120 protein-coding genes, 1 tRNA gene, 1 pseudogene and 1 riboswitch (1 of these 123 cut by a window edge) are annotated in these 111748 nt (G+C 71.3%); of the genes and pseudogenes, 46 read left to right on the top strand and 76 right to left on the bottom strand.

All coding sequences use genetic code 11. The features are described from left to right. Positions 1–250, bottom strand: partial view of a LysE family translocator gene (locus MED01_RS18790; protein ID WP_238669864.1) — the 5' portion only. 401 nt of this gene lie to the left of the window's left edge; only the first 250 of its 651 coding nucleotides appear in the window; it begins with the start codon at positions 248–250; its stop codon lies off the left edge, out of view. Positions 251–479: 229 nt separating this feature from the next. Between MED01_RS18790 and MED01_RS18785 the strand changes: the two genes are divergently transcribed. Both MED01_RS18785 and MED01_RS18780 read left to right on the top strand, forming a co-directional pair. Further along, a complete protein-coding gene (locus MED01_RS18785; protein WP_238669863.1) occupies positions 480–968 on the top strand; it encodes a DnaJ family domain-containing protein in 489 nt (162 codons plus the stop codon). Between the two features lie 32 nt (positions 969–1000). After that, the gene (locus tag MED01_RS18780; protein WP_238669862.1) at positions 1001–1540 is read left to right on the top strand and encodes a GNAT family N-acetyltransferase; all 540 of its coding nucleotides are present in this window, start codon (positions 1001–1003) and stop codon (positions 1538–1540) included. 3 nt (positions 1541–1543) lie between these two features. Here the strand turns inward: MED01_RS18780 and MED01_RS18775 are convergent, their stop codons facing one another. Next, positions 1544–2119 carry a maleylpyruvate isomerase N-terminal domain-containing protein gene (locus MED01_RS18775; protein WP_238669861.1) on the bottom strand — a complete coding sequence of 192 codons (576 nt, stop codon included), beginning with the start codon at positions 2117–2119 and terminating at the stop codon, positions 1544–1546. Positions 2120–2222: 103 nt separating this feature from the next. On the opposite strand from MED01_RS18775, the gene MED01_RS18770 reads away from it, so the two are divergent. Then, the gene (locus tag MED01_RS18770) at positions 2223–3206 is read left to right on the top strand and encodes an AraC-like ligand-binding domain-containing protein (RefSeq protein ID WP_238669860.1); all 984 of its coding nucleotides are present in this window, start codon (positions 2223–2225) and stop codon (positions 3204–3206) included. 12 nt (positions 3207–3218) lie between these two features. Here the strand turns inward: MED01_RS18770 and MED01_RS18765 are convergent, their stop codons facing one another. Together MED01_RS18765 and MED01_RS18760 are read right to left on the bottom strand one after the other, a co-directional pair. Continuing rightward, on the bottom strand, positions 3219–3695 hold the full coding sequence (locus MED01_RS18765) for a hypothetical protein (protein ID WP_238669859.1): 477 nt from the start codon (positions 3693–3695) through the stop codon (positions 3219–3221). A 156-nt stretch (positions 3696–3851) separates the two neighbouring features. Next, positions 3852–4715 carry an NmrA family NAD(P)-binding protein gene (locus MED01_RS18760; RefSeq protein ID WP_238669858.1) on the bottom strand — a complete coding sequence of 288 codons (864 nt, stop codon included), beginning with the start codon at positions 4713–4715 and terminating at the stop codon, positions 3852–3854. 86 nt (positions 4716–4801) lie between these two features. On the opposite strand from MED01_RS18760, the gene MED01_RS18755 reads away from it, so the two are divergent. Then, positions 4802–5515, top strand: a complete 714-nt coding sequence (locus MED01_RS18755; RefSeq protein WP_238669857.1) for a TetR/AcrR family transcriptional regulator — start codon at positions 4802–4804, stop codon at positions 5513–5515. 197 nt (positions 5516–5712) lie between these two features. Further along, entirely contained in the window at positions 5713–7254 is a 1542-nt protein-coding gene (gene rox / locus MED01_RS18750; RefSeq protein WP_274525920.1) for a rifampin monooxygenase, read from the top strand. A 205-nt stretch (positions 7255–7459) separates the two neighbouring features. Here rox and MED01_RS18745 read toward each other — a convergent pair whose 3' ends face one another. Then, positions 7460–8248: a nucleotidyltransferase domain-containing protein gene (locus MED01_RS18745; protein ID WP_238669856.1), complete on the bottom strand. Its 789-nt coding sequence runs from the start codon at positions 8246–8248 to the stop codon at positions 7460–7462. A gap of 214 nt (positions 8249–8462) precedes the next feature. On the opposite strand from MED01_RS18745, the gene MED01_RS18740 reads away from it, so the two are divergent. The 3 genes from MED01_RS18740 to MED01_RS18730 all read left to right on the top strand — a co-directional run bounded on the left by MED01_RS18740 (position 8463) and on the right by MED01_RS18730 (position 11686). Next, on the top strand, positions 8463–10364 hold the full coding sequence (locus MED01_RS18740; protein ID WP_238669855.1) for a S9 family peptidase: 1902 nt from the start codon (positions 8463–8465) through the stop codon (positions 10362–10364). A gap of 156 nt (positions 10365–10520) precedes the next feature. Further along, positions 10521–11288: an arsenate reductase/protein-tyrosine-phosphatase family protein gene (locus MED01_RS18735; protein ID WP_238669854.1), complete on the top strand. Its 768-nt coding sequence runs from the start codon at positions 10521–10523 to the stop codon at positions 11286–11288. Further along, on the top strand, positions 11285–11686 hold the full coding sequence (locus MED01_RS18730) for a VOC family protein (protein WP_238669853.1): 402 nt from the start codon (positions 11285–11287) through the stop codon (positions 11684–11686). Before MED01_RS18735 ends, MED01_RS18730 begins: the two co-directional genes overlap by 4 nt. A 137-nt stretch (positions 11687–11823) precedes the next feature. On the opposite strand, the gene MED01_RS18725 is transcribed toward MED01_RS18730, so the two are convergent. From MED01_RS18725 to MED01_RS18715, 3 genes are all read right to left on the bottom strand, one after another. Further along, on the bottom strand, positions 11824–12609 hold the full coding sequence (locus tag MED01_RS18725; protein WP_238669852.1) for a phosphotransferase enzyme family protein: 786 nt from the start codon (positions 12607–12609) through the stop codon (positions 11824–11826). Positions 12610–12844: 235 nt separating this feature from the next. Next, a complete protein-coding gene (locus MED01_RS18720) occupies positions 12845–13336 on the bottom strand; it encodes an endonuclease VII domain-containing protein (protein ID WP_238669851.1) in 492 nt (163 codons plus the stop codon). Positions 13337–13395: 59 nt separating this feature from the next. Next, positions 13396–13857 (bottom strand): HNH endonuclease, encoded by a 462-nt coding sequence (locus MED01_RS18715; protein ID WP_238669850.1) that lies wholly within the window; start codon positions 13855–13857, stop codon positions 13396–13398. 125 nt (positions 13858–13982) lie between these two features. On the opposite strand from MED01_RS18715, the gene MED01_RS18710 reads away from it, so the two are divergent. Further along, on the top strand, positions 13983–14375 hold the full coding sequence (locus MED01_RS18710; RefSeq protein WP_238669849.1) for a hypothetical protein: 393 nt from the start codon (positions 13983–13985) through the stop codon (positions 14373–14375). Positions 14376–14450: 75 nt separating this feature from the next. On the opposite strand, the gene MED01_RS18705 is transcribed toward MED01_RS18710, so the two are convergent. The 4 genes from MED01_RS18705 to MED01_RS18690 all read right to left on the bottom strand — a co-directional run bounded on the left by MED01_RS18705 (position 14451) and on the right by MED01_RS18690 (position 17061). After that, positions 14451–15011, bottom strand: coding sequence for a dihydrofolate reductase family protein (locus MED01_RS18705; protein ID WP_238669848.1), 561 nt, complete (start codon positions 15009–15011; stop codon positions 14451–14453). A 4-nt stretch (positions 15012–15015) separates the two neighbouring features. After that, the gene (locus tag MED01_RS18700) at positions 15016–15504 is read right to left on the bottom strand and encodes an SRPBCC family protein (RefSeq protein ID WP_238669847.1); all 489 of its coding nucleotides are present in this window, start codon (positions 15502–15504) and stop codon (positions 15016–15018) included. Further along, positions 15504–15914: an ArsR/SmtB family transcription factor gene (locus MED01_RS18695; RefSeq protein WP_238669846.1), complete on the bottom strand. Its 411-nt coding sequence runs from the start codon at positions 15912–15914 to the stop codon at positions 15504–15506. The genes MED01_RS18700 and MED01_RS18695 overlap by 1 nt, the downstream gene beginning before the upstream one ends. Before the next feature lie 217 nt (positions 15915–16131). Then, the gene (locus MED01_RS18690; RefSeq protein WP_238669845.1) at positions 16132–17061 is read right to left on the bottom strand and encodes a LysR family transcriptional regulator; all 930 of its coding nucleotides are present in this window, start codon (positions 17059–17061) and stop codon (positions 16132–16134) included. 128 nt (positions 17062–17189) lie between these two features. Here MED01_RS18690 and MED01_RS18685 point away from each other — a divergent pair, with 128 nt between their 5' ends. Both MED01_RS18685 and MED01_RS18680 read left to right on the top strand, forming a co-directional pair. Continuing rightward, on the top strand, positions 17190–18443 hold the full coding sequence (locus MED01_RS18685) for an MFS transporter (RefSeq protein WP_238669844.1): 1254 nt from the start codon (positions 17190–17192) through the stop codon (positions 18441–18443). Beyond that, on the top strand, positions 18443–19027 hold the full coding sequence (locus tag MED01_RS18680; RefSeq protein ID WP_238669843.1) for a GNAT family N-acetyltransferase: 585 nt from the start codon (positions 18443–18445) through the stop codon (positions 19025–19027). Before MED01_RS18685 ends, MED01_RS18680 begins: the two co-directional genes overlap by 1 nt. 72 nt (positions 19028–19099) lie before the next feature. Here the strand turns inward: MED01_RS18680 and MED01_RS18675 are convergent, their stop codons facing one another. Continuing rightward, positions 19100–19840: an SDR family oxidoreductase gene (locus tag MED01_RS18675; RefSeq protein WP_238669842.1), complete on the bottom strand. Its 741-nt coding sequence runs from the start codon at positions 19838–19840 to the stop codon at positions 19100–19102. Positions 19841–19964: 124 nt separating this feature from the next. Between MED01_RS18675 and MED01_RS18670 the strand changes: the two genes are divergently transcribed. Next, positions 19965–20447, top strand: coding sequence for an RrF2 family transcriptional regulator (locus MED01_RS18670; protein ID WP_238669841.1), 483 nt, complete (start codon positions 19965–19967; stop codon positions 20445–20447). A 33-nt stretch (positions 20448–20480) separates the two neighbouring features. Here the strand turns inward: MED01_RS18670 and MED01_RS18665 are convergent, their stop codons facing one another. Then, a complete protein-coding gene (locus MED01_RS18665) occupies positions 20481–22034 on the bottom strand; it encodes an ArnT family glycosyltransferase (RefSeq protein ID WP_238669840.1) in 1554 nt (517 codons plus the stop codon). 123 nt (positions 22035–22157) lie between these two features. Between MED01_RS18665 and MED01_RS18660 the strand changes: the two genes are divergently transcribed. From MED01_RS18660 to MED01_RS18645, 4 genes are all read left to right on the top strand, one after another. Then, entirely contained in the window at positions 22158–23189 is a 1032-nt protein-coding gene (locus tag MED01_RS18660) for an aldo/keto reductase (protein ID WP_238669839.1), read from the top strand. Continuing rightward, positions 23186–23692, top strand: coding sequence for a DinB family protein (locus MED01_RS18655; protein WP_238669838.1), 507 nt, complete (start codon positions 23186–23188; stop codon positions 23690–23692). The genes MED01_RS18660 and MED01_RS18655 overlap by 4 nt, the downstream gene beginning before the upstream one ends. Before the next feature lie 323 nt (positions 23693–24015). Beyond that, positions 24016–24702: a Type 1 glutamine amidotransferase-like domain-containing protein gene (locus MED01_RS18650; protein WP_238669837.1), complete on the top strand. Its 687-nt coding sequence runs from the start codon at positions 24016–24018 to the stop codon at positions 24700–24702. Positions 24703–24771: 69 nt separating this feature from the next. After that, on the top strand, positions 24772–25401 hold the full coding sequence (locus MED01_RS18645) for a GNAT family N-acetyltransferase (protein ID WP_238669836.1): 630 nt from the start codon (positions 24772–24774) through the stop codon (positions 25399–25401). Between the two features lie 40 nt (positions 25402–25441). Here the strand turns inward: MED01_RS18645 and MED01_RS18640 are convergent, their stop codons facing one another. The 4 genes from MED01_RS18640 to MED01_RS18625 form a co-directional block, all read right to left on the bottom strand. Further along, positions 25442–26335, bottom strand: a complete 894-nt coding sequence (locus tag MED01_RS18640) for a GlsB/YeaQ/YmgE family stress response membrane protein (protein WP_238669835.1) — start codon at positions 26333–26335, stop codon at positions 25442–25444. Next, positions 26322–27620 (bottom strand): hypothetical protein, encoded by a 1299-nt coding sequence (locus MED01_RS18635; RefSeq protein WP_238669834.1) that lies wholly within the window; start codon positions 27618–27620, stop codon positions 26322–26324. Before MED01_RS18635 ends, MED01_RS18640 begins: the two co-directional genes overlap by 14 nt. A 105-nt stretch (positions 27621–27725) precedes the next feature. Then, positions 27726–27971 carry a flavin reductase gene (locus MED01_RS18630; RefSeq protein ID WP_238669833.1) on the bottom strand — a complete coding sequence of 82 codons (246 nt, stop codon included), beginning with the start codon at positions 27969–27971 and terminating at the stop codon, positions 27726–27728. Continuing rightward, positions 27971–28249: a hypothetical protein gene (locus MED01_RS18625; RefSeq protein ID WP_238669832.1), complete on the bottom strand. Its 279-nt coding sequence runs from the start codon at positions 28247–28249 to the stop codon at positions 27971–27973. The genes MED01_RS18630 and MED01_RS18625 overlap by 1 nt, the downstream gene beginning before the upstream one ends. A 118-nt stretch (positions 28250–28367) precedes the next feature. Here MED01_RS18625 and MED01_RS18620 point away from each other — a divergent pair, with 118 nt between their 5' ends. Next, positions 28368–29135 (top strand): DUF5753 domain-containing protein, encoded by a 768-nt coding sequence (locus tag MED01_RS18620; protein WP_238669831.1) that lies wholly within the window; start codon positions 28368–28370, stop codon positions 29133–29135. Continuing rightward, the gene (locus MED01_RS18615; protein WP_238669830.1) at positions 29126–29317 is read left to right on the top strand and encodes a DUF397 domain-containing protein; all 192 of its coding nucleotides are present in this window, start codon (positions 29126–29128) and stop codon (positions 29315–29317) included. Before MED01_RS18620 ends, MED01_RS18615 begins: the two co-directional genes overlap by 10 nt. Before the next feature lie 94 nt (positions 29318–29411). Here the strand turns inward: MED01_RS18615 and MED01_RS18610 are convergent, their stop codons facing one another. Next, entirely contained in the window at positions 29412–30644 is a 1233-nt protein-coding gene (locus MED01_RS18610; RefSeq protein WP_238669829.1) for an MFS transporter, read from the bottom strand. Positions 30645–30712: 68 nt separating this feature from the next. Between MED01_RS18610 and MED01_RS18605 the strand changes: the two genes are divergently transcribed. From MED01_RS18605 to MED01_RS18575, 7 genes are all read left to right on the top strand, one after another. Next, positions 30713–31228 carry a MarR family winged helix-turn-helix transcriptional regulator gene (locus tag MED01_RS18605; protein ID WP_238669828.1) on the top strand — a complete coding sequence of 172 codons (516 nt, stop codon included), beginning with the start codon at positions 30713–30715 and terminating at the stop codon, positions 31226–31228. Positions 31229–31282: 54 nt separating this feature from the next. Beyond that, complete coding sequence (locus MED01_RS18600; RefSeq protein WP_238669827.1) at positions 31283–31798, top strand: DUF2087 domain-containing protein; 516 nt, start codon at positions 31283–31285, stop codon at positions 31796–31798. 52 nt (positions 31799–31850) lie between these two features. Further along, positions 31851–32327: a MarR family winged helix-turn-helix transcriptional regulator gene (locus tag MED01_RS18595; protein WP_238669826.1), complete on the top strand. Its 477-nt coding sequence runs from the start codon at positions 31851–31853 to the stop codon at positions 32325–32327. Positions 32328–32403: 76 nt separating this feature from the next. Next, complete coding sequence (locus MED01_RS18590) at positions 32404–32817, top strand: DUF6069 family protein (RefSeq protein ID WP_238669825.1); 414 nt, start codon at positions 32404–32406, stop codon at positions 32815–32817. Positions 32818–32925: 108 nt separating this feature from the next. Then, positions 32926–33441 carry a GNAT family N-acetyltransferase gene (locus MED01_RS18585; RefSeq protein WP_238669824.1) on the top strand — a complete coding sequence of 172 codons (516 nt, stop codon included), beginning with the start codon at positions 32926–32928 and terminating at the stop codon, positions 33439–33441. Positions 33442–33509: 68 nt separating this feature from the next. Then, positions 33510–33935: an Hsp20/alpha crystallin family protein gene (locus tag MED01_RS18580; RefSeq protein WP_238669874.1), complete on the top strand. Its 426-nt coding sequence runs from the start codon at positions 33510–33512 to the stop codon at positions 33933–33935. 71 nt (positions 33936–34006) lie between these two features. Beyond that, positions 34007–35005, top strand: a complete 999-nt coding sequence (locus MED01_RS18575; RefSeq protein WP_238669823.1) for a tyrosine-type recombinase/integrase — start codon at positions 34007–34009, stop codon at positions 35003–35005. A gap of 73 nt (positions 35006–35078) precedes the next feature. Here MED01_RS18575 and MED01_RS18570 read toward each other — a convergent pair whose 3' ends face one another. Continuing rightward, positions 35079–35450: a VOC family protein gene (locus MED01_RS18570; protein ID WP_145788419.1), complete on the bottom strand. Its 372-nt coding sequence runs from the start codon at positions 35448–35450 to the stop codon at positions 35079–35081. An 87-nt stretch (positions 35451–35537) separates the two neighbouring features. On the opposite strand from MED01_RS18570, the gene MED01_RS18565 reads away from it, so the two are divergent. Further along, positions 35538–36383 carry an LLM class flavin-dependent oxidoreductase gene (locus tag MED01_RS18565; RefSeq protein ID WP_238669822.1) on the top strand — a complete coding sequence of 282 codons (846 nt, stop codon included), beginning with the start codon at positions 35538–35540 and terminating at the stop codon, positions 36381–36383. A gap of 27 nt (positions 36384–36410) precedes the next feature. Here MED01_RS18565 and MED01_RS18560 read toward each other — a convergent pair whose 3' ends face one another. Continuing rightward, positions 36411–38114 carry an acyl-CoA dehydrogenase family protein gene (locus tag MED01_RS18560; protein ID WP_238669821.1) on the bottom strand — a complete coding sequence of 568 codons (1704 nt, stop codon included), beginning with the start codon at positions 38112–38114 and terminating at the stop codon, positions 36411–36413. Positions 38115–38260: 146 nt separating this feature from the next. Here MED01_RS18560 and MED01_RS18555 point away from each other — a divergent pair, with 146 nt between their 5' ends. From MED01_RS18555 to MED01_RS18545, 3 genes are all read left to right on the top strand, one after another. Then, positions 38261–38719: an Rv0361 family membrane protein gene (locus tag MED01_RS18555; RefSeq protein ID WP_372493676.1), complete on the top strand. Its 459-nt coding sequence runs from the start codon at positions 38261–38263 to the stop codon at positions 38717–38719. Then, entirely contained in the window at positions 38706–39908 is a 1203-nt protein-coding gene (locus MED01_RS18550) for a low temperature requirement protein A (protein WP_238669820.1), read from the top strand. The genes MED01_RS18555 and MED01_RS18550 overlap by 14 nt, the downstream gene beginning before the upstream one ends. A gap of 124 nt (positions 39909–40032) precedes the next feature. After that, entirely contained in the window at positions 40033–43125 is a 3093-nt protein-coding gene (locus MED01_RS18545) for an ATP-binding protein (protein WP_238669819.1), read from the top strand. On the opposite strand, the gene MED01_RS18540 is transcribed toward MED01_RS18545, so the two are convergent. Then, positions 43113–43652 carry a calcium-binding protein gene (locus MED01_RS18540; protein ID WP_238669818.1) on the bottom strand — a complete coding sequence of 180 codons (540 nt, stop codon included), beginning with the start codon at positions 43650–43652 and terminating at the stop codon, positions 43113–43115. The genes MED01_RS18545 and MED01_RS18540 overlap by 13 nt on opposite strands. Before the next feature lie 190 nt (positions 43653–43842). Between MED01_RS18540 and MED01_RS18535 the strand changes: the two genes are divergently transcribed. After that, positions 43843–44691 carry a hypothetical protein gene (locus tag MED01_RS18535; RefSeq protein ID WP_238669817.1) on the top strand — a complete coding sequence of 283 codons (849 nt, stop codon included), beginning with the start codon at positions 43843–43845 and terminating at the stop codon, positions 44689–44691. A 63-nt stretch (positions 44692–44754) separates the two neighbouring features. Here the strand turns inward: MED01_RS18535 and MED01_RS18530 are convergent, their stop codons facing one another. The 7 genes from MED01_RS18530 to MED01_RS18500 all read right to left on the bottom strand — a co-directional run bounded on the left by MED01_RS18530 (position 44755) and on the right by MED01_RS18500 (position 50916). Next, a complete protein-coding gene (locus MED01_RS18530; RefSeq protein WP_112586966.1) occupies positions 44755–45471 on the bottom strand; it encodes a thymidine kinase in 717 nt (238 codons plus the stop codon). A gap of 56 nt (positions 45472–45527) precedes the next feature. Next, on the bottom strand, positions 45528–46922 hold the full coding sequence (locus MED01_RS18525; protein ID WP_238669816.1) for an MFS transporter: 1395 nt from the start codon (positions 46920–46922) through the stop codon (positions 45528–45530). 17 nt (positions 46923–46939) lie between these two features. Further along, positions 46940–47707, bottom strand: coding sequence for a glycerophosphodiester phosphodiesterase family protein (locus tag MED01_RS18520; RefSeq protein ID WP_238669815.1), 768 nt, complete (start codon positions 47705–47707; stop codon positions 46940–46942). Positions 47708–47868: 161 nt separating this feature from the next. Then, positions 47869–48444: a hypothetical protein gene (locus tag MED01_RS18515; protein ID WP_238669814.1), complete on the bottom strand. Its 576-nt coding sequence runs from the start codon at positions 48442–48444 to the stop codon at positions 47869–47871. Between the two features lie 60 nt (positions 48445–48504). Then, positions 48505–49464 carry an SDR family NAD(P)-dependent oxidoreductase gene (locus MED01_RS18510; protein ID WP_238669813.1) on the bottom strand — a complete coding sequence of 320 codons (960 nt, stop codon included), beginning with the start codon at positions 49462–49464 and terminating at the stop codon, positions 48505–48507. Between the two features lie 48 nt (positions 49465–49512). Then, positions 49513–50088 carry a TetR/AcrR family transcriptional regulator gene (locus tag MED01_RS18505; protein WP_238669812.1) on the bottom strand — a complete coding sequence of 192 codons (576 nt, stop codon included), beginning with the start codon at positions 50086–50088 and terminating at the stop codon, positions 49513–49515. A gap of 54 nt (positions 50089–50142) precedes the next feature. After that, the gene (locus tag MED01_RS18500) at positions 50143–50916 is read right to left on the bottom strand and encodes a lysophospholipid acyltransferase family protein (RefSeq protein WP_238669811.1); all 774 of its coding nucleotides are present in this window, start codon (positions 50914–50916) and stop codon (positions 50143–50145) included. 162 nt (positions 50917–51078) lie between these two features. On the opposite strand from MED01_RS18500, the gene MED01_RS18495 reads away from it, so the two are divergent. The 3 genes from MED01_RS18495 (at position 51079) to MED01_RS18485 (ending at position 55029) form a co-directional block, all read left to right on the top strand. Continuing rightward, positions 51079–52491 (top strand): cytochrome ubiquinol oxidase subunit I, encoded by a 1413-nt coding sequence (locus tag MED01_RS18495; RefSeq protein ID WP_238669810.1) that lies wholly within the window; start codon positions 51079–51081, stop codon positions 52489–52491. Positions 52492–52506: 15 nt separating this feature from the next. Next, positions 52507–53505: a cytochrome d ubiquinol oxidase subunit II gene (gene cydB, locus MED01_RS18490; protein ID WP_238669809.1), complete on the top strand. Its 999-nt coding sequence runs from the start codon at positions 52507–52509 to the stop codon at positions 53503–53505. Positions 53506–53835: 330 nt separating this feature from the next. Further along, entirely contained in the window at positions 53836–55029 is a 1194-nt protein-coding gene (locus MED01_RS18485) for a GNAT family N-acetyltransferase (RefSeq protein WP_238669808.1), read from the top strand. Between the two features lie 177 nt (positions 55030–55206). Here the strand turns inward: MED01_RS18485 and MED01_RS18480 are convergent, their stop codons facing one another. Continuing rightward, positions 55207–55653 carry a winged helix DNA-binding protein gene (locus tag MED01_RS18480; protein WP_238669807.1) on the bottom strand — a complete coding sequence of 149 codons (447 nt, stop codon included), beginning with the start codon at positions 55651–55653 and terminating at the stop codon, positions 55207–55209. A 97-nt stretch (positions 55654–55750) separates the two neighbouring features. On the opposite strand from MED01_RS18480, the gene MED01_RS18475 reads away from it, so the two are divergent. Continuing rightward, complete coding sequence (locus MED01_RS18475; RefSeq protein ID WP_238669806.1) at positions 55751–56203, top strand: MarR family winged helix-turn-helix transcriptional regulator; 453 nt, start codon at positions 55751–55753, stop codon at positions 56201–56203. Positions 56204–56209: 6 nt separating this feature from the next. Here the strand turns inward: MED01_RS18475 and MED01_RS18470 are convergent, their stop codons facing one another. The 3 genes from MED01_RS18470 to MED01_RS18460 all read right to left on the bottom strand — a co-directional run bounded on the left by MED01_RS18470 (position 56210) and on the right by MED01_RS18460 (position 58318). Continuing rightward, entirely contained in the window at positions 56210–56893 is a 684-nt protein-coding gene (locus tag MED01_RS18470) for a hypothetical protein (protein WP_238669805.1), read from the bottom strand. Between the two features lie 84 nt (positions 56894–56977). Next, entirely contained in the window at positions 56978–57439 is a 462-nt protein-coding gene (locus MED01_RS18465) for a peroxiredoxin (RefSeq protein ID WP_308193510.1), read from the bottom strand. Between the two features lie 45 nt (positions 57440–57484). Then, positions 57485–58318: a patatin-like phospholipase family protein gene (locus MED01_RS18460; protein ID WP_238669804.1), complete on the bottom strand. Its 834-nt coding sequence runs from the start codon at positions 58316–58318 to the stop codon at positions 57485–57487. A gap of 88 nt (positions 58319–58406) precedes the next feature. On the opposite strand from MED01_RS18460, the gene MED01_RS18455 reads away from it, so the two are divergent. Then, positions 58407–59135 (top strand): SDR family oxidoreductase, encoded by a 729-nt coding sequence (locus MED01_RS18455; protein WP_238669803.1) that lies wholly within the window; start codon positions 58407–58409, stop codon positions 59133–59135. Positions 59136–59172: 37 nt separating this feature from the next. Here MED01_RS18455 and MED01_RS35800 read toward each other — a convergent pair whose 3' ends face one another. The 3 genes from MED01_RS35800 to zwf all read right to left on the bottom strand — a co-directional run bounded on the left by MED01_RS35800 (position 59173) and on the right by zwf (position 62349). Continuing rightward, positions 59173–59298, bottom strand: coding sequence for an MFS transporter small subunit (locus MED01_RS35800; protein ID WP_256442137.1), 126 nt, complete (start codon positions 59296–59298; stop codon positions 59173–59175). Next, on the bottom strand, positions 59295–60731 hold the full coding sequence (locus tag MED01_RS18450; protein ID WP_238669802.1) for an OFA family MFS transporter: 1437 nt from the start codon (positions 60729–60731) through the stop codon (positions 59295–59297). Before MED01_RS18450 ends, MED01_RS35800 begins: the two co-directional genes overlap by 4 nt. A 238-nt stretch (positions 60732–60969) precedes the next feature. Then, positions 60970–62349, bottom strand: a complete 1380-nt coding sequence (gene zwf, locus MED01_RS18445; protein WP_238669801.1) for a glucose-6-phosphate dehydrogenase — start codon at positions 62347–62349, stop codon at positions 60970–60972. Positions 62350–62562: 213 nt separating this feature from the next. Between zwf and MED01_RS18440 the strand changes: the two genes are divergently transcribed. Then, positions 62563–64158 (top strand): beta-N-acetylhexosaminidase, encoded by a 1596-nt coding sequence (locus MED01_RS18440; RefSeq protein WP_238669800.1) that lies wholly within the window; start codon positions 62563–62565, stop codon positions 64156–64158. Between the two features lie 61 nt (positions 64159–64219). On the opposite strand, the gene MED01_RS18435 is transcribed toward MED01_RS18440, so the two are convergent. Beyond that, entirely contained in the window at positions 64220–64660 is a 441-nt protein-coding gene (locus MED01_RS18435) for a hypothetical protein (RefSeq protein ID WP_238669799.1), read from the bottom strand. A 206-nt stretch (positions 64661–64866) separates the two neighbouring features. Between MED01_RS18435 and MED01_RS18430 the strand changes: the two genes are divergently transcribed. Beyond that, positions 64867–65649, top strand: coding sequence for an alpha/beta fold hydrolase (locus MED01_RS18430; RefSeq protein WP_238669798.1), 783 nt, complete (start codon positions 64867–64869; stop codon positions 65647–65649). A gap of 442 nt (positions 65650–66091) precedes the next feature. Here the strand turns inward: MED01_RS18430 and MED01_RS18425 are convergent, their stop codons facing one another. Then, positions 66092–66853 carry a hypothetical protein gene (locus MED01_RS18425; protein WP_238669797.1) on the bottom strand — a complete coding sequence of 254 codons (762 nt, stop codon included), beginning with the start codon at positions 66851–66853 and terminating at the stop codon, positions 66092–66094. After that, complete coding sequence (locus tag MED01_RS18420; protein ID WP_238669796.1) at positions 66850–67401, bottom strand: AAA family ATPase; 552 nt, start codon at positions 67399–67401, stop codon at positions 66850–66852. The genes MED01_RS18425 and MED01_RS18420 overlap by 4 nt, the downstream gene beginning before the upstream one ends. 58 nt (positions 67402–67459) lie before the next feature. On the opposite strand from MED01_RS18420, the gene MED01_RS18415 reads away from it, so the two are divergent. Beyond that, positions 67460–68455, top strand: a complete 996-nt coding sequence (locus tag MED01_RS18415) for a tyrosine-type recombinase/integrase (RefSeq protein WP_238669795.1) — start codon at positions 67460–67462, stop codon at positions 68453–68455. 6 nt (positions 68456–68461) lie between these two features. On the opposite strand, the gene MED01_RS36150 is transcribed toward MED01_RS18415, so the two are convergent. The 4 genes from MED01_RS36150 to MED01_RS18395 form a co-directional block, all read right to left on the bottom strand. Continuing rightward, positions 68462–69163, bottom strand: a complete 702-nt coding sequence (locus tag MED01_RS36150; protein ID WP_238669794.1) for a fasciclin domain-containing protein — start codon at positions 69161–69163, stop codon at positions 68462–68464. An 81-nt stretch (positions 69164–69244) separates the two neighbouring features. Continuing rightward, positions 69245–71353 carry a M14 family zinc carboxypeptidase gene (locus tag MED01_RS18405; RefSeq protein ID WP_238669793.1) on the bottom strand — a complete coding sequence of 703 codons (2109 nt, stop codon included), beginning with the start codon at positions 71351–71353 and terminating at the stop codon, positions 69245–69247. A gap of 216 nt (positions 71354–71569) precedes the next feature. Beyond that, complete coding sequence (locus MED01_RS18400; RefSeq protein WP_238669792.1) at positions 71570–72370, bottom strand: alpha/beta hydrolase; 801 nt, start codon at positions 72368–72370, stop codon at positions 71570–71572. Positions 72371–72477: 107 nt separating this feature from the next. Continuing rightward, positions 72478–73257 (bottom strand): endonuclease/exonuclease/phosphatase family protein, encoded by a 780-nt coding sequence (locus MED01_RS18395; protein WP_238669791.1) that lies wholly within the window; start codon positions 73255–73257, stop codon positions 72478–72480. Positions 73258–73441: 184 nt separating this feature from the next. On the opposite strand from MED01_RS18395, the gene MED01_RS18390 reads away from it, so the two are divergent. After that, a complete protein-coding gene (locus MED01_RS18390; RefSeq protein ID WP_308193508.1) occupies positions 73442–74212 on the top strand; it encodes a sulfite exporter TauE/SafE family protein in 771 nt (256 codons plus the stop codon). On the opposite strand, the gene MED01_RS18385 is transcribed toward MED01_RS18390, so the two are convergent. Continuing rightward, a complete protein-coding gene (locus MED01_RS18385; RefSeq protein ID WP_091398002.1) occupies positions 74209–74718 on the bottom strand; it encodes a peptide deformylase in 510 nt (169 codons plus the stop codon). The two genes, MED01_RS18390 and MED01_RS18385, sit on opposite strands and share 4 nt — an antisense overlap. Before the next feature lie 32 nt (positions 74719–74750). Next, positions 74751–75971: a chorismate-binding protein gene (locus MED01_RS18380; protein WP_372493675.1), complete on the bottom strand. Its 1221-nt coding sequence runs from the start codon at positions 75969–75971 to the stop codon at positions 74751–74753. A 123-nt stretch (positions 75972–76094) separates the two neighbouring features. Here MED01_RS18380 and MED01_RS18375 point away from each other — a divergent pair, with 123 nt between their 5' ends. After that, positions 76095–76295: a DUF5999 family protein gene (locus MED01_RS18375; protein ID WP_007460326.1), complete on the top strand. Its 201-nt coding sequence runs from the start codon at positions 76095–76097 to the stop codon at positions 76293–76295. A gap of 124 nt (positions 76296–76419) precedes the next feature. Here the strand turns inward: MED01_RS18375 and gcvP are convergent, their stop codons facing one another. From gcvP to MED01_RS18360, 3 genes are all read right to left on the bottom strand, one after another. Next, the gene (gcvP, locus tag MED01_RS18370; RefSeq protein WP_238669790.1) at positions 76420–79242 is read right to left on the bottom strand and encodes an aminomethyl-transferring glycine dehydrogenase; all 2823 of its coding nucleotides are present in this window, start codon (positions 79240–79242) and stop codon (positions 76420–76422) included. Positions 79243–79315: 73 nt separating this feature from the next. Next, positions 79316–79414, bottom strand: a riboswitch (glycine riboswitch). A gap of 84 nt (positions 79415–79498) precedes the next feature. Further along, positions 79499–80341, bottom strand: coding sequence for an NAD-dependent protein deacetylase (locus tag MED01_RS18365; RefSeq protein ID WP_238669789.1), 843 nt, complete (start codon positions 80339–80341; stop codon positions 79499–79501). A gap of 100 nt (positions 80342–80441) precedes the next feature. Beyond that, on the bottom strand, positions 80442–81509 hold the full coding sequence (locus MED01_RS18360) for a MerR family transcriptional regulator (RefSeq protein WP_238669788.1): 1068 nt from the start codon (positions 81507–81509) through the stop codon (positions 80442–80444). 100 nt (positions 81510–81609) lie between these two features. On the opposite strand from MED01_RS18360, the gene MED01_RS18355 reads away from it, so the two are divergent. Further along, positions 81610–82266, top strand: a complete 657-nt coding sequence (locus MED01_RS18355; protein ID WP_238669787.1) for an SDR family oxidoreductase — start codon at positions 81610–81612, stop codon at positions 82264–82266. A 20-nt stretch (positions 82267–82286) separates the two neighbouring features. Here MED01_RS18355 and MED01_RS18350 read toward each other — a convergent pair whose 3' ends face one another. From MED01_RS18350 to MED01_RS18275, 16 genes are all read right to left on the bottom strand, one after another. Further along, the gene (locus tag MED01_RS18350) at positions 82287–82928 is read right to left on the bottom strand and encodes a class I SAM-dependent methyltransferase (protein ID WP_308193512.1); all 642 of its coding nucleotides are present in this window, start codon (positions 82926–82928) and stop codon (positions 82287–82289) included. A 434-nt stretch (positions 82929–83362) separates the two neighbouring features. Further along, positions 83363–84058 carry a DivIVA domain-containing protein gene (locus tag MED01_RS18345; protein WP_238669785.1) on the bottom strand — a complete coding sequence of 232 codons (696 nt, stop codon included), beginning with the start codon at positions 84056–84058 and terminating at the stop codon, positions 83363–83365. A 52-nt stretch (positions 84059–84110) separates the two neighbouring features. Next, positions 84111–85292 (bottom strand): globin domain-containing protein, encoded by a 1182-nt coding sequence (locus MED01_RS18340; RefSeq protein ID WP_238669784.1) that lies wholly within the window; start codon positions 85290–85292, stop codon positions 84111–84113. 2 nt (positions 85293–85294) lie between these two features. Beyond that, positions 85295–85693 (bottom strand): group I truncated hemoglobin, encoded by a 399-nt coding sequence (locus tag MED01_RS18335; RefSeq protein WP_091397976.1) that lies wholly within the window; start codon positions 85691–85693, stop codon positions 85295–85297. Between the two features lie 258 nt (positions 85694–85951). Beyond that, positions 85952–86548 carry a MerR family transcriptional regulator gene (locus MED01_RS18330; protein ID WP_196923083.1) on the bottom strand — a complete coding sequence of 199 codons (597 nt, stop codon included), beginning with the start codon at positions 86546–86548 and terminating at the stop codon, positions 85952–85954. Between the two features lie 160 nt (positions 86549–86708). Then, entirely contained in the window at positions 86709–87173 is a 465-nt protein-coding gene (locus MED01_RS18325; RefSeq protein WP_030327706.1) for a bifunctional nuclease family protein, read from the bottom strand. Between the two features lie 185 nt (positions 87174–87358). After that, positions 87359–88060 carry a transcriptional regulator FtsR gene (gene ftsR, locus MED01_RS18320; protein ID WP_238669783.1) on the bottom strand — a complete coding sequence of 234 codons (702 nt, stop codon included), beginning with the start codon at positions 88058–88060 and terminating at the stop codon, positions 87359–87361. Positions 88061–88110: 50 nt separating this feature from the next. Next, positions 88111–88563: an oxoglutarate dehydrogenase inhibitor Odhl gene (odhI, locus tag MED01_RS18315; protein WP_007071101.1), complete on the bottom strand. Its 453-nt coding sequence runs from the start codon at positions 88561–88563 to the stop codon at positions 88111–88113. Between the two features lie 214 nt (positions 88564–88777). Further along, positions 88778–89158, bottom strand: a complete 381-nt coding sequence (gene gcvH, locus MED01_RS18310; RefSeq protein WP_091397961.1) for a glycine cleavage system protein GcvH — start codon at positions 89156–89158, stop codon at positions 88778–88780. 60 nt (positions 89159–89218) lie between these two features. After that, on the bottom strand, positions 89219–90247 hold the full coding sequence (locus tag MED01_RS18305; protein WP_238669782.1) for a DUF881 domain-containing protein: 1029 nt from the start codon (positions 90245–90247) through the stop codon (positions 89219–89221). 11 nt (positions 90248–90258) lie between these two features. After that, a complete protein-coding gene (locus MED01_RS18300; protein ID WP_030327710.1) occupies positions 90259–90591 on the bottom strand; it encodes a small basic family protein in 333 nt (110 codons plus the stop codon). Beyond that, positions 90588–91532: a DUF881 domain-containing protein gene (locus tag MED01_RS18295; protein ID WP_238669781.1), complete on the bottom strand. Its 945-nt coding sequence runs from the start codon at positions 91530–91532 to the stop codon at positions 90588–90590. The genes MED01_RS18300 and MED01_RS18295 overlap by 4 nt, the downstream gene beginning before the upstream one ends. Beyond that, positions 91529–92161, bottom strand: a complete 633-nt coding sequence (gene clsA, locus MED01_RS18290) for a cardiolipin synthase ClsA (protein WP_238669780.1) — start codon at positions 92159–92161, stop codon at positions 91529–91531. Before clsA ends, MED01_RS18295 begins: the two co-directional genes overlap by 4 nt. A 293-nt stretch (positions 92162–92454) precedes the next feature. After that, on the bottom strand, positions 92455–92916 hold the full coding sequence (locus MED01_RS18285; protein ID WP_238669779.1) for a MarR family winged helix-turn-helix transcriptional regulator: 462 nt from the start codon (positions 92914–92916) through the stop codon (positions 92455–92457). Positions 92917–92972: 56 nt separating this feature from the next. Continuing rightward, a complete protein-coding gene (locus MED01_RS18280; RefSeq protein WP_238669778.1) occupies positions 92973–94145 on the bottom strand; it encodes a PP2C family protein-serine/threonine phosphatase in 1173 nt (390 codons plus the stop codon). Between the two features lie 71 nt (positions 94146–94216). Beyond that, the gene (locus MED01_RS18275; RefSeq protein WP_238669777.1) at positions 94217–94963 is read right to left on the bottom strand and encodes an SAM-dependent methyltransferase; all 747 of its coding nucleotides are present in this window, start codon (positions 94961–94963) and stop codon (positions 94217–94219) included. Positions 94964–95075: 112 nt separating this feature from the next. Here MED01_RS18275 and MED01_RS18270 point away from each other — a divergent pair, with 112 nt between their 5' ends. The 3 genes from MED01_RS18270 to MED01_RS18260 all read left to right on the top strand — a co-directional run bounded on the left by MED01_RS18270 (position 95076) and on the right by MED01_RS18260 (position 96742). Beyond that, a complete protein-coding gene (locus MED01_RS18270) occupies positions 95076–95957 on the top strand; it encodes a universal stress protein (RefSeq protein ID WP_238669776.1) in 882 nt (293 codons plus the stop codon). Between the two features lie 99 nt (positions 95958–96056). Beyond that, positions 96057–96269 carry a phosphatidylethanolamine-binding protein gene (locus MED01_RS18265; RefSeq protein ID WP_088948250.1) on the top strand — a complete coding sequence of 71 codons (213 nt, stop codon included), beginning with the start codon at positions 96057–96059 and terminating at the stop codon, positions 96267–96269. Then, entirely contained in the window at positions 96266–96742 is a 477-nt protein-coding gene (locus tag MED01_RS18260) for a hypothetical protein (RefSeq protein WP_238669775.1), read from the top strand. The genes MED01_RS18265 and MED01_RS18260 overlap by 4 nt, the downstream gene beginning before the upstream one ends. An 8-nt stretch (positions 96743–96750) precedes the next feature. Here MED01_RS18260 and MED01_RS18255 read toward each other — a convergent pair whose 3' ends face one another. Next, the gene (locus tag MED01_RS18255) at positions 96751–96954 is read right to left on the bottom strand and encodes a hypothetical protein (protein WP_238669774.1); all 204 of its coding nucleotides are present in this window, start codon (positions 96952–96954) and stop codon (positions 96751–96753) included. A 133-nt stretch (positions 96955–97087) separates the two neighbouring features. Here MED01_RS18255 and MED01_RS18250 point away from each other — a divergent pair, with 133 nt between their 5' ends. Next, a complete protein-coding gene (locus MED01_RS18250; protein ID WP_238669773.1) occupies positions 97088–97738 on the top strand; it encodes an HhH-GDP family DNA glycosylase in 651 nt (216 codons plus the stop codon). Positions 97739–97743: 5 nt separating this feature from the next. Here the strand turns inward: MED01_RS18250 and MED01_RS18245 are convergent, their stop codons facing one another. The 5 genes from MED01_RS18245 to MED01_RS18225 all read right to left on the bottom strand — a co-directional run bounded on the left by MED01_RS18245 (position 97744) and on the right by MED01_RS18225 (position 101020). Further along, the gene (locus MED01_RS18245; RefSeq protein ID WP_238669772.1) at positions 97744–97929 is read right to left on the bottom strand and encodes a hypothetical protein; all 186 of its coding nucleotides are present in this window, start codon (positions 97927–97929) and stop codon (positions 97744–97746) included. 73 nt (positions 97930–98002) lie between these two features. Continuing rightward, positions 98003–99280, bottom strand: coding sequence for a hemolysin family protein (locus MED01_RS18240; protein ID WP_238669771.1), 1278 nt, complete (start codon positions 99278–99280; stop codon positions 98003–98005). Positions 99281–99359: 79 nt separating this feature from the next. Beyond that, positions 99360–99557, bottom strand: a complete 198-nt coding sequence (locus tag MED01_RS18235) for a hypothetical protein (protein ID WP_238669770.1) — start codon at positions 99555–99557, stop codon at positions 99360–99362. Between the two features lie 58 nt (positions 99558–99615). Then, positions 99616–100356, bottom strand: a complete 741-nt coding sequence (locus tag MED01_RS18230; RefSeq protein WP_238669769.1) for a hypothetical protein — start codon at positions 100354–100356, stop codon at positions 99616–99618. Between the two features lie 55 nt (positions 100357–100411). Then, positions 100412–101020, bottom strand: a complete 609-nt coding sequence (locus MED01_RS18225; RefSeq protein ID WP_238669768.1) for a TetR/AcrR family transcriptional regulator — start codon at positions 101018–101020, stop codon at positions 100412–100414. A 96-nt stretch (positions 101021–101116) separates the two neighbouring features. Between MED01_RS18225 and MED01_RS18220 the strand changes: the two genes are divergently transcribed. Continuing rightward, positions 101117–102157, top strand: coding sequence for an NAD(P)-dependent alcohol dehydrogenase (locus MED01_RS18220; protein ID WP_238669767.1), 1041 nt, complete (start codon positions 101117–101119; stop codon positions 102155–102157). A 24-nt stretch (positions 102158–102181) separates the two neighbouring features. Here the strand turns inward: MED01_RS18220 and selB are convergent, their stop codons facing one another. The 6 genes and pseudogenes from selB to fdh all read right to left on the bottom strand — a co-directional run. Then, positions 102182–103966: a selenocysteine-specific translation elongation factor gene (selB, locus tag MED01_RS18215; RefSeq protein WP_238669766.1), complete on the bottom strand. Its 1785-nt coding sequence runs from the start codon at positions 103964–103966 to the stop codon at positions 102182–102184. A gap of 2 nt (positions 103967–103968) precedes the next feature. Next, entirely contained in the window at positions 103969–105273 is a 1305-nt protein-coding gene (gene selA, locus MED01_RS18210) for an L-seryl-tRNA(Sec) selenium transferase (RefSeq protein WP_238669765.1), read from the bottom strand. 23 nt (positions 105274–105296) lie between these two features. Next, a tRNA-Sec gene (locus MED01_RS18205) sits at positions 105297–105392 on the bottom strand. Positions 105393–105405: 13 nt separating this feature from the next. Continuing rightward, positions 105406–106698, bottom strand: a complete 1293-nt coding sequence (nrfD, locus tag MED01_RS18200; RefSeq protein WP_238669764.1) for an NrfD/PsrC family molybdoenzyme membrane anchor subunit — start codon at positions 106696–106698, stop codon at positions 105406–105408. After that, positions 106695–107663, bottom strand: a complete 969-nt coding sequence (locus MED01_RS18195; RefSeq protein WP_238669763.1) for a 4Fe-4S dicluster domain-containing protein — start codon at positions 107661–107663, stop codon at positions 106695–106697. Before MED01_RS18195 ends, nrfD begins: the two co-directional genes overlap by 4 nt. A 10-nt stretch (positions 107664–107673) precedes the next feature. Then, positions 107674–110925 (bottom strand): annotated as a pseudogene (gene fdh, locus MED01_RS18190) (formate dehydrogenase); the annotation flags it as partial. Between the last annotated feature and the right edge of the window lie 823 nt (positions 110926–111748).

The following is a 111748-nucleotide window of genomic DNA, read 5'->3' as shown; positions in this document are numbered from 1 at the left end:
GGTAGCCGGCGCCGGCCAGCTTCACCACCGCGTACAGCGTCGGCACCAGGACGAAGACGGTGGCCAGCCCGGCGACCGCCGCCGCCAGGTAGACGCCGAAGCCGGCGGCCACCCCGAGCAGTGAGACCAACCCGGCACGACGGCCCTGCGCCACGGAGCGCGACACCAGATAGACCATGTTCGGGCCGGGCGTGAGCACCAGCCCCAACGCCACCAGCGCGATGCCCAGCAGTGCACCAGTACCCACCACGACGCTTCCCCCGCTCGGTAGTCCTCACACCGACCGTAATCGGGATGAACATCCCACCCCAGGGCCACCTGGCAGGCCGTGGCCTGCGATCCGGGGTGATCCACTCGCGTTCGGTGCAACGGCAGCGGCACCGGCGGGAATGCTCACCGTGGCGGACGCGCTGACCCCTGGCAAGTGCGTGTCGCCGGCCGGAGGCGGCGCGTTACGGTGGCCAGGGAGGTGCCGCACGGTGACCGAGGCGTGGGAAGCGTCAGTGGAGGCGAAGATCCAGGATGCCGTTCAGCGCGGCGAGTTCGACGCCCTGCCCGGCATGGGCAAGCCGATCCCCGGTCGGGGGGCGCCGTACGACGAGGCGTGGTGGATCAAGAGCTTCCTGGAGCGCGAGGCACTCCCCAGCGACCTGCTCCTGCCCACGTCGCTGCAACTGCGCCGGCGCATCGAGCAGGTCCCCGACGAGGTCCGTGACCTGCCCACCGAGCAGTCCGTCCGCGACTTCGTGGGGCAGCTGAACGTGCAGATCGTGTCGTGGCTGCGCTTCCCCGACGACGGTCCCCGGGTCGCGGTGCGCCCGGTGAACACCGAGGACGTGGTGCGCCGCTGGCGCGCCGAACGGGCCCGCCCCAAGCTCACCTCGACCGTCACCGGACCGGCGACCGTCGTGAAGCCGTCGCGCCCGCGCCGCACCTGGTGGCAGCTGTGGCGCCGCCGTCGGGGCTGACTCCCCGGCCATGACCACGGCAGACTGTGCCGATGCTGATCGAATCGCGGACGCCCGACACACCCTCGACGCCGGGTGTCGCACTGCGTCCCTGGTGCGCCGACGACCTGGATGAGCTCGTGCAGGCGTACCGGGATCCGGTCCTGCGCCGCTGGACCAGAGCCCCGGTGACCACCGCCGCCGAGGCCCGACGGTGGCTGGAAGGCGCACTGCGCGACTGGGCCGACGGCCGGCGGTACACCTTCGCCGTCATCGAAGAGCAGGCCGACGGCGACCGGCTGGTGGGCAACGTGGTGCTCAAGGGGGTCACGCCGGAGCGCCCGGCCCCGGAGGTCGGCTACTGGACGGCGTCGTGGGCACGCGGTCGCGGCGTCGCCCCGCGCGCGGTCACCGCGCTGAGCCGCTGGGCGTTCGACCGGTTCCCTGAGGTGGCCCGTCTCGACCTGCTGCACCAGGTGGACAACGTCGCGTCCTGCCGGGTGGCGCAGAAGTGCGGCTTCGCGTTCCAGGAGGTGTTGCCGGCCCGGCCGCCCTTCCCGCTCGACGGCCACCGGCACTCGCTGCACGCTTAGTCGTCAGTCCACCCTGGCGTGCCAACTCCAGGACGTGCGCCGGTCCCGACCCGGCAGCTCACCGCGCCCGGTCAACCAGAGCAGCACCTCGGGTACCGCCCCGGGCGGGGCATCCGGGAAGAGTCGGTGCAGCACCAGCGCGCTCAACCGCTGCGGCGGCTGCCACCGCACACCGAGGCCGAGGGTGATGTCGTACGTGTGCAGCAGGGTCTCGGCCACACCCATGGCGGCGAACCCGGTCGGATCGCACGGGCCCCAGTGCCAGGCGCGCGTGTCAGACGGGGCCGCGTCGACGGCGGCGGCGAGCAGACCGGCGCAGGCCCGCACCACTGTGAGCACCTGCGTCGGGCTCGCCTCGGTGGAGACCCGCAGGTCGTACGGGAGATAGCCGTCATCCGGACGGCCGGTGACCTGCCCCGCGTACGCGAGGAGGTCGTGCGCGACGTGCGCCGCGGTGGTCCAGCAGCTCCAGCTCAGCGAGCCGGCCGGCGCCGACCAGTCGCGTTCCCGGTGTGGCAGCAGCACCCGGGTCATCTCCTCGGCCGCCTCCCGCACGTCGGCGCCGGTCACCGCCGACATTCGCCAACCCACCGGGCAGCACCGGGCGTGGGAATCTCGTCGTGGGTAATGGGCATCGAGGCATGCAAGAATCCATCCTCGCATGTGGGGGGAGGCGAGCGGAATGTTGCCCAACATGGTGGTGGACACGACTGTGTTGCCCCCGGCGGACCGGTTCGCGTTCTGGTATGCCCTGGTCGCCCAGGAGACGGCGCCAGCGCACATCAGCAGCGGCCACCTGGACAATTTCGTGGCCTACGCGCAGGCCATCGATCTCGGCCGCATTCGGATGACCTCGCTGCGCTACCCGTCGCTGGACTCGATCCGGCCGACGAGACTCGTCCGCCGCGCCGAGGGGGATGTGTACCAACTCGCGCTCCCACTGACGGGACGCAGCACGTTGATCCAGGACCGCACCGAGTCCACGCTGGAAGCCGCCAACCAGTTCACGCTGTTGGACACCGCGCGGCCGCACGTCGCCCGGCACTACGCGGACGGCCCTGGACTCGCCACCACGATCACCGTGCAGATACCGCACGCGGCGCTGCCACTGGCCTCGGACCGGCTCCGCCGCCTACTGGCCACGCCGATACCGTCGCATCTGGGCGTCGGCGGGCTGTTGGTCCACCACCTGCGCAGCATCGCGGCACACCCGGAGCAGTTCGAGCCGGCCCAGGCCGAGATCCTGGGCGGGGTGGCGGTGGACCTGCTCACTGCCGCGCTCGCTCAGTACCTCGACATCGAGGACACCCTGTCACCGGAGGCGCGGCACACCGCACTGCGGGCCCGGATCGTCGATTTCATCGACCGCCACCTCGACAGCGACGAACTCACCCCTCGCAGCGTCGCCGCCGCCCACCACATCTCGCCGCGGTCGCTGCACCGCCTGTTCGAGGCGGAGGCGACGACCGTTGCCGAACTCATCCGCACCAAGCGCCTGGAGCAGTGCCGGCGTGATCTCGGCAACCCGCTGCTGCGGCAGCCGATCCACACCATCGCCGCCCGTTGGGGTTTTCCGGACAAGGCCCACTTCAGCCGCCTCTTCCGTGCCCACTACGGACGTTCGCCGCAGGAGTACCGCGCGGGCGTCGCACGCCAGGGCCGGTGACCCGACCGACCGCTACCGTCGGCGGTCGGTCGGATCGTCCTCGACGAAGTCCCGGACCGCGGCGCGGATGCTCTCGCCGTACGGGTCGTCCGGTAGCAGCAGCAGGTGTTCGCGGGCTCGGGCGAGGTGCTCCCGGGCCACACCGGCGTTGCCCAGGCGGCGGTGGCAGTCGGCCAGGTTGAGGTACAGCGACGGCAGGAACGCCTGGACCTGGAGCGAGGGCAGATACCGCTGGGCGCGTTCGTCGGTCAGGTCGGACACGGCGGCCAGGGCACGTTCGTCCCAGGTCAGCTCCGCCTCGGTGGTGTCCTGAAGGTCGGCGAGGTAATGCGCCAGGGTGCAGCGGTGCAGGGCGTCGCCGGTGGGGCCGAGTTCGTCCCACAAGGCGGTGAGCAGCTCACGCGCCCGGTCAGGCGCGCCGCTCTGGCCGAGCTGCACGGCCTCGATGATGCGGGTCATTGTGCTGTCGGCGGTCGCGTGGTCGGTCATGTCGCCGATGGTTGGGCCTCAACCCGGTCGAGGGTCAAATCCGCGCCGGCGTAAGGGCTGGGCCCCTCGGCGCCCTGCTCGCCGCGATGTACGTCGCCACCCGTCGGATGACCCGGGCGATGCTGCGCTGACGACCCCCTGGGCCGGGACGGGTCCTCATCGTTGGGCGACGATGGTCTCGAGCACCGCGCGAACCGGGGTCGGGCGGTGGCCGATGACTGTCTCCAGCGTCGGATCGGTTACGGCGAACTCCTTTGCGCGCGCCGCGCGGTACATGCCGAGAGTGAAGTCGGCCGCCGACTCGGGCATGCCTCGGGCGATGGCGGACGCCCGCCACTCGTCGTCATCCGCGACGACACGTTCGACGGTACGGCCCGTGATGTCGCTGAGGATGGCGGCCACCGCTTCGAGGTCGAGCATCTCCGGCGCGGTCAGCGGAGCCGTGACCCCGTCGAGTACGCCGTCCTCGGTGAGGGCGACGGCTGCGGCCTCGGCCAGGTCGGCATGTGCGGTCCAGGACACCGGGCCGTCCGCCGGCGCCACGAGTTGACCGGTCTCCAGCGCCGTGCCGATGGAGAGGCTGAGTGTGCTTGCGTAGAACCCGTTGCGCAGGGCGGTGAAGGGAACCCCCAACCCGGCCAGGTGCTCCTCGGTCGCGGCGTGGGTTGGCTGGGCGGCGAAGAGCGAGACCCGGGAGGCGGCCTGGTGGCTGGTGTACAGGATTCGGTTCGCTCCCGCGGCGCGGGCGGCGTCGATGGCGGCGCGGTTCGCGGCGATCGCGGCGTGGCCGCGGATGGAGGCGGACACGACGAGAACCTTGTCGGCACCCGCGAAGGCGTGCTCCAGGGTGGCCGGGTCGGTGAAGTCTCCGGCGCGCACCCGAACCCCACGCTCCGCGAGGCCGGCGGCCCTGTCGACGTCGCGCACGCTCACGCCCACGGCGTCGGGTGGTAGCCGGTCGAGCAGCCGGTCGACGATCTGGGACCCGAGCTGACCAGTGGCACCGGTGACGACGAACATGATGAACACTCCCTTGTTATCGGCGTTACGGCGGGAACGTTAGCACTGATATTCCAGAGATAACAAGGCGCTGTTAGCATTGGTCCATGGTGACGACGCAGGACACCCGCGACGACGTCCGTGCGGGCATCGTCGCGGCGGCGACCCAACTGCTGCGCGAGAAGGGTGCGAACGCGGTCACGACACGCGCCGTCGCCCAGGCCGCCGGTGTGCAGGCACCCACCATCTATCGCCTGTTCGGCGACAAGGACGGTCTCATCGACGCCGTCGCCGAGCACGTCATGGCCAGTTATGTCAGCGGTAAATCGGTCGCAGCGGACGTCGAGACGGGCGAGCCGGTCGCGGGCCTGCGCTCCGGATGGCGCGCGCACGTGGAGTTCGGCCTGACAAACCCCGAGCTGTACGCGCTGATCGCCGCCCGGGGGAGCGGCGCACCCTCGCCGGCGACTGTCGCCGGCCTCGACGTGCTCCGCCGCCGCGTCCGGCGACTCGCCGCGGCCGGCCTGCTCCGGGTCGACGAGCAGCGCGCGCTCCTGATGATCCACTCGGCGGGCAACGGCACCATCCTCACCCTGCTGGGAATGCCCGCCGACCAGCGCGACCTCGGTCTGGGCGAGGCCATGCTCGATGCCGTGCTCACCAGCATCCTGACCACGACTCCGGCGACCCCCGACACCACCGCGAACGCTGTCGCGGTGACCTTCGCGACGGTGCTGCCCGACCTCCCGGGGCTCACCGCCGCCGAACGCGCGCTGATGGCCGAGTGGCTGCACCGATCACTGACCCACCGAGCACCATGATCACCTGGCGGAGAAACAAGTCGACGGGATCACGCCGGGGGAGATAGGTTGCAGGTGACCGCGACACGGCCCGAGGAGGTGAGACCCATGAACGTTGTAGCGATGTGGGTGCTCCCCCCTGCCGTCCCGGTCGGGCGATTGACGTAGGTGTCGCCGGGAGCGCCCTGCCAACACGGCACTCCCGAAAGGCAGCACCTATGCACTCTGCGCACTTCACCGCCGAGCCGTCGTCGACCGATCCGGTCGAGCGCGACTCCACAGTGAGCGATGTCAGCCCCGCTCCATCGGACCCGCACACCGATCGCGCGCCCGGCAGATACGACGTGATCATCGCCGGCTGTGGGCCGACCGGCGCGATGCTCGCCGCCGAACTGCGACTACACGACGTACGGGTCCTCGTTCTGGAGAAGGAGACCGAGCCGGTGTCGGCCGTGCGCATCGTCGGCCTGCACATCCGCAGTCTCGAGCTGATGGCGATGCGCGGGCTGCTGGAACGCATCCTCCCGCACGGGCGGCAGCGTCCGGCCAGCGCCTACTTCGCCGCCATCGCCAAGCCCGCACCCCGCGGCCTGGATTCCCGGTACGCCTACCTGCTGGGTATCCCGCAGCCCGTCATCGAACGTCTGCTCGAAGAACACGCCACCGAACTGGGTGCGCAGGTCCGGCGTGGTTGCGCCGTCACCGGCCTCGCGCAGGACGACGAGGGCGTCACCGTCGAGTTGGCCGACGGGGAACAGCTGCGCTCGCGCTACCTCGTCGGCTGTGACGGCGGGCGCAGCACGGTGCGCAAACTGCTCGGCGTCGGGTTCCCCGGCGAGCCCGCACGGACCGAGAGCCTGATGGGCGAGATGGAAGCGGGCGTGCCGCCGGAGGAGATCGCCGCCAAGGTCGCCGAGATCCGCGAAACCCACCAACGATTCTGGCTCCGGCCAGCAGGCGCTGACGTTTACAGCGTCCTGGTGCCCGCGGCCGGCGTCAGTGACCGCGCCGAACCGCCCACCCTCGATGATTTCAAGCGCCAGTTGCGCGCCATCGCCGGGACCGACTTCGGCGTGCACTCGCCGCGCTGGTTGTCCCGCTTCGGCGACGCGACCCGACTGGCCGACCATTATCGGGTCGGGCGAGTGCTGTTGGCCGGCGACGCGGCGCACATCCATCCGCCCATCGGCGGACAGGGCCTCAACCTCGGCGTTCAGGACGCAGTCAACCTCGGCTGGAAACTCGCCGCGCGGATCCGTCGTTGGGCGCCGCCGGCCCTGCTGGACACCTACCAGGCCGAACGCCGGCCGGTCGCCGCTGAGGTGCTGGACAACACCCGAGCCCAGACGGAGCTGTTGTCCACCGAACCGGGCGCACAGGCCCTGCGGAGGCTGCTCACCGAGCTGATGGACTTCGACGAGGTGAACCTGCATCTGTTGAAGAAGATCACCGCAATCGGTATCCGCTACGACTTCGGCGCTGGGCCCGACCTACTCGGTCGTCGGGTGCCTGACATCGCTGTGAAACAGGGCCATCTCTACGGTCTGCTGCACCGTGGACGCGGTCTGCTGCTGGATCGCACCGAACGCCTGACCGTCGGCGGCTGGTCAGACCGGGTCGATCACCTGGCGGATGCCACCGCTGAGCTGGACGTCTCCTGTGTTCTTTTGCGCCCCGACGGGCACATCGCCTGGGTCGGTGATGATCAGCAGGACCTGGACGAGCACCTCTCCCGCTGGTTCGGCGAGCCCGTCCACTGATCTCAGGCCGGCGACCAGGTGCGGAACGGGTCGTGGTCTTCCCCCGTCCGGGCTTTCGGCTACGGCCCGGAAGGGGGAGACCTCGCTGCCGCCCGACACCCTGGTGAGCTTCACCGCTCACCACAAGGTCGAGGTAATCGCTGCTGACCGTGCTCCACCGACGGCTTGCGGTGCCGCAGCGCATGGGACGTGGACGGTCGAAGTCTCAGTGTTCCTGAGGCAACTCGGTCTGTGGCCTGCTGCTTCGTGGCTGCCGATCGATCGCGGTGAGTTCGCTGAGAATCGGGTGCAGCCGATCGGCCAGGGTCGGGTCCGTGCGGGTGAGTTCCGCGGTCAGGGCCGTTGCGGCGGCCGCGAGGGCACGGCGTAACTCGGTCTCATCAGTGGAACGGACCAGGGTCGTTTCGAGCGGGCCGGTGATGTCGGGGGGTAGTAGGTGAGCGCCTTTGGCGTAGCTGGTGGGGTGGCCCAGTCGCTGGCAGGCGAGGGCGATTGTCTGAGCGCGCATGGCGCTGATCCAGTGCTCCGCCTGCCAGTATCTGCCTCGTTCGATGCTGATCCGTGCGTGCAGCGCGTGGTGCCACGCCAGGCCGGCCGTGCCGTCGTGACCGCTCGGCGCGGAGGCCCGGGGTGGCGTGGCTCGCCCGAATATGAGTCGCCAACTCGGGCCTCGCGGCCCGAACTCGACTTCCGGGCTGAACGAGAGGTCGACCTCCAGGCAATGAGGCAGCAGGAACACCCGGTAGATCGCCGACCCGGACGTCAGATCCCAGTGGTGGACCGCCGCGAAGTCCTGATACATCTGCTGCGTCCATCGACCCATGACGGCGTCGAGCGGGTCGCTGACCCCGAAGGCCAGATCGATGTCCGACCAGCGATCCTCATCGTTCGTGGCGTGCGACCCGGTGATCGCGGCGGCGACGACACCCGGGTCCTGTTCCGCCAGATGCAGCAGCCGCCGCTGGATCAGGTCGCGTTCCTCTACCGAGAACATAGGGTCACGCTGGTCCGACACCAACGTGCCCCGGCTGCGGGAGACGTCCGGCAGAGCCGGCGGCGAGCCGTTCTCACTCTCGCCATGGCTGGCAGGTCGCGTGCGTCCATGACGACATCATGCCTCGCCACTCGCAACGGAAAATCGCCAGTGCGTCGAACCAGCAAGAAGGCTCCATCGCATGGTGTTCTGTGCCTGCTGGCAGACTCATCGCATGAGAGGTCTGACCGCCGAGCTCGTGGTCGATGGCTGCGCTCCGCAGACCCCGGCGCTCGCCCCGAACGGGCGCCTGCTCTGCTACGTCCTCGCCCCCACCAGCCGCACCGGTGACCACCTCGACACCGAACTCTGGCTCGTACACACCGATGGCGCCGTCGCGTCACGCCGGGCGACCGCCGACACTGCAACCGAATCCCTGCCACGCTGGTCGGCCGACTCGGAGGCGCTGTTCTTCCTGTCCGACAGCGCCGACCGCGGTACCCCGCAACTGCACGGGCTCACCCCCGCCGACGGCACGATGACCACGTTGACCAGCTGGCCCGCCGGCGTCATCGATCACCTGCCGCTCATCGACCCCAACCTTGTCGCGCTGCTCGCCGAGGACGAACCCACCGAGCAGGACGCGCGCCGCGCCCGGGACCGCGACGACGTCATTGTCGTCGGCGAGCGCGAACCACGTGCCCGGTTGCGCCTGCTCGACCTGCGCACCGGCCGGGTCGCCACCCCGCAGGTGTTCGCTGACCGGCACGTGGTGGAAATGCGGCAACGTCCCGACGGCGGCCCACTTGCCGTGCTGACCTGGGCCAGCGCCGACAACGACCACGGCCCGCCCACCGGCCGACTGCACCTGTTCGATCCCACCACGGGGACTGCCGAGGACCTCGGACCGGTCGAGGTCGACGCACGATCGCTGGCCTGGTGGCCGGGCGAGGACGGTTGGCACCTCGGTTACCTCGCGCTCACCCCACCGGTGCTGCAGGCCGGCACCGCCGTGTTCGATCTGGCCGTGCGCAGCCGTGTCCTGCGCAACCGCACCGCTGGGCTCTCGATGTGCCCCACCGAACTCTGCCAGACCGGTGCAGCCCCGCTGGTGGTGTTCGCCGACGGCTTGAACACGACAGTGGCCCGGCTCGACCCCGCCGACCTGACGACCCTGTCGCACCACCCGGGACGCCTCGACAACCTCACCGCCACCCCCGCCGGCGACGAGATCGCGGTGCTTACCGGCACCCGCTATCAGCCCCCGAACGTTCACATTGGAGCGCCAACCGGGCCGCTGCGAAGAATCACCAACACCCGGCCCGAACTGGACGACGTCGTACTCGGCACGCAACAACCGCTGGCCTACCGCGCCGCCGACGGCCTCGACCTGGACGGCCTGCTCGTCCTGCCGGTCGGCAGGACCGCGTCGGAGGGTCCGTTCCCGCTGGTCACGATCGTGCACGGAGGCCCCTACGATCGCTACGCCGATCGTTGCCAGTTGTTCTGGTTCCCGAGCGCGCAGTGGTTGGCCGCCGCCGGCTACGCGGTGTTGTTACCCAACGCGCGCGGCGGCCAGGGCCATGGCCACCAGTTCGCCGCCAGCGTCGCCGGCCAGGTCGGCCAGCAGGAGTGGACCGACATCCTGACCGGCATCGACCTGCTCATCGCCGAGGGCATCGCCGACCCCGACCGGCTGGGCATCGCCGGCTGGAGCCACGGCGGCTTCATGTCCGCCTGGGCCGTCGGCCAGACCGATCGCTTCCGCGCCGCGCTGGTCGGCGCGGGCATCGTGGACTGGGGCATGCTCGCCGCGACAGGGGAGAACGGCCAGTTCGAGGCCGCGCTCGGTGGCAGCACCGGCTGGTCCGGCATCGGACCCCACCGACATGACGCGGTCAGCCCAATTTCCTTCGCCAGCAACATCCGCACCCCGGTGCTCATCCTGCACGGCGCCGAGGACACCAACGTCCCCCTCGGACAGGCCGTGTACCTGCACCGGGCGCTGCGGCACTTCGACGTCGAACACGAGTTCGTGATCTACCCGAGAGAGGGCCACTCGATCCGGGAGCGCAACCACCAACTGGACGTCCTGCGCCGGACCCGCGCCTGGTTTGATCGCTGGCTCCAGACGTGACCTGAGCTGACTGTGCGGCTGGACGGGCTGTACGCCACCGGCGCCCGCAAGGTCCGAGCCGTGCAGGGGCGCCGCAGAAGGTGGAGTTCTGTCACCTGGTCGGCACGCCCGGCGAGATCCCAACCGATCAAACGGGCTTGATGTATCTTCGGGGTCATGGGGCCACCAAGTCACACCGCGCCGCCATTCGTCCGGCTGGCCGCACACCCACTGCGCTGGCACATGCTGACCGAACTCGCCCGTAGTGACCTGCGGGTCCGCGAATTGGCCAGCCTCCTGGCCCAGCCGCAGAACCTGGTCTCCTACCACCTGCGACTGCTGCGCGACGGCGGCCTGGTCACCGCCACCCGCAGCAGCTTCGACGGCCGCGACAGCTACTACCACCTCGACCTCGACCGCTGCGCCCACGCGCTGGCGGGCACCGGCACCGCGCTGCACCCCGCCCTGCAGTTGGGCGGGACTCCACCGGCCCCACCGGTCCACCCGCCGCGAACCGTGCTGTTCGTGTGCACGGGCAACAGCGCACGTTCCCCCATCGCCGAAGCCCAGCTCCGACGCCACAGCGCCGGGCACGTGCAGGTGACCAGCGCCGGAACCCGCCCCCGGCCGCAACTACACCCCCATGCCGAGCGGGCGCTGCGCGAGAACTTCGGCGTCGGCGTCGCGGACCGGCGCCCGCGGCACCTGGACACGCTCACCGGCCGCCGCTTCGACTACGTGATCACCCTGTGCGACAAGGCCCGAGAAATCTGCCCCGATTTCGGCAACCCGGCCGGCAAGCTGCACTGGAGCATTCCCGACCCCGCCGCAGCCGGCACCGGGGACGACTACCCCGCCTTCCTGCAGGTTACGGCCGACATCGACACCCGCGTGCGGCATCTGCTGCCCGTCCTCGTCACCGAACCCGAGGAGACCAGACCGTGAGCACAGCCGAGCAATACGTCAGCGTCCGTTACCTCGTCGACGATGTGCACGCCGCCGTCGAGTTCTACACCGCCCACCTCGGTTTTCACCTGAAGACCAGCGCGGCCCCGGCCTTCGCCGACGTGGTCCGCGGCCCGCTACGACTGCTGCTGTCCGGACCCGCCAGCTCCGGCGCCCGCGCCACCCCGAACGACGCCAGCAGCCCCGGCCGCAACCGCATCCACCTCATCGTCGACGACCTGGACACCGAGATCGACAGGCTCCGCGACGCCGGCCTGGCGTTCCGCAGCGAACTGGTCTCCGGGCCGGGTGGCCGTCAGATCCTGCTCGCCGACCCCGCAGGCAACCTCGTCGAACTTTTCCAACCCGCCGGCCGGGCCAGCCCCGTCAACATCTGAGCCCAGTCGCACTTCGCCACTGCGCCAAGGCAAAGCCGATGTTCCTCAGCGCCGACTCGGCCGCAGCCCAGCCGCTCATGCGCGGGATCTCGCGCATCCAACGCACGCCGTGTGGGACCAATCGGGGCACTGGTGGCCTAGGCGACATTCCGGCCCAACTGATCGGCGTGCGCGGTGATCCACCTCGCGTCGCGTCGGTAGAGCCCGACGTGACCGCGAATGTTCTCCTGTCCCTGATCAGCCCGCGCCTTGGTGAAGGCGGCGAGGTCGTGTAGTCGACGGACTGCGACCTGGAGGATGTGAGCAGGGTCCTGCCCCGAGCCGTAGGCATCGCAGAGCATGCGCAGCCGACGTGTCCGCTCGCCCAGATCACTGTCGATTGCGTCGCCGTTGTCGGGATGGGCCAGCGGCACCAGCCGGTAGGCAAGGTAGGCAAGATCCCACGACCGGGGACCGGGCGACGCCGTGTCCCAGTCGATGACGCCGGTGAGCCGCCGGTCGGTGAAGACCATGTTGTACGGCGCGAAGTCGTTGTGACAGATGACCTCAGCCGGTTGCCGTACCGGGAACTGCCAAACTCCTCCGACGGTGTCGAAGCTGGCGCTGGCCTGGTGAAGTTGTGCGAGGTGGACACCCGCATCGGTGAGGACACCATCGCTCCAGATCCACTCCGGCAACGGGTACTGCGGCACGATGCCCGGCAGGTACGAGACGCTGTCTCGTCCTTGTTCATCCGTCCCGAGCGGTTGCGGAGCCCAGGTGACGCCACGCTCACGCAGATGTCGTAGCAGGCGTTGAACCGTCGAGCTCCATGCCCCGGCACCGCGCCGAACAGTGGCACCGACACGTGTTGCGCCCCCCATGTTGCCGCCGGGCAGCGCTTCCTCCTGCTCGCCGACCGCGTTCGCGTTGTGGTGATTCATGCCGACATCCTCAGCGCGTGGGGCCGGCAAAGCCACCACGTTCCCGAGGCGGGCTGGCGCAGGGGACCGACGGCCAGCGGAGCCAATTACTGGATTGTTATTAACAACAATCCAGTAATTACCTGGGACAAAGGGGACGATACGTACACGCACCATAATGACAGTTCTTGTGCGTAAGGAGGCAGTGTGGTGTAAGCGTTCCCGTAGGCCGGTGCGAGCGCCTCGGCCTGAGGGCTCAGATGACCTCTCGGGGCGGCACGGAGGGCGGCTCCGACTGCAGGTAGTCCAATGCGCGGCGCAGCGCCTCCGGGCTGTCTCGGAAGTGGCCGAGCGCCGAATTGCACCCGTTGCAGAGCAGTCCGCGAACGGTGCTGGTGCCGTGGCAGTGATCCACGACCAAGCGGAACGCCGAGGCTGAGGGCTTCCCGTCCTTTCGGGGGCGACCAGCGAGAGTTGCCGGAAGTTCATCCTCATGGATGCCGCAGATAGCGCAGCGAAATCCTTGCCGTGACCTCAGTTCGTCGTAGAAGGCCTCGGTGATCCGGTACTTGGTCCAGAGATTCATCGCTCGGTCGGAGCCGGGACGGGCGTCCCTACTGGCCTGATTCACGCGGCGGGAATACTTGCGGCATGGTTGACAGGAGAGCATTGTGCGGCCGGTCGCGCTGACAAAGGACTCCGGCGGCCGAAGCTGCTTGCACCGCCCGCACTTCTTGAACTCGTTCACGATCCCCACAACTACCGACTTGAGTGGCGGTCCCGACATCGGACCGCGTGGAGGGCTGACTACGAGCGGCCGTACGCGGCGCGGGCCTGGGCTACCTCGGCGGCCTCGCGTTCACGCCAGCGGCGCTGGGCCTCCCGGTTGCAAGTGCGACAGACCCGGCGGTACCGGCCGGTGGCCGGGTCGAGTTCGCGGTCGTGGCCGTTGCGGCACTGTGCCAACTGGTTGCGGCTGCGGCAGGCGTCGGCCCGGCTGAGCTGGCGCAGATGTGTCGGCTCGATGCAGTCGGCGACACCGCAGGTCTGGTCGACGTCGAGGGCGGGGTCGTACCCGCCGACGAGGACGACGTACGCGGCGATGTGCGCCCACGCGCGACCGGCGACCTTCTGGTGCACCCCGCGTCGCCGCCCGTAACCTTCGATGACCAGGCAGCCGTTCTCGGTGCGGTGTGAGCGCTCCAGCAGGTGGGCGCGCAGCGACTCCTCGGTGTGGTAGCGGGACAGACCCTTCACGGCCGAGAGCACGGTGTCACCGTACCCACGTCGCGCAGCCTCGTCGAACGACGGCGGACACGCCGACGCGCCTGCTCGGCGAATGGTCGCGCTCCGGCCGTGCTGTCCGCACCCGAAGCTGCCGTAGCCTCGCCGGGGTGGGTCTGCTGTTGGTGCTGCGCGCTCCGCAGCCGCGTCCGAAGAGCCTCCGTCGCGCGACCCGCGCGCAGCGGCGGGAACGCAAGCGGGCCGACGCCGACGAGTGGGCAGCGGCGCAGGAGCGCGGTTTGCTGCTCGACGTGCCGGTGGAGGAGTTGCTGCCGCTGCTGAACGCGGCCGGCGGTAACCGACTTCCGGTGTTGGGTCAGCTCCACCCGTGGTCGGACGGCGTACTCGTTCATGAGGATCTGCCGCAGCTCGCCGCTGACGTCGACCGTCTCGGGGCGGCGGCGGCTGACGACGCGGAACGTGGGCTGGTGGCGGCGCTGAAGGCGTTGTTGGCGCGGTGGCGTGACGAGCCCGGCCTGACGCTGCACTGGTATGGAGACTGACGGAGATGCGAAAGGTCGCACAGAACGAGCCGGCGTCACCGACATCCGTCGGGGTCGGTGACGCCGACGACCGTCTCAGGTGCGGATGCGGTAGTGCAGGGACGCCACACCGTTGCTGAGTCGGCGGTTGCTCAGTAGTTCCAGCCCAACCCGGGTGGCGCTGGGCAGACCGGGCTTGCCTCCGCCGACGAGGATGGGGTGGATCAGCAGGTGGCACTCGTCGACCAGTCCGGCCTGGAATGCCTGCGCCGCGAGGTGTGCGCCGCCGATGGTGAGGTCACTGGTGGCCGAGGTTTTCATGGCGCGTACCGAAGCGGGGTTGAAGCTCGTTTCGAGCCGGGTCCTGGCGGTCGAGGTCGCGTCCAGCGTGGTGGAGTAGACGACCTTGTCCGCTGTCTGCCAGACGTCGGCGAAGTCGGCAGTGAGCTTCGACTGTTCGGCCAGGGCGGGGTTGGTTTCCCAGAGGGACATCGACTCGTACAGGCGTCGGCCGTAGAGGTAGGTGCCGATGGGCCGGAGCAGGTCGGTCATGAACGCGAGGTACTCGTCGTCGGGTGGGGTCCAGTCGAATCTGCCGTGTTCGTCCTCGATGTAACCGTCGAGGGACACGTTGGTCACGTAGATCAGCTTGGCCATGGCGCTACACCTCGACGTCGACGGCGACGGGATGGGCATTCCGCAGTGTGGCGTCCAGTTTGGAGAAGGCTTCGTCCCAGCCCTGGTTGGCGGGGCCAGCCACCCGCCCCGGGAGCCACTGACGGATCTCGAGGCGCGTTCGTCCATCGGCCTCGTCGTGGAACTCGACCCGCATCCTTGTCTCGTGCGGCTCAATGCCCTCCGGCAGATGCCCGGTGACGTGCGCGACGCCGTCGAGCAGTTCGCCGTCCACGACATCGGTGAGGTCGATGCGGACCTCGACTCGAAGGCCGGGTTGGGTTGGGAAGACCTCGGTCCAGCGCTGGTGGCCACCGGGCCGGATGTCGAACTCCATCTCGTCGCGGGGCAGTGAGTTGCCGATCGGCCCCCACCATGCGGCCAGGTGGTCGGGGTCGGTGAAGGCGCGGTAGACCAGCTCCCGTGGCGCGTCCACCACGCGTGAGATGACGATTGGCGGTTTGTCGCTGTCCATCAATTCTCCTTGTCGTGAGCCTTGCTCGGGGATTCCCGGTCGGGAAACGCCGGGCCGTGGGCCGTTCGGTCCGTTGGGCGGCCGGCTGCCTGCACGGCCGCGAGGTGGGCGTCGAGGCGGGTGAGGGACGTGTCCCAGAACCGCCGGTAGCGCTCGATCCACTCGGCCGCTTCGCGCAGCGGGGCGGCCTCGATGCGACTCATCCGCAACTTCCCCGACCGGGTGCGTGAGATGAGCCCGGCGCGCTCAAGCGCCTTGAGGTGCCGCGACACCGCCGGCATCGAGATCGGGAGGGGTGCGGTGAGCTCGGTGACCGTGGCGTCGCGGTCGGCCAGCTCGGCGAGGATCGCCCGTCGAGTCGGGTCGGCGAGAGCCGAGAACACCGCGCTGAGTTGATCGCTGCCAGACACCAGAGCCTCCAGTCACTTAACCAACACGTTAAATGTAGTGCCGGATGGACGCGTGTCAACACGCCGAGACATCGGGTTTGGACCGTCGCGAGTACGGCGCATCGACCTGGCGTCCGGTGGCGGTCATGGAGGGCGGCGAAGGTCACCGAGCTGGTCCGGGTCAAGCCGGCGGGCCCGGCGTAGACCATCGGGCAGTCGCCGCCTACGCGCTTGCGCGCTAACCCCAGGGCGGCAGCCAGACCTCGATCTCGGGCGTCTGTGCTCGCCGGGAGGCGAGGTAGTCGCGCAGTGCCCGCAGCCCGGGATGCGGGTTGTCGTCGCGCCAGATGAGTGACATGGGGTAGACCGGCGCCGGGTCGCGCACCGGTATGCGGCGCAGGTCGTAGCTGTCCGGCCACAGGTACCTGGTGCGTTCCCCGGCGAGGGTCGCCAGCTCCGCGGAGTCGGCGATCTCGGCCAGCAGGGCCTCGTTGCCGAAGACCGGCCCGACCAGATCGATGGTGAGACCGAAGGCGGCGGCCAGTTCGTCGTAGTAGGCGGCCCATTCGGTGCCGGGGGCCATGCCGGGCATCCAGATCCGGTGCTCGGCGAGTTGTGTGGGCGTGACGGTGCGGGCGTTGGCGAGCGCGTGGCGGGGGCCGACGAGCAGTTCGTGGTGCTCGTCGATCACGCGGGTGGTTCTGATCGCGGCGGGAAGGTGACGCGCGGCGACGGTGACGGCATGGAAGGTGGCGTCGACAGTCCCCGCCTCGACGGCGGCCATCGCGGCGTGGACGTCGGCGTCGAGGGTGACGACGTCCAGCTCGATGCGGGGATGTGCGCGGTGGAAGTCCTGCAACAGCACCGCTGGTGCGATCCGTCGGCTGTGCACGTCGACGCGCAGTGCCCGCCGGCCGGGGCGTACGGAGGCGTCGGCGCGCGCCTCGGCTCGCAGCAGTTCACGGGCGTGCGGCAGGAAGGTCTGGCCGTCGACGGTGAGGTGGGTGCCGCGCGCCGTGCGGGTGAACAGCCGTACCCCGAGGTCCTTCTCCAGGGCGGCGATGCGCTTGGAGACGGCCTGCTGGGTGATCGACAGCGCGGCGGCGGCGTCCTGGAACTGGCCGGCGTCGACGGCGGCGACGAAGGTGCGGACGGCGTCGAGATTCACCTGACAAACCCTACTGACACAACCTTGGGTTGTGCCGCGCCGCTCATCCGGTTGTTTGATCCATGGTCGCCGGCCTTGCTTTGATCCTGACGGTCAACGCTGAGTTGTTGGGAGCGGGAGGAGTGGGCTTGTCGACGAGACGATCCCTGGGGCGGCGGTTCGGCTGGTTGTGGGCGTCGTACGCGGTCAGCGCCTACGGTTCCGGGCTGGGCTTCGGGGCGTTGCCGTTGATCGCCGTGCTGGTGTTGCAGGCCAGCCCCGCCCAGGTGTCAGTGTTGGCCGCGCTGGGGCCGGCGGTGGGCGCGCTGCTCGCGTTGCCGCTCGGGCCGTGGGTGGAGTTCCACCGCAAGCGGCGGGTGATGATCGCGATGGACCTGGCCCGGTTCGCGGCCCTGCTGACAATCCCCATCGCGTACGCGATGGGCCGGCTCAGCTTCGGGCAGTTGCTTGTCGTCTCGGCCGTGGTCGCCACCGCCAAGATCGCCTTCAACGCCGCCAGCGGCGCCTTCCTCAAGGCCCTCGTGCGGCCGGACGACCTGCTGGCGGCGAACGCGCGGTTCGAGTCGACCACCTGGAGCTCGATCGCGCTCGGGCCACCGCTGGGCGGCGCGGCGGTCGGCTTGTTCGGGCCGGTGGTCACCGTCGTGGCCGATGCGCTCAGCTATCTGCTCTCCGCGCTGGGCCTCACCGCCATTCGCGACCCCGAAGACCACCCCCGGCGCACCGTCGCAGGCCGGGTACGGGCCGGTGAGCTGCTCGACGGCTGGCGGCACCTGCTGACCCACCCCGGCCTGCGGGCGCTCTACCTCAACCAGTTGCTGGTCGCCGGGCTGATCATGGCAACCGAGCCGCTGCTGGCCGTGCTCCTGCTCGGCGAGTTGGGCTTTCCACCCTGGCAGTACGGCCTCGCCTTCGCCGTGCCCTGCGTCGGTGGCCTCATCGGGTCCCGCCTGGCCCGTCGGGTGGTGGCACGCTACGGCCAACATCGGATCATCCGCACCGTGGGCACGCTGCGCGCGATCTGGCTGATCGGCCTCGCCTTCGTCCAGCCCGGCGTCGTCGGTCTCGCCACTGTGATCACCGTCGAGTTCGCGATCATCATCAGCATGAGCCTGTACAACCCGGTGCTCGCCACCTACCGCCTTCAACAGACTCCGAAGGATCGCATCGTCCGTACCCTGTCGGCCTGGTCGATCGGCAGCAGCGCGACCATCGCCACCCTCAGCGCGCTCGGCGGGCTGCTCGCGCAGGCCACCAGCCCCCGCACGGCGATCATGGTCGCCGGGCTGGTGATCCTCGCGAGCCCGCTGCTGCTGCCCCGGCGCCCGGACCCCGATCGGCCGGCACCGCAGCGCCCCGCTCGGGTCTCTACGATCGCGTGATGTTCCAGCCGACCTACCCGATCCGCACCGCACGGCTCGTCCTGCGCCCGGTCACGGTCGACGACCTCGACGACGTGTACGCGTTTCAGCGCCGACCCGACGTGGTGCGCTGGATGCTCGGGGCGGAGCCGCGTACCCGTGAACAGTCCCTGGCGTCGGTGCTCGCCATGGCGGGCGAGGACGCGTGGCGCGCGGAGGGTGACTGCCTGACGGTGGCCGCGGTCACCGACGCCGGGGTGATCGGACTCGTGGAGCTGGTGTGGCGCAGCCAGCTCGACCGTACCGCCGAACTCGGGTTCGTCTTCCACCCCGACCACGGCGGTCGCGGGTTGGCCACGGAGGCCGCCACAGCGTTGCTGGCCTGGGGGTTTACCGAGTTCGGGCTGCACCGGGTCTACGGTCGGTGCCACGCCCGCAACGCCGCGTCGGCCCGAATGATGGCGCGACTCGGCATGCGGCAGGAGGCCCGCCATGTCGAGAGTTACCTGTTCCGGGGGGAGTGGGCCGACCGGCTCGTCTTCGCGATCCTCGCGCACGAGTGGCGGGCCGCGACTGGCACGTCACAGGGTGGGATACGCCGGTAATCGGCCTTGCCCCGTATCCGCGCGTCGCGGCGGCGGTCGATCGCCGCCGCGAGACGCGGGGTGTGTGCCTGTTCAGACCTGGCGGCCGAGCCACTCCCGGTAGGCGGTGGGCGCGATGACGGCGTCGTCGCCTGCGATGAGGACATCGCCGGACATGGCGGCGAACATGCCGGCGGTGTTGTCGGTGGTGACGGTGCGCTGGTCACCGCGGGCGGCGAGCGTGATCCGCCCCAGCTCGTCGAGGGCGAAGACGTCGGGCCCGGCGACGTTGCGGATGCCCCGCAGCGGCGCGCCCATGCTGACCTCGGCGACGGCCTGCGCCACGTCGGCGGCGGCCATCGGCTGCACCGGCGTGCTGGGCAGGCGGACTGTGGTGTCGTCAGCCGTCCAGGACAGGATCGACTCGACGAACTCGAAGAACTGGGTGGCGCGGACGATCGAGTACGGAATCGGACCGGCCGTGAGGATCTCCTCCTGGAGGCTCTTGGCGCGGTAGTAGTCCAGGTCGGACACCTGGTCGACGCCGACGATGGAGAGGATCACCGCGTGGCCGACGCCGGCGTGAGCGGCGGCGGCCAGCAGGTTGTCCATGGTCGTCTGGAAGAAGGCGGGCGAGGCCTCGTCGAAGGTCGGCGAGTTCGTCAGGTTGACGACGACCTGGGCGCCTGCGAGCCCGTCGGACAGGCCCTGCCCGGTGAGCAGGTCCACCCCGGTGGACGGCGAGAGCGGCACCGCCTCGTGCCCCGCGGCCTTCAGGATCTTGACGACCTGCGACCCGATGAGGCCGGTCCCGCCCAGTACGGCGATCTTCATGCCTGTGCACCTTCCCGTGAGTGTGGTCCGACCGCTGAGGTTCAGCCGATACTCGGACATCTCTTGTCCGAGAACTATACTCGGACACAATGAGTCCGAGTAACGGGGTGACTAGGGTGACGTCATGAAGATGTCCGGCGGGGTCGAGTGGGCGCTGCACTGCTGCGTTGTGCTCACCGCCAGCCACACGCCCGTTCCGGCGGCCAAGCTCGCGGAACTGCACGACGTCTCCAGCAGCTACCTCGCCAAGCAGCTCCAGGCGCTCGCCCGCGCCGGCCTGATCCACTCGGTGCAGGGCAAGTCGGGCGGCTACGTACTGACCCGCGCGCCGGAGAGCATCACCCTGCTCGACGTGGTCCGGGCCGTCGACGGACCCGGCCCGACCTTCGTCTGCACCGAGATCCGCCAGCGCGGCCCGTTCGCGACGCCGGCCGACGCCTGCGCCACGCCGTGCCCGGTGGCCCGCGCCATGTGGGCGGCCGAGGACGCGTGGCGCCAGGCGCTCGCCGCGGTCACGATCGCCGATCTCGCCCGCGACGTCGACGCCACCTCCGGCCCCGAAGCCCTGGTCGGCATCCAGGCATGGCTGACCGGCGGGGCCAGCTGACACTGGCTGACCAGCCAAGCCGGTGGTGCGCTGTCAGCCGGTGTGGCGTACCTCGGTGTCCCAGATCTGGGCCCACGGACGCCGCAGCCCCCGGCACACGTGGATCGGGCCGCCGTTCTCGTCGTTCTCCACCTCGACCCGCTGGTCCACCCGCCCGGCGAGGGCGCACTGCTCGAACCAGGTGTTGAGCTGGTCGGGGCGCTCCCAGCCGACGGCGATGACCACGTCCGCGTCGGCGGGCGGCCGACCGAAGTCGACCATGCTGTTGTGCCCGGAGTACGCCCGCGGCAGACCACGGGCCGGCCCGTAGCGGGCCACAGCGCCGGCCTCGCCGTAGTTGCCGGTGAGAACGACCGCCCGCGAACGATCCTGCGGCGGCAGTCCCCGATGGACGGCGGCGAGGGAGTCGGCGAACTCCGGCCAACCGATCGTCTCGCCAGCGTCGTAGTTGACGTCGACCACGAAACCGGGCAACCGGTCGGCCGGCAGCACCGGCAGCAGCAGCACGACGTTGGGCAGCAGGAACGGCACCACGCCCAGCGTGAGCAGCCCCCGACGCCACCAGAGCGACCCGCGCGAGGCCCACGCCACGGCGACCAGCGCCCCGGCGGCGGTGAGGACCAGCAACAGTGGCGCGTCGTAGTAACCCTTGCCGCCGGCGATCAGCACGATGCCGACCACCACCAGCCAGGCCCAGCCCACCGCCCGGTAGGCGCGCCACGCCGGTCGACGTAGCAGCGCGACGAGGCCCGCGATCCAGATCGGTACGGCGTACGGGCTGATGATGACGAACTGGAGGGTCAGCGCGTCGAGCCGACCACTGTAGGAGCTGTCACCGTCGGAGATGGACGCGGCCACACCGAGCTGCGGAAAGCCGTGCGACGCCTGCCAGATCAAGTTCGGTGCGGCCAGCAGCACGGTGATCCCGGCGGCGGCGAGCACCCACCTGTCGCGCAGCAGCCGGCGTGGCCCGGCGACGAGCACCCCGGCGACCAGACCGACGGCCAGCAGCGCCGGCAGCAGCTTGCTGAGCATGCCCACACCGAGCGCCAGCCCGATGCCCAGAGCCCAGCGGCTGTCACCGGTGCGCAGCAACCGCACCGCACACCACGCCGCCACCAACCAGACCAGCAGGTCGACGGTGGTGGTGCTGAGCAGGTGACCACTGGCGAGCACGATCCCGGAGAGCGCGGCGAGCACCGCCGCGAAGAGCTGCCCGCCCCAGCCGGCGCCCAGCTCGCGGGAGATGGCGGCGACCAGCAGCACCGCGCCGCCGGCCAGCACCGCCGACGGGGTACGCAGCACCACCAGGTTGCCCGGGGCGATCGTGTCGAGCAGCCGGGCCAGCACCGGGACCAGGGGCCCCTGATCGACGTAGCCCCAGTCGAGGTGCCGACCGGCGAGCAGGAAGTACAGCTCGTCCCGGTGATAGCCGTAACGGCCCGCGAGCAGTAGCAGCGTCACGGTGGTGGCGGCGGCCACCAGCCATGGGCCACGGGTACGAACGCCGGGCTGCGGCGGTCGCCCCGACGGCGGCGACTGGGTCGGCCGCTCAGGTCGGTCGATATCGATCGCGGGCTCGCTCACCCGCTCATGATGACCCTCGCGGCGGCCGCGTGGGTGCCCCTACCAGCGTTCGGCACGGTCCCGAATGCAGGTGGTCGAGGCGGGTGCGAAGATCAGCTTTGTCACTCGGACCGAAAGGACGATATGCGCTATCGCACTCTGGGCAACACCGGCACCCTGGTGTCCACCCTGTGTCTGGGCACGATGACCTTCGGCGCGGAGACCGACGAGGCCGGCAGCTTCGCCCAACTGGACCGGTTCGTCGAGGCTGGCGGCACCTTCATCGACACCGCCGACGTCTACTCCACAGGTGTCTCCGAGGACATCATCGGGCGCTGGCTGCGCAGCCGACCCGACCTGCGTGACCGCCTGGTGATCGCCACCAAGGGGCGGTTCCCGATGGGCCCGGGGACCAACGACGCCGGCCTGTCCCGGGTGCACCTCACCCGCGCCCTGGACGCCAGCCTGCGCCGGCTCGGCGTAGACGCCATCGACCTGTACCAGGCGCACGCCTGGGATCCGCTGACCCCGCTGCCCGAGACGCTGCGGTTCTTCGACGACGCGGTCAGCGCCGGCAAGATCCGCTACGCGGGGGTCAGCAACTTCACCGGCTGGCAGTTGCAGAAGGCCGCCCTGCTCACCCAGCACCACAACCTCACCCCGATCGTGACCCTGCAACCCCAGTACAACCTGCTGGCCCGGGAGATCGAGTTCGAGTTGGTGCCGGTCTGCGAGAACGAGGGCATCGGCATCCTGCCCTGGTCACCGCTGGGCGGCGGGTGGCTGACCGGCAAGTACCAGCGCGACAGCACGCCCACCGGCGCGACCCGGCTCGGCGAGAACCCGCAGCGTGGCGTCGAGGCGTACGCGGGTCGCAACGCCGAGGAACGCACCTGGCGGGTGCTCGACGCGGTCCGCCAGATCGCCGGGGACCGCGAGGTGTCCATGTCGGCGGTGTCGCTGGCCTGGCTGGCGGCCCGGCCGGCGGTCACCTCGGTGATCCTCGGCGCGCGGACCACCGAGCAGCTCGACGACAACCTGACCGCCGCCGACCTGGTCCTCGACGCCGATCAGATGCGGCTGCTGGACGAGGCGAGCGCCCCGCTGGTGGGCGACTACCCGTACGGCGCGGCCGGGGTGCGCCAGCGCGCCCGTGACCTGCCGGCCGGGTCATGACCTCGTTCCCCAAGCCCACCGACCCGGCCGGCAGCCGCACCGAGGTCTTCCTGCGCTACCTGGACTACTTCCGCGAGTCCACCGTGGCCAAGGTGTCGGCGCTGGCCGAGCCGGAACTGCGGCGCAGCCGGCTGCCGTCCGGGTGGACGCCACTGGAACTGCTCACCCACCTGCGCCACGTCGAGCTGCGCTGGATCGAGTGGGGTTTCCAGGGCCGGGACGTCGCCGAGCCGTGGGGCGACCGCCGCGACGACCGCTGGTACGTCGCCCCCGACGAGACCCGCGCGGAACTCGTGGCGGCGCTGCGGGCGCAGGGCGCGCACACCACGGCCGTGGTGACGGCACACGACCTGGCCGAGGTCGGCGCGCCGGGCCCGCGGTGGAACGGCGCGGACCCGGCTTCGCTGGAGCGGGTGCTGTTCCACCTGGTGCAGGAGTACGCCCGCCACCTGGGCCACCTCGACGTGGTCGCCGAAATCGCGGGCGGCCCGACCGGCGAGTGAGACCGTCGGCTCGACGATGGTCTGATGTCGCTGCTCGGCGCTTCGTTCGTGAACGGGTGTGCGTGACTTCTGAGCCCGGGCCGAGCGGTTTGTCGGGCAGCGGCACCAGATCTTGGACAGTTTCCGTTACGTCCTAACGGAAACTGTCCAAGATCTGCACCGAGTAGCGGGACCGGTGTCGTCGTGCGGGCGGAGACAGTTGACGGTTGGACGGCCGCCAGCGGATGATCCAGCGATGTGTCGCTCGCGTCAGCGAGCCGGGACGCTGGATCTGACGGGCAACATGATCGCCGTCATGCGGTGGCTTCAGGAGAGCGGATTCCATGAAGTTTCTTCTCACGTCGTCGGGCATCTGCAACCCGAGCATCGCCGACGCGCTCGCCGACCTGCTGGGCAAGCCGATCGCCGAGGCCACGGCCCTGTTCATCCCCACCGCTGTCTACCCCTTCCCCGGCGGCGCCGGGAGAGCCTGGAAGGCGATCCACGGCCATGACTCGATCCCGCTGACGCAGCTCGGTTGGAAATCCCTGGGGATCTTGGAGCTCACCGCGCTGCCGACCATTCGAGAAGAGAACTGGGTCCCCGCGGTCCGGGAGGCCGATGCCCTCCTCGTCTGGGGCGGCGATGTGCTGTACCTGACCCACTGGCTGCGCCAGTCGGGCCTGGCTGACCTCCTGCCGTCGCTCAGTGACACGGTCTATGTGGGGGTCAGCGCCGGCAGCATCGCCGTCACCCCGTACAACTGCGACGCCGAATTCGACAGTCAGTTCGTCCCGGACGGCAGCGACATGGCGCAGGGCGCCGACCGGGCGCTGGGGCTGGTGGATTTCACGCTCTACCCCCACCTCAACCATCCGGACATGGAGGACACCGAGCTGTCCACCATCCAGAAGTGGGCGTCCGGAATCCCGGTCCCGACCTACGCCATCGACGACAACACCGCCATCACGGTGGTCGATGGCACCGTTGACGTCATCTCCGAAGGCGACTGGAAACTGATCAACCCCTGACCGGGGGTGGTCTCCGAACTCGCCGGCAGCCCGCCCGGAGAGTAAGGTCGCCGGCTCGATAATGGGCGAATGCCGCTGCTCGTCGCACCCGCCCTGCCCGCCGGTAGCCTCGCCGCCCAGGAGCAACCCCACCTTCCGGTACGCCCCGGCCTGGCGCTGCGGCCGTGGCGTGACCACGACGCTCCGGCCGTCCGGGCTGCCTTCGACTGTCCGGTGATCCAGCGATGGCACGTGCGCCGCATCGACAGCGACGACGAGGCGCGATCGTGGACAGCGCAGTGGGCCGGCCCTTGGCGCGACGAGAGCGCCGCCAGTTGGGCGGTCGTCGACGCCGACGACCGGCCCGTCGGTCAGGTGGGGTTGCGCGACGTGCTGCTGACCGAGGCGTCGGCGCAGGTGTCGTACTGGGTGGTGCCCGCCGCGCGCGGTCGGGGCATCGCCACCGGGGCGCTGCTCGCCATGACCCGGTGGGCCTTCACCAGCGGCGGGTTTCACCGGCTGGCGCTGGAGCACTCGACCGGCAACGCGGCGTCCTGCCGGGTGGCCGCGCGCACCGGGTTCACCGAGGAGGGCGTGGCGCGCGGGTCGGTGCGTCACGCCGACGGTTGGCACGACATGCACCGGCACGCGCGGTTGGTGACCTCGATGGCATCAGGAGCCGACCGGGACGGTGGTGGCGGTTTCCGTGGGTGTCGGTGACCCTGACCTCGGTGGCGGTCGCGGGCAGGAGCGCCGACCGTCAGTAGGGGCAGGTGCGCTTGTCGCGCACCATCTGCGCGTACTCGGCACCGGTGATGCGCAGCCGGTCGGTAGTGCTGCCGTCCTTGGCCCGACAGCCGTTGAGCGGGTTGAGGTAGATCGAGGCGTAGGCCGCGTCGTCCGCGCGCCCGGTCACCTCGAACGGCTTGTCGCCGGGCGCCGACACCACCATCGTCTGACGTCGTCCGTCGGCGAGGTAGTCCAGCTCCAGTCGCCATCGGCAGTGCTGCTTGGCGCTGAGGGCTCGTACCTGGATGACGTTCTTCTCCCCCCTGGGCAAGGTGATCTTGTTCGTGGCGAAGAACGGGGCACCGGCATCCTCGCCACCCGGATCCTCGATGAGCATCCGGGGATTCGCTTGATCCACGTGTGTCACCAGGACGAGCTTCTCGGAGGCGCCCTGGGATTCGTTGGGATCCCGGACCCCGGTGAGCGGGGGGCGGCAGGGTTCGACGAGGACGGGCCGGAGGTCGACGGCCTCCACTGCCTCGTCCCGGGTGCCGACGAGGGTGATCTCCCAGGTGCTCCGTCCGATGTCGACCGCGCCGGCCTCGACGGTCGGATCGGCCGGCCGGTCGGCGTCCAGACGAGCCAGGTCGGCGCCGGCGGGGTAGACGTAGTCGAGCGCACCCTCGTCCGGGTAGGGGACGTGCTTGACGTCCAGGACGACGAGTGGCCCCCGGCCGGCCAGCTCCTCGGCCAGCTCGTTCGCGGGCTTCCACTGGTTGAACATGCCGAGGAGAACGGCACCGAGCCAGGCGCCGACGGCACCGACCACGATCGTCAGCAGCCAGGTGACGGGGCGTTTCCACCAGGCGACGGGTGCCGGCGCGGGAGCCCTACGGCGACGCGGACGCTTGTTACGTGGACTCATGGACCGGAGTCTCCTGCATTTCGGTGGACGTACCAGTAGATGGGTCGGCGGACGTGTCGGTGTCGAGGAGCCGGCGGGCCAGCAGCACGGGCAGCGCCACGAGCCAACCCCACGCCGCGCCGAAGCGCAGTGCGGCGGTCAGTTGGAGGCCCAGGGACTCCCACGGCGCGCAGCCGGTCGGGGAGTCCGACACCGCGCAGTCGACCAGGACGTCGGACGTCGCGATCAGCGCGGACGCCGCGATCGTGGCACCCCAGCAGACGACGACGAGCCCGAGGCGATGCCCGGAGTTCGGCAGGCCGGCGAGCAGCGCCCAGAGCAGGAGCCAGAGCACCAACAGCAGGGCGACGGCGAGCACCGACCTGTGTATCCACTCGTCCATCGACAGGGAGTTCGGCTCGATCTCGTGAGTCAGTCGGTACTCCACGTCATCGTGTGCGCGTGGCGGCGGGGACAGGGCGGGGCGGTACAGGAACACCCTGAGCAGCGCCACGAATCCTCTCCCGGTGTAGCTGTCCCAGACCGCCTGGGTGCCGTTGACCAGCATGAGCACCAGCACCGGAAGGACACCGGACAGGGCAAGGTTCGCGCTGCGTCCCCGCACGTCGCCGATCAGCGGAACCCAGGCCGCCGGATCGGCGTCGTCAAGCGATTCCTGAACCTCGTCGTCGCCGTCGTCGGTGTCCTCGTGCAGGTCGCCCTCGTCGGTGTCCTCGTGCAGCTTGTCCAGCAGCAGTCTCGCCAGGCTGGTGCAACCCACAAGGGATGCGTTCATGCCCGCGAACAGGCAGCCGAAGAAGAGGGCGTCGGACGTCCAGCCCGTCAGCGTCAGGTGCGCGCTGGCGAGAAGCGTGGAGTGGTCCAGTGCCTCGTTGGCGTACCAGCCGGTGGGGGCGGAGTGGACACGGAACACCAAGGTGGCCCACCACAGCAGGTCCCCGACCGCCGTGGCGGTGAGGGCGGCGGCCGCGCCGGTCATCGCCGCGACGAAGGGATGCGTCCGTCGGGTGACCAGGCCGCAGGCCAGGTACGTCGAAACCCCGATCAGCAGGATCACGGCCCAACGGATCAGCGGCGTCACCGCGTCCATCATGGGAGCGGTCGTGGGGTCGAGGGGGGCGAAGAAGACGTACCCCTTCGCGACGAGGGTCGGGAAGTCAACGGCGGTCCGCGTGAAGGTGATCGGCCCCGTCATCGAGCGAACCTTGAGGGTGACGCTCAGGTAGATCAGGGTGGCGGCCACCGCGGCGAGCACGGCCACGGCGATCCTGAACGGGCGGCTCATCTGGCCGGCCTCATCCCGGGGCGGGTCGTCACGCCGTCAGTCTCCCGCATCGCGCTGCCTCGCACAGACCCGTGCGTGCCCCGCTCGGCGGTGGCTGAGGCCGGGTCAGCGGATTTCCGCCCAGCCGACGAAACGCGGCGTCAGGTCGGGCAGCGTGACGTCCGGGTTGAGCTTGGTGAGATCGGCGGTGGCTTCCTCCTGGACCTTCGCCAGGTGGATCAACAGGCCCGGTCGGTCCTCGCGATACTCGCCGAGCAGGCGTAGCTTCGCGGCCGAGCACGGCCAGAGGATGCCGCAGACCGGGCAGCGCCAGGACGGCCGCAGCGGCGTGTGCTTCGGTCGCTCGTGCATCAGCCGACCCCCACTGTCACGCAGCGCCGGGCCGGTGTGGACGGATCGGCGTGGACCTGCACACCGTGGCGCATCACGAACAGCTCGCGCCGTGCGACCGCTTCGCCTTTCCTGCTCAGCTCGTACGCGTCGAGCCAGAGCCAACCGTCGTAGGTGTACCGGTCGGGCAGTTCGCGGATGACCCGCACGACGATCGGTTTGCTGAATTGGACGCTCGCGGCGGTGGTCAACAGGACCACGTCGCCGGCTCTGAGAGCACTCCGTACCTCGTTTCGCACAGCTTCTCCTTCTCGTCGCAGCACCGTCTACACCGCACTTTGCCGGGGGTTGCTGGACAAACACACAGCGTTACGTAACCTCTTCATCGCAGCGGATTTGTTCCAGGGGAGGGACGGCATGAACCACGCCTTTGTCGCAGCGCTGGCCGCGGCGGGTCACACCGCCGAGAGCCTGGCCGGTCAGCTCGGCGTGCACCCGAAGACCGTCGCCAGGTGGGCGAACCCGGGGCACATTCCCCAGAGCCGACACCGTGCGACAGTGGCGGGGCTGCTGGCAAAGGACGCCGACGCGCTGTGGCCGGACGTGGTCCGTCGCCGCGAGCCGGTGTGGTTCCGGCCGTGGGTCGACCTGGAACGCGAGGCAGTGACGCTGCGATCGTTCCAACTCGCCTGGGTGCCGGGGCTGCTGCAGACCGAGGCGTACGCCCGGGCGACCCTGGCCGGTGGGGTGCTGACACCGGAGGCGGTCGCCGAGTTCGCCGAGGCGCGCATCCACCGGCAGGCGATCCTCGGCCGCAGCGGCGGACCGCTGCTGATCGCCGTGCTCGACGAGGGGGTGCTGCGGCGGCGCGTCGGCGACGACCGCGCGTTGATGGCGGCGCAACTGGCGCGCCTGCTCACGCACGCCGAGACGGGCACCATCCAGCTCCACATCGTTCCGGCGGACGCGCCCAGCTATCCGGGGCTCGACGGACCGTTCACCATCGCCGACATGCCGGACGGGACGCGGGTCGCGCACGTCGACAGCGCGGCACGGGCGCAGATCCTCGACCAAACGTCGGATCTTGTTAGCCTGGAGCGGCGGTGGGAACGTATTCGCGGCGAGGCCCTGCCCCGAGGGCGTTCGTTGGAACTTCTCAGAGAAGCGGCAGCATCATGGACATGACCGGTGCGCAGTGGCGGAAGAGCACGAAGAGCGGCGGCAACGGCGGTGACTGTGTCGAGGTTGCCGACAACCTTCCGGGCGTGGTCCTGGTTCGCGACACGAAGGACCGCGACGGCGGCACGCTGACCTTCAGCCCGCAGTCGTGGCGTGGCTTCGTCGCGATGACCCGCGACGCCGGCTGACCGACCGCATCGCACGGAGGCTCTCGGCCCATGCCGCGAGGCTTCGTCGTGGGTGGGCGGGACGTCGGCCGTCGCGCACCGACGATCGATGGGATCAACGAACAACGGTGGGTTCGGCCGGTTGCGGTTGCGGGGTCGCCGGCCAGGTGAGTCGGCGTACGCCGGGAACGAGCGCGGTGCCGGCGCAGGAGGCGAGGACCAGCAGGCCCGCGACGGCCAGCGGGACGGGTGCGCCGAACGCGTCGGCGGCCAACGGCGCCAGCGCGTAGCCCAGCGGCATGGCGCCCAGCGACACCAGCCAGTCGTACGAGGTCACCCGGGCCAGCACCTCTGGCGGGAAGTGGTGCTGCACGACGGTCTCCCACACCGGGTTGAGGTAGCCGAGGGCGGTCAGCGCCACCGCGTAGGCGACGATCACCGCGGGGGCGGGCGCGGCGACGGCGAGCAGGAACAGTGGCGCGGCGTAGCAGGCCAGCCCGAGGTTGGCCAGCAGCACCGGCCGGTGCAGCCGGACCCGCCCGGCCAGCAGCGAGCCGGTGAGCATCCCGATCGCGCCGGCCTGCAACAGCAGCACCCAGGTCGTCTCGCCACCCAGGCGGTCGATGGCGACGGCTGGCCCGAGGGTCATCAGCACGGCGGCGGCGCCGTTCCACACACCGTGCCCGAGCAGGCTGGTCCAGAACCAGTCGCGGGCGCGTACCTCGCCGAAGCCGTGCCGCAGGTCGGCGAGGACCGAACGGCGGGGCACCGGCACGTGGCGGACCCGCACCAGCGCGAGGAGCGCGGCGCTGAGTGCGAACGACGCGCCGTCCAGGATGAACGCCCAGCCGGGTCCGGCGGCCCAGATCAGCGCGCCGGCCAGGGCCGGGCCGGCGAGGCGGCTGGTGTTGGCGGTGATTCCCATCAGGGCGTTGGCCCGCTGCCTGTTCGCCGGTTCGACGGTGCCGGCGACCAGCGGAGACGCGGTCGGGATGGCGAACGCCGAGGCGGTGCCGCCGAGCGCGGACGCCACCACCACTGTGGTCAGTGACGGGTCGCCGCCGAGCAGCTCCACGCCGACCGCGAGCTGCGTGGCGCAGCGGACCAGGTCGGCCAGGAGGGCGACCCGGCGGGCGTCGAACCGGTCGGCCACCACCCCGCCGAACGGCAACAGGACCAGCCGGGGAATGACCGCCGCGGCGAGGACGACGGCCAGCGCGCCGGTGGAGCCGGTGGCTCGCAGCACTGCCAGTGCCAACGCGGCGGGCACCACCGCGTCGCCGAGGGCCGAGATGGTGCGACCCAGGAACAGCAGCCGGAAGGAGTGGTCGCGCAGTGGATGAGCCATTGCCACAACATACTTCGACATCAAATATTTCGGCAATGAATATTTCGACGCTGAGGTAAGCTGGCACGGTGACCACCACTCCGGACGCCGTCGACCGGCACATTGAGCGCTGGCTGCCCGTGGTGCCCGACCTCGACGCGGACATAGAGGGGGCGGTGACCAGAATGATCCGACTGACCCGGCACCTGCGGGCCGTCAAGGAGCGCGTCCTGGTCGACCTCGACCTGCCGGCCCACGAGTACGACACCCTGCACGCCCTGGCCGGCCGCGGTGGCCGGGCCGCGCCCTCGGACCTCGCCGCGGACCTCACGATGGCCCCCGCCTCGATCACCGCGCGGGTGGACTCGCTGCTGCGGCGGGGCTTCGTTCACCGGATTCCGTCGACGGTCGACCGGCGACGCGTCGACGTGGAGCTCACCGAGGCGGGTCAGGCCGCGTGGCGCGGAGCGATGGAGGTCCAGGGCGCCGAGGAGCATCGCCTGCTCGGCGCGCTCACCGCTACCGAACGGCGACACCTCTCCGACCTGCTGCGCCGGGTGCTGCTCGTCGCCGAAAAGCCACAGAGCACGCCGCAGACCGACTGAGCGAGGCCGAAATCGCCTGGCGGCCCGCGTACCGCTGATGCAAGGGTGACCGGCGTGACTGCGCATGTGCTGGCCGGGGCCCTGGCCGACGACGGACGGCGACGGATCTTCGCGGCGATCGTGCTGGGTGCGACAACCGCGACCGAGGTCGCCGAGCGGACCGGCCTGCCGGCGCGGGTGGTGCTCACCGGGGTCCGCCGGCTCACCGACGTGGGCCTCGTCACCGGCGCGGACGGCACGCTCGCGGCCGACGAGGCGTCGCTGCGGGCCACCGCGCGCGACGGCGGCCCGGCCGACGACGCCGAACCCGGCGTCGACCCGGTGCTGCGGACCTTCCTGCGCGCGGGCGTCCTGGTGAGTCTTCCGGCGCAGCGCGGTCGACGGCGGGTCCTGCTGGCGCACATCGCCGAGCAGTCGTTCGAGCCGGGCACCCGCTATCCGGAGCGGGCCGTCGACGACGCGCTCAAGCCGTGGTGCGCCGCAGGCGGGTCGGATCACGCGACGCTGCGCCGGTATCTGATCGACGAGCAGTTGCTGACCCGCGAGCACGGCATCTACCAGCGGCTATGAATGTCCGCCGCGCGAACGGTCCGGTTGCGGAAGATCTTGCTAGCCTCGGCGCATGACCTCCTGCACGCCCTCCGATGGCCCGCCGGACCTGTTGTTCCTGCTCTCCTGGGCGAGTCACGCGTTGCAGACCGAGCACGCCGCCGGGCTGGCCGAGCTGGGCATCTCGCCGCGGGCGCACTACGTGCTGGCGCAGGCCCACACCGGTGAGCTGACCCAGCGGGAGATCGGCGAGCGGTGCGGTGTGGACAAGACCACGATGGTGGTGACGCTCGACCAGTTGGAGCGGGCCGGGTTGGCCGAGCGCCGTCCGGTGCCGACGGACCGACGGGCCCGGATGGTCGCTGTGACGCCGGCGGGGGAGCAGGTGCTGCGGCAGGCGCAGCAGGTGGTCCGGCGCATCCAGGACGACCTGCTGGCAACCCTGCCCGAGCAGGACCGGGAGGTGTTCCTGCGGGCTCTCCTCGGGCTGGTCAGCGGACCACTGGCCAACACCTCCCCGTACGCGCCGGGAGCCCGCTCCGGCTGTTAGTTCCAACAAAGATAGTTCCGAACAAGACTATCTGTTACGGTCGTACTCGTTCGCTTCCCCTGAACGAGGAGCCGTCATGAGCGCTGCCACCGTCACGACCCCCACCCCCTCGCCACTGCGCCGCCGCGCCCTCGGCGTCGCCGCCGCCGTCGTGGCCCCCCTGGCCGTCTGGGCGATCGGCGCGCTGGCCGGAGTCGACTACACGGTCGAGAGCCCGGGCCAGCCCGCCACTGTGATCGGGGCTGGCGCGATCGCCATGATCGCCCTGGGAGCCGCCCTGCTCGGCTGGGCGGCGCTGGCGTTGCTGGAACGGTTCGCCAGTCGGGTCGCGCGACCGGTCTGGATCTCGCTGGCGATCGTCGTGACGGTGCTGTCCTTCGTCCCCGTGCTCAGCGTCGAGGCCACCGGCGGCGCCAAGCTCGCCCTCGGCGCGACGCACGTGGCAGTGGCGGTCGCGTTGATCGCCCTGCTGCCCCGCCCCCGCCGGTAAGCGTCGCGACATCGCCAACGCCCGTCCGGCGGCACCCGGGACCGGCGAGCCGTCGACACCGGACGCGTGACCGGATAAAGCCGTTGACCGGGCGGTGATGATCAACAGGTGACCATCACCGCCCGGCCCACCTGGACGACCAACACCAGCCGGCCCGACCACCCCGACGCCCTGCTGCTGCTGCGCGAGTACATGACCGAGATGGTGGTTCGCTACCACCGTCGCCCAGCCCTGCCCGGCGAGGTCGACGCGGCGCTGGTCGAGTTACCCAGCGACGACCTGACCGCGCCGAGCGGGCTGCTCCTGCTCACCCACCACGGCACCGAACTGGCCGGCTGCGCCGGGCTGCGCTGGCAACCCGGCTGGGCCGAGCTGACCCGGGTGTTCATCCGCTCCGAGCACCGTGGCGCCGGTGGGGGCGCCGCGCTGCTGGCCGCCGTAGAGGAGCAGGCCCGCGCGGCCGGGGCGGGCCGGATCCGGCTCGACACCCGCCACGACCTGGTCGAGGCTCGCGCCCTGTACGCCCGGCACGGCTACGCCGAGATCCCGGCGTACTCGCGAGGCCCCTACGCCGACCACTGGTTCGAGAAGCAGTTGACGTCGGCGCATGGACGCGCTAAATAAGAAGTAGAAGTTGAGTCACCAAGGCTCAACTCATCACCTTCGGCCAGGAGAACCGAGGAGGCATGACGATGTTGATGCGTACCGACCCGTTCCGCGAGATCGACCGGCTCACCGAGCAGTTCTTCGGAACGGTGGCCCGTCCCGCGACGATGCACCTGGACGCCTACCGCGACGGCGACCACTTCTACGCGGCGTTCGACCTGCCCGGCGTCGATCCGGACACCATCGACTGCACCGTCGAGCGCAACGTGCTCACCGTCCGCGCCGAGCGTCGCCGGCCCGCCGGCGACGGCGTCGAACTGGTCGCCGCCGAGCGCCCGATGGGCACCTTCACCCGGCGGCTGTTCCTCGGCGACACGCTCGACACCGACAAGCTGGAGGCCGGCTACGAGAACGGGGTGCTGACGCTGCGCATCCCGGTCGCCGAGCGGGCCAAGCCCCGCCGGGTGACCGTCCAGGCCAACGGCGGCTCCCGCCGAGAGATCAACGCCTGATCCGACACGGTGACGGGTGGGACCGGCGCGCCTGCACGCCGATCCCACCCGAGGCTGAGAGCCTTTTTCACATGGTGTTCTCCGACGCTCCGGTGCTCGCCCGCCCGTCCGCGCCACCGGCGCTGCCGAGCGGGCCGGTCGAGGTCACCGAGGCGTGGCTGCGCAACCGGCGGCTGTCCGAGCACACCCGCGACGCCTACCGGCGTGACGTCACCGGCTGGCTGCGCTGGTGCGCCAGTCACGACCTCGACCCGCTGCGGGCGACGTTCCTGCACGTCAACGAGTACGCCCGAGCGTTGGAGAGCAGCGTCGGCGCGCGCAGTGGCCGCCCCCTGACCCCGGCGACAGTCGCGCGCCGGCTCTCGGCGCTGTCCAGTTGGTACGACTTCCTGGTCAAACTGGGGGCAGTGCCGGCCAACCCGGTCTCCGGCGCGGACCGCCCCCGCGTCGACCGGGACCACTCCGCCACCGTCGGGCTCACCCCCGAGGAGGTGGACGCCCTACTCGGCGCGGCCGACGCGGACACCGGCGCGACCGCCGTACGTAACCGGGCGGCGCTCGCGCTCCTCGCCGACCTGGGTCTGCGGGTCGGCGAGCTGATCTCGCTGGACCTGACCGACCTCGGCACCGAACGCGGTCACCGCAGCGTGCGCTTCATCGGCAAGGGCGGCAAACAACGCCGCCGCGCCCTCACCCCCGGCACCGGGCACGCCCTGGACGCCTACCTGGCCCAGCGGGCCGCCGCCACCGGCGTGCCGGTGCCGCAGCTCACCGGCCCGCTGCTGGTCACCGCCAGCGGTGCCCGGCTGGACCGGCACTCGGTGTTCCGGATGGTCCGTCGGCTCGCCCGCGCCGCCGGCATCCCGGCCTGGGCGAAGCTGTCCCCGCACTCGCTGCGGCACGCCTTCGCCACCACGGCCCGCTCGGAGGGCGTGCCGTTGGAGGACGTGCAGGACGCCATGGGGCACGCCGACCCGCGCACCACCCGCCGCTACGACCGCGACCGGCACAACCTGGACCGAGACCCTGCCTACGCGGTGTGGGCGGCCCGGTCGCGCCGTCGCGGCTGAGCAGCCCGGGCGGCACTGCCGAGGCCGAGCGGCCCGGGGCGGCACCGTCGCGGCCGAGCGGCCCGGGGCGGCGTCAGCTCTGTGGGCGGGGGCAGATGCAGAACGGCTGCCCGATCGGGTCGAGAAGCACCACCCACCGCTCGCCGCCGGGCTGGAAGGCCGGCTTCGACGCCCCAGCGGCGACGAACTTCTCCTCCGCCGCCGCCAGGTCGTCGACGTAAAGGTCCAGGTGGTAGCGCTTGTCGCCGGTCTGGTCGGGCCAGGAGGGTGGTCGGTAACCCTCGACCAGCCCGAAGCCGATGGAGACGCCACCGGAGCTGATCATCGCGTACTCCGGTTGGCTGTGGGTGACCTCCCAGCCGAGCGCCTCGTGATAGAACGCGGCGTGGCCGGCGGGATCGGAACTGTCGAGGTTGACCATCGCGAGGTCGGCAGAAGCTGTCACGCCGGCAGTATGCCGCCGGGGCCCGACAACTCCGGCCCGTGACACTCGTCGGGGGCTGGTGTCGGGCCCCCGCCCTACGGTCGACGGATGAGACACGGTCTGGAGATTTCCTGCGGCGGGGCGTCGGTCGCGGTGTCCACCCTGGTCGAGCTGGGCGAGCTGGCTGAGCGCGCCGGGTGGGACGGCGTGTTCCTGGAGGACTATCTGATCCACTATTCCGGCGACGAGCCGTTCACCTACGACCCGTGGCTGGTCCTCGCCGCGATCGCCGGGCGCACCGACCGGGTGCGACTGGGCACCACTGTCACCGCGCTGCCCCGGCGTCGCCCGGCGAAGTTGGCGCGGGAGGTCCTCACTCTCGACCATCTCAGCGCGGGCCGGGCCACAGTGGCGGTCGGTGTCGGCGACCCCGGCGACCGGGGCCTGGCCGCCTTCGGCGAGCAGACCGAGGTGTCCGTGCGGGCCGCGATGCTCGACGAGGGTCTCGACCTGCTGACCGGGCTGCTCAGCGGTGGGCGGGTCAGCCACCAGGGCACCCACTACCGCGCCGACGGGGTGTCGCTGCGGCCCGCGCCGGTGCAGTCGCCGCGGGTGCCCGTCTGGGTCGGCGGGAGCACCCAGGCCGGGGCGGTGCGCCGGAGGGCCGCCCGCGCCGACGGCATCGTGCCGTACAAGCTCACCGACACCGACGGGTGGTCCGACTTCACCCCCGACGAGGTACACGACCTGGCGGACGCCCTGCCACCGACGCGCGCCGACGGTCAGCCGTTCGACGTGGCGGTCGGCGGCCGGCGGCGCCGTTCCGACGAGCGCACCGAACGGGCCTACCTCGCTGAGCTGGCCGCCGCCGGCGCCACCTGGTGGCTGGAGTTCGTCCCGGCCGGCGACCCGGCGACGATGCGCGCAGCCGTTGCCCGAGGCCCCCTGCGCTGACCACGGGGGTCAGCTCGCGCCGGCCGGTCAGCAGAGCAGGTCGAGGTGGTGGTGGGCGTCCTCGGCGATCTCCTCGTGCCGCAGCCAGCGGCGCGCCCACAGCCGGGCGGCCAACTCCGCCTGCTCGTCGCCCCACGCGGCGTGCTCGACGAGCACCGCGGTGGTCAACGCGTACGCCAGGCGCAACGCCAGACCGCGGGCGCCCGCGAGCACCGCCGACGCACCCGGGTCCACTGTCACCGCTGTGATGGTCTCCTGCAACTGCGCGACGGCGGTGGCCAGGGTGTCGGCCAGCACCGGCGACAGCGGCCGAGCCAGGTCGACGGCGGCGGTCAGCCGGCTCAGCAGCGGCGCACCGGCGTCCTCCCGGGTCAGCGCGCGCAGCACGTCCAGGGCCAGCACATTGGTGGTGCCCTCCCAGATCGGCAGCACCTGGGCGTCGCGCAGCAGCCGGGGCACGCCGGTGTCCTCCACGTAGCCGGCACCGCCGAAGCTCTCCACGTACTCGCTGGCGGAGCTGACGGCGAGCCGGCCGGTGGCCAGTTTCGCCAACGGCGCCACGATGCGCAGCTCGGCCGCGGCCTCCGGGTCGGCGCCGACCTCGACCCGGCCGAGCAGGGCGAAGGCGTGCCCAGCGAGAGCGAACGCGCCCGCCGCGTCGACAGCGAGGGTGCCCAGTGTGGCCCGGTGCAGGGGCGAGGACACCAGCGGGCCGCCGGCGACGTGCCGCACCTCGGCGTACGCGCGGGCGTAGGCGAGACCCCGTCGCATCCCACCGGCCGCCGCCGCGGCGTTGTGCACCCGGGTCACCACGACCAGGGTCATCGCCCGGACCAGACCGGGCACCGCAGGGTCACCCAGTGGAAGGGCGTACGCGTCGCGCAGGCCGATCTCGGCGGTGGGGAGCGCCCGGGTGCCGAGCTTGTCCTTGAGCCGGTGCACTGTGACACCCGGTGCGGGTGCGCCCGGTGCCGCGCCGTCGCCCAGCGGCGAGTCGACCGCGTACCGGGGAACGAGAAACGGAGCGAGCACCCGGCTGCCCCGCCCGGCGCCCTCCGGCCGGGCCAGCGCCACCGCCATCGCCGCGTCGGCGGCGGAGCAGAACCACTTTTCCCCGGTCAGCCGCCACGAACCGTCCGCCGCGGGTCGGCCGAGCGTGCTGGAGCGGCCCAGATCGGAACCGCCCTGCGCCTCGGTCATCCACTGCCCGCTGGTGATCGCCGTGGCCGGGTCCGTGGAGATCAGCCGGGGCAGCCACGCGTCGCGGACCGTGGCGTCGACGTCGGGCATGCTGAGCAGCGCCGCAGCCCCGTCGGCCATCGCCACCGGGCAGGAGAACGTCGCCGACTCCGGCCCGTACAGGTGCAGCAGGGCGTGCTGCACGACCCGCGCGGCGGCACCCCAGGTGCCCCGGGCGTCCGGCAGGTAGGGCAACGCCACCACGGCGTGGCGGGCGGCGGCGGCGCGTTGCGTCTGCCAACCGGCTGAGGTGTCGATGCGGTCGATGCGGGCACCCCACGCGTCGTAGCGGACCAGCGTCGGCGGGTGCGCCTCCGCGTCGGCGTGCGCCGCGCGCAGCGGCCCGGTGACGTCGGCGGCCAGGTCCGCGAGACGGCCCTTCGCGGCGGCGTGCCCGCCCGGGCCGAGGTGACGCTCCAGCCAGGACCGCAGCAGGCCATCGCTGGCGTACGGGTCGACGGGGGGTGGTACCGGCTGCACGAAGCGGCTCATCGATCGGCTCCTGGCACTGCTCGGGGGTGTGCGCCGACGGTAGACGATGCGGAGCCGCCGCGAACAGGGCACACCCGCCCATCGGGCACACCCAGTTTCCGGCTTGTCGCCCGTCGGCGTGAGCGTCTTCTCTACGGTCGGTAGTCGTGGGTGCGGGCCAGTCGTGGAGCCGACCGGCCCGGCGTCACCGCCCGATGCGCACCGGGTTGGCGTTCGCCGGGTTCGGCGTGGCGCTGTGCTGCGTGGGGGTGGCCGGGTTGGGGGCCTGGAACCTGCAGACCGTTCGGCAGGCCGCCGGCCCGATCCGGGAGACCGCCGACGGTTTCCTCAGCGAGGTGGCCCTCGGTGACAGCGACCGGGCGTACGAGCGGCTCTGCGAGGACGCGCGCAGCCGCTGGAGCGCGATCGGCTTCACCAGTTGGGTGCGGACACCACCGATGGTCACCGACTACGAGATCACCGACGTGTCGGTCGCCACCCGCAGCGGACGACCGCACGGCACGGTGACGGTGAAGCTGACCCGCGACGGCGGGCTCAGCGAGGAACGTCGCCTGCCGGTGGTCCGTGAGGACGGGAACTGGCGGGTCTGCGGTGACCCCTTCTAGACCCCCGGTCGCCGCCCCGCTACGCCCGCAACTGCTGCGACCACGGGAGGGGGTGCAGCCGACCACCTCGACCGAACTCTTCTTCGACCTGGTCTTCATCTTCACCATCACCCAGTTGTCGCACTACCTGATCGCGCACCCGGACTGGCGGGGCGCGGGTCGTACCGGGCTGTTGCTGGCGCTGGTCTGGCTCGTCTGGGTCTACACCACCTGGCTGACCAACTGGCTGCAACCGGACCAGGGACCGGTGCGGACGATGCTGATCGGGGTGGGGCTGGCCAGCCTGCTGTTGTCGGCGGCGATCCCGCAGGCGTTCGGCTCGACCGGTCTGCTCTTCGCGCTGGTCTACGTGATCGTGCAGGTGGGTCGCACCCTGTTCTCGTTGTGGGCGGTGCAGGGCAGCCCGTGGTTGGTGGCCGGATTTCAGCAGTCGCTGCCGTGGATCACGGGGACGTCGGTGCTCGTGGTCCTCGGTGGCCTGGTCGGCGGGGCCGCCCGGGACGCGGTGTGGGCGGCGGTGATCGTGATCGAGGTGGTCGGCCTCTCGATCGGCTATCCGCTGCCGCGACGGGGACGCAGCCGACCCGAGCGGTGGATGGTGGAGGGCGGGCACCTGGCCGAACGGTGCGCGGCGTTCGTCCTGATCGCGCTGGGGGAGTCGATCCTGGTCACCGGCAGCACCCTCACGTCGCACGTGGACCTGGTGACGTCCGGGGCGTTCCTGCTGGCGTTCGGCGGTTCGGTGGCGCTGTGGTGGGTGTATTTCGCCCGCTCAGCCCCGGCTGCCACGGAGGTCATCGCCGGGGCCGGGGAGCGCACCGGCGGGTTGAGCCGAGTCGCGTTCAACTTCCTGCACCCGGTGATCGTCGCCGGTGTCGTCGTCACGTCAGCGGCCGACGAGCGGTTGCTGCGGGAGCCCGGCGCATCGGCGACCACTGTCGACGTACTGCTCACCCTGGGTGGTCCCGCGCTGTTCCTGGCCGGGCACGCCGCGTACAAGGCGCTGCTGTGGCGGACCCTGCCGATCAGCCGGGTCACGGCGGTGGTGGTCCTGCTGGCGCTGATGCCGGTCGGTGTGGTGCTGGAGGCACCCGTCGCGGTGTGCGCCGCGGTGGCGTTGGCGGTGACGGTCGCCGTGATCCTGACCGACCGGTTCCGGGTGCGAGCCGCCGCACGGCAACAGTCCTGACCATACGGCCGCGTCGGGTCGGTTCTAGGACAACGGCACAGTAGGTGGGCCGGCGGATGGTTAGCGTGGGTCACCGGCCCTCCGGGTGACCTTCCGCAGTGCTCGGACGAGCGGAGGCGACCCGATGACGACCGCGCAACAGACCTGGCCACAGCGATGGTTGGTGCTTGTCGCCGCCGCCGGCTACGGCAAGACCACCGCCCTGGAGACGATCGGCGGCGACGGACCGACAACCTGCCACCGGGCGACCGACCTGATCGGGGCGGCGTCACACGCCAGCCCGCCGCCCCTGGAACGGGTCGCGGTGGACGAGGTGTCCGCGCTCACCGCTGACGACCAACTCGCCCTGGTTCGCCTGTTGACCGCGCTGCCGGGTCAGCCGGCGGTGACACTGGCCGCCCGGCAACCGCTCACCGCCGCGGCGTTGAGCGCCTGTGCCGTACCCGTTGTCGAGCGTGGGCCGGAAACGCTCGCCCTCAGCCGGGACGCGGTCGCCCGGATCCTGCGCGACGAGCACGCGGTGCCCGACAGCGACCTGGCCTACCTGGTGTACGAACTGACCGCCGGCTGGCCAGCGTGGGTGCACCTCGCCGGCGACGCCCTCGGCCGACAGGGCGTCGGCCGGCGGGAACTGCTCGCCGCCCTCACCGAGCCCGGCACCGCGGGCGGGCACTTCGCCCGCGACGAGGTCCTCGCCGACCTGCCCGCGCCGGTGGCGCGTCTGCTCGGTCGCGTCCACGACCTCGACCCGATCAGCGCGCCGCTGTGTGCGGCCGTCGACGGTCACGCCGTCGCCGAGGGCACCGCGGAGGCGCTGCGCTGGGCGACCCGTACCGGACTGTTGGTCGCCCACCCCCGCCGGCGCCCCGGTCGCACGCCGCCGACGTTGCACCTGGTCCGGGTGCTCGCCGAGGTGTTGGCGCAACAACCGGGCCGGCCCGAGGCCGCAGAACGCCGTCGGCGGAACGACGCCGCCGACTGGTACCTCGCCAACGCGTACCCGCTGGCGGCGGCCCGAGCCCTGCACGACGCGGGGGACACCGCCCGGTGTGCCGACCTGATCGCACGCCACGGCGGGGAAATGCTCGCCGCCGGCGGGGCGCCGGACGTCACCGACCTGGTAAGCGCGTTACCGCAGGCCGACCAGAGCCCCGACATCCGACTGATCCACGGTGAGGCGCTGCGAATGTCCGGGTCGGTGACCCAGGCGGCACGGGTCTTCGCCCCGCTGCTGGCGCAGGCGGACCGCGACCGTCGCTGGCCGGCACGGTTGCTCTGGCGGGCGGCGATGGTGCCGTACCTGCGTGCCGACTATGGCGGCGCCCTGGCCGTGCTCGACCTGGTCGGTACACAGGCGCCGGCCACCCCGCCCGGCCCCGACGACGTGCTGGTGCTGGCCTGGCGCGCCAGCACCCTCGCTCAGCTCGGCCAGGTCGAGGACGCCATCACCACCGGGACCCGGGCGCTCGCCGTGGCGCAGCAACTCACCGAGGACGCCCCGCTGGCGGCGGCGCACATCGCGGCGGCACTGACCTCGTCCGGCACCCGCCGCGACGGGCACCTCGCCGAGGCCCTGGCGGCGGCGGAACGCGCGGGCGACCTGGTCCAGCAGGCGCGGGTCCTGGTCAACCAGGCGCACTGCCTGCTGCGGGAGGCCCGTTACCCGTCGGCGCTGGCCACCGCCGTGCGGGCCGTCCGCGCGGCGGAACTCGCCGGCCCGCCGGGTGTGCTGGTGACCGCGCTGCACAACGCCGGTGAGGCGCTGCTGCGGCTGGGGCGCTACGACGAGGCGACGCTGCACTTCAGCCGGTCCACCTCGGTCTCACAACGGTTGGGACTGCGCAGGGCGGCGGCCGGTGTCTACGGGATAGCCGAGGTCGCTCGCCGTCTCGGCCGACGGGAGGAGGCGTTGGCGGCCTTCAGCGAGGCGGCGGAGCTGGCCCGCGACGTGGGAGACCTGCAGGTGCTCATTCCGGCGCTTGTCGGCCTGGCTCGGCTGCGGTGCGAGGGCGGGGGCGCCGACCTCACGCCCGCCCGCGCCGCCGCCGACGAGGCGTATCGTCTCGCGCCGGCGTACCTGCTCTCGTCCGCGCTTGTCGCGACGGGCTGGGTGGCGTACGCCGGGGGTGATCTGCGGGTGGCCCGGCGGCGGGCGGCCGAGGCAGTCGGCGCGGCCCGGGCCGGGCGTCAGTCCGACGCGTTGGCGGAGGCCCTGGAACTCACCGCCGCGGTCGCCGCCGAGCCGGAGGCGAGTCGCGCCGCGTTGCTGGAGGCCGCAGAGATCTGGCAGGCGGCGGGCGCGGGTCCGGCCGCCGAGCAGATCACCGTCCTGCTCGGCCGCGTCCCAGGTGCCGACGGCGCGCAGCGGTCGGCGGCGCAGGTGGCCGCCGACCGGTTGGTGGCGCTCGGGGTCGAGACGGTCGACGGACGGCAGTTGTCCGAGACCTCCGCCGGCAGCGGTGCCGTCGAGGTGCGGGTGCTCGGCCGGTTCGAGGTCGTCGTCGACGGGCAGGAGGTCCCGCTGCCGGCGTGGCGGTCCCGGCAGGCCCGTACGCTGCTGAAGATCCTCGTCGCCCGGCGTGGCCGTGCCATGGGGCGGGCGGAACTGTGTGAGCTGTTGTGGCCCGACGACGAGCCGAGGCGCACCGCGCACCGCCTGTCGGTGCTGCTGTCCGCCGTGCGTGCCGTACTCGACCCGACCCGCCGGTGGCCCGCCGACCGGTACGTCCGCGCCGACCTGACCGGCGTACGCGTCGACCTGACCCGGGTGGTCGTCGACGCGGAGAGCCTCCTCGCCGACGTCCCCCGGGCCGAGCGCGTCGCCCGCGACGGTGACCCGGCGCGGGCCCGTGAGCTGCTCGCCGAGGTCGACGCCGCCTATCGGGGGGATGCCTTCGCAGACGAGCCGTACGAGGACTGGGCCGACGGACTGCGGGAACAGACCCGCTCGGTGTGGTTGCGGGCCCTGCGCGAACTCGCCCGCCTGTATCGGCGCGACGGTGCCGCCGACCGGGCCGCCACCACCCTGGTCCGGCTGCTCGACGCCGACTCCTACGACGAGTGGGCGCACCGCGCGCTGGTCGGGACGCTCGTCGGCGCCGGCCGGCACGGTGAGGCCCGCCGGGCGTTCGACAGGTGGTCCGGGGCGATGCGCGGGATCGACGCACCGCCCCCGGATCCGGGTGTGCTGCGCGGACGGGCAGGTCAGCAGCTGTAGAGGTTCTCGTTGCCCGCGCCGGTGTCCACGTACGAGTAGAAGATCGCGCTCGGGTCGGCCTCGTCGTCCTCCGCGCAGGTGTCCACGCCGGGCCCCCCGTCGAGGGAGTCGCCGTCGGAGACAACACCCCAGACGGTGACGCCGGCCACCCCGATCAGCAGGTCCGCGCCGTTGGAGCCGGAGAGGTAGTCGTCGCCGTCGAGCCCGGCCAGCACATCGTCGCCGGCCCCGCCGACGATGATGTCCCCGCAGCCGTTGCCGAAGATGATGTCGTCACCGCCGCCGCCGTGGATCGTGTCGACGCCACCGCCGCCGTAGATGGTGTCGTTGCCGCCGAGCCCGTAGATCTCGTCGGGTCCGCCGCTGCCGTAGAGGACGTCGTCGCCGTCGGTGCCCATGATCGGGTCGCCGTCGCTGCTGGCGCACGGGTTCGCGTCCGGATCGGCGTGCGCCGCGACGCCACCGACGCCGACTAGAGCACCGCTGAGCAGGAGGGCAGCCAGAATTGCCGCCACTCGGGTACGCATGATGGAACCTCCTGTTCGTGGGCCCCGTCCGGAGCCCGGCGACGCCACGATGACGTCGCGCGCACTGTCGCAGCCGCACGTCATCGTGGCGTCAGTACGACGCGCTGCTGATGCCCTCCTGACGACCGTGCGGAGTCTGATCCCACAGCCGTCGTCGACAGTCGACGAGGCAGTGCGGAGGGAAAATCCAATGAAGCGGAAACTGGCTGGTCTGGCAGTGCTGACCGGCATGGCGGCGGCCACGACGTTGCTCGTACCGGCGACCCCGGCGCAGGCGTCGGTCGGCCTGTACCGGGTCGCCGCCACCAGCGTCCTGGACGCGACGAACTCCAAGACGATGCCCATCTCGTGCAACGGGGCCGATCAGGTCGTCGGTGCCGGCGGGCGGATCAACGACGGTCAGGGCGACGTCCTGATGACCCGCGTGTACGCCGACGCCGCCCTGCACACGGTGACGGTGGTCGGGGTGGAGGCCAACGCCACAAACGTGCCCTGGTCGGTGGGCGCGTTCGCGGTGTGCGCCCCGGCCGGCACGGTGGCCGGCCTGCAACTGGTCACCACCACATCGGCGAACAACGCCCTCGACAAGGTGGGCATCACCGCCGTCTGCCCACCGGGCAAGAAGACCTTCGGCGGCGGGTACCGGATCGACAACGCCAACGGGGCGGTGGCGATCGACGAGCTGGCGTTCACCCCGGCGCTCGGCTCGGTGTCGAGCACCGCGTACGTGTTCGGCGCGCCGGGCAACTTCACGTTGCAGACGCAGGCGTTCTGCGCCAACCCGCTGCCGGCGATGGCGTTGAGGGAGGCGACGAGCGCGCTCAACGCGAACTCGCCGAAGCCCGTGACGACACCGGCCTGCCCGGCGGGGTCACAGACCGCGGGGGTCGGCGGCGTGCTGAACGGGCTCCTCGGGGCCGGCTCGGTGACGACCCTGCTGCCCAGGGCGACGCTGGACGCGGCTGAGGCGACCGGATGGGAGATCGTCGCGTTCGCAGCGGCGTGGAACCTCAGGGCGCAGCAGGTCTGCGTGGGCTGATCCACCCGTGCCCACGGCCGGCCGTCCCCAGCACGGGGGCGGCCGGCTACCGCGGCGGGCACCTCAGTCGCGGGGGCCGAGGTCGCCGCTGCGGTAGTGCCGGCGGCAGAGCACCTGGTAGCGCACCTCGGCGGTGTCGACGGTGTCACCGATGACGACCTGGGCGCCCTCGCGGACGACCCGCCCGTCGACGACGCGGGCGTTGAGCAGCCCTTCGCGGCCGCACCAGCAGAGCACCTCGACCTGGATGCGGGCCACCTCGTCGGCCAGCTCGAACAGGCGTTGCGCGGCGGGGAACAGCCGCGACCGGAAGTCGGTGGCCAGGCCGAAGGCGAACACGTCGACGTCGTAGCTGTCGACCAGCTCGGCCATCTGCTCGACATGCTCGACGGTGTAGAAGCACGCCTCGTCGCAGATCAGGTAGTCGACGCGTACCCCGTCGGCCCACCGGCCACGCACCAGGGCACGCAGGTCCAGGTCGTCGGTGACCTCGATGGCCTCGTGGGCCAGGCCGATGCGGGTGGTGACCTGCGGTCCCAGCGACCTGTCGATGCGGGTGGTGACCAGCCCGCGCCGGCCCTGCCGGGCGTGGTTGTAGTTCATCTGCAACGCCATCGTGGACTTGCCGCAGTCCATCGGCCCCCAGAAGAACTTCAACGCCGCCGCGTGTACCGGACGCCCGTCGAGCCCGCGCGCGGCCGCGCACCCGGCCGGGGCGTGTGGCTGGCCGGGGAACGGGTGGGCCAGGCAGGTCGGGGCGGTGGCGGCGTCGTCGGTCACGGTCGGGCAGCCTAGCCCATTGACCGGCCCGGATCGGTCGGGCGCGGGACCCGTGCTCAGAGCACCCGGGGTGGGGTGTTGCCAGCGGCCACGATGGCACGGCGGATCGGCACGGCGGCGAGCAGCAGGAACCCGACCACGAAGAAGATCAGCAGTGAGACCAGGCCCACCCGGTACGAGGCGGTGAGTTGGAACACCAGGCCGAAGGCGAGCGGGCCGAGCCAGCTGGTGCCCTTGTCGCTGATCTCGTAGAAGCCGTAGTACTCGCCCTCCTTCCCGGCCGGGATGAGCTGGCTGAACAGCGACCGGCTCAGCGCCTGGCTGCCGCCGAGGACCAGGCCGATGGCCGCGCCGAGGACCATGAACGGCACCGGCGCCTCGGCTGGCAGCCGGAACGCGCCGATGATCACACCGGTCCAGAGGACCAGGCTGAGCAGCACGGTCTTCCAGGCGCCGATGTGTCGGGCCAACGCGCCGAGGCCCAACGCGCCGCCGAAGGCGAGGAACTGCACCAGCAGGATGGTGATGATCAGGGTGCTCTGGCCCAGCCGCAGTTCCTCGGTGCCGTACTGGCTGGCCAGGGTGATGACGGTCTGGATGCCGTCGTTGTAGACCAGGAACGCCAGCAGGAAGAACAGCGTCAACGGGTACGCCTTGACCTCCCGCAGGGTGTGGCCCAGCTGCCGGAACCCGTCGGTGAGCACGTTGCCCCGCCGGGCCAGCGTCGCCGCCGCGCTGGGGCGTTCCCGCAACCAGCGCAGCGGCACCAGGGTGAACACCGCCCACCACACCCCGGCGGAGACGATCGACCAGCGGGCCAGGTCCAGAGTGCGCTGCGGGTTGTCGTCCTCGCTGAACAGGGTGACCGCCACCAGGTTGAACGCCAGCAGCAGGCCGCCGCCCAGGTAGCCCAGCGCCCAGCCGCGGCTGGAGATGCCGTCGCGTTCGTCGGGGCCGCCGAGCTGTGGCAGGAACGAGTTGTAGACCACGACGGCCGCGCCGAAGGAGATGTTGGCGACCAGGAAGAGCGCCCCGCCGAGCAGGTAGCGGTCACCGGTGACGAAGATCATCGCGATGGTCGCGCCGGCGCCGGTGAACGCGGCGCCGCCGAGCAGTCGCTTCTTGTGCGCCGACCGGTCGGCGATAGCCCCGATCACCGGCAGCACGAACACGGTGAGGAACACCGACAGCGAGATCAGGTACGGGTAGTAGGACCCGGCCGCCACCCGGATGCCCAGCGGGTGCACGTACCCGTCGCAGGTGTCCGCGCCCAACTCGCACCCGGCGGCCAACTCGGCGACGGTGGTGATGAACGGTCCCAGGAACACGGTGATGACCGTGGTCTGGAACGCGGAGTTGGCCCAGTCGTAGATGTACCAGCCGCGCCGCTCCCGGCGGGTGCTCGCCGGAGGCGGGGTGTCGTCCACCGTGGGGGTCACGGTCTCGGCCATCGGGGGTCCTTCGATCCTCAGGCGGCCCAGTGGCCGCGGCTGCGGTAGACGTCGCGCAGCACGCCGACGTGATCGGTCATGATGCCATCCACGCCACGATCCAGTAACTCGTGCATCTGGGCGGGTTCGTCGATCGTCCAGACGTGCACCTGCAGGCCGATGCGGTGGCAGTAGTCGAGGAACCTGCGGTCCACCACCGGCACCCGCCCGTAGCGCGGCGGCACCTGCGCGGCGACCACCGACGGCGGCAGTCGCAGCGGACGCCCGTGCAGGGAGGCGAGCCGCAGCCGGGCGACGCCGCGCATGCCCAGGCTGGTGGCGACGCGTCCCTCGGTGAGCGCGCGCAGCCGGGTCAGCCGGGCGTCGCTGAACGAGGCGAGCAGCACCCGGTCGCCGGCGCCGGCCCGGGTCACTGTCGCGACGGTCGGCGCGACGCCGCCGTCGGCCTTCACGTCGATGTTGAAGCGGACCTGCGGCCACGCCCCCAACACCTCGTCGAGCCGGGGTACGACGGCGGCGCCGCCGACGCGTACCGAGGCGAGGTCGGCCCAGCTCATGTCGGCGATGCGTCCCGCCTCACCGGTGACCCGTTGCAGCGTCGGGTCGTGGAAGATCACCGCCACGCCGTCCGCTGTGGCGTGCACGTCGGTCTCCACGTACCGGTAGCCCAGCCCGATGGCCCGGGCGAACGCCTCGGTGGTGTTCTCGTCGCCATCGGCGGCCCCGCCACGGTGGGCGAACGCCAGCGGCGCCGGTACGTCGAGGTAGCCAAATCGGGTCAACACGCGACGCAGTATGCCCTCGGTTGGTGACCGGCGGGTGGCCGGCCGGCGTCTGTCGCCCGCCCGCGCCGCCTGGTGATCGACTCGGATTCCGGAAAGTCGCGGTGTCCGCGGCGCGGGCATGCCCCGGCTTGCAGGAAACCGAGTCGATCTTCCTGCCTCTCTCAGCTCCAGTCGGTGTGGTAGCCGTCGTGGCGCAACAGGTCCAGCAGTTCGGCGTCGCCGGGCCGGTGGACGTGGGTGAGAGCGGCGGTCAGCTCGTCGACCCCGACCGGGTCCGGTCCCTGCACCTCGATCGCCCGCACCCTGGCCCCATCGGCGCGATAGAGCGCGACGGACGGATCGCTGTTGTCGGTCTTGTGGGTCACGATCAGCGTGCTCCCGCCGCCCAGATCGGTGCAGGTGCGCAGCCGTGGCGAACCGCAGTCGACGCCGTCGGGCAGCCCGCTCGTGGGTTGCGGCACGCGGAGCTGCCAGAGCACCGGCACGGCCCGACCGTCGGCGGTACGCAGCGGGTAGGCGACGTCGAGGCCGCCACGCTCCAGCCAGCCGACGACGCCGGGCCCCGTCGCGCCGTCGGGGAGCAGCAGTTGGTCGCGGGGCCACGGTGCGGATCGGGTCAGGTCGGCGAGATCCCGCCGGTCCTTGGCCTGGTGGTGCGCCGTGCGCAGCCCGGCGTAGCCGATGGCACCGACGACGAGGAGTACCACTGCGGTGAGAACGAGAGAGCGGCGCGACACTTGATCATTATCCCCCGTCGCCGGTACGGCTCAGGTGCCCGGGCACCTGAGCCGTACCGGTCAGCGCTCCAGGAGCCGGAGCGTCTCGTCCCAGAGGAGGTCCGCGTTCTTGTCATCGAGGGCGTACGGGAGCACGCCGCTCCTGCCGTCGATCGGCTCGGCGATGACCTGGGCCTCGTTGCAGTCCTCGAAATAGCGGCCGGTCACACCCTCGACCTCGGGGCTGGCGGCCAGCAGCACCGAGGTGGCAGCGCCCTGCTGGGTGGTCTTCCAGCCCGGCGGCACCTCCAGGCGGTTGCCCTGCTCGTCGAGCGCGCCGACCCAGCGCAACTGCGTGTCGTCGAGGTGCCGTTGCAGGTTGGTCATGATGCCGCCGGGGTGCAGGGCATTGGCGGTGATGCCGTCAGCGGCCCAGTTCTTGGCCACTGCGACGGTGAACAGGATGGTGGCGGTCTTCGACTGGCCGTACGCCGACCACGCCTCGTAGGGCCGGGCGGCGAAGTGGATGTCGTCGAAGACGACCGGCGACTGCTGGTGGGCCGACGAGCTGACCACGACGATGCGGGCTCCCCGCGCGGCGGCCAGCGCGTCGCGCAGACCCAGGGTCAGTGCGGCGTGGCCGAGGTGGTTGGTGGCGAACTGCGCCTCCCAGCCGTCGGCCGTCCTGGTCAGCTCGGGCACGGCCATGATGCCGGCGTTGTTCACCAGGATGTGCAGCGGGCCTGTCCAGCCGGCCACGAAGGCGTCGATGGAGGCGCGGTCGGCCAGGTCGAGGTGGTCGACCCGGATCTTGCCGGGCGCCCCGCCGGCTGTGATGTCGGTGGCGGCGCGCTCACCGGCGGCGGTGTCGCGTACGGCCAACGTCACCTCGGCGCCGGCGTCGGCCAGCGCCCGGGCGGTCTCAAGGCCGATCCCGGACGCGCCGCCGGTGACGACGGCCCGCCGGCCGGTGAGGTCGACGCCCTCGATCACCTCAGCAGCTGTCGACTGGGCCGAATAGGGCGTGATGATTCGTGACATTTCGGGCCTCCAGGGGTGCACGATCATGGCGTATCGGGGTGGGGTGTGTCAGCGGTGCAGCAGCCGCAGAGCCCGGCGCAGCCGGTCGCGGAACTCGTCCCTGGAGGTCGAGGTCGACTTCCAGGTGAGCGCTGCGGAGAAGAGCAGGTCCATGACATCGTCCGCGGTCCGCCCCTCGTCGAGCAGACCGGCCGGGGCGGCAGCCTCGATGTGGGCTCGCAGTGCCGCCTGAGCCCGCACCTGGTAGTCGTGGAACATCGAACCCAGCTGCGGCTCGCTGTTCTCCAGCAGGTCGTTGAGGTCGCGGGCCACCTGGGTGTCGATGTACGAGCCCATCAGGGCGTCCAGCCCGGCCACGACCCGCTCGTCGAAGCTCGGCGATCGGTCGGCGAGGCAGGCTTCCATGGCGTGCTGGGCGCGCTCCATGACGCCCTGCATGGTGGCGCGGTACAACTGCTCCTTGTTGGGGAACATCAGGTACAGACCCGGTCGGGAGATGCCCGCCGCCTTGGCGACCGCCTCCATCGACGTCTTCTGGAAGCCGTAGCGCCCGAAGACCGCGACCGCCGCTGCCAGGACGGCGGCGCGCTTGGGGTCTTCGACATTCGTCTCCACGGCGCTCATGCTAGACAGATTAGACGACTTTTCAAAAGTTGTCTAACGCGTCCAGCGGAGCGGTCAGGTCGAGCGGCGGCGGTGCGCCCGGGTGAGGTCGCTCGGGCGGCCGGGGTCGACGTGGCGGGGCAGGTCCGGCTCGTCGGGGCGCAGCGGGGCGAGGGTGTCGGTGAGCGCGTCGATGATCCGGTCGGTGGCGCGGCGGGCCGCACCGGGGTTGGCGGCCGCCGTCTCGCCCAGGTCGACGGGGGCGCCGAAGTGCACCCGGATCACCGGGCGGCGCCACAGCGAGCGGGCGATGCCGCGCAGCATTCCACGGGGCGCCCGGTAGGGCAGCACCTCGTGCGCGCCCCACTGAGCGACCGGGACGACCGGAGCGCCGCAGGCCAGGGCGAGGCGGGCGGCGCCGGTCTTGCCGCGTTCGGGCCACAGGCCGGGGTCCAGGCCGATGCGCCCCTCGGGGTAGATGAGGATCACCGAGCCGCGCGCGACGGCCGTGGCGGCGTCGTCGAGGGCCCTGTGCACGGCGCTGGTGCCCCGGTCGACCCGGATGTGCCCGGCGTGGCGCATGGCGGCGCCGAACATCGGTACGCGGAACAGGCCGGCGGTCGCCATGATCCGCGGGGCGATGCCGCGGGTCTGGCAGGCGGCGGCCATGACCACCGGGTCGAACGGGCTGATGTGGTTGGCGGTCAGCACCAGCGGGCCGCGACGCAGGTGCGCCGGGACGTCGCCGGTGACCTCGAGGCGGGCGAGCAGGCCGACCAGGCCCCGGGTCAGCAGCAGGGCTGCGCGCCAGATCAGCGGCGGCTGCCAGGTGGCGTGTGCGGTGTCCATCAGCGCGCCATCGTCGCACGCGTCGGCGGGGCCGCGAGGGCGGGTCGGGTGATCAGGGTCATTGGTCCCGGGTGTGTTCGGGCCGCCCGGCCCTGCCCAATCGTCTACGACGAGCAGTAGTATTTACTACGTCTTGTAGTACGGATGGTTGGGGGATTTCAGGTGGACGCGTTGGACGTTGCCCGCTGGCAGTTCGGTGTCACCACCGTCTACCACTTCCTTTTCGTGCCGCTGACCATCGGCCTCTCCGTGCTGGTGGCCATCCTGCAGACGATGTGGCACCGCACCGGCAACGAGCGCTATCTCAAGCTCACCAAGTTCTACGGCAAGCTGTTCCTGATCAACTTTGCCATGGGTGTGGTCACCGGCATCGTGCAGGAGTTCCAGTTCGGCATGAACTGGAGCGACTACTCCCGCTTCGTCGGCGACATCTTCGGCGCACCCCTGGCTATCGAGGCGCTCGTCGCGTTCTTCCTCGAATCCACCTTCATCGGCCTGTGGATCTTCGGCTGGGACCGGCTGCCCAAGCGGGCACACCTGGCCAGCATCTGGGCCGCCGCGATCGGCACCAACCTCAGCGCGTACTTCATCCTCGCCGCGAACTCGTTCATGCAGAACCCGGTCGGCTACCGGATCAACCCCGACAGCGGGCGCGCCGAGCTGACCGACTTCCCGGCCGTGCTGACCAACAAGGTCGCCCTGATCACCTTCCCGCACACACTGGCCGGCTCATTCCTGGTCGCCGGGTCACTGGTCGTGGCGGTCGGCCTGTACCACGTGATCCGCAACCGCGACTCCGCCGACACCGGCGCGTACCGCTTCGCCACCAAGTTCGGCTCCTGGGTGGTCCTGGTCGCCTCCGCGGCCGTGCTGTTCACCGGCGACATCCAAGGCAAGATCATGACGGACGTGCAGCCGATGAAGATGGCCGCCGCCGAGGGCCTCTACACCACCGAGAGCCCCGCCTCGTTCTCCGTGCTCACCATCGGCAGCCTGGACGGCAGCCGCGAGGTGTTCGCCCTCAAGATCCCGTACCTGCTGTCGTACCTGGGCACCGGCGACCCGAACGGCACAGTGCACGGCATCAACGACCTCCAGGCCCAGTACGCCACCCAGTACGGCGCGGGCAGCTACACCCCGATCATCCCGGTCACCTACTGGAGCTTCCGCTTCATGATCGCCTTCGGGATGGCGGCCGGCGCGATCGCCCTGCTGGTGCTCTGGAGCCAGCGCAAGGGCCGCACCCCGAGCAGCAAGTGGCTGCTGCGCGCCGGGCTGGCCATGCCGGTGCTGCCGTTGCTGGCCAACTCCTTCGGCTGGATCTTCACCGAGATGGGCCGCCAGCCGTGGATCGTCTTCGGCGAGATGCTCACCCGCAACGGGGTGTCCCGCAGCGTCTCGCTGGCCGAGGTGCTCACCTCGTTCACCGCCTTCACGCTGATCTACGCCACCCTCGCCGTGATCGAGGTCAAGCTGCTGCTGCGCTACGCCAAGGCCGGCGTACCGGACGTCAACGAGCAACCCCCCACCGACGACACCGACGACGCCGAGCGCCCGCTCGCCTTCGCCTACTGATCACCGGAGCCTGCCGTGGACCTCACCACCATCTGGTTTCTCCTCATCGCCGTGCTCTTCACCGGGTACTTCATCCTGGAGGGCTTCGACTTCGGCGTCGGCATGCTGCTGCCCGTGCTCGGCCGCGACGACCGGGAACGCCGCGTTCTGATCAACACCATCGGCCCCGTCTGGGACGGCAACGAGGTGTGGCTGATCACCGCCGGTGGCGCCATGTTCGCCGCGTTCCCCGAGTGGTACGCCACCCTCTTCTCCGGCTTCTACCTGCCGCTGCTGCTGATCCTGCTGGCCCTGATCGTCCGGGGGGTCGCCTTCGAGTACCGGCACAAGCGCCCCGAGGCTTCCTGGAAGCGCCGGTGGGACGCGGCGATCGTGGTCGGCTCGCTGCTGCCGGCGATCCTGTGGGGCGTCGCCTTCGCCAACATCCTGCGCGGCGTGCCACTGGACGCCGACCACGAGTACGTCGGCGGCCTGCTGGACCTGCTCAACCCGTACGCCCTGCTGGGTGGCGCGACCACCCTCGCGCTGTTCCTCACCCACGGCGCGGTTTTCCTCGCCCTCAAGACCACCGGCGACATCCGGGAGCGTGCGGGCGCGCTCGCCGTGCGCCTGGGTGTGGGCGCCGCAGTGCTCGCGGTCGGGTTCCTGAGCTGGACGTTGAGCATCCGCTCCAGCGCGGCCGCCGTCGTGCTCGCCGTCGGCGCGGCCCTCGCCCTGCTCGGTGGTCTGGCCGCCGCTAGGGTACGCCGAGAGGGCTGGGCGTTCACCGGCACCGCCGTGGCGATCGGGCTCGCCGTGGCGACCCTGTTCGCGGCGTTGTTCCCGAACGTGCTGCCCTCCACCCTGGACACTGCCGGCACGCTCACGGCCACCAACGCCGCGTCCACCCCGTACACCCTGAAGATCATGACCTGGGTGGCGGTGATCTTCACCCCGATCGTGCTGGCCTACCAGGGTTGGACGTACTGGGTGTTCCGCAAGCGCATCGGCGTGGCCAACATTCCGCAGCACTGACCGACAGGGTGCGTGGCCCCCTGGCTGGCCGAGCTTCCCCACCCGCCCCCGCGGTGCACGTGCACCCCGACCTGAACGCACCCGCACCCCGCACCCCGCCGATCTTGCAGTTTCGGTTGCTGAAATACGAGCAATGCCCCTTATGCCGTGACAGCAACTGCAAGATCGCGGGTGCGGCGCGGTCGATCATGGATTTGTGGTGCCTGGTTTGGCGTGATCACGGGTGCTTTGGTGTCCACCACAACTCCATGATCGGCGGGAGCTGGGGGCCGGCGGCATGCTGGGCGAAAATCGGCGGTCGGCGCGCGGCCGCCCCGCTACGGTGTGCCGATGCCCGCCACTGTGCACGTACGCGAACTCACCGCCGACGACCTCGACGCCGCCTGGGAGCTGGGCCGGTTCGCGTTCGGCTCCGAGCCGCAGCGGCCCGCGCACCACACCGCCACAGTGCCCGGCCTGACCCGTTACGGCGCGTTCGACGACAGCGGTCGGCTCGTCGGGAAGGCCGTCGACCTGCGCCACGACCAGTGGTGGTCGGGCCGGGCGGTGTCGGCCGCCGACGTGGCCGGGGTGGCGGTCGCTCCCGAGGCCCGCGGCCGGGGCGTGGCCCGTGCCATGCTCACCGCCCTGCTGCGCGGCGCACGTGAGCGCGGGGCGGCGGTCAGTGCCCTCTACCCGACCGTCGCCGCCCCGTACCGGGCCTGCGGGTGGGAGGCCGCCGGTGTGCTGCGTACCGTGAATGTGGCCACCGCCGCGCTGCCTCGGCACCGGCACTCCCCGGATCTGGCGGTGCGGGCCGGCACCCCTGCCGACCTGCCCGCCGTCGCCGACCTGTACGAGCGGGTCACCCGCCACCGCAACGGCATGCTGACCCGCCGGGGCGAGTTGTTCGACTTCTTCGCCGCCGACGGGGGCCTGCCCGGTGACGGCCTCACCCTCGTCGAGGCCGACGGCAAGCTGGTCGGTTACGCCACCTGGCAGCGGGGCCGCGGCTACGGGGCCGACTCGGTGCTCACCGTCGACGAGGCGCTGGCCGTCACCGCCGACGCCGCTCGGGAACTCGTCGGGGTGCTGGGCAGTTGGGCCAGCGTCGCGCCGACCCTGCGGCTGTGCCCGCTCGACGGGGACGCGGTCAGCCGCCAACTGCCGTTGGAGTCGGCCCGCGAGCACGAGCGGGACCTGTGGATGCACCGTCCGGTCGACGTGGCGCGGGCGGTGACCGCACGGGGGTGGCCCGCCCACGCCCGGGGCGCCGTCGACTTCCATCTCACCGACACGTTCGCCGACTGGAACTCCGGCACCTGGCGGTTGGCTGTCGCCGACGGCGCCGCCGAGCTGACCCGGGTCGGCGGCGAGGCCGACCTGCGGTTGGACGTGCGCGGTTTCGCGCTGCTGTACGCCGGGGCGGCGCAGGCCCGCTCGGTCGCGCAGGCCGGGCTGCTGCACCACAGCCCGGGTGTCGACCCGGCCGCCCTGGACCTGCTGGGCGTTGGAGGCCCGGCGCAGTTGCTCGACTACTTCTGACCGACCAGGCCCGGCGCGGGCCACTGACAGGTTGGTGCTGACCGACCGGGCCCGGCACGTGGGCCACTGACAGGTTGGTGCTGACCGACCGGGCCCGGCACGTGGGCCACTGACAGGTTGGCTGGCTCCGGCCCGGCGTGCGGCAGGACCGGGCCCGTGCCGTCGGGTTCTTGCCGGTCAGGTCGGGGTAGCGGCCAGTTCGGCGTTGGCGCGCTGAGTGACCAGGGCGAGCGCCCGGGCGGCGGCGCTCGCCTCGTCGGCGGGGATGTCCGCGTAGAGGCGCGCGCTGATGTTCGCGACGGCGTCGGCGATGCGGGCCTGCACGGCATGACCTGCGTCGGTGAGCCGCAGCCGTGGTACGTCGGCGTCGTGGTCTGCCTGGGCGAGGTTCGCGTCGACGAGAGTGGTGAGCACCCGTTGCACCTCCTGCTCGTCGACCTTGAGGGTGCTGGTGATCCGGTGCGTGAGGTGGGCGCGTTCGGCCGGGCCGTTGGCGAGGACGTTGAGGGCGAGCAACTGGTTGAACTCGATGCCGAGGGGAGCGGTGGCCCGTTCGAGCAGGGCCCGGGTGGCGTAGTGGGCCTGGCCGATGACCTGGCCGTTGAGGGTGGGGACGGTGGACATGACGCCTCCTTCGATACGTTGGCCGAACCAACGTTGGTTGGACCAACGTAGCATCAGATCGTGGGTCGCGCCAACGATTACTGGTAGGCTGCGCCGCATGGACAACACGGCCCCGCAGTCACCCGCCGGGCTCAGCACCACCCCGACCTGGCTGCTCAACCAGACCGCCGGTCACGCCGCCCGCCTGCTCAGCGAGGGGTTCGCCGCGCACGACCTGCGCGGCTACCACTACCGGCTGCTCGCCACCCTGGCCGAGGACGGGCCCGCGAGCCAGGCCGACCTCGGCCGGCGCTGCGGCATCGACCGCAGCGACGTGGTGGCCGCCATCAACGACCTGGCCGGCCGAGGGCTCGTGGTGCGTGCCCCCGACCCGGCCGATCGCCGCCGCAACGTCATCAGCGCCACCGACGCCGGCGCCGACGAGGCCCGCCGGATGGGCGCGACCGTCGAGCGCGTCCAAGCCGACCTGCTCGCCCCGCTGTCCGCCACCGAGCGCAAGCAGCTGACGCGACTGCTCACCCGACTGCTGCACCACCACAGCCGGCACTGACCCGGCTCAGCGGGCCTCGCGCAGCTCCGCCAGCCGGGCCTCGATCTCGGCCAGCTCCGCGCGCAGCTTCTCTGCCTGCTGCTCCGCCTCGGCCCGCTCGGTGCCGAGGATCTGCTCCACCGCCTCCTGCACCCCCGGCACGTCGACAAGGGCCACCATCTTCAACGCCTCCGCCGGCTTCACCACGTACGGCTTCGCCAGCGCCTTGCTGCCCTGCTGCGCGGCGACGGTCCACTCCCCGTCGGCGTACGCCAAGGTCACGGTGAGGCCCGCGGGGCCCTTCGGCTTGACGGCCTTGACCGCCCGCCGCGCCGGCGGCTTCTCCGTCTGCTCCACCTTCGGCTCCTCCTGTCGCTGCGCGGGCACCCGCGGCGTGTCCAACACGAACTCCGGCGCGGCCACCGCTGGCGGCTCGGGCTCGGGCTCCGGCTTCGGCTCCACCACCCGACGAGTGACGCCCTTGGGCGCCACGGCCAGGTCGGCGGGGGAGAACGGCAACTCGTCGCGGCCGAAGCGCACCACCACGAACTCGTCGGACACCTCCGGGTCGGTCAACTCGATCACCTGACCGACCTGACCGGCGATCTGCCCCGCCGCAGCGGTGAACACCACCCGCGGTTTACGCCCGGCCGCCAACGACTCCCGGATGCTCTGCACCTCGCTAGTGGACAAACCCTGGCCGGCATCCATCACAACCCTCTTCCGTACACCTGTTTGATTGCTGTCTTGATACCAGCCGACTGCGACACCCGCCGCACGGGGCTCGCGCCCCGCTCAGCCGCCCAGCGCCCGCAGCGCCCGGTCCGCGTGCTCGTTCATGCTGACCTCGCTGTGGATCACCTCGATGATCCGCTGGTCGGTGCCGATGACGAACGTCATGCGCTTCATGCTCAACGGCCCCAACGGCACCCGCCGCTTGACCCCGAACTGCTGCGCCACCGCGCCGTCGACGTCCGACAGCAGCGGATAGTCGAAGCCGTGCAGCTTCGAGAACTCGGCCTGCTTCGCCACCGGGTCGCGGCTGATGCCCACCCGCGTCGCGCCCAGCGCCGTGAACTCCGCCGCGAGGTCGCGGAAGTGGCAGCTCTCCGCCGTGCACCCCCGGGTCATCGCCGCCGGGTAGAAGAACAGCACCACCGGCCCGGCCGCCAGGAACTCCGACAGCCGCCGTGGCGTGCCCGTCTCATCAGGCAGCTCGAAATCATGCACCTCGTCGCCGACACCCACACCCGCCACCGCGCACCTCCGTCGTCTGATCGACCGCGCGGTGAGCGTAAGCGATCACGCCCAGAGCGCCGCCACCTCGTCGGCCACCACGTCGGCCTGGGCCCGTCCGGCCCGCGCCGCGCCCGCGCGCCGGGCCGGGTCCAGCACGTTGCGGCCGATCGCCGTGCGCGCCGCCGCGTCCGGCGTCAGCACCACCACCCGCGACCCGGCCGCCCGCAGCGCGTCCACCTGCGCCGACAGCCGTGGCATCGGCCCGAACGCCGACGACGTCGGCGCGAGCACCAGCACCCTGCGCGCGTCCGCCGCCAGGTCCGCGTTCACCGTCGAGCGCATCCCACCGTCGACGAAGCGGCGCGCGCCGATCGTCACCGGCGGCCACACCCCGGGCACCGCGCAACTCGCGCCCACCGCGTCCACCAGGGACACCCCGCTGTCGCTGTCGAACACCACGAACTCACCGGACGACGCGTCCACCGCCGTGATCAGCAGCCGCTGCCGCGGCCACTCCCGGACCGGCAGAAGGGCCTCGATCACCGGCCGTCGCGACGCCTCAGACTCGGTACGCGCCGCCACCGCCATCGCCCCGATCCGGGCCCGCGCGCGCACCGCGTCGCGGGTCCGCCCACCGGCCCAGATCAACCGCGCCAGCGTCGCGAAACCCAACCGTGCCGCCAGCGCACTCGACGGCGGCGCCAACTGCTTGCTGTAGAAACGCTCGACGGGCAACCCGGAGCACACCTGCGCGCCGACCACCGAGCCCGCCGACGTGCCAACCACCAGATCCGCCCCGGTGACCGGTACGCCCCGTTCGACCAACCCGGCCAGCAGCCCCAACTCCCAGGCCACCCCGGTCACCCCGCCACCGCCGAGCACCAACGCCCGCTGCATGTGACTCTCCTCTCGACGACCGACCCGCGCCGGTCACGGTAGCGTCGGCACGACCATCGCGCAGGCGTCAGACTCCCGGGGAGGCACCGTGGCACCCGTCACCGTCATCACCGGCGGCGGCCGGGGCATCGGCGCGGCCACCGCCCGCCGGCTCGCCGCCGCCGGTCACCACGTCGCCCTGTGCTACCGCCGCGACGAGGCCGCCGCCACCGCCGTCCTGGCCGACCTGCGGGCCGTCGGCGCACAGGCCGTCGCGGTACGCGCCGACACCACCGACCCCGAGCAGGTGCACGCCCTGTTCGACGCGGCCGCCCAGCTCGGCCCGCTCACCGGCCTGGTCAACAACGCCGGCGTCACCAGCCTGATCGGGCCCTTCACCGAGCTGCGCGTCGAGGACCTGCGTCGGGTCGTCGACGTCAACCTCGTCGGCTACGTCCTCTGCGCCCAGCAGGCCGCCCGCCGGCTGACCGACGGCGGGGCGATCGTCAACGTCTCGTCGGCGGCCGCGACCCTCGGCAGCCCGGGGGAGTACGTGCACTACGCCGCCGTGAAGGCCGCCACCGACACCCTCACCGTCGGACTGGCCAAGGAACTCGCCCCGAAGGGCATCCGGGTCAACGCCGTGGCCCCCGGCATCGTGCGTACCGACATCCACGCCGACTCCGGGGTGCCCGACCGCGCCGAATCCGCCGTCGGTCGCATCCCGCTGGGCCGCGCCGGCGAACCCGACGAGATCGCCGCCGCCATCGCCTGGCTGCTCGGCCCGGACGCCTCGTACGCCACCGGGACCGTGCTGCGCGTCTCCGGCGGTCTCTGACCACGCCTTCACACGGTCGGAGACCGCCGGATCCGGCTCAGTGGGTGAACAGCTTCGCCGCGGTGACGACGGTCTGGGCGACCCCGTAGCCGAGCAGCGCCGCCACCACCAACCAGGAGATCCACAACCGGGCCTGCTGCCCGGGTCGGCTGTCCTCACTCATCGCGTACCACTCCTCTGCGCCGTCGTGTCCTCGTCCAGGTCCCGATCCGCGTTCTCATCCGTGCTCTGCTCCGTCGACGGTTCGTGGTAGCGCTGCGGCACCGGCCGCACCAGCAGGTTCGCCACGAAGCCCACGGCCAGCACAGCCACCATCGTGAACAGCGCCGGACGGTAGGCCGCGGCGGTCAGCGAGCCCGGCTCGCCCTGCGCGTCGAGGAACCCGTTGACGATCAGCGGACCGGCGATCCCCGCCGCCGACCACGCGGTCAGCAGCCGACCGTGGATCGCACCGACCTGGAAGGTGCCGAACAGGTCCCGCAGGTACGCCGGCACCGTCGCGAAGCCACCGCCGTAGAACGACAGGATCACGCAGGCCAACAGCACGAACAGGGCCGTCGAGGTCTGCCCGACGAGGGCCAGCAGCGCGTAGAGCACCATGCCGACACCCAGATACACCAGGTAGATCGGTTTGCGGCCGATGAGGTCCGAGGTGGACGACCACACGAACCGCCCGGCCATGTTGAACAGCGACAGCAGACCCACGAACCCGCCGGCCGCGGCGACGGTCACCGCCGAGGTGCCGTTGTCGCGGAAGAAGTCCTGGATCATCGGGCTGGCCTGCTCCAGGATGCCGATGCCGGCGGTCACGTTGCAGAACAGCACCACCCACAGCAGCCAGAACGAGCGGGTCTTCACCGCGTTCGCGGCCGACACGTTCGCCGTGGTGACCAGCGGCTTCGCCGCCACGCTCGCCGGGTCGAAGCCGGCCGGCCGCCAGTCCTGCGCCGGCACCCGCACGTTCGCCACCCCGAACATCATGATCACGAAGTAGCCCAGGCCGAGCGTCACGAACAGCCACACCAGGGCGCTGCCCGACGCCGTCGACCCCGCGTTGGCCGGGTCGTAGCCGGCGTCGTAGAACGACAACAGTTGCCGCGACAGGGGAGAGGCGACCATCGCCCCACCACCGAACCCCATGATCGCCAACCCGGTGGCCAGCCCCGGCCGGTCCGGGAACCACTTGATCAGGGTGGAGACCGGGGAGATGTAGCCGATTCCCAGCCCGATGCCGCCGAGCAGCCCGTAACCCAGGTACAGCAGCCACAGCTGCTTCGTGGCGATGCCCAGTGAGCCCACCAGGAAACCGGCCGCCCAGAAGCAGGCGGAGACGAACATCGCCTTACGCGGTCCGTTCGCCTCCACCCAGGTTCCGGCGACCGCGGCGGACAACCCGAGCATCACGATCGCGATGCTGAAGATCACCCCGATCGCCGTCTGGCTGGTGTCGAAGTGGGCGATCAGGGAGTTCTTGTAGACGCTTGTGGCGTAGACCTGACCGATGCAGAGGTGGATGGCCAACGCGGCCGGGGGGATGAGCCACCGGCTGTAGCCGGGTGGCGCGACGGTGTGCCGACGATCGAGTGCGGAAAGCATGCGTTGCTTCCTCTCCGATGAGGACGAGAAACGTCGCCCCCAACGTGCCCGCACCACTCGTCAGCGGCAAACCTCGCCGTCGCCGGACGGTCGTTCCGCTGAGCTGAGCGGTCACTCAGCGCCTGCGGCGGCCCTGTGATCGACTCGGCTTCCGGAAAGTCGGGCCATCGCGGCGACCCCGACACCGCGACATGCCGGGAAACCGAGTCGGTCACTCCGCCGTCGGCTCGGGCCGCGACTACCGCAGGGCCGGCAGGTGCCAGCCGCCGGCCAGCGCGTCGGCGTCCGCCGGACCCCAACTGCCCTTCTCGTACGACTGCACCGCCGCCGGCAGATCCAGGATCGGCTCGACGATGCGCCACTCCTGCTCGATCGTCTCGGCCCGCGCGAAGCGCAGGTGCTGCCCGTCCATCGCGTCGTCGAGCAACCGCTCGTACGCCTCCTGCCGGCGACCGAAAGCCGAACCGAAGTCGACCGACAGATCCACCGGACGGCTCGCCACCTCAGCGCCCGGGCTCTTCGCCTGGATCGACATCGTGATGCCGTCACCACGCCCGAGGCGGAAACGCAGCAGGTTCGCGGCCCTCGCCGTGCCCCGCTCGGCGGGGATCAGCGAACGCTGCGGCTGCTTGAACTCGACCACGACCTCCGTCGCCGTCCCCGGCAGGGACTTACCGGTGCGCAGGTAGAAGGGCACGCCCGCCCAGCGGGGCGAGTCGACAGTCAACCGGGTCGCCACGAACGTCTCCGTGTTCGAGTCCGCCGCCACGCCCGGCTCGTCGCGGTAGCCGGCGTACTGCCCCCGGACTGTGGACTCCGGCGACAGCGGCGCGATCTGCCGCAGCACCGTGGCCTCCGCCTCCCGGAACGCCTCGGTGTCCTCGCTGGCCGGCGCCTCCATCGCGATGAGCGCCACGACCTGCAGGATGTGGTTCTGCAGCACGTCCCGGGTCGCGCCCACGGTGTCGTAGAAGCCGGCCCGACCCTGGGTGCCGAACCCCTCGGCGAGGGTCACCTGGATGTTGTCGATGTGCTCGTTGTTCCACAGCGGCTCGAACAGCCGGTTGGCGAACCGGAAGGCATAGAGACTCTCGACGGCTTCCTTGCCGAGGTAGTGGTCGATGCGGAACACCCGCTCCGGCGCGAAGGCCGCGCCCAGGGTGCGATCCAGCTCGCGGGAGGACTCCAGGTCACGCCCGAACGGCTTCTCCACGATCACCCGACCCCGGTCGGCCAGACCCACTGACGCCAGGCCCTCGACGACGGAGCCGAACACCGCCGGAGGGATCGCCAGGTAGAAGACCGGCTGCTCGGCGTCGCGCAGCCGCTCAGCCAGCCGTTGGTACGTCGTCGGGTCCGCGTAGTTGCCGGAGATCATCGAGAGGTTGTCAGCCAGCCGATCGAAGGTCTCGTCGTCGATCTCGTCATCGGCCTCGGTGACCGACTTGCGTGCCATGGTGACCAACTGCTGATCGTCCCAGGGGGAGCGGGCCACGCCGATCACCGGAACGTCGAGGCGGTCGCGCCGGGTCAACTCGTACAGCGCCGGAAACAGCTTCTTCGAGACGAGGTCACCCGTGACGCCGAACAGCACTACCGCGTCTGAGCGCATGTGCATGGCACTTCCCATTCGATCATCCGAACCTGATCTTCCGAACGGACAACGGCACGACCCACTCCAGGAATTCCCCAGCGTGGGGCGTACGTGAGGTCGGCGACAACACTGTCTCGACGAGCCCTTATGTTAAGGAAGGTTTACAGTACAGGCGGAACGCCGGTAGCCTGCGACTCTAATCGACGAAGGTCGATCATGACGAGGCCTGGAGGTACCGTGCGTCGCCGACACACCACCACACGGCTGCTGGCCATAGCCGCACTCGCGCTACCAGTGATCCTGCCCGCCACGCCCGCCGCCGCAGCACCCACCGCACCAGCCCGACACCTCAGCGACGTCATCCCCGCACCGGTCGAAACCCACCCCGACCCGCACGACACATTCCGGATCACCCCCCTGACCGTCATCCGCACCACCCCCGGCTCAGCCGCCGCTCGGCACGTCGGCCAGCAGCTCGCCACCACACTGCGCCCCGCCACCGGCCACCCCCTGCCCGTCCTGCCCGTACGCTCCACCCCGCTACCCGAGATCGCCCTGCTCATCGGCGGCGCCGACACCCGCATCGGCCAACAGGGCTACCAACTCGACGTCACCCGCCGCAGCATCACGATCCGCGCCAACACCCCCGCCGGACTGTTCGCCGGCACCCAGACCCTGCGCCAACTGCTCCCCGCCGACATCGAGGCACCCAACCGGCAGCGAACCACCTGGACAGTCCCCGGCGGACGAATCATCGACTACCCACGCTTCGCCTACCGGGGCGCGATGCTCGACCTCGCACGCCACTTCCACACCGTCGACGACATCACCGCCTACGTGGACCTGCTCAGCCAGTACAAAATCAACTACCTGCACCTGCACCTCACCGACGACCAGGGCTGGCGCATCCAGATCGACTCCTGGCCCCGCCTCACCACAGTCGGCGGCGGACCCGGCACCGGAGTCGACGGCGTCGGCCCCGGATACCTCACCAAGGCCGACTACAAGACCGTCGTCGCCTACGCCGCGGCACGACACATCACGATCATCCCCGAGATCGACATGCCCGGGCACACCAACGCCGCCCAGTCGACGTACCCCGAACTCAACTGCGACGGCGTCGCACCGCCCCCGCGCACCGACATGGCGGTCGGCTACAGCTCCCTTTGCATCAACGACGAACTCACCTACCGCTTCGTCGAGGACGTCATCCGCGAACTCGCCGCCATCACCCCCGGACCATTCCTGCACATCGGCGGCGACGAAGCCCACGCCACCACCGACGAGGACTACCGCACCTTCATGAACCGGGTCCTGCCCCTGGTCGCGAAGTACGGCAAGCGCGCCTCCGGATGGAACGAGATCACCCAGGCCGACCCGCCCACCGACGTCGTCGCCCAGTTCTGGGGCACCGGCACCACAAACGCCAGCCTCGCCGCAGCCGCCGCCCGCGGCAACAAGATCATCATGTCGCCGGCTAACAAGACCTACCTCGACATGAAGTACGACGCCAACACCCGCCTCGGCCTGCGCTGGGCCGGCCTGATCGAGGTGTCCGACGCCTATGGCTGGGACCCGGCCACCCGGGTCACCGGCGTCGGCGAGAACGCCATCCTCGGCGTCGAGGCCCCACTGTGGTCCGAAACGCTGCGCACCCTCGACGACATCGAATACATGGCCTTCCCCCGCCTACCCGCGATCGCCGAACTCGGCTGGTCCACCCCCGCCAGCCACGACTGGGAATCGTTCCGGACCCGGCTGGGGGAGCAGGCACCCCGCTGGCGACTGCAACAGGTCGACTTCTACCCGTCCCCACAGCTGCCCTGGATCTGACCCGTACCCACCTCACCCGCCGTTCGTGGGCACCGGCCGACCCGGCCGGTGCCCACGACACTCAGCGACCGCAGACGGTGTCCAACACCTTCAGCGGCGGGTCGAGATCCGGCGCCTCGACCTCGGTGGCCTTCGGACCGGCCAGGTGCTTCTCGACACCCGCGGCCAGAGCCTCCAACGCGGTGCGCACCTGCGGGTCGGCAGCAGTCGGCGCCGCCGTCCGCAGATCCTGCAACAGCGCGGTGTAGTGGCCGCGGACCTTCGCGCCCGCCTCCTTCGCGCTGACCGGCTTGTCGATGGCGGCGATCGCATCGTCGGCCATCGCGACGTAGTGCTTCTTGACAAAATCGAGACTGGCGTCGCAGACCTGCTTGCTGTTCGCCGCCACGTCGACCGTCGGGCTGGGCGCCACGGTCGGCGACGGCGCGGGCGCCCCCGCGCTCTCCTTCTCGGCAGGCTGGCAGCCCACAACGAGGCCGACTGTCGCGACCAGGCCAACCACAATACGGACAGGCTTACTCGTCAAGGTGTTCCCCCGTGGTGATGTGCGGCCCCACCGTTCGCGGTGAACGAGCGGCGGCCAGAACGCACCACTGTAGACATCATCCGCCGACACCGCACACCGCTTTCACGTCCGGTGTCCCAGCCCGACCTCGCCGGGCATGAGACGTTGGAGCACACCCAGCAATCTCCAGCGAGGACTCTCCCATGCACCTGGCGTACGACCAGTCAGCGGACACCGGACCAGCGGTGGTGTGCCTACCCATGTTCAGCATGAGCCGCGCCGCCACGGCCGCCGCCCTCAGCCCCGCCCTCGCGGGCACCGGCCTACGAGAGATCTACCTGGACCTGCCCGGCCACGGAGACACCCCCGCGAACTGCCCACCCACCTCCCAGGCGTTACTGGAAACCGTCTGCGCCTGGCTGGACCACCACGTCGACGCGCCGGCCCTGCTCGCCGGCGGCTCCTACGGCGCGTACCTGGCCGCCGGCATCGCCCGCCAACGACCCGACCTCGTCCGCGGCCTGCTCCTCGTCTGTCCCGGCGTCACCATCGCCCGCGACAGCCGGGACCTGCCCGACGACCCACCACTCGAAGCACCCACCGGCTGGCTCGACGCCGCTCCCGCCGCCCTGCACGCACACCTCGACGCCGCCCTGGGCCACCGCACCCCAGCCGTCGTCGCGACAGTGCTCACGGCACTGAACTCCGGCGGCCCCGGTGACCCGACATTCCAACAGGAGTTGCAGAGCGGCTCCAACTACGCGCTACCCGACGAGACCGCAGAGGTCGTCTTCGACGGCCCGGTCAGCGTGATCACCGGCCGGCAGGACCGAATCGTCGGGTACGCCGACCAGTTCCGCGCCATGCGCCACTTTCCCCGCGGCACCTACACCGTGATCGACACGGCCGGACACTACCTGCCGTACGAACAACCCGCCCTGCTGCGATCACTCACCCAGGACTGGCTGCGCCGTACACGCATCTGACAACCCGAGATGGGGGAGCGGGCCTTGTGGCAATGCATCTACGTCGATTGATGTCTTCCTCGGTGCCAATCAATACGGGGAGCGGCACCAACCAACAGAACTACGACGTGTACGACGGCTACTACTCGGGCATCGGCCTTGCCTGGGCCGCCAAGGCCAACTACCTGAACCTGACCCGCGGCTGGGCGAACGCCACCGTCACCTGGGGCAGCTTCACGATCACCGCGAACGGCAACACCTCATGCCCCGACAGGGCGTGCCCATCAGCGAGCGCGAGGCCGTCGACCGGCACTGGCGTGACGCCTGGGCCAGGTGGGCCGACACGGCCGTCGAAGAGATCTGATCGGTTGCCCTCTCCACCCACAGCCGAACCGCGATTCGATAATGCACATTATGTAAAGTAGCGGGTTCTGGGGGTCCCCTCAGCGTCGTCGGACGGAGGTCAGTCGCGCGTCAGGCCGGGCGGACACGCGTCCTCGTCCGGCCCGACGAGGCGCGCGTTGACCAGCGGGTTGCGTCGCAGGGCGGCGAGTACCGCACCGCTGGCGCCGATGTCGGTCCAGGTGTCGTCCCACAGGGCGGAGACGAGCCAGGAGCGATCCTCGGGAAAGAACAGGTCGGGCAGCGCCCCGTCGCCGCGCAGGTGGCCGGCCCGCCAGGTGAGGGCCTGTTCCGGCCCGGCCTGGACCAACACGTAGGGCCAGGCCCAGTAGAGGGACACCTTCGGGGCGTGTGGGAAGACGACGTCGTGGGCGCCGGTGTCGAGAAAGCCCAGCCACCAGGGCTGATCCGGCGTGCACGTCACCAGTTCGTCGATCACCGCGCGTTCGTGGGCGTCGAAGCCGACCCCGGCGGGCGGGTGGAAGGTGCCGTACGCCTCGAACACCGGCGGGATCGCGGTGGTGACCGAGAGGCCCTGCGTGGTGCGCCCGGTGAGCCAGGCGACGTCGCTGGCGGTGCCGATGCGCCAGGTCCGCCCGTCCTTGTCGACAGTGACGGGGCCGGTCCGGGTCGGGGTGTCACTGGGGTCGTGGGGTGCGGTGACGGCGCTGGGCGTCGCCCATGGGTTCCACCCGGGCCGGTCGGTCGCCCGCCACCGGTGCCCCTCGGGACAGACCCAGCTCATGGGATCGTTCGGATCCCGGTACACGGTGGGTGTGCCGGGTTGACCGCACTCGGGGCAGGTGGCACCGGGTGACGTCATGTCGCGAACGATACGTGTTCCTCGATCAGGGCCAGCCGTGTCCGCACCGGTCCGGCTGGCACCTCGACCAGCTGGTGCCCGTGCTCGTCGTACACCTCCCGGTGCAGGCGGGCGAAGGCCAGCGCGTCGGCGTAGCTGATCTGGCGCGCTGCGGTGTGGCGGATGAAGCCCAGCGGGCTGATCAGGAACACCAGGCGTTGGTAGGTGCGCTCGCGCATGATGCGATCCACTTCGGCGGTTAGCGCCGGGCCGACCGGTCTGCCCAGGTGGCGGGCCAGCGCCACTGTGCACAGGGGCGACCGGTCGTAGAACTGGACCGGCTGACGCGCGTCGGCGCCGACCTGCCGGTGGTGTTGCAGCGCGGCGACGGCGTCGACGAAGTCGGTGTCGTGCCACGGCGTGGCGTACCCCTGGGCCTGCCTCTCGGCGATGAGGTCGGTGGCGGCCTCTCGGACGGTGACGTGTCCCCTGCGCCGCAACGCCTCGATCATGGTTGTCTTGCCGGCGCCGGGCGCTCCCGTGAGGACGTACCGCCGGGGTTCTGGCATCTCCTCCCCCTCTCTCGGCCCCTACCCGGAAACCCGAAAATGCTGCATAATATCCCTTATGCATGACAAACAGGACGAATCGCTCGCGGTGCTGATCGAGGAGTTCCTGACCGCGCGGGCCACCCGCAAGCCCTCCCCGCACACCCTTGCCGCGTACCGCAGGGATCTGCACACGGTCGCGGCGCTGGTCGCGGAAGATGCCACCCCTCCCCTGTCCCTGGACGCGCTGTCGATCACCGACCTCTCCCCCCGGGTGATGCGGGCGGCCTTCGCCCGGTTCGCCGCTCCCCGGGCGGCCGCGTCGGTGCACCGGGCCTGGTCCACCTGGAACAACTTCTTCACCTTCCTGGTCGCTGACGGGTTCGTGGCGGGCAACCCGATGCCGGCGGTCGGGCGACCTCGGGCGCTACTCCCCCAGCCGAAGCCGTTGCGCGGCGCGGACACCCCCGAGGTGTTGCTCGCGTCCGCCGCGCGCGACGACGGTCGGCAACGCGACCCGTGGCCGGAGCGGGATGTGGCGGTGTTGGCGGTGGCGCTCTGCGCCGGGCTGCGGTTGTCGGAGCTGCTGGCGTTGCGGGTCGACTCGCTCGGCGGTCGGCCCGGTGAGCGGCGGGTCGAGGTGGCGGGCAAGGGTGGGCGGCCTCGGGTGGTGCCGATCGAGGCGGATCTGGACCGGGTGCTGCGGGACTACCTGGACAGTCGGGTGCGGCGCTTCGGTTCGCGGTCGGTACGCCCCGACTCGCCGTTTCTGGTGGATCGGCGTGGTGAGCCGTTGCGCCGTGGTGGCCTGCAGTATCTCGTCGAGTCGTGTTACCGGCGGGCCGGCATCGGTGACCGGGTGCCGCGTGGTGCGCGGCTGCACGCGCTGCGGCACACCTTCGCGACCCGGTTGGCGGAGGACGGTGCGAGCGCGGCGGAGATCATGCGGTTGTTGGGGCATGCGTCGTTGGCGTCGTCGCAGACGTACATCGAGGTGACGGCCGGGCAGCAGCGTGACGCGGTCCGGGCCAACCGGACCAACCGTGCGCTGGCGGGTCTGGTGCCGCCCGGGTGAGCGTGGTCAGTGTGCGCGGTGGCCGGTGCCGTCGGCGGTGACGGGCAGTGGGCCGAGGACGGCGTTGATGATGTGGATGCGGGCGTTGGTGGCCTGGTAGTCGGCGCAGACCGTGTCGGCGCGGTCGTCGAGTCGGGCGGTGGGCCCGCTGCGGGTGACGGTGACGGTGACGCCGTCGAGGGTGGTGGCGGTGCCGGCGGTGGTGAGGTCGGTGATCGGGTGGCTTCCGGTGATGAGGTGGGCTTTCAGCAGGGTGCGGAGCTGGTCGGTGTGGTGGGTCATGAGGTCGTCCCAGTTGTCCTCGGAGAACGTGGCGGCGAAGGCGTCGTCGGAGGGCGCCAGGACGGTGACGCCGTCGCCGGTGGGCAGGTCGGTGAGGACGCCGCTGGTACGCACCGCCGCTTCGAACGTGGTGAGGGTGGGGATCCAGCGCAGCGCCTGGTCGACGGGTTGCCCGGCGAGGAAGCTCGGGTTGCCGGGGTCGGTGCCGGTGGGCAGGGCGGCGCAGAGTGGCCCGGTGGGCTGGGGTCCGGTGCTCGCTGGCGCGGCGTTCGTGTGGGGAGTTGCGGGGCTGCCGGTGCAGGCGGCCAGCAGCAGGGTCGGCAGGAGCAGGCTGAGCGTCAGTCGATTCCGCCGAGCGCGGTGCGGTCTGCGGAGTCGTCGGGGGTGTCGCGGTGGGGTGGCGGGGTGCGACACGGCGGCCTCCACGGGTGCGGGGGTAGGTGGTGAGGTGCCGGCGGCGCGGGTGTCGGGCCCGCGCCGCCGGCGTGATGGTTCGCTAGTTGTCGGTCAGAGTGCCGCGCACTGGGTGGTGCGGGGGCCGTGGACGGTGTTGGCGATGCCGAGGTTGGTCGGTGCGGGGTTGTTGCCGGTGCAGCTGAGTGGGCCGCGGATGGTGGTGCCGGCCAGCACTGGCGCGTCGGTGCCGGTGGTGTTGCCGGACAGGTCGACGGGGCCGGCGATGGTGGCGTCGATGATGGAGATCGTGTCGGTGGTGGCGATGCGGACCGGGCCGTTGATGGTGCTGTCGGCGAGGAGGATGCCGGCGGCGCGGGTGGCGGTGAGTGGGCCGCTGATGGTCGTTGCTGTCGTGACGAGCGCCGCGCCGGCCCGGACGGTGACCGGGCCGTTGATGGTGGCGTCGTCGGCGCAGGTGAAGCCGGTGACGGTCAGGGGTCCGTTGCGGCGGCCGGTGAGGGTGGGATAGACGCGTTCGCCGTCGGTCAGCTTCTCCACGCCTTTGCCGTCGAGGAGCAGGGGGATGAGGCCGCGTTCGGGTTGGTTGAGGGGGACGTAGTGGTCGTCGCCGATGGTGATGACCTTCCAGCCGTGGGCGGCGATGCGCTGGGCGACGGTGGTGCCGACGCCGCCGGGTCCGTCGGTGCGGGGGCCGTTGTACTGCGCGTCGGTGAGTTTGTAGGCGCAGGGTGGGTTGTCGAGGATCAGGTCGGCGGGGGGCGCGTCGAGTGGTGGTGGGCTGTCGCCGGGGTGCGGTGCGGGGTGGGCGGGGATGGGGCGGGAGCCGCGGAAGACCAGCCGGCCGGTGTTGGCGGCCTGGGTTTGGATGGCTTCGCTGCGGGCTTTCAGGATGTCGGCGCGGTCGGCGCGGTGGTAGTCGAGGAACTGGTGGAACGTCCACAGGGCGGAGTAGGTCTTGCGGCGTCGGTTGTTTGTGGTGTTGCCCTCGTCGGGGCGGGTCTGGCCGCCGGAGCTGCGCAGTTCCAGCAGGGAGTTGGTGACGTTCTTGAGTCCGAGGGTGTTGCGCAGGATGGTTTCTTCGCTGAGGCCGACGTTGCCGCCGCCTTCGCAGCCGTAGGGGCAGGCCCACCAGCCGGCTTCGGCGCCCTTGGCGTACATGTGGCCTTCGATCATGTCCTGGGACTGGTCGAAGATGGGTTGGGCGACGTTCTGGTGCCGTGGGGGCAGCATCGGCAGGTCACCGGCGCGGGAGTTGCCGAACTCGTGGCCGTCGTAGCCGGCGACGGGTCGGTAGTCGCGGACCATTGTGATGTACGCGGTGGTCTCGGGTTGGCGGATCAGGGAGTAGTCGCGGTTGAGGTCCTGGCCGGTGGAGTTGCCGCGGGTGTTGTTGGCGCGGCCGTCTCCGTTGATGGTGGGGACGATCAGGACGGTGGTGTGGCTGAGCAGGTCGGTGATGCGGGGGTCGGTGCTGAAGGCGAGTTGGCGGGCCATGATGAGGCAGGCTTCGCGGTCGCCGGGTTCGTTGCCGTGCACGTTGCAGTTGATGGCCACGGGTGCGGTGGCGGCGACGGCTTCCGGGGTGGCCGCCGGGCTGGGGTAACCGATGACGAGCATGTTGATGGGTCGGTTCTGTACGGTGCGGCCGAGTTCGACGACGCGTACGCGGTCGCTGAGGGCGTCGATGGCGGCGGTGTAGGCGTACTCGTCGGTGTCGCTGGTGTACTGGGCGGCGTGGGTGGTCTCCCAGCCGGTGCGCAGTTGTTCGCCGGGGGTGGTGGGGTTGCCCCAGGGTGCGGTGGTGGTGGCGGTGACCGGGTCGGAGTAGGGCTGTTCGGTGGTGCCGGTGCGGGCGCGTACCCGCCATTGGAAGGTGTCGCCGGGGTTGTAGCCGGCGTCGGCGAAGGTGGGTGCCTGTTGGTTGATCTGGCGGTTGGGTCGCCAGATGCCGACGATGGTGGGTGTGCCGGTGGGGGTGTTGTCGGTGTCGACGGGGGTGCGTTCGATCTGGTAGTCGGTGGCGCCGTTGACGGGTTGCCAGGCGAGTGTGGTGTATCCGTCGGCCTGGTGGGCGGTGAGGGCGGTGACCTGGTCCGGTGGTGCGGCGCGTTGGGCGTTGGCGGGGGTGGGTGCTGCGGTGGTGAGGGTGACGGTGATGAGGGTGGACACGGCGATGAGGGTGGGTCGCTGGCGTCTCATGTGGCCTCCGACGAGGTGATCGTGGCACGTGTCGACCAGCATGATCGTCGAAGTCCGTCGATGCAATGATCTTGAGGGAATCTTGCGGCTCGGTGGTCCGCTCCCCCGCCGACCCTTGTTCGTTCCGGTTTTCCGCAAGGCGCGGTGTCCGGGGCACGTTGTTGCCCCGGATTTCAGTAAGGCGAGGGCCGAACGGTCGGCGCGGTGGGCCCGCGGTCAGCGGGCGTGGCGCAGGGCCCAGTCGAGGGCGACGTCGGCGATGCGCTGCCAGCCCTGCTGTGCGGGCAGCAGGTGGGCGTACCCCTCGAAGAGCTCGACCTCGGTGAGGGTGTCGCTCTTGTAGTGGGCGGCGTTGGCGCGTTGCACGCTGGGCGGCATGATGTGGTCTTCCGAGCCGGAGATGAACAGCAGCGGCGCGCGCTGGTCGTTGTGGTAGTTCACGGCGATGTCCTGGGGGCCGGGCAGCAGGTTGGCCAGGACGCTGTCCCAGAGGATGCCGCCGGCGGCGGGGATGGCATAGCGCTCGTACAGGGCGCGGGCGGTCTGCTCGTCGAAGGTGTTGGTGAACGCGTAGTTCCACTGCTCGAAGGTGAACCCGACGGCGCGGTGGCGGTTGGCGGGGTTGCGCAGCACCGGGAAGGTGGAGCGCAGCTGCGAGAAGGGGGTCACCTTGACGCCTTCGGTGGGTGCCGAGTTGAGCACGACAGCCGAGGCGCCGTAGCCGCGGTCGAGCAGCACCTGGGTGAACGCCCCACCGGCGGAGTGGCCCATGAGGATGGGTGGCGTGGGTAGCGCGTCGACCACCGCGGACAGGTGCGCGATGATCTGTGGCGCGGTCAGCGTCTCCAGTGGGCTGGGGTCGGCGTTGATCGCCTCGACCTCGCCTTCCAGCCCGGGGTACGTGGGGGTGAGCACCCGGAAGCCCTTGTCCTGGTAGTGGGTGACCCAGTGTTCCCAGCTGCGGGGGGTGACCCAGAACCCGTGGATGAGGACGATCGTGTCCGGCGTGTCGCTCACTGTCAGCTCCCTGTGGTGCGGCTGTGGCGATGGCGCGACACGTGGTGCCGGCGAGCCCAACCCTAGACATTCGTGAGCCGCGATGTCCGGGTTTCGATCGTGGATCTTCAGCCGAGGTCGACCAGCAGGGGGCGGTGGTCGGAGATGGTGGACGAGGGTGCGGTGACAGCGCGCACGGGTGGGAGCTGGTCGAGGGCGTGCCGGTCGGCGAGGATGTGGTCGAGTTGGACGCGGGGCTGCCCGGACGGGTAGGTGGGGCGTCGGCCCAGGGGGTGCCAGCCGGAGATGAGCCGGGCCGCGCCGGCGGGCAGGTTGAGGTCGCCGAGCAGGACGCGGGGCCCCGGTAGCGCGCGCAGGGCGCGGACGGTCTGCCGTAGTTGGCGGGCGTTCCAGCCGGGCACGAAGGACAGGTGGGTGGCGGCGACGGTGAGGGGGCCGTGCGGGGTGTCCAGGACGGCGGCGAGGACCACGCGGGGTTCGTCGTGCAGCAGGATGAGGCCGCCGCGGGGGCCGGGAACGTAGACCGGTGAGCGCACCGGCGCCGGCTTGAGTCGGGTGACCTGCCAGCTGCGGACGGGGTGTCGGCTGATCAGTCCGATGCCGTAGCAGGGTTCCCCGTGGCCGTCGTCGTCGTGGCGCAGAGGGCGGAACTGTTCGCCGGGGGTGCCGACGACGGCGGCGGCGAAGCGGTGGTGGGGTGCGTCGAGGGCGCGGGCGGCGATGGCGGTGAGGTCGAGGTTGCCGCTGCGGCGTTGGTCGCGGTCGACCTCCTGGAGGGCGAGGACGTCGGCGTCGAGGGCGCCGATGGCGGCGGTGAGTCGGTCGGAGTCGACGAGCCCGTCGGTGAGGGACCGTCCGTGCAGCAGGTTGAAGGTGGCCAGGCGCACTCCTGCACCTTACGTGCCCGTGGCATGGTTGCCGGGTGGTGAAGGTCTTGCTGTGTTCGGTGCTGGTGTTCGTGGCGGTTGGAGCGTTGGGGGTGTGGTTGCGGCGTACGCGGGGTCGGTGAGCGGGTGAGGCTGGCCACTCGGGTGCCCGTTGCGGCGTGTCGGGTGGGAAGAATTGCCGCCCGTGGACGCCGTGACGCTGAGTACTCTGCTGGCTGCCGCCGCGATGGCCGGGTGGGTTGATGCAGTGGTCGGTGGTGGCGGGTTGTTGCTGCTGCCGGCGCTGTTGGTGGCTGCCCCGGGGTTGCCGGTGGCCACCGCGTTGGGCACCAACAAGTTGGCTGCGATCTTCGGGACGGCCACGGCGGCGGCGACGTACGCCCGCAGGACCAAGGTCGACTGGCGGGTGGCGGCTCCGGCGGCGGGGGTCGCGGTGCTCAGCGCGGGGGTGGGTGCGGCGTTGGCCGGGGCGGTGCCGGCGTCGGCGTACCGGCCGGTCGTGCTGGTGGTTTTGGTGTCGGTGGCGGTGTTCGTGCTGCTGCGTCCCCGGATGGGGGTGGTGGCGGTGCCGGCGAGGCGGACCCCGGTGCGGGTGGGCGTGGTGATCGCGGTGGCCGGTGTGGGGATCGCCCTGTACGACGGGTTGATCGGTCCCGGGACCGGCACGTTCCTGGTGTTGGCGTTCACCGCTGTGGTGGGCGCGGACTTCGTGCACGGTTCGGCGATGGCGAAGGTCGTCAACGCGGGGACGAACCTGGGCGCGCTGGTGGTGTTCGGGGTGACCGGGCACGTGTGGTGGCTGTTGGGCGCGGGCATGGCGGTGTGCAACATCGCCGGCGCGGTGCTGGGGGCGCGGATGGCGTTGCGCCGCGGCTCCGGGTTCGTGCGGGTGGTGTTGCTGGTGGTGGTGGTGGCGTTGGTCGCGAAGCTGGGCCACGACCAGTGGGTGAGTTAGCCGCGGCGGCTGGGTGAGTCGAAGCGCCCGGCGCGGATCTCGCGCAGGGCCCGGCGGCGGGTGTCGCCGCGCAGGGTGTCGACGTAGAGCTTCCCGCCCAGGTGGTCGGTCTCGTGTTGCAGGGCGCGGGCCAGGAACCCGCTGCCGGCGATGGTCAGCGGCTCGCCGTGCTGGTCGACGCCGTGGGCGGTGGCGTGCAGGGCCCGCACGGTCGGGAAGTACAGCCCGGGGATGGACAGGCAGCCCTCCTCGTCGTCCTGGAGTTCGTCGGACAGCTCCAGGGTGGGGTTGATGAGGTGGCCGCGGTGCCCGTCGGCGTCGTAGACGAACACCTGGGCGCTGACGCCAATCTGCGGTGCGGCGACGCCGGCGCGGCCGGGGGCGCCGAGCAGGGTGTCCATCAGGTCGGTGACGAGGGCGCGTAGCTCCGCGTCGAAGGTGGTGACCGGTTCGCATCCGGTGCGCAGGACAGGGTCGCCGATGATCCGGATGGGCCGCATGGTCATGAGGTTCAGCGTATCGCCGTGCGGTGCCGCGGTCAGCGCCCGGCCAGTGTGGCGCGGATCGGGCTGGTTTTCGCGGCGGCCTCGGCGACCTCGGCGTGTGCGTCGCTGTCCCAGGTGATGCCGCCGCCGGCCCAGGTGTGCAGCCGCTGACCGTCGGCGGCGGCGGTGCGGATGGTCAGGCCGAGGTCGACGTGGCCCGGGGCGACCCAGCCCAGCGCGCCCATGCTGGCGCCCCGGCCGACGGGTTCGAGGGCGCTGATCTGGGCGAGGGCGGCGAGTTTCGGCGCGCCGGTGACGGAGCCGCCGGGGCAGGTGGCGCGCAGCAGGTCGGCGAGGCCGAGGCCGTCGTCGGCGGTGGCGCGGACTGTCGACTCGGCCTGCCACAGGTCGCACCAGCGGCGGACGGCGAACAGTTCGTCGACGGTGACCGTGCCGGTGCGGGCGATGCGGGCGAGGTCGTTGCGTTCCAGGTCGACGATCATGATGTGTTCGGCGCGTTCCTTGGCGCTGGCGAGCAGTTCGGCGCGGCCGGTGGCGGTGGCCGGGCGGGTGCCCTTGATCGGTCGGGTGATCACCTGCCCGTCGGTGACCTCGACGAGGGTTTCCGGGGAGGCGCAGCCGATGGCCCAGCCGTCGCCGGTGAGGATGCCGCCGTAGCGGGCGCCGGGGAGCGCGCCGAGGCGGCTCAGGGCGGGCAGCGGGTCGCCGGTGTAGGGGGCGGCGGCGTGGCCGACGAGGTTGCTCTGGTAGACGTCGCCGCGGCCGATGGCGGCGCGGACCGCGTCGACGGCGGCGGCGTGCTGGGCGGGGGTCCAGCTCTCGACCCAGTCGCCGAGGCGCCACTGCGGCGGTGGGCCGGGTCGGGTGACCCGGGGGGTGCCGTGCTGGTAGACGACGACGGCGAGGTCGGGCAGGGCCGGTGCGGGTTCGGGTGCCCCGGTGGGTGCGCCGGCCAGCAGCGCCCCGGCGGCGGCGGACAGGTACAGCGCCGCGCCGCAGACCCCGGTGCCGTGCTGGGTGGTGGCGGGTCGGGTCAGGTCGTGCAGGGGCAGGCCGTGCGCGGCGAGGAACTCCTCGGCGAGGGTCGCGGGGTCGCCGCCGTCGCCGCGGGACCAGTGCAGGCGGGCGCGTTCGGTCAGCGCACCTCGGCAGGCGGCCGGCGCGGCGGGTACATCGATCGACGCAGCGGGCCCGCTGTCCGCGGCCCACACGTGTGGGAGCGTTTCCACGCCGTACGGTCCAACCTTCCTCATCCGTTCAGTGGATTTCCCGTGCACCAGGCGGGCACCTGCTCGATGCTGGACACTTTCGCTTGGTACTGTGCGTCACTGGTCATGTGAACCATGACACAGTGCCCCCACAGTCCGGAGAACCCGATGTGCCAGCACCAACCGACCTGCCCCTCCGCTGAAGCCACCGACCGGGAAGCCGCGCGGGTCCTCGCCTGCTTCCGTGAGCAGGGCTGGAGCCTGCTCTGCAACGGTGTCATCGTCTTCGAGGACACCGGCGAGCTGCTTCCCGACGGCAGCAGCATCGCACCGCACCGCGGCCCCGCCCGCCACGCTCTCGTGGCCTAATCGACCACTCAGCGTCACCGTTTAGCCGCCGTCGACTCAGGCTAGTCCCCCGGTAAGGGACGTCCCCGCCCAGGTCGCAGCGGCTGCCGGGGCAGGCCGTACCGCCCGCCCCGGCGCGCCGTCGTCAGTCCTCGAACGCCTCCGGCGACGGGCACGAGCAGACCAGGTTCCGGTCGCCGTACGCGCCGTCGATGCGCCGCACCGGCGGCCAGTACTTCCCGGCCCGGTCCACCCCGGCCGGGTACGCGCCCACCGACCGCGGGTACGCGTGCGACCACTCGTCACCGCTGACCATCGCCGCGGTGTGCGGCGCGTTCGCCAGGGGGTTGTCCCCCGCCGGCCACGCCCCGGAACCCACCTGCTCGATCTCCGCGCGGATCGCGATCATCGCGTCGCAGAACCGGTCCAGCTCAGCCAGGTCCTCGCTCTCGGTCGGCTCCACCATCAGCGTCCCCGCCACCGGGAACGACATCGTGGGCGCGTGGAAGCCGTAGTCGATCAGCCGCTTCGCCACGTCGTCGACGCTCACCCCGGTCGTCTTCGTCAACGGCCGCAGGTCGAGGATGCACTCGTGGGCCACCAAGCCCTTGTTGCCGGCGTACAGCACCGGGAAGTACCCCCGCAGCCGCGCCGCCACGTAGTTCGCCGCGAGGACCGCCACACCGGTGGCCCGGGTCAGCCCCTCGGCGCCCATCATCCGCAGGTACGCCCACGGGATCGGCAGGATCCCCGCCGACCCGTACTTCGCCGCCGAGATCGCCGGCGTGGCGTCCACGTGTGCGCCCAGCGGGTCACCGGGCAGGAAGGGCGCCAGGTGCGCGCGCACCGCCACCGGGCCCACCCCGGGGCCACCGCCGCCGTGCGGGATGCAGAACGTCTTGTGCAGGTTCAGGTGCGACACGTCGGCGCCGAACTTGCCGGGCTTGGCGAACCCGACCAGGGCGTTGAGGTTCGCCCCGTCGACGTACACCTGCCCACCGGCGTCGTGGACCTTCGCGCACAGCGACGCGATGCCCGTCTCGTACACACCGTGCGTGGACGGGTACGTCACCATGATCGCGGCGAGCGCGTCACGGTGCTTGTCGATCTTCGCGTCCAGGTCCACGAGGTCGACGTTGCCGTTGTCGTCGCAGGCCACCACGACGACCCGCATGCCGGCCATCACCGCCGACGCCGCGTTCGTGCCGTGCGCCGACGACGGGATCAGGCACACGTCGCGGTGCGTCTCACCCCGCGACGCGTGGTACGAGCGGATGGCGAGCAACCCGGCCAGCTCGCCCTGCGAACCGGCGTTGGGTTGCACGCTCACCGCGTCGTAGCCGGTCACCTCGGCCAGCCACGACTCCAGCTGACCGATCATCTCCCGGTACCCGACGGTCTGCGCGTCCGGCGCGAACGGGTGGATGTTCGCGAACTCCGCCCAGCTGACCGGCTCCATCTCGGTGGTCGCGTTCAGCTTCATCGTGCACGACCCGAGCGGGATCATGCCCCGGTCCAGGGCGTAGTCGAAGTCCGACAGCCGCCGCAGGTAGCGCAGCATCGCCGTCTCCGAGTGGTGACTGCGGAACACCGGGTGGGTCAGGAAGTCCGAGGTCCGGGTCAGGTCGACCGGCAGGGCCGCGTCCACGTCGCCGTCGAACGCGGGCACCCCGAACGCCGCCCACACCTGCGTCAGGTGCGCGTCGGTGGTGGTCTCGTCGCAGGACACCCCCACCCGGTCGGCGTCGACCAGCCGCAGGTTGACACCGCGGTCCGCGGCGGCGGCCACCACCTCGGCGGCAGCGCCCGGCACCGTCGCGGTGACGGTGTCGAAGAACGCGACGTCCGCGACGTCCACCCCACCGGCGCGCAGACCGGCCGCGAGCCGCGCCGCCATCGCATGGGTACGCGTAGCGATGTCGCGCAGCCCGTCCGGGCCGTGGTAGACGGCGTACATGCCGGCCATCACCGCGAGGAGCACCTGCGCGGTGCAGATGTTGCTGGTCGCCTTCTCCCGCCGGATGTGCTGCTCACGGGTCTGCAACGCCAACCGGTAGGCCGGGTTGCCGTCCGCGTCGCGCGACACCCCGACCAGGCGCCCGGGCAGCATCCGCTCCAGGCCCGAGCGCACCGCCAGGTAACCGGCGTGCGGCCCACCGAAGCCCATCGGTACGCCGAAACGCTGGGTGGTGCCGGCGGCGATGTCCGCGCCGATCTCCCCCGGTGCGCGCAACAGCGTCAACGCCAGCAGGTCCGCCGCGACGGTGACGAGGGCGCCAACGGCGTGTGCGGCCTGCACGAGGCCGGCGTGGTCGCGTACCGCCCCGGACGCCCCCGGGTACTGCAGGTGCAGGCCGAAGAACTCCGCCGGCAACTCGTCGCGTTGCACGTCGAGGACCCGCACGTCGATGCCGAGCGGCACCGCCCGGCTGGTGATCACCGCGATGGTCTGCGGCAGGGCGTCGGCGTCGACGACGTACACGCCGCTCTTGCTCTTGGAGGCCCGCCGCGCCAGGGTCATCGCCTCCGCCGCCGCGGTGCCCTCGTCGAGCATGGAGGCGTTCGCGGTGGCCAACCCGGTCAGGTCGGTGACCATGGTCTGGAAGTTGAGTAGCGCCTCGAGGCGGCCCTGGCTGATCTCCGGCTGGTACGGCGTGTACGCCGTGTACCAGGCTGGGTCTTCGAGGACGTTGCGGCGGATCACGGCCGGGGTGTGCGTGCCGTGGTACCCCAACCCGATCATGGAGACGGCGACGGTGTTACGCGCCGCGAGGGCCCGCAGCTCGGCGATCGTCTCGGCCTCGGTGGCCGGGTCGGGCAGGTCGAGGGTGCCGTGCCAGCGGATCACCTCGGGGATCGCGGCGTCCATCAGCTCGTCGATGGAGCCGTGCCCGACGACCTCCAGCATCCGACGCTCATCGTCGGGACCGGGACCGATGTGACGGGTGGCGAACTGCTCTACGGTCATAGGGGCACTCCCGGGGCGAGGTCGACGTGTCGGCCTCCCCCTCTGTCGCACCCACGCAGGGCACTCCACAGTGCCTGCCCACGAGGTCCTTTTGCCTGAGAGGTTCCGGGGAGGATTTGCCCCTTCGGCGCCGCCCTGCGTGCTGTCGGGTGGTCTCTCCCACGTGGGTGTTACCGGCGTGGTCAACGCTACCAGCGTTGGTGTTTCCGGCGGATGTCCTACCCCCGGGCCGGGTGCCCACCCGGGCTGCGACGCGTCACACCCCCAGCGGCGCCCCGGCGCCGACCCGCCCGGCCAACTGCGGCAGCACCGCGCCCAGCGGCGCGTCGACGCACACTGTGGCGTACCCGTCACCACGTGTCGGCCCCTGGTTGACGATCGCGACCGGGATGCCCCGTTTCGCGGCCCGAATCACGAACCGGCGCCCCGACATCACCGTCAACGACGACCCGAGCACCAGCAACGACCGGGCCTGCTCCACGGCCGCGAAGCACCGCGTCACCCGCTGCGGCGGCACCGTCTCACCGAAGAACACCACGTCCGGTTTCAGCATCCCGGTGCCGCAGATCCCGCAGTCCACCGGCCGAAACGCGGCCACCTGCTCATCAGGGAGATCAACATCACCGTCCGGGTTGACCGCGGCGACGCGGGCCACGAACTCCGGGTTGGCCTCGCGTAACCGCCGGTGAAGCTCCTCCCGGGAGGTCAGGTTGCCGCAGTCCAGGCAGGTCACCTCGTCGAGGCGGCCGTGCAACTCGATCACCGACGGGCTGCCGGCCGCACCGTGCAGACCGTCGACGTTCTGGGTGATCACGGTGTCGACCAGCCCGGCGAGTTGCAGCCCGGCCACCGCCCGGTGCCCGGCGTTGGGCGCCGCGCCCGCGATCAACCGCCAACCCAGGTGGCTCCGCGCCCAGTAACGCCGCCGGGCCAGGGGATCGCCGGTGAACGCCTGGAAGGTCATCGGCGTGTGCCGCCGCGCCACCCCGCTGGGCCCCCGGTAGTCCGGAATTCCCGACTCGGTGGACAGGCCGGCGCCGCTGAGCACCACCACCCCGCCACCGGCCACCAGCGAGGTCAACGCGTCGAAACTCTCCATCACCTCTCCATGCTGCCTCAACCCGTTCACCAACGCCGAGCCCCGCGCCGGGCGGGTGGGCGGCCCCACCCGGCGCGGGGCTCGGCGGCGCAGGCGACGGCTACACCGCGACGACGTCGGCGACGACGCAGGCGATGTTGTCCGGCGCCCCCTCGGCCCGCGCCAACTCGATCAGGCCCCGCACCGTGTCCTCGGGATCGTCAGTCGCGGCCAACGCCGACCCCAGATCGGCCCGGTCGACGACGGCGGACAGCCCGTCGGAGCACAACAGATACCGGTCACCCGGCAACGCGGTACGCAGCGCCAGATCCGCCTCGACCTGCCGGCCGCCACCGAGGGCGCGCACCAGCACCGCGCGCTGCGGATGCGCCGCGGCCTGGTCCCGGTCGAGCCGGCCCTGATCAACCTGGGCCTGCACCCAGGTGTGATCCTGCGTGAGCAGCGACAGCTCACCGCCGCGCAGCAGGTAGGCCCGGGTGTCACCGACGTGCGCCAGCGCCAGCCGGGAACCGCTGAGCAGCAACGCGGTCAGTGTGGTGACCGGCTGGTCGGTGTCGGTGGCCAACGCGTGCACGGCGCTGTCGGCGTCGCTCACCGCACCGGCCAGCAACGTCAGCAGGTCGGCGGCCGGCACGTCGGCGGACGCCAACGGCTTCAGGGCGTCGACGGCGGCGGCGCTGGCGGCCGCCCCGCCGGGCCCCCGCATACCGTCGGCCACGGCGAGCAACCGCCCGCTGGCGTACGCGGTGTCCTCGTTGCTGTCGCGCACCAGCCCGCTGTCACAACCGGCGGCGCAGCGGACGGCAACTGTGGGACTCGGGTCAGACATGGTGGTGCCCCCTTCAGACAGGTGGTCCACGAGGAGGGTCGCGAGCCGGGCGCGCGCCGCGGTGTCGGCGCTGACCTGCCGCCAGTACGCGGTGACCGCCTCAGCCGCCGCCGCGGGCTCCAGGCCGCACACCACCCGGATCGTCGCCAACGGCATACCGAGCCGACGCAACTGGGCGACCAGCCGAGCCACCGGCAGCTGACCCGGGTCGTAGAGCCGGTAACCGGACTCCGGATCGACAGCGGCCGGCACCAGCAGCCCCACCTGGTCGTACAGGCGCAACGCCTTCGGTGTCAGCATCGCCGCCCGGGCGAACGCCCCGATGGTCATCAGCCCCACGTCGGCATCCTCCTCGCACCGGTCACGGCGACCGGCACCCACCAGGCTCAGGGTTACCCGAAGGTCAAGGTCAAGCCGGTGACGCCGGTAGGTTGGGCGCATGCGCGTCGTCATCGCCGGAGGCCACGGCAAGATCGCCCTACTGTTGCAACGCCACCTCGTCGGGCGCGGCGACACCGCCGTCGGCCTCATCCGCAACCCCGAGCAGACCGCGACGCTACGCGCCGCCGGCGCCACCCCCGTCGTCTGCGACCTGGAACACACAGCACTCGAACAGGTTGCCGAGCACCTGCACGGCGCCGACGCGGTCGTCTTCGCCGCTGGTGCGGGCCCCGGCAGCGGCGCCGCCCGCAAGGACACCGTCGACCGGGCCGCCGCCGCGCTGCTCGCCGACGCCGCCACCCGCGCCGGTGTCCACCGCTACCTGCTCGTCTCCTCCATGGGGGTGGACACACCACCCGCTCCCGGCACCGACGACGTGTGGGCGGCGTACCTGCGCGCCAAACGCGCCGCCGAGGACGACCTGCGCCGCCGCGACCTGGCCTGGACGGTGCTGCGACCCGGCCAGCTCACCGACGACCCACCCACCGGGCGGGTCACCCTCACCCCCCACGCCGGCCGTGGCGCGATCAGCCGCACCGACGTCGCGCACGTCCTCGCCGCGCTGCTCGACGAACCGCGCACCACCGGCGCGACACTGGAACTCGTCGACGGGCCCACCCCGATCGCCGAGGCCGTCCGCGCCGCCGCCAGCTGACCACCCGCCGGGGGTCGCCCTCAGCCGCCCGGGCGGTGCGCGGCGACCAACACCGGCCCGCCGGGGACCGTCGGAAAACGCCGAACGTCACCCAACCCGGCCCCCGCCAGCACCTCCGCCATCCGGTCGGCGTCGAACGCGTTGCCGCCGTTGCGCACGGCGTTCCACCGGTTGACGGCCGCCCGCAACGGGTCCCCGGCCGGCGGATTGGTGCCGGCCACCAGCCAGCCACCGGGCCGCAGCGCCTGCACCAGCCGCGGCAACGCGACCGTCAACGTCTGCTGGGGAAGAAACGGCGCCGGCACCCACACCAGGTCGTACCCGCCCGGCTCGGCCACCTCCGCCACGTCCTGACGGCGCAGACTGATCCGGTCCGCGACATCGCCCGCCTCGGCCAGCTCCCCGCCGGCCAGGTCCAACGCCCGTTGCAGCACGTCGATGCCCACCACCGACACCCGGGGCAACGCGCGCGCCAGGGCAACAGCCAACGCCGCCACACCGGTGCCCACGTCCAGCACCCGGGCGTCCGCCGAGTCCAGACGCTCCGGCCAGCCCCGCCAGCTCGGGCACCACCCGGTTCGCCAACGCCCGGCCGGTCGCCGCCGACGCCCGACCCTGATGCAGCAACACCTCGTCGTCCACCTGCGCCCAGCCGGCCCCACCACCGCGGGAAGGCTCCTGCGCCGCCGCGGCGACCGCCTGCCGCAGCGAACTCAACCGCGCCTGCACCGCGCTGCGCCCGGTCTGCCCGTCGGCGGGCACCAGCGACGGGTGCGCGACCGGCGCCCCGCCGTCCCAGGACAGCAGACCGGCGGCCTCCAGCACCGCGCTGCGGTGCGGCGACGCCGCGAGGACCTCGGCGAGCGGAGCCGACAGGGCGTCACTCATGGTGCCGACCGCGGCCGCCAACGCCCACGCCGACGCCTCCAACGTGGCCAGCGGGTCCGCTGACCCGCCGGGTGGGGACGGTGATACTGACACGACGGCGCCTCTCCCAAGGGGCGGGCCACGGGTCAGCCCCGCCTGACCCCTCCGACTATGCCACCGCCGCCAGCGCGTCGGGTGGGGTCCCCGTCACCGCACCCCACCCGGCCACTCAGCGCTGCTGGTGCCGCGGCAACGCCGACTGACCCACCACGCCACCAGCGAACGGCGCACCCGGGGTCTCCGCCGCGATCCGATCCATCGTGCGCGCCAACTGCTCACTGCCGTCGTCGAGATGCCGCGCCGCCGCCTGCATGTGCGACACCATCATCTCGCCGAAGATCCGCAACGCCTCCCGGGTCGCCACCGTGTCGTCGAAGCTCGGCCCCGCCGCGCTGCGGTACTCCGCCACCGCCCGCTCCGCCTCCTGCTTCGCCTCCGCCTCCGCCGCGTGCAGGTAACTCTCGTACTGCACCCGGGCGTACTCGGCGACCCGACGCGCGTAGTCATGCGCCTGCGCGATGATCTGCTCGGCCTCCCGCTGCGCCGCCGACAGCAGATTCACCTCCCGCGCCGCCGGAACCTTCGCCGCCGCCCCCGTACTCGGAATCACCCCGTGCCGGTGCAACTCCACCCGGTCGTTCAGCCGCTCGTTCTCCGCCCGCAACGTCGCGATCTGCGTCGCCAACAGGTCCAACTCGTCAGCGACCTGCACCCGGAACCGGTCCACGTCAGCGTTGTCGTAACCACGCCGAGCGAACGACGCAGCGCCGAACTCCCACCGCCGAACCCGATCGGCGGTCATCCGCACCTGCACACCACCGGAAACCTGCACCCCGTCATACCGACTGATCGGCGTCGCACTCACCTGTGCAGACCTCCGTTCGCGACCGCCGGGCTCGCAAGCTCACTCGTCGCGCTCACCTGTGCCCACCTCCCGAAGTGTCACCCGCAGCCGACTGCTGCACCGCCGTCCGCCACGCCGGCCCGTACCACTGCGCGCCCAGGCCCTCGTGGTGCACCTGACCCGCGTGGTAACCCGCCTGCACCAACGTCCGCACCGCGTACGACACCATCTCGTCCGACCCACACACGAACACATGCCGGGACCGCCAGTCACCGTCGGCCAACGCCCGGTCCACCGCCTGCACGAACTCCCCCGGCCGGTGCACGTCGGCACCGACCACGTACGTCACCGTCAACCACGAATACGACGACGCCAACTTGTCGATCGCGTCGCTGTCGTAGAACTCGCTGCGGGACCGGGCCCCCACGTACAGGTCCACCCGCCGACGGGAACCCTCCGCGGCCACCTGCTCCACCAACGCCTTCACCGGCGCCCAGCCGGTACCCGACACCAACAGCAACAGGTCACTGGAGCCCGCCGACCACAACCCCAGCCGATCCCCCACCGGCGCCGCCAGGTGGATCCGATCCCCCACCGCCGACCCGTACACCAGCCGCGACGACACCGCGCCACCCGGCGCGGCCCGCACATGCAACTCCAACGTGCCGTCCGCCCGCGGCGCGTTCGCCGGCGAGTAGTACCGCCACGACCGCACCGACGGGTGCGACACACCAATCGACTGACCCGGCGTGAACGGCAACAGGTACTGCGGACGCACCGTCAACACCGCCACGTCGAACGCCCGCCGCTCATGCGCCACGATCTCCGCCACCCACCACGGCGGATTGACCGCCTCAGCGGCCTGCGCGGCCTCCATCATCACCTGGGCGACCAACCCGTACGCGGCCGTCCAGTCCGCAGCCAACTCGTCGGTCCACTGCTCGGCGAGGAAATGCTGCAACGTCGCGACGAGGGCCTCACCGACCGCCGGATAGTGCTCCGCGCGGACCGCGAACTTGCGGTGATCCGCGCCGAGATCCTGCAGGAAACCCACCAGCCGGTCCACCTGGTCCACGTTGGACACGATGTGACCCAACGCGGTCACGAGACGGTCCCGCTGACCGGCCATGTTCGTGGGGAACATCTGCCGCGTCTCGGGATGAGCGAGGAACAACGTCGAGTAGAAGTAGAGCGGCACCTGGTCGCCGTGACCGGCGACCACCGACCAGCTCTGCTTGAGGCGAGCCGCGTCCACGCTCAGGCGCCCGACCTGTTCCCGGCAGCCACCACCTGGCCCTGCACCTGCCCCAGCACTGTCTGCACATCGGCGAGGATGTCCGCCGGCACCCCCAGCTCGGTCAGCGTCACCGTCAGGTGCTCGCCCACCTTCGCGTAGTGCCCCACCGTGATGTTCAACGGCTGGTGCGCCTCGGCCAACCCGCGACCCGTGTACTCGTTCGGGCCACCCAGCACCACAGTCAACATCAACGCCAGATGCCGCCGCTGACCCGCCATGTCCACGTCAGCGAAATAGCCCGCCAACTCCGGGTCCGCGAGCACCTTGTCGTAGAACAGCTCAACCGCTGCCTTGACCGAACTGGCACCGCCAATACGGTCGTAGTGCGAGGCGGGAGCAGTCTCTTCCGTAACCGTCACGGTCGTTCCTTCCGGGGATGAAGGGTCCAGAACCGTGAGGGACCATAGCGTGTCGACCGCCTCCGGTCAGCGCCCCCATATCGGATACCCGACAACACGCCGACACGTTGCGTCACCACTACCGTTGGGTATCTCCACAATGGGCCACCAACACGACACCCACGGTATCCACAGTGGACCGACAAGCCCGACAGAACCCCGCCACCGTCACCGACGGTCGCGAGAAAACAACCGGAAAAAAACCGAAAGACCGAACGGTCAGCCGGCGCGCCGCCGCGCCCGCCGCGCCGCCAACTCGTCACCCACCGGATCCGAGCCCGACGCCACCGCCGGCTCCACGGGACCACTCGTCGCCGGCTCCGCCGGCAGATGCGACAACGACCCCTGGATCTCCTTGAAGGCCCCACCGATCGCGATGCCGAAGACCCCCTGGCCACCCTGCAACAGGTCCACCACCTCCTCCGGAGACCGGCACTCGTACACCGTCGTCCCATCAGAGATGAGCGTGATCCCCGCCAGATCCTCCACACCACGCGACCGCAACGCCTCGATCGCCTTACGGATGTTCTGCAGGGACACCCCCGCATCCAACAACCGCTTCACGACCTTCAACACCACCAGGTCCCGGAACGAATACAACCGCTGCGTCCCCGAACCCGAGGCGTCACGAACGCTCGGCACCACCAGCGTCGTCCGCGCCCAGTAATCCAACTGCCGGTAACTGATGCCCACCGCGTGGCAGGCCGTCACACCCCGGTAGCCAACCGAACCGTCACCCTCAGCCGCCACACCTGGCGACGAGGCACCCGACTCGTCGAACTCTGCACCCGGATCGGAATCCCGCGGCTCGTGCATCCGGACAACCTCCCCGTCAGTGTGGCGACGCATCGTTTCCTCCGACGCGCACCCCTCGACATGGAAACCCTATCGCCACCGTCAGGGGTTACCACGGAGGAACCGACGCGACACGCCGCGCAGCCACCGAGAAAGATCACCAACCGAGCCCAGGCACACCTCAGCCCGCGAAATCCTCCGGACGCACCTGCTCCAGGAACTCGCGGAACTTCTCCACCTCGTCCTCCTGCTCATCAGGGATAACGATCCCCGCCTCGCTGAGGACCTGCTCCGCACAACGAATCGGCGCACCAACCCGCAACGCCAACGCGATCGAATCGCTCGGCCGCGCCGACACCCGCACCCCATCGCCGATCAACAGATCCGCGTAGAAGACGTTCTCCTTCAGCTCGGTGATCTCCACCGCCTGCAAGGGCGCCTTCAACGCCGCCAACACATCCCGCAGAAGATCATGCGTCAACGGCCGGGCCGGCTTGACCCCCTGCTGCTCATAAGCGATAGCCGTGGCCTCGACCGCGCCGATCCAGATCGGCAGATAGCGGTCCCCCTCGACCTCCCTGAGCAGGACGATCGGCTGGTTGCTGGGCAGCTCCACCCGAACTCCGACCACGCTCAGCTCGCGCACCGCCGCCTCCGTGTCGTTGTCACCTACGCCGCACCGCGCCCTTCCCTGCACCGTACACGGACCGCAACACGGCCGTCCCACGCGCTACAGCACCACGCCCGCGCCGAAAAGGGGTTACCCCGGCAAGCCTACGGCACGCTTCCCGGAAGAGATCTTTCCGCTCAGCCGCCACCCACCGGGCACCCTCACCGACCCAACGTCGACCGCAGCCCCACCCGCACCAACGCGGCGTGCAACTGCTCCGACAACGCCACCAACTCCCGCGCCGTCTCCGCCGCCCGCGCCCGCGCCGCCGGATCACTCTGCCGTGCCAACGGCGCCACCAACTGCGCGAACAAACCGACCTCCCGGTCCGCCGCCGTCCGATAACCCCGCAGGTGCCGCGGCTCCAACCCGTACGCCGCCAACCCCGCCACCGCCGACGCGATGATCAGCGCATCCGCGTCATACCAACCCGGCGGATCCGACACCAGCACACCGAGCCGCTCCAACTCCACCAACGTCGACTCGTCGATCCCACTGCGCGCCACCAGATCCGACCGGCCGAGCCGCACCTGCGACGACTCGGCCGGCTCCGCCAACTCACGACCCGGCACCGCACCATCAGGACCAACCGCCACCAATGCCGGCCGCGACCGCCCCGGCTGCTCACCGGACGAATCCCACTGGGCCAACTGCTCCCGGATCACCCGCAACGGCAGGTACTTGTCCCGCTGCGCGGTCAACACGAACCGCAACCGCGCCACATCGTCCCAGCTGTACTTCCGGTAACCCGCCGCCGTCCGCTGCGGCTCGACCAAACCCTCGGCCTCAAGAAACCGCAGCTTCGAAATCGTGGTATCCGGAAAATCCACCCGCAACTGCCCAAGCACCTCACCGATGCTCATCAGCGGCTCAGACCGAGCCGCCCCGGGTGACATGGAGGCCGCAGGCTCGTTCACCCCCGGCCGGCCTCCTCCTCCGGGCGCGGACCGGCGATGAACACCACCCGGAACTTACCGATCTGGACCTCGTCACCATTACTCAACGTGGCCGCCTCAACCCGCTCACGATTGACGTACGTGCCATTCAGGCTGCCCACGTCCCGCACCGTGAACGTCCCACCATCACGGTGGAACTCCGCGTGCCGACGCGACACCGTCACGTCATCCAGGAAGATGTCACTGTCCGGGTGCCGGCCACTGGTCGTCACATCGTGGTCCAACAAGAACCGGGCACCCGCATTCGGACCTCGACGAACCACCAGCAGCGCCATACCCGGCGGCAACGAACCGGACATCCGGCTCGGCACCACATCGGTATCCGGCCCCTCCAGCACTTCGTCGAGCGAACCGAGATTGAGCGTCGAAGTGACGTCGAGTGGGGGGAACTCGTCGTCTGGCCGCGTCATGGGACCACCTCACGGATCTGTTCGGTCGGCGTCGGGTAATGGCGGGTCTGGCCGCCGGGCACTTGAACACCCGGCGGCTGGCTCCCCGTGCCCGGGAAGGCAATTCCGCAACGCTCAACTATTGGGTTCTCGGTCGACTGGGCGAGCCTAGCCAGCGCCGAAATGCAGGGCAACCGGACGCGCGCAGACATCCCACGCACCGGATCAAGCACACTCAGCCTTCGGTGATCTTCTGATACGCGGCCGCCGTCAGCAACCCATCCGTCGCAGTCGGATCATTCGGCGTGATCTCCACCAACCAACCCTCACCGTACGGATCAGTGTTGATCAGCTCAGGCGTGTCAGCCAACGCGTCGTTGCGCGCCGCCACCGTACCGGCCACCGGCGCGTAGATCTCCGACACACTCTTGGTCGACTCGATCTCACCCAACGAGTCACCGGCCGCGACCACCGCACCCGCCTCGGGCAACTGCACGTACACGATGTCACCGAGCGCGTCCTGCGCGAAGTGGGTGATGCCGACCCGGACCGAAGCCGTGCCGTCACCCGCCACCCACTCATGTTCGGCGGTGTATCGCAGATCCTCGGGAATCACCAGTCGCGTCCTTCATCCATCGGTGCCCCGGACCACCCGGGTCCGGCGCGGCCGCGCCGGTCAGGAGACCGGACGGGCGTGTTCCAACTTGATCGGCACGTGCAGCGCCGAAACCTCGGCAACCTCACGCTCCCCAAACGTCACGTTACCGCCGTCACCCCGGACCGACGCCACCACCCCACCAGGAATGTTCAACGCCGTACGCATCGTCGCCGGATCACCGATCACCGTGATCGTGTACGGACCCGACAACCGGCGCCCCTCCACCATCAACGACCCGTTGTCATCGAGGAAGTACGTCGACGCGATGATCCGCACCGTCGCCCGATCCCCACCGGAGATCTGCAGCGCCTCAGCGCCCGCACCACGCAACTCCTGCACCGCGTCCAACACCCGGTTCGCCGAGATCGGCTTCAGCCCCGAGTCGAACTGCACAGTCAACCCCGGACCCACCGCCGGCAACGTCCCCGCCAGGATGCCCAACTCGTCCGCCCGCCGCGTCGCCTCATCCAACGCCGCCTGACGACCCTGCTCACCCGACTGCAACTGCCGCTGACTGTCCTCCAGAGCCCTGATGTCCTGCTGCAGGCGGTTCTCCCGCGCATCCAGATCCGACAGGATCCGAACCAGGTCCTCCTGCCGGGTGGCACCCAGCGTCGGGTCCGTCGACGTCGTCTTCAACTGCACGACCAACGTGAACCCCAGCAGCGCCAACAACGCGGCGATCATCACCCCGGCCGCACTCCACCGGGACCGACCAGCCACCACCGGCTCCGCCGACTCGCCCACCGGCTCCGCCGACCCGTCGGAACCCGCGGCCGGCTGCTCACCATCCGCGACCGGCCGCTCCCCCGACCGCGACATCGCGCTCAGATCCACCGTCGCACCATCGTCGACCGGCTCCACACGCGGCTCGGCCGCGGGCTCGCCATCGGCCGGCTCCGCCGGCCCCTGCGGCGCCAACGGGCTCAACTCATCCGGATCCGGCGCATCAGGCCGCGGATCCGGCTCACCCGCCGGCCCACCCGGCCGCACCGGACCCGCCGGCTGCGGCCACCCGGTCCCCGTGTCGGTCTGCTCGTCACTCATCGCAACCCAACCTACGCCCGGAACAGGTGCCGACGGATCGCCGCCACGTTGCCGAAGATACGCACACCCAACACAACGACCACACCGGTGGACAACTGCCCACCCACCCCCAACTGGTCACCCAGATACACGATCAGGCCAGCCACCAGCACGTTCGAAATGAACGACACCACGAACTGCTTGTCGTCGAAGATGCGGTCCAACCGGGCCCGCACCCCACCGAACACCGCGTCCAACGCGGCCACCACCGCGATCGGCAGATACGGCTGCAACGCCGCCGGCACCGTGGGATCAAGCCACACGCCCAGCACCACACCGGCGAGCAACGCCAGCACCGCGATCATCGGCCACCTCCGGAGGGGCTAACAGTCGTCGCCGGACCAGACGACCCGGGACTGCCGGACCGGACACCCGATGCGGAAGGGCTCGGACTGACCGACGGCTTGGCGTAGCGTAGCTGCGGCTCCGGCGCCGCCGGCAGGGTGAGGTCATCCGCCTCCCGCACACCGAACGACAACCCCGTCCCCTGCGCGACCTTCCGCATCAGCGCCGCGTTCCGGCTCTCCTCGAACTCGCGCCGCATCGAACCCGGCCCGATCGCCGACACCTCGTACGGTCCGGTCACCGGCCGGAAATCCACCAGCATCGCCTCACCCGCCGACCGGATCGTCGACGTCGCCGTCAACCGCTGCCCGTTGATGGCGATCGCCTCCGCCCCAGCACTCCACAACGCGTTCGCCACACCCTGCAGGTCGCTGTAGAGCACCCGCGGCGGCCCAGCGCCGGCACCGGTGACCGCGTCCGCCTTGTCCGGCGCATCCGCCAACCGCACCACGACACCATCACCGCGCACCCGACCCAGCCCGGTGCTCGCCTCCAGGTTGCGCAACCGGGCGGCGGCCGACCCGCTCAACGCCGCGTCCCGCTGCCGACTGACCTCCTCGCGCAGCTGGTCCGCCTGCGTGGACAACCGGTCGGTCTGGCTCTCCCGCTCCTTGATCTGCGCCACCAGACCCGAACGGGCCTGGCTCCGCCCCGGCTCGTCCGCCATCGTCTGTCGGTACGCGACAGCGAACAGGAAACCGAGCATCACCACCACGACCAGGCTCACCGACCGCGCCGGCAAGGCCCGCCAACCGCGCGCCGGAGCGGTCTCCGCCGAGCGCCGACGCGCGGCAGCGGCGTCCGCATACCCCGGATCCAGCGGGTTGCGGAACAACTCGGTGAGGAAATCCGGCGCGTACACCCGGTCCTGGCCGGGTTTTCCCAGCCGCGGCGCGCTCACGCCGCCGCTCCCGGACCGCGCGCCGCGCGCACCAACCGGGCCGCCTGCACGACGTACATCCCGCCGGCCACCCAGTAGAGCACCAGCCCCCACCAGGCCAACGCCCAACCGATGGCGCTCGCCGCCGTCGCCACGTCGGTCGCCGCGCTGGCCAACAGCAGTACCGGGAACGCCGCGAGCAGCAGGAACGTGGCGGTCTTGCCCACGTAGTGCACCGGCGGCGGCCCGTACCCGTAGCGGCGCAGTACGGCCAGCGAGGCCAGCAGGAGCACCTCACGGGCCAGCAGCGCGGCGGTGAACTGCCACGGCACCACCTCCCGCGCGGTGAAGGCGACCAGGGTGGCGAGGATGTAGAGCCGGTCGGCGAGCGGGTCGAGCAGCTCGCCCAGGCGGCTGACCTGGTGCAGGCGGCGGGCGATCCAGCCGTCGACCCAGTCGGTGGTGCCGCCGATGGCCAGCACCACCACCGCAGCAACGTCGGCCCGCGCCACCAGGAACAGGTAGAGGAAGAGTGGCACGCCCAGCAGCCGCCCGAAGCTGATCAGGTTGGGCACTGTGAGGACCTGGTTGCCGGGAGTCTCGGCACCGGTGTCCCGCGGTTGCTCTGCCCGAGCCGGCCGACGCGACACCGATCCTCCTCCACGGCACGCGGGCCCCCCGCCGACGCCGGGCGCGGCTGAGGGTCGTACGCGCTGTCGGGCCGACCAGCGCCGGCTCTCCCCTGCGGCCCCGGTCGGGGCCCCTTCCCCTGATGCGGCCCGCGATCTCGATGATCGCGGGCCGGGTAGGTGCGCTGCCACTATATCGGGCTCCCTCTCCCTGGCCGGGCGCCGCCGCGTGCTGTGGGCGCGGCTGTGCCGCACTGTGGCGTGGATCACCACGCGTAAAGCGTCCTAGGATACTAGTGAAAGGGGGACGGCGTTCAGGCCGTCTGCACGGCGGGATCGGTCTGCTGCTCGGGCGTCGACGTCGCCGCCCGAGCGAACCCGACCAGCGCCAGCAACAGCTCGTGCTGCATCCGCGCCGGCATCCGGTCCAACACCGCCTGCACCGCGCGCTGCCGCCGCTCGGCCAACTCCCCCAACAGGGTCAGCGCCGCAGCGGTCGGCACCAACCGCACCTCACGCCGGTCACGCGGGTCGGCCACCCGACGCAACAGCCCGGTCGCCTCCAGCCGGTCGCACAGGCGGCTCGCCGACGAGGGCACCACGTCCAGCAACTCCGCCAACCCGTTGACGTTGGTCTCCGGACGACCACTGATCAGCGTGAGCACTCTCAGCTGGGTGGGCGGCACCTGATGCCGGGCCGCGGCCGACTCCAGCACGGCGATCAGCGTCCCGGCGGCCGCGTCGATCGCCGCGGCGAGATCCGCAGGTCGCTCCACCTGATGTCCCCTGCCGTCGTCGCGCTGGTGCCCGCCCGGCAACGCGGCGGCGAATCTCACCCCGTGCCCCGTTCGCGCGGACCGCGCCAGTCCAGACAGACCACGACGGCGTCGTCGCGCAGATCGGAATCCGCGTGATAGGCGTGCAGTTCGCGCATCACCGTACCAACCGCCTCGGCTGGTGGCTGCAGCCGCGTGGCGCGCAGGGAGCGAGCCATCACCCGCTGCCCGTACGGCTCCTGACCGGGCGGCTCGGCGGCCCACACCCCGTCACTGACCACGAAGAGCCGGTCACCCGGTTCGAGTTGCACCTCCTGAAGCTCGTAGCGGGTCTCGGCGAACATGCCCAGCGGCAGTTGCTGATCCAGCTTCATCGGCTCGACAGTGGACCCCCGCATCCGCAACAGATGGGGGGAGCCCGCGTCGACAGCCCGCACCCGGCCGAGGCGAGTGTCCACCTCCAGCAGCAGGGTGGCCACGTACCGGGCGCCCCGGTGTTGGTAGAAGACCGTGTCCGAGGCCAGCTCGGCCTGTTCCACCAGGCCGCCACCGGAGCGACGCGCGTTGCGCATCGCGTTGACGGTGACGGCGGTCAACAGGGACGCCGCAAGCCCACTGCCCTCGCCGTTGAGCACCGTCACTGTGAGACGGTCGCCGTCCAACGACCAGTCGAAGTGGTCGCCGCCGACGGTGTACGCCGGTTCGAGCTGGCCGGCCAGCTCGAACGCGTGGTGGGACACGCCACGACCGGGCAGCAGGTCCCACTGCATCTCGGCGGCCATCGTCAGTCGCTCCCGACGGCGGGCCCGCCGGTAACGGTCCGTCTCCCGGTCCGCCGCGCGCATCGCCACGGCCAGGGCGCCCGCGATGTCCGTGGCCCGACCGGTGACCGTCGCGTTCGGAACTGTCGGAAGCTCGATCAGCAGCACACCCAACCGCTCCCCCCACACAGTCAACGGCAGGTAGAGCCGGCAGGCGCCTTCACCGTCGCGTACCGGCTGCTGGCTGCTGAAGCAGCGCTGCGCCATTGTGTGACAGGCCAGGAAGCCGCCCGCCGGCAGGTCCGGGTCCAGCACCGGCCAGAGGCCGCTGATCCGGTAGTCGGCGACGAAGACGTCGGTGCGCAGCGCGCCCATCGAGGACCGGATCGCCCGGTCCGCCGCCTCCGCCAACTGGTCGGGGGGAGCCTCGCGCAACGCGCGCGACACCACGTCCGGCGCGTCTACCATCGTCGTCCTCCCCAGAAGCTTGCTACAGGGCAAGCATCATACGGACGCCGCCGGACGGATGATCGGCGCGGTCAGTCACCCGCGCGGGTCGCGAGCACACCGTGGAACGCGTCGGGCACCCGTGCCGGCGGGCCTTCCGGCCGCCACTCGGCGACCGGGACGATCCCGTCCGTCGTCGGCGCCCACCGACCCAGCAGGGGCGCGAACGCCGCCGGTGGACGCATCCGGAACTGCGGCCCCATCATGGCCAGCGCCTGCGGGTGGCCGGCCAGCTCCTCGGTGTCGAAGTCCACCGCGAGCAGGCTACCCGGGGCCGCGGCAGCGTACAGCTCGTCGAGGGTGCGGGTCAGCGTGGCGTCGTCGAGGAACGCGGCCAGGCCGAGGAAGACCACCCCGACCGGTCGCCGGCCCCAGCCCGGCACGAAACGGTGCAGCTGCGCCGGGTCGACGGTGCCGATGTCCGTCGCGTCGCCGAAGCCGTAGCCGGCCCGGTCGCTGCCGGCGAGGATGCTCTGTCCCAGTCGGATGGTGACCGGGTCGACGTCGGTGTAGAGCACAGTCGCGTCGGTGGCGACCTCGTGCACGTTGCCCATCGTCGGCACCCCGGCGCCGAACACCAGGAACCCGTCCACGCCCTGGGCGGCCATCTCCCGCACCGCCCGGCCCAGGAACGCCCGCAGCTCACGGAACACCGGCGCGCACGGTCCGTACGCCTGCTCGAAGGCGTTCGCGGCGGCCACGTCCACGGGGAAGTGATGCTGCCCGCCGAGCCAAAAGTCGATCATGCGAGCGGTGCTCGGCTGGTCTGGTTCACCCATCGGCGGCGCTCCCTCCCCGGTCGTCGCCAGCGTACCGACCGGGACGCGCTCAGCGGTATCGCGGCGCGAGGCCGCCCCGGCCCGCGATACTGGCCGCGAGCGGAGGTGGGCGGTGAACTCGGCGAACAACGCGGCGGTGGTGGTCGGCGTCGACGGCTCGGAGTCGGCGCTGCGCGCCGTGCGTCTCGCCGCGACCGAGGCGGCACGCCGGCACCGACCGCTGCGGGTCGTGCACGGCTTCATCTGGCCGCTGCTGCACGTACCGGTCTCCCCCGCCCCGGACGCGCCGCCCGGCGGTGGGCTGCGCCACCGGGCCGAGGAACTCGTCGAGGCCGCGGTGCGCGAGGCCGAGGCGACAGTGCCCGGGTTGTCGATCTCCGGCGAGATCATCGACGGTGAGGCCGCCGCGGTGCTGGTGGGCGAGTCCCCCACCGCCGCACTCATCGTGCTCGGCGATCGCGGGTTGGGTGGGTTCTCCGCGCTGCTCGTCGGCTCGGTCGCGGTGCAGGTCGCCGCGTACGCCGACTGCCCGGTGCTGGTCGCGCGCGGCACGCAACGACCCGACGAGCCGGTCCTGGTCGCTGTGGACGGCTCGGACGCCTCCCGCCGGGCGGCGGACTTCGCCGCCGAGACCGCCGTGTCGCTCGGCGTGCCGCTGGTGGCGGTGCACGCCTACCGACACCCCGGCAGCAGCGGTCCGGGCGACATGCAACCCCTGGTCTACGACGAGGCGACGCTGCGCGGCGAGCAGGAGCGGATGCTCGCCGGGTGGCTGACCGGGCTCACCGAGGAGCACAAGGGTCTGCGGTTGACCTGCCAGGTGGTGCACGGCCGACCCGGCACCGTGCTCGCCGAGGCGTCCCGCTCCGCCCAACTGGCGGTCGTCGGTGGGCGTGGGCGCGGCGAGGTGACCGGGTTGCTGCTGGGGTCGGTCAGCCAGTCGATGCTGCACCACGCGCAGTGCCCGGTGGTCGTGGTCCGCGCGCCCCGGTAGCGCCCAGGGGTTGGTCCGCCACCAGACGGGTAGACGGCCGCGGTACGCCCAGCGGACGGTGGGCAGCACCAGGTGCCCAGACCGACGAAGGAGGCAGAGATGCCAGGACCACGGCCGGGCAGTAACGCGTACGACAAGCAGCGCGCGCGGTTGCGCAACGCGATTGACGACTCGGGGCGTCGGGTACCCGACGGCAAGGCCAACCAGGTCGCGAACCGGATCCTCCAGGAGGATCGCGGTCAACGGGGCGTGGTGCGCGGTGAGCGGACGTACGGCCCGAAGAGCGAGCGCGAACCGGGCGACCCGAAGTGAGGACTGTCGACGTGGCCGACGGCGCGATCGCGGGCGCCGTCGGCAGCACAGCGCTGAACGTGGTCAGCTACCTCGACATGGCGCTACGGGGACGGCCGGAGAGCGACGTCCCCGAGGAGACCGTCGACCGGCTGGCCGGGATCGCGCACGTGGACCTGGGGAACGGGGCCCGGGCGGCCAACCGCCGCTCGGGCCTCGGGCCGTTGATCGGTTACGGGCTGGGCGTCGCCGCGGGCGTCGGGTTCGCGCTCTACGCCGGTGGTCGACGTCAGCCGTTGCCGGTGGCCACCGGTCTGCTCGGCGCGGGCGTGATGACAATGACCGACGGGTCGATCACGGTGCTCGGGATCAGCGACCCGCGTACGTGGCGGCGCTCCGACTGGATCTCCGACATCATCCCGCACCTCGCGTACGGACTGGCGGCCGCCGCCACCTGGAACAGGTTGCGGCGGCCGCCAGCCCGCGGTCGCTAGCCCATCGGTCAGCGGGTGTCGCTGTCGTCCTCGGCCACCGTCTCACCGGCCGGGCCGTACGGCGACACCTGCCCCTTGGGCACCGGTCGACCCTGGTCGCCGCGCGACGTGCCACGGTTGCCCGGATGCCCGCCCGGGGCGGGGCCCTTGTTGTCCTGGCTGGTCGCGCCCAGCGCGTTGCGGCGCAACTCTGGCTGCTGCGGGTTCGTCACGGGGTGTCTCCCTCCGGTACGGCAGGCGGCATCGACCGCCTCCACGGTCGGCATACCCGCCTGCCCCGGTGGCATTCCGGCAGCGGTCGGCGGTGCGACGGCTAGCGGGGCATCAAGTGGGTAACCCGACGGCGTGGGCAATGATCGAAGTGTGGTGCGGGTGCTGCTCGACCGGCGTGGCCGCACGTACGCGGAGGAGGCCGGCATCCGGCTCTCCGACCGGCCGGGGCCGCTGTATCAGTTGCTGGTGCTGGCCACGCTGCTGAGCACCCGGATCCGCGCGTGCGTGGCGGTGGACGCCGCGCGGGAGCTGTTCGCCGCCGGGTACCGCACCCCGCAGGCCATGGAGGCGGCCAGGTGGCAGGAGCGTGTCGACGCGCTGGGCCGGGGCCACTACCGCCGGTACGACGAGCGGACGGCCACCATGCTCGGCACCGGCGCCCGGCTGTGCCTGGAGCGTTGGCACGGCGACCTGCGACGCCTGCACCGGGAGGCCCAGGGCGACCCGGCCGGGCTGCGGCGGCGGCTCACCGAGTTCCCCGGCATCGGCCCCACCGGCGCTGACATCTACCTGCGCGAGGCGCAGACGGTCTGGTCGGACGTGCGCCCGTACGCCGACCGTCGGGCCCTGGCCGGGGCGAAGCGGCTGGGCTTGCCGGGGTCCCCGGACCGCCTCGCCGGCCTCGTCGACGAACCGGACTTCGGCCGGCTCGCGTCAGCGCTGGTACGAGTGGCGCTGGGTGAGGAGTCCGCCGGTGAGGTCGCCCGCGTCGCCGCCCGCTGAGGCGCTCACTTGACCGTCTTGTCCCCCGGGCGGGTCAGGTGCCACACCAGCAGCGCGGCGAGCAACGCCAGGACCACCACCCCGCCGGAGATGCCACTGCCCTCCTCGGGGCTGCGGCCGGCGCTGCCGAAGTAGATCACCGCGAGGCCGGCCAGCACCGTGACGAACGTACGTAACCCTCGGTCCTTCACGCCTGGCACCGTAGGCGGACCGTGTTCCCCGCCTTGTCGATTTGGACCTTTCGTCAGCCTTCTGGGTGACTGCTCAGCGCTCGGTGACGAACCCGCAGAGCCGCACCCGGCGCACCGCCCGGTCGGCGACCTCCACCACCTGCAGGGTCAGCCCGGGCAGCCGCACCGTCTCACCCGCGGAGTCCGGCAGGTGCCGCAGTCGGGCCAGCACCAGACCAGCCACCGTCGTGTAGTCCCGGGACAACGGAAAGCTCAGCCGCACCCCCAGATCGGGCAGGTCGTGCAGCGGGAAGTCGCCGGGCACCAGCAGCGACCCGTCCGGTTCCCGGACGACCCCGCGCACGTCCCGGTCGGTCTCGTCGTACAACTCGCCGACCACCTCGGCCAGCAGGTCCTCCATGGTGACCATGCCGTCGATGCCCCCGTGCTCGTCGACCACCAGGGCCAGTTGCTGATGCTCCTGCCGCAGCTGACGCATAGCGTCGGCGACCGGCAGGGTCACCGGCAGCAGCAGCGGCGCCCGGACCCGGTCACCCACCGGGGCGGTGCCGGCCCGCACCAGGTCGCGGATGTGCACCACCCCGAGCACCTCGTCCAGGCCGCCGGGGCCGGTGACGGGAGCGCGGGACCGCCCGGCGGCGGCGAGCCGCCGGACCCCCTCGTCGGCGGCCAGATCGGCCGGCAGCGTGGTGACCTCCCGCCGGGCCACCAGGATCTCCCGCAGCGTCCGGCCAGCGATGTCGAACGCGCCGGTCAGGATCTCCCGCTGCTGGGCCGACAGGCCGCGCTGGCTGGCCAGCATCTCCCGCAGCTCCTCCTCGGTCATCTCCTCCCGGTTGGCCCGGGGGTCACCGCCGGCGAGCCGCACGACCGCGTCGGTGGCCCGGCTGAGCAGCCACACCGCCGGCCGGGACACCCGAGCCAGCAGATCCAACGGGCCGGCGCTCAGCAGCGCCCAACGCTCGGCCCGCTGCATGGCCAGCCGCTTCGGGGCCAACTCCCCGAGCACCAGCGTGACGAACGTCAGCAGCACTGTCACCAGCAGCACCGCGGCGGGACGCGCCGCGCCGCCGAGGAAACCCAACGGACCGACCAGCGGAGAGGCCAACGACACCGCGGCCGCCGCCGAGGCCAGGAACCCCGCCAGGGTGATGCCGAGCTGAATCGTGGCCAGGTAGCGGTTCGGGTCGCGGGACAGCCGCACCAACCGGTCGCCGGCACTGCTGCGCCGGCCCAGCCGCCGCAACTGCCCCTCCCGCAGGGTCACCAGCGCCATCTCACTGCCGGAGAGCGCGGCGTTGACCAGCACCAGCACGGCCACCAACGCCAACTGCCCGAGCTGACCGCCCATCGCGTACCCCCGTCCGCCGCCTGAGGTCACTCAACCGCAGCGGGGCACCGCGCGGGCCCGGTTTGCGGGCGCGCCCCGCTCAGTCGACCTCCAGGTCGTCCAGCGAGATGGCGTGGGTCATCAGCCACCGGGCCAGCGCCGACATCCCGAACAGCCACAGCGGCACCGACTCGGTGGGGCCGTTTGTGGCGTAGATGGCGAACCGCAGGTCCGGCGCGCGGTACGCCTCGATCCGCCACTTGTGCTGCCGGTCCCGCCAGACCGCCGAAGGGTCCATGGCGTCACCGTAGGTGACCGTCGCCGACCTCGGGGCCGGTTGGCCGGGCATCGCCGGCTCAGCCCGGCACCACCGTCGTTCCGAACATGATTCGCGCAACGGACACCAGCAGACCAATCCCGACCCCGGCGAGGATCAACCAGCCGACGCCACGCCAGCCCGAGCCCCGGTCGGGGACCGGTGCCGCCGGTGGCCGCCAGAGCTCCCGGTACGTCCAGGCGAGCACTCCCGTACCGAAGGGCAGCAGCCCGATCCAGAACCAGAACCATCGGGTTCCGGCCAACGGTGGCGCTCCGCCGATCAACCGGCCCAGCCAGAGCAGAGGCAACACACCGGCGAGCAGCCCAGCGGTGGTCGTGATCCGGCGCGCCACGTCGCCGCCGGCGTGCCACGGGCCGACGACGGCGGCCAGCCGCGCATCCGGCCCGGCCTGCGCCGACCGGTCCGGCCCATCGGGGTACGACTGCGGGTTGGGCGGTTGGACGGAGGCGTACCGGGTCTGACCGTTGGGCAGCGTCCACGCGATCATCCAGCCCTGCTCTGCGGGCCGCAGATCAGGTCGGCTGCCCCAGTAGGCGTCGTCGTCAGCCCAGCCATTCGCCCGTTGGTAGGTCACCACCCGGCCCGCCGTGAGATCCCGATCGAGCTGGGCTTCGGTCGACTCGCGGGGCTCGACCCACCACGCCAGAGCGGCCCACAGCACCCACAGCACCGGCAGCCCCCACCGCAGCGCCACCGAGACGACGACGCGCCACCGACCACCGAACGGTCGCGACCGGGACGGGGACACCTCGACCATCAGCCCACCGTCGCATCTCGGCGCAAACGTGCCAGCACCGGATCGGTCGCGGCGGTCAACGGTCGGGTTGATCCGGGTCCGTCGGCACTGTGGCGCGTTGGACGCACTCGCGAAGCAGAACACGGCGTCGGGAATGCACGTCGTCGGGTTCCTGGCTGCTGGCCGCATAGACGTTGCTCACGGGTGACCAGGCCATGGACATCGCGATGACCAGGGCCATGATGTCGAACGGGTCACCGCCGCGGATCCGCCCGGCGGCCTGGGCCTCGGCGATCGCCGTGAGCTTGCGATCGTCGTAGTGCTGGTGGGTCTCGACGAGGTGTCCGGCAGGCCGGCGTTCCAGCCGCGTCCAGGTCGCGAGGCGGATGAGGTCGGGACGGCGCAGGTACTCGTCGTAGAGGCGAACGGCCCAGTCCGCGAGATCGTCGGCGTCGATGGGCACGACGTTGGTGATGCGCTCCAGCGAGCTGAGGAAGATCGCGTCGAAGAGTCGTTCCTTGTCCCCGAAGTAGGCGTAGAGCTGGGCCTTGTTGGTGCGGGCGGCCGTCACGATGCGCTCGACGCGTGCCCCGGCGATGCCGTGTTGGGCGAACTCCTCGGTGGCGGCCTCCAGGATGCGCTGGTAGGTCGCGGCGCCTCGCGAGGTCAGGGGCTGCTCCGGCATGCTCCCACCATAACAAAACAGAACGGTTGGTTTGCTTCGGCCCGCCGCCCGACCTAAGCTGCGACAGACCGAACAGTCTGTTTGGAGGAGTCGATCATGCGAAGGACCATTGGCTGGCGAGCGACCGGCCCGACGGCGCTACGCCGTACTCCGATCGAACGCCGTGACCTACGCCCCGACGACATCGCGGTACGGGTCGACTACTGCGGGGTCTGCCACAGCGACCTGCACGCCCTGCAGGACTACGACCAGCACACCGACGCGCCCCTGGTGCCGGGGCACGAATTCACCGGCGTGGTGACCGGCACCGGCCCCGAGGTGACCAGCTTCTCGATCGGCGACAGCGTCGCGGTGGGCAACATCGTCGACTCCTGCGGTGACTGCGCCATGTGCGCGGCCGGACAGGAGAACTTCTGCCACTCCTTCCCCACTCTGACCTACGGCGGCACGGATCGGCAGGACGGCTCGACGACAGTGGGTGGCTTCTCCCGCGAATACGTCGTGCGGAACACGTTCGCCCACCCGCTCCCCGCCGGCCTCGACCCGGCCGCAGCCGCCCCGCTGCTGTGCGCCGGCGTCACCGTCTGGGAGCCCCTGCGTTCCCATCGCGTCGGCCCAGGCAGCCGCGTCGCCGTGGCCGGGCTCGGCGGCTTGGGCCACCTCGCGGTCAAGATGGCCGTGGCACTCGGCGCCACCACGACCGTGATCAGCCGTACCCAGGACAAGCGGGACGACGCCCGCCGGCTCGGCGCACACGACTTCGTCGACTCCACCGATCCCCAGCAGATGGCTGCGGCCCGCGACACCTTCGACCTCGTCATCGACACCATCTCCGCACCGCACGACCTCGCCCCGTATCTGAAGCTGGTGGCGATGGACGGCACCCTCAGCCTGCTCGGATACCTGGGTCCGGTGACCGTCGAGACCACCGACCTGCTCGTCGGCCGCAAGAAACTCAGCTCCGCCGGGAGCGGTGGCCGCCGCTCGACAGCTGAGATGCTCCAGTTCTGCGCCGACCACGGCGTCGCCGCCGACATCGAGGTACTCGCGTCGGCGCAGGTGGGCACGGCATTCGACCGCCTCCGGCGAAACGACGTCCGCTACCGCTTCGTGCTGGACATGTCCGACCTGGACTGAAAGCGGCCGGTCAGGTCGCGGCGCTCAGCTGACGACGATGCGTGCGTCGTCGGGCAGCCGGCGGGTAGCGCCCCTCCGGTCCAGCAGCTCCAGCAGGGGCACCGCCACCCGGCGGGTGGTGTCCAACGCCTGCCGGGCCGCGGAAAGGGTGAACGGCTGCGGCAACCCGGCCAACACCCGCACCGCGCCGTCGAGCGCGTCGGGCAGCAGCACCACGTTGTCGGCCAACCGCAGCAGGGCGCCGGCCCGCACCGCGGCGCCGATCTCCCGGGGGCCCAGGCCGAGGTCGACGAGGCGGTCCGCCTCGGGGGCGCGAAACGGCCGGTCGCCGTACTCGGCGCGGACCCGTTGCACGGCCAGGGCCACCGGTGCGGGCAGCGCGTCGACGCTCGCCGCCCCGACCCGGCCGGAGTGGATCCGCAGCGGCGGCCGGACCAGCGCCTCGACCAGCACCCGGTCGGGCAGGGCAAGACGCTGCCGCAGCGCATCCACCGGCATCCCGGGTTCCAACGGGTGTTCCCGCGCGTGCCGGGCGACCTCCTCGGTCAGCCGCTCGCCGAGCCACCGCCAGTGCGCGGGGTCGGCCAGCCAGTCGCCGGCCACCGGCTCGGCGAACGCCGGCCGGTCCCGCCCCGGCTCGGCGGGCACCGCGACCCCCATCCGGATCAACGTGCCGGCCCGGATCAGCCGGCGACGACGCAGCTCCCCCGCCAGGTCGGGTCGACCGTCCAACTCGGCGAGGACCTGGGCACGGGCGGCGGCCGCACCTCGTCGGGCCAGCGGTGGGGGTGCCACGTCCAGCACCCGCACGCCGCCGTTGACGTGGTGGCGGCCCGGGTCCCGTAGCAGCGCCCTGTCACCCACCAGCAACGGCAACGGGCGGGCCAGCCGCAGCCGGACCGTGTCCGGGCCGAGCGGACGCACCCGTACCGGCACCGCCGCCGACCCGACGTGCAGGGTGAGGGTGGCCGGCAGGTCGGCCGCCGCGTCGCCGGCGAGCCGGACGTCGACCAGGTCGGTGTGGTGAAACCGGCCCGGGGTGAGCAACGCGTCGCCCCGGCCGAGCCGGTCGCGGGGCGTACCGCGCAGGTTGACCGCCACCCGGGCGACCGCCGCCGCCTGCGGTCGGGCCTCGCCGAGGGAGTGCAGGCCACGGACGCGGACCGGTTCGTCGGCGCCGGCCAGCTCCAGTTCGTCGCCCACCCGCAGCCGGCCGGCGCCGAGGGTGCCGGTGACGACGGTGCCGCTGCCCCGCACCGTGAAGCTGCGGTCCACCCACAGCCGGACCGGGTCGTCCAGCACCGGCGCGGGCAGTTGGGTGGCGAGCCGGTCCAGGGCCGCCCGCAGCTGCGGCAGGCCGGCGCCGGTCAGACCACTGACCGCCACCGCCGGCACCGCGCCGAGGCTGGTCTCGGCGATCTCGGCGCGGGCACGGGCCGTCGCCGGCCCCGGATCGGCCAGGTCCGCGCGGGTCACCGCCAGCAGGCCGTACGCGACGCCGAGCGCGTCGAGCGCGGCCAGGTGCTCGGCGGACTGCGGCATCCAGCCCTCGTCGGCGGCCACCACGATCAGTGCCGCCGGGACCGGGCCGACCCCGGCGAGCATGTTTGGCACGAACCGCTCGTGCCCGGGTACGTCGACGAAGGCGACGGTGCCGCCGGACGGCAGCGTCGTCCAGGCGAAACCCAGGTCGATGGTCATCCCTCGGCGGCGTTCCTCGGCCCACCGGTCGGGTTCCATCCCGGTCAACGCCCGCACCAGTGTCGACTTGCCGTGGTCGACGTGCCCGGCCGTCGCGACGACGAACACGCTCAGTCCTCCCCGGGTACGCGCAGCACGGCCTCGCGGATCGCCTCATCCGCGTCGGTGGGCACACAGCGCAGGTCGAGCAGGAGCCGGCCGCGCACCACCCGGCCCAGGACCGGCGGGTCTCCCGTGCGCAACGGCGACGCGTACCGCTCGGGCAGGCTCAACGCCCACGAGTCCAACTCCACCCCGGGGGCGCCGCCCCCACCGACCACAGCGACGGCCGGCACCACCTCCGCCTTGCGGCCGTCCGCGCCGAGCCGGTCCCGCAGCCGCTCCACCCGTTCACGCAGGGCACCCGGGTCGGCGTGCAGCGCCGCCCGGGTCGGGGTGTCCGGTTGGTGCACTGTGGCGGCCAGCGCCGCCAGGGTGAGCTTGTCCACCCGCAGCGCCCGCGCCAGTGGGTGGCGACGCAACCGTTCGATCACCTCGACGTCACCCAGCAGCAGCCCCGCCTGCGGCCCACCGAGCAGCTTGTCGCCGCTGGCGGTGACCAGCGCCGCGCCCGCGCGCAGGGTGCTGGCAGCGTCCGGTTCGTCGGGCAGCAGCGGGTCCGCGCCGAGCAACCCGGAGCCGATGTCCGCGACCACCGGCACCCCGAGCGTGGCCAGTTGCCGTACCCCGACGGCCGACGTGAAGCCGGTGACCCGGAAGTTCGACGGGTGCACCTTGAGCACGAAGCCGGTCTGCGGGCCGAGCACGGCGGCGTAGTCCGCGACTGTGGTGCGGTTGGTGGTGCCCACCTCGCGCAGCCGCGCGCCGGTGCTCTCCAGCAGGTCGGGCAGGCGGAACCCGTCGCCGATCTCGACCAGCTCACCCCGACTGACCACGATCTCCCGGCCGGCGGCCAACGCGGTGGCGGCCAGCACCAGCGCGGCGGCGCCGTTGTTGACGACGTGCACGGCGCCCGCGTCGGGCACCGCGGCGGCCAGCGCGTCGAGCGCGCCCCGCCCACGACGGGCCCGCCGGCCGGTGACCAGGTCCAACTCGACGTCGGTGTGCCCGGCGGCGGCCACCACAGCGGCGACAGCGGCGGACGACAACGGCGCCCGACCCAGGTTGGTGTGCAGCACGACACCGGTGGCGTTGAGCACCACACGGGGGCCGGGCGTGGGCAACGCCGCGACCGCCGCGTCGCGTACCTCGTCGGGGTTGAGCTCGCCCCGACGGGCGCGGCCCTGCGCGTGGGAGACGATCGCCTTGACCTGCTCCCGGCCGAGAGTCACCGTGGCGGCGGCCAGCACCGGGTCGGCGAGCAGCGTGTCCGTACGGGGCACCCGACGTCGCGGGTCCACCGGGCCGTCGCCCATCACGTCATCTCCTGCAAGCGGTGTGGCGGAGACGGACGGGAATCGAACCCGCCTGGCCCGGGTCCCGGACCACTCCGGTTTTGAAGACCGGGAGGGGCACCAGCCGCCTGAACGCCTCCACCGGACATTCGATCACACCGCGGGCGGCACCGCCCGATCAGCTGGAAGATCCATGGCGGTTCGCCGCGCCTCGACCCGTTCGCGCTGCGGCACCACCGTGTACCGCGGATCGCGGGCCGAGGCGACGCCGCCGTAGAAGATGCCGAACCGGGTCAGCACCGACGCGGCCAGCAGCGCGGTCCCCGAGAGCGCCCCGACCACCCGGCTGCGCCGGCCCAGCAGAGCACCCGCCACTCCGCCGGCGGTCAGCAACCGCCCGGCGCGCAGCAACCGACCCGGCCGACCCAACCGGTAGGGCTCGCTGAGCAGACCGAGTCGGGTCTCCACCCGATGCGCGCCGTACAGCTCCAGGGCCGCGCCGGCCACCGCCATCCGGCGGGCCGGCCCGGCCTGGGCAGGCGGCGCGGCGAGCAGACCCACGCCGGCGCCGCTGGCCAACGCGCTGCCCGCGAAGATCACCGGCAGCTCGGGGTACGCCTCATGCCACGACGGCACCGCAGTGTCGGCCAGCAACACCCCGGTGTACGTGGCCAGCGCCGGCGCGGTGCCGGCGGCGAGCAGCCCAGCGGCGTGCCCGATCGGCGGCAACGCCCGGCCGGCCAGCCCGAGCAGACCGTGCCGGGGCAGCACACCGGCCGCCTCGGCGATCGCGGCGACGCCCGCCGCCGGCCCGTACGCGGTGAGGATCCAGGTCCCCATCGACATCGGCGACGTCGGCTTGGCCACCCGCAGCATGTGGTGGAACCGCGCCGGCCGGCCCAGATCCTTCACCAGGAAGACGGCGCTGGCGCTGACGGCGGCCAACGCGGTGACCCGACCGGCGCGCCGCAACGCGGGCCGCCCGGTGAGCTGCCCGCCCGCGGCCAGCAGCGACGAGCCGGCGGCCAGCCCGCCGGTGAACAGGTACGCGGCGATGTCCCACTTCCAGACCGGCCCCTTCAGAACGGGCCGCCCGTAGTAGGAGGTGAACTCGGCCTCCGGCACCCGGAGTTCCTCGCCGCCGCCGCGCCGCCTGCCCCGCCGGCCCCCGGCTTCGGTGCTCCGCCGCGCCGTCAGGTCGCCCCGGCGGCTACTGGCGGCGGTGCCGCTGCCGTTCGGGTGGTCGCCACCGCTCGTGGCCGCCGCACCGCTCGCGACCTGCGGGCCCCTCGTGGCCGCTGCGCCGCTCGCGGCGTTGCTGCGGTCGTCGCTCAGGGGCGGTTGGTCGGCGCTCAGCGGCGGTCGGTCGGGGCGGTCGGCGCCCTCGGCGGCGAGCCGCTCCCGGAAGCGACGGAACCGGTCGCCCACGGGGCCCGGTGGGGTCATGAGGAACCTCCGACGAACGCGGCGACTGTCGCCGCCGCCATGGCGAGAGCCGCAAGGCCGGCGCGCTTCCACATCTTCGGCAGGTCACGGGTGGTCACGACCGGGTCGGGAGGCAGCCCGTACACCTCGGGTTCGTCCAGGAGCAGGAAGAACGCCCCGTCACCACCCACGCCGTCGTTCGGGTCGTGCCCGTACAGGCGGGCCTCGGGGACCCCTCGCTCGTGCAGCGTCTCCACCCGGGCGGCGGCGCGTTCGCGCAGCTCGTCCAGGGGCCCGTACTGGATCGACTCGGTCGGGCACGCCTGAGCACACGCCGGAGTCATCCCCGCGCCCAACCGGTCGTAGCACAGCGTGCACTTCCACGCCCGACCGTCGTCCTTACGCTGGTCGATCACCCCGTACGGGCACGCCGAGATGCAGTACCCACACCCGTTGCAGATGTCCTCCTGCACCACCACCGTGCCGAACTCCGTGCGGAACAACGAACCCGTCGGACACACGTCCAGGCAGGCCGCATGGGTGCAGTGCTTGCAGACGTCCGACATCATCAACCACCGGAAATCGGTGCGCTCCTCGACGCCAGTGCCCCGGCCCGGTGGCTGGGCCCCCGGCATCCCCAGGAACTGGGGTCCCGCGTCGACCGGCCGGGCCGCGTCGGCGTCGACCGGCGCACCGAGGACGTCCACCGGCGCGGCGCCATGACCGGCCGGGCGGGGCTGCTCGATGAACGCGACGTGTCGCCACGAGTTCGCTGTCAGGGCTCCGGTGTTGTCGTACGACATGCCGAGCAGGTCCAGGCCACTCTCCGGAACGCCGTTCCACTCCTTGCAGGCGACCTCACAGGCCTTGCAACCGATGCAGACGCTGGTGTCGGTGAAGAAACCCATCCGCGGCGGCGCATTCTCATAGCCCGCCTCGGGTGCCGGATCCAGCGGGCCGTACAGGCTGTTCGGGTCAGGAAGCACCGTGCACCGTCCCCTCGTCGTCGGTGGTCACGGCCGGAGCGTGCTGGCCCGGGATGATCCCGGCGCGCCGCTGGTAGTCGGCCACCAGTTCGAGCAACGCCGGGCCGGTGGGACGGCGGCCCGGCCGCACGTCGCAGGTGCCGACCTTGCTCTCCTGGATCAGCACGTTCGGGTCCAGGCTGATGCCGAACAGGTCGTTCGCCGAGTCACCGGTGACCAGACCCTCGAAACCGAAGTGGTACGGCAACCACACCTGGTGGATGATCCGACCGTCCACCCGCAACGGGGTGAGCCGGTCGGTCACCAGGACCTTCGCCTCGATCACCGCGCGGCCGCTGACCAGGTGCGCCCAACCCAGATGCCTCAGCCCGACCTCGCCGGCCAGGGCCGGGGACACCTCGACGAACATCTCCGGTTGCAGCTCCGCGAGGGGTGACACCGTCCGGCTCATCGCACCGGCGGTGTGGTGCTCGGTGAGCCGGCTGACGGTGAACACGTACGGGAACACCTGGGCGTGCTCCTGCGGCGGGCTCGGGTTCACCGAGTTCACCGGGTGCGCGTACATCTTGCGGGTCGGGTTGGCCTGCTGACCGTAGAGCGGGTTACGCACCGGCGACTCCACCGGCTCGTAGTGCGTCGGCAGCGGCCCGTCGAGCACACCGCTGGGCGCGTACAGCCAGCCCTTGCCGTCGCCCTGCATGACGAACGGGTCGTCGCCCGCGATGCCCTCCGGCCCGGACGCGCCGGCTGGCGGCCGGTACGACGGTGGTTTGGTCTTCTCGAAGTCCGGCACGTCGTAGCCTGTCCACTCGGACCTCTCCGCGTCCCACCACACGTAACGCTTGCGCTCAGACCACGGGTTGCCGTCCGGGTCGGCGGAGGCACGGTTGTAGAGGATGCGCCGGTTCGCCGGCCACGCCCAACCCCACTCGGCGGCAACCCAGTCCTGTTCGTGCCGGGACTTGCGCCGGGCCGCCTGGTTGACCCCGTCCGCGTACACCCCGCTGTAGATCCAACAACCGATCGCGGTGGAGCCGTCCGCGCGGGCCTCGGCGAAACCGGACAGCGGGCGGCCGGTCGCCACGTCGTACCCGTTGATCTCGCGCAGCACCGCCTCGGCGCTCGGCTCCGCGTTCGGGCCGTGCGTGGGGTAGTCCCAGGTGAGGTCGAGCAGCGCCCGGTCGCGCGGCAGCGGCGAGTCGGCCAGCTTCTCCCGCAGTTTGCGGCCCAGGTGATAGAAGAACCACAGCTCGGAGCGGGCGTCGCCCGGCGGCTCGACCGCCTTCTCCCGCCACTGCAACAACCGCTGCGTCTGGGTGAACGTGCCCTCCTTCTCCACATGCGACGCGGCGGGCAGGAAGAACACCTCGGTGCGGCACTCCTGCGGCACGATCTCCCCGGTGGCGACCTCGGGGCCGTTCTGCCAGAACGTCGCGCTCTCGATCATGAACAGGTCCCGGACCACCAGCCAGTCGAGGTTGGCCATGCCGAGACGCTGCGCGCGACCGTGCGCCGAACCGACAGCCGGGTTCTGCCCGAGCAGGAAGTAGCCCTTGATCTTCCCGTCGATCATGTTGAGCACCTGCTGGTACGTGCCGTGATCACCGGTCAGCCTGGGCAGGTAGCCGTAGCAGAAGTCGTTCTCCGGCGTCGCCGCGTCACCCCAGTACGCCTTGAGCAGGCTGGCGGCGAACGACCGCGCGTTACCCCAGAACCCCTTCTGCCCCGGGTGGCGAATGCTGTCCACCCACTCGTCGAAGCTCGGGTGCTCGGCGTGGTGCGGCATCGGCAGATAACCAGGCAACAGGTTGAACAACGTCGGAATGTCGGTTGAGCCCTGGATGCTGGCGTGGCCACGAAGCGCCATCACCCCGCCACCCGGCCGGCCCATGTTGCCCAGCAACAGCTGGATGATCGCGCCGGTGCGGATGTACTGCACACCCACACTGTGCTGCGTCCAACCCACCGAGTAGATCAGCATTCCGGTGCGGTCCCGGCCGGAGTTCGCCGTCCACGCTCGCGCCAACTCCAGGAACTGCGCCTGCGAAATGCCGCAGACCCGCTCCACCATCTCCGGCGTGTAACGGGCAAAGTGTCGCTTGAGGATCTGATAGACGCAGCGCGGGTGCTGCAACGTCTCATCGCGCCGGGTCTGCCCACCCACCGGCGCGCCGTGCGACTCGTGCGCCAAACCCGCGGCGCTGTCCCGCTCCTGGGCGGTGTGCCCACTGCCCGACGAACCCTCGTGCCCCTCGTACTGCCAACTGTCCTGCACGTAGGTGCCGGTCTCCGGATCGAAGCCGGAGAAGAAGCCGTCGCCGTCCTCGGTGTCGCTGAACTCCTCGCTCACGATCGTCGCCGCGTTGGTGTACGCCAGCACGTACTCCCGGAAATCCAACTCGTTGTCCAGGATGTAGCGCACCACCCCACCAAGCAAGGCGATGTCAGTGCCCGCCCGGATCGGCAGGTACTCATCCGCGACAGCGCTCGTCCTGGTGAACCGCGGGTCGACGTGGAAGACCTTCGCGCCCTTGCGCTTGGCCTCCATCACCCACTGGAAGCCCACCGGGTGTGCCTCAGCCATGTTCGAACCCTGGATGACGATCACGTCAGCGTTGGCGATGTCCTGCTGGAAATCCGTCGCACCGCCACGACCGAAGCTGGCCCCCAGACCGGGGACGGTGGCGGAGTGTCAAATACGGGCCTGGTTCTCGATCTGCAACGCCCCCATCGCGGTGAACAACTTCTTGATGAGGTAGTTCTCCTCGTTGTCCAGCGTCGCCCCACCCAGACTGGAGATACCCAGCGTCCGGTTGAGCGGTCGACCCTGCGTGTCGACGTCCTCCCAGGTCTGCTCGCGGGCCGCGAGGATCCGGTCGGCGATCATGTCGAGCGCGGTGTCGAGCTCCAGATCCTCCCACTGCGTCGAGTAAGGACGGCGGTAGCGGACAGTGGTCTGCCGCAGCGGACTGGTGACCAGGCTCTTGCTCGCCGAACCCTTCGGGCAGAGCCGACCCCGCGAGATCGGGCTGTCCGGATCACCCTCGATCTGACTGACCCGCCCGTCCTTCACGAACACCCGCTGACCACAACCCACAGCGCAGTACGGACAGACCGACCGGGCGACGCTGTCGGCGGTGTCGGTGCGGGCGGTGAGCGCGCGGGACCCGTCGGACTTCGCCGCGGCACCCCGGCCCAGCGGGTCCGTGCCGGTGAGCTGGCGATAGACCGGCCAACCCTCGATAAAGGTACGCAGACCCAACCCCGACACCCCCTCCCACGCGAGCGACCCTCTGAAGATAGGTCAACTGAGACAGGTTCGCGAACCCAGGATGCAAGACAGCGCCGCCCCCGGCTGGTGGGCCGGGGGCGGCGCTGGTGTCGGTGTGCAGGTCGCCTCTCGGCGAGTGGCACGACGCGGCTCCAGCCGAACGGTATTCCGCGAAGGCGATATTAGGTGAGGCCCGGGGACACTGAGTCACACCGACACCCTCCACAACCAGCCCGCCCCCGCCATTGTTCCCGCACCCCGCCTTGCCCACCCACCCGATCACCGCCCCACCGTCCGGCTGCCCCGCCACAGCGCCGCCCCGCCGTCGTGCCACACCGCCGCCCGGCCGCCCCCGCCGCCCGGCCGCAACACCGCACCGCCGCACCGCCGTGGTGCCGTGGTGCCGTGGTGCCGTGGTGCCGCGCCGATTGGCCGCAGCCGCTCCACTCCCGCAGCACCGCCGGCTGGCCTCGCCCGGTTGGTAGGTGGCTGGCATCGGTCGGTGAGTGGGTGGGTGGCTGGCATCGGTCGGTGAGTGGGTGGGTGGCTGGCATCGGTCGGTGAGTGGGTGGCTGGCGTCGGTCGGCGCACCGCCGGCTGGCCTCGCCCGGCGAGTGGGTGGCTGGCATCGGTCGGTGAGTGGGTGGCTGGCATCGGTCGGCGCACCGCCGGCTGGCGTCAGCGGGCGGTGGCATCAACGCCCCGCCGCACCACCAGCGGCGGTCGGCGGCCTCAACACACCGCCGCTCCGCCGGACCGTTCCGCCTCCGGGTCCCATCGCTGCACTCCCGCTCGCCTCACGACCACGAACACT

The sequence above is a fragment of the Micromonospora alfalfae genome, assembly GCF_022230925.1.
In the GTDB taxonomy this organism is placed as follows: domain Bacteria; phylum Actinomycetota; class Actinomycetes; order Mycobacteriales; family Micromonosporaceae; genus Micromonospora; species Micromonospora alfalfae.
This window is presented reverse-complemented; position numbering and strand designations above follow the sequence as displayed.

Coding starts and splice junctions, on each gene's coding strand:
- MED01_RS18780 (WP_238669862.1), top strand. CDS start 1,001: ATGCTGATCGAATCGCGGACGCCCGACACACCCTCGACGCCGGGTGTC.
- MED01_RS18775 (WP_238669861.1), bottom strand. CDS start 2,119: ATGTCGGCGGTGACCGGCGCCGACGTGCGGGAGGCGGCCGAGGAGATG.
- MED01_RS18770 (WP_238669860.1), top strand. CDS start 2,223: ATGTTGCCCAACATGGTGGTGGACACGACTGTGTTGCCCCCGGCGGAC.
- MED01_RS18765 (WP_238669859.1), bottom strand. CDS start 3,695: ATGACCGACCACGCGACCGCCGACAGCACAATGACCCGCATCATCGAG.
- MED01_RS18760 (WP_238669858.1), bottom strand. CDS start 4,715: ATGTTCGTCGTCACCGGTGCCACTGGTCAGCTCGGGTCCCAGATCGTC.
- MED01_RS18755 (WP_238669857.1), top strand. CDS start 4,802: ATGGTGACGACGCAGGACACCCGCGACGACGTCCGTGCGGGCATCGTC.
- rox (WP_274525920.1), top strand. CDS start 5,713: ATGCACTCTGCGCACTTCACCGCCGAGCCGTCGTCGACCGATCCGGTC.
- MED01_RS18745 (WP_238669856.1), bottom strand. CDS start 8,248: ATGTTCTCGGTAGAGGAACGCGACCTGATCCAGCGGCGGCTGCTGCAT.
- MED01_RS18740 (WP_238669855.1), top strand. CDS start 8,463: ATGAGAGGTCTGACCGCCGAGCTCGTGGTCGATGGCTGCGCTCCGCAG.
- MED01_RS18735 (WP_238669854.1), top strand. CDS start 10,521: ATGGGGCCACCAAGTCACACCGCGCCGCCATTCGTCCGGCTGGCCGCA.
- MED01_RS18725 (WP_238669852.1), bottom strand. CDS start 12,609: ATGAATCACCACAACGCGAACGCGGTCGGCGAGCAGGAGGAAGCGCTG.
- MED01_RS18705 (WP_238669848.1), bottom strand. CDS start 15,011: ATGGCCAAGCTGATCTACGTGACCAACGTGTCCCTCGACGGTTACATC.
- MED01_RS18700 (WP_238669847.1), bottom strand. CDS start 15,504: ATGGACAGCGACAAACCGCCAATCGTCATCTCACGCGTGGTGGACGCG.
- MED01_RS18680 (WP_238669843.1), top strand. CDS start 18,443: ATGTTCCAGCCGACCTACCCGATCCGCACCGCACGGCTCGTCCTGCGC.
- MED01_RS18675 (WP_238669842.1), bottom strand. CDS start 19,840: ATGAAGATCGCCGTACTGGGCGGGACCGGCCTCATCGGGTCGCAGGTC.
- MED01_RS18670 (WP_238669841.1), top strand. CDS start 19,965: ATGAAGATGTCCGGCGGGGTCGAGTGGGCGCTGCACTGCTGCGTTGTG.
- MED01_RS18660 (WP_238669839.1), top strand. CDS start 22,158: ATGCGCTATCGCACTCTGGGCAACACCGGCACCCTGGTGTCCACCCTG.
- MED01_RS18655 (WP_238669838.1), top strand. CDS start 23,186: ATGACCTCGTTCCCCAAGCCCACCGACCCGGCCGGCAGCCGCACCGAG.
- MED01_RS18650 (WP_238669837.1), top strand. CDS start 24,016: ATGAAGTTTCTTCTCACGTCGTCGGGCATCTGCAACCCGAGCATCGCC.
- MED01_RS18645 (WP_238669836.1), top strand. CDS start 24,772: ATGCCGCTGCTCGTCGCACCCGCCCTGCCCGCCGGTAGCCTCGCCGCC.
- MED01_RS18640 (WP_238669835.1), bottom strand. CDS start 26,335: ATGAGTCCACGTAACAAGCGTCCGCGTCGCCGTAGGGCTCCCGCGCCG.
- MED01_RS18635 (WP_238669834.1), bottom strand. CDS start 27,620: ATGAGCCGCCCGTTCAGGATCGCCGTGGCCGTGCTCGCCGCGGTGGCC.
- MED01_RS18630 (WP_238669833.1), bottom strand. CDS start 27,971: ATGCACGAGCGACCGAAGCACACGCCGCTGCGGCCGTCCTGGCGCTGC.
- MED01_RS18620 (WP_238669831.1), top strand. CDS start 28,368: ATGAACCACGCCTTTGTCGCAGCGCTGGCCGCGGCGGGTCACACCGCC.
- MED01_RS18615 (WP_238669830.1), top strand. CDS start 29,126: ATGGACATGACCGGTGCGCAGTGGCGGAAGAGCACGAAGAGCGGCGGC.
- MED01_RS18610 (WP_238669829.1), bottom strand. CDS start 30,644: ATGGCTCATCCACTGCGCGACCACTCCTTCCGGCTGCTGTTCCTGGGT.
- MED01_RS18595 (WP_238669826.1), top strand. CDS start 31,851: ATGACCTCCTGCACGCCCTCCGATGGCCCGCCGGACCTGTTGTTCCTG.
- MED01_RS18590 (WP_238669825.1), top strand. CDS start 32,404: ATGAGCGCTGCCACCGTCACGACCCCCACCCCCTCGCCACTGCGCCGC.
- MED01_RS18580 (WP_238669874.1), top strand. CDS start 33,510: ATGTTGATGCGTACCGACCCGTTCCGCGAGATCGACCGGCTCACCGAG.
- MED01_RS18575 (WP_238669823.1), top strand. CDS start 34,007: ATGGTGTTCTCCGACGCTCCGGTGCTCGCCCGCCCGTCCGCGCCACCG.
- MED01_RS18565 (WP_238669822.1), top strand. CDS start 35,538: ATGAGACACGGTCTGGAGATTTCCTGCGGCGGGGCGTCGGTCGCGGTG.
- MED01_RS18560 (WP_238669821.1), bottom strand. CDS start 38,114: ATGAGCCGCTTCGTGCAGCCGGTACCACCCCCCGTCGACCCGTACGCC.
- MED01_RS18545 (WP_238669819.1), top strand. CDS start 40,033: ATGACGACCGCGCAACAGACCTGGCCACAGCGATGGTTGGTGCTTGTC.
- MED01_RS18540 (WP_238669818.1), bottom strand. CDS start 43,652: ATGCGTACCCGAGTGGCGGCAATTCTGGCTGCCCTCCTGCTCAGCGGT.
- MED01_RS18535 (WP_238669817.1), top strand. CDS start 43,843: ATGAAGCGGAAACTGGCTGGTCTGGCAGTGCTGACCGGCATGGCGGCG.
- MED01_RS18525 (WP_238669816.1), bottom strand. CDS start 46,922: ATGGCCGAGACCGTGACCCCCACGGTGGACGACACCCCGCCTCCGGCG.
- MED01_RS18510 (WP_238669813.1), bottom strand. CDS start 49,464: ATGTCACGAATCATCACGCCCTATTCGGCCCAGTCGACAGCTGCTGAG.
- MED01_RS18505 (WP_238669812.1), bottom strand. CDS start 50,088: ATGAGCGCCGTGGAGACGAATGTCGAAGACCCCAAGCGCGCCGCCGTC.
- MED01_RS18500 (WP_238669811.1), bottom strand. CDS start 50,916: ATGGACACCGCACACGCCACCTGGCAGCCGCCGCTGATCTGGCGCGCA.
- MED01_RS18485 (WP_238669808.1), top strand. CDS start 53,836: ATGCCCGCCACTGTGCACGTACGCGAACTCACCGCCGACGACCTCGAC.
- MED01_RS18480 (WP_238669807.1), bottom strand. CDS start 55,653: ATGTCCACCGTCCCCACCCTCAACGGCCAGGTCATCGGCCAGGCCCAC.
- MED01_RS18475 (WP_238669806.1), top strand. CDS start 55,751: ATGGACAACACGGCCCCGCAGTCACCCGCCGGGCTCAGCACCACCCCG.
- MED01_RS18470 (WP_238669805.1), bottom strand. CDS start 56,893: ATGGATGCCGGCCAGGGTTTGTCCACTAGCGAGGTGCAGAGCATCCGG.
- MED01_RS18460 (WP_238669804.1), bottom strand. CDS start 58,318: ATGCAGCGGGCGTTGGTGCTCGGCGGTGGCGGGGTGACCGGGGTGGCC.
- MED01_RS35800 (WP_256442137.1), bottom strand. CDS start 59,298: ATGAGTGAGGACAGCCGACCCGGGCAGCAGGCCCGGTTGTGGATCTCC.
- MED01_RS18450 (WP_238669802.1), bottom strand. CDS start 60,731: ATGCTTTCCGCACTCGATCGTCGGCACACCGTCGCGCCACCCGGCTAC.
- zwf (WP_238669801.1), bottom strand. CDS start 62,349: ATGCACATGCGCTCAGACGCGGTAGTGCTGTTCGGCGTCACGGGTGAC.
- MED01_RS18430 (WP_238669798.1), top strand. CDS start 64,867: ATGCACCTGGCGTACGACCAGTCAGCGGACACCGGACCAGCGGTGGTG.
- MED01_RS18425 (WP_238669797.1), bottom strand. CDS start 66,853: ATGACGTCACCCGGTGCCACCTGCCCCGAGTGCGGTCAACCCGGCACA.
- MED01_RS18420 (WP_238669796.1), bottom strand. CDS start 67,401: ATGCCAGAACCCCGGCGGTACGTCCTCACGGGAGCGCCCGGCGCCGGC.
- MED01_RS18415 (WP_238669795.1), top strand. CDS start 67,460: ATGCATGACAAACAGGACGAATCGCTCGCGGTGCTGATCGAGGAGTTC.
- MED01_RS18405 (WP_238669793.1), bottom strand. CDS start 71,353: ATGAGACGCCAGCGACCCACCCTCATCGCCGTGTCCACCCTCATCACC.
- MED01_RS18385 (WP_091398002.1), bottom strand. CDS start 74,718: ATGACCATGCGGCCCATCCGGATCATCGGCGACCCTGTCCTGCGCACC.
- MED01_RS18380 (WP_372493675.1), bottom strand. CDS start 75,971: ATGAGGAAGGTTGGACCGTACGGCGTGGAAACGCTCCCACACGTGTGG.
- MED01_RS18375 (WP_007460326.1), top strand. CDS start 76,095: ATGTGCCAGCACCAACCGACCTGCCCCTCCGCTGAAGCCACCGACCGG.
- gcvP (WP_238669790.1), bottom strand. CDS start 79,242: ATGACCGTAGAGCAGTTCGCCACCCGTCACATCGGTCCCGGTCCCGAC.
- MED01_RS18365 (WP_238669789.1), bottom strand. CDS start 80,341: ATGGAGAGTTTCGACGCGTTGACCTCGCTGGTGGCCGGTGGCGGGGTG.
- MED01_RS18355 (WP_238669787.1), top strand. CDS start 81,610: ATGCGCGTCGTCATCGCCGGAGGCCACGGCAAGATCGCCCTACTGTTG.
- MED01_RS18330 (WP_196923083.1), bottom strand. CDS start 86,548: ATGCACGAGCCGCGGGATTCCGATCCGGGTGCAGAGTTCGACGAGTCG.
- ftsR (WP_238669783.1), bottom strand. CDS start 88,060: ATGAGCATCGGTGAGGTGCTTGGGCAGTTGCGGGTGGATTTTCCGGAT.
- odhI (WP_007071101.1), bottom strand. CDS start 88,563: ATGACGCGGCCAGACGACGAGTTCCCCCCACTCGACGTCACTTCGACG.
- MED01_RS18305 (WP_238669782.1), bottom strand. CDS start 90,247: ATGAGTGACGAGCAGACCGACACGGGGACCGGGTGGCCGCAGCCGGCG.
- MED01_RS18300 (WP_030327710.1), bottom strand. CDS start 90,591: ATGATCGCGGTGCTGGCGTTGCTCGCCGGTGTGGTGCTGGGCGTGTGG.
- MED01_RS18280 (WP_238669778.1), bottom strand. CDS start 94,145: ATGGTAGACGCGCCGGACGTGGTGTCGCGCGCGTTGCGCGAGGCTCCC.
- MED01_RS18275 (WP_238669777.1), bottom strand. CDS start 94,963: ATGGGTGAACCAGACCAGCCGAGCACCGCTCGCATGATCGACTTTTGG.
- MED01_RS18265 (WP_088948250.1), top strand. CDS start 96,057: ATGCCAGGACCACGGCCGGGCAGTAACGCGTACGACAAGCAGCGCGCG.
- MED01_RS18240 (WP_238669771.1), bottom strand. CDS start 99,280: ATGGGCGGTCAGCTCGGGCAGTTGGCGTTGGTGGCCGTGCTGGTGCTG.
- MED01_RS18235 (WP_238669770.1), bottom strand. CDS start 99,557: ATGGACCCTTCGGCGGTCTGGCGGGACCGGCAGCACAAGTGGCGGATC.
- MED01_RS18230 (WP_238669769.1), bottom strand. CDS start 100,356: ATGGTCGAGGTGTCCCCGTCCCGGTCGCGACCGTTCGGTGGTCGGTGG.
- MED01_RS18225 (WP_238669768.1), bottom strand. CDS start 101,020: ATGCCGGAGCAGCCCCTGACCTCGCGAGGCGCCGCGACCTACCAGCGC.
- MED01_RS18220 (WP_238669767.1), top strand. CDS start 101,117: ATGCGAAGGACCATTGGCTGGCGAGCGACCGGCCCGACGGCGCTACGC.
- selA (WP_238669765.1), bottom strand. CDS start 105,273: ATGGGCGACGGCCCGGTGGACCCGCGACGTCGGGTGCCCCGTACGGAC.
- nrfD (WP_238669764.1), bottom strand. CDS start 106,698: ATGACCCCACCGGGCCCCGTGGGCGACCGGTTCCGTCGCTTCCGGGAG.